At 43.8% G+C, this 115343-nt stretch carries 90 protein-coding genes, 2 tRNA genes and 2 other annotated features (2 of these 94 cut by a window edge); of the genes, 79 read left to right on the top strand and 13 right to left on the bottom strand.

The window, feature by feature from the left end:
- Nucleotides 1–517, bottom strand: partial view of an asparagine synthase (glutamine-hydrolyzing) gene (asnB, locus tag MKX41_RS18860; protein WP_340972602.1) — the 5' end (the start) only. The gene continues 1328 nt to the left of window position 1, outside the view; the window shows 517 of its 1845 coding nt (coding positions 1–517); it begins with the start codon at nt 515–517; its stop codon lies beyond the left edge, outside the window.
- Between the two features lie 145 nt (nt 518–662).
- Here asnB and MKX41_RS18855 point away from each other — a divergent pair, with 145 nt between their 5' ends.
- A complete protein-coding gene (locus MKX41_RS18855) occupies nt 663–1019 on the top strand; it encodes a hypothetical protein (protein ID WP_042130688.1) in 357 nt (118 codons plus the stop codon).
- A gap of 170 nt (nt 1020–1189) precedes the next feature.
- Nucleotides 1190–1263: transfer RNA gene (locus tag MKX41_RS18850), tRNA-Arg, on the top strand.
- A 756-nt stretch (nt 1264–2019) separates the two neighbouring features.
- Here MKX41_RS18850 and MKX41_RS18845 read toward each other — a convergent pair.
- Nucleotides 2020–2928, bottom strand: a complete 909-nt coding sequence (locus MKX41_RS18845; RefSeq protein ID WP_340972598.1) for a serine hydrolase domain-containing protein — start codon at nt 2926–2928, stop codon at nt 2020–2022.
- A 403-nt stretch (nt 2929–3331) separates the two neighbouring features.
- Between MKX41_RS18845 and MKX41_RS18840 the strand changes: the two genes are divergently transcribed.
- The 4 genes from MKX41_RS18840 to MKX41_RS18825 are packed head-to-tail and all read left to right on the top strand — an operon-like array spanning nt 3332 to nt 10761.
- On the top strand, nt 3332–4351 hold the full coding sequence (locus MKX41_RS18840) for a LacI family DNA-binding transcriptional regulator (RefSeq protein ID WP_076300475.1): 1020 nt from the start codon (nt 3332–3334) through the stop codon (nt 4349–4351).
- A 55-nt stretch (nt 4352–4406) separates the two neighbouring features.
- Nucleotides 4407–5156, top strand: coding sequence for an alpha/beta hydrolase (locus tag MKX41_RS18835; protein ID WP_340972594.1), 750 nt, complete (start codon nt 4407–4409; stop codon nt 5154–5156).
- A 44-nt stretch (nt 5157–5200) separates the two neighbouring features.
- Nucleotides 5201–7369, top strand: coding sequence for a glycoside hydrolase family 3 N-terminal domain-containing protein (locus MKX41_RS18830; protein WP_340972592.1), 2169 nt, complete (start codon nt 5201–5203; stop codon nt 7367–7369).
- A 47-nt stretch (nt 7370–7416) separates the two neighbouring features.
- Nucleotides 7417–10761, top strand: coding sequence for a GH36-type glycosyl hydrolase domain-containing protein (locus tag MKX41_RS18825; protein ID WP_340972591.1), 3345 nt, complete (start codon nt 7417–7419; stop codon nt 10759–10761).
- A gap of 54 nt (nt 10762–10815) precedes the next feature.
- On the opposite strand, the gene MKX41_RS18820 is transcribed toward MKX41_RS18825, so the two are convergent.
- Nucleotides 10816–12681 (bottom strand): arginine--tRNA ligase, encoded by a 1866-nt coding sequence (locus tag MKX41_RS18820; RefSeq protein WP_340972589.1) that lies wholly within the window; start codon nt 12679–12681, stop codon nt 10816–10818.
- Nucleotides 12682–12721: 40 nt separating this feature from the next.
- Nucleotides 12722–12938: a binding site (T-box leader), on the bottom strand.
- A 280-nt stretch (nt 12939–13218) separates the two neighbouring features.
- Between MKX41_RS18820 and MKX41_RS18815 the strand changes: the two genes are divergently transcribed.
- The 3 genes from MKX41_RS18815 (at nt 13219) to MKX41_RS18805 (ending at nt 18347) form a co-directional block, all read left to right on the top strand.
- Nucleotides 13219–13578, top strand: coding sequence for a hypothetical protein (locus MKX41_RS18815; protein WP_339266825.1), 360 nt, complete (start codon nt 13219–13221; stop codon nt 13576–13578).
- Nucleotides 13579–13628: 50 nt separating this feature from the next.
- A complete protein-coding gene (locus MKX41_RS18810) occupies nt 13629–16319 on the top strand; it encodes a beta strand repeat-containing protein (protein WP_445671344.1) in 2691 nt (896 codons plus the stop codon).
- 381 nt (nt 16320–16700) lie between these two features.
- On the top strand, nt 16701–18347 hold the full coding sequence (locus MKX41_RS18805) for an exosporium glycoprotein BclB-related protein (RefSeq protein WP_340972584.1): 1647 nt from the start codon (nt 16701–16703) through the stop codon (nt 18345–18347).
- Between the two features lie 98 nt (nt 18348–18445).
- Here MKX41_RS18805 and MKX41_RS18800 read toward each other — a convergent pair whose 3' ends face one another.
- From MKX41_RS18800 to MKX41_RS18780, 5 genes are all read right to left on the bottom strand, one after another.
- Nucleotides 18446–21790, bottom strand: coding sequence for a DEAD/DEAH box helicase (locus MKX41_RS18800; RefSeq protein WP_340972582.1), 3345 nt, complete (start codon nt 21788–21790; stop codon nt 18446–18448).
- Between the two features lie 82 nt (nt 21791–21872).
- The gene (locus MKX41_RS18795; protein ID WP_081951189.1) at nt 21873–22562 is read right to left on the bottom strand and encodes a TetR/AcrR family transcriptional regulator; all 690 of its coding nucleotides are present in this window, start codon (nt 22560–22562) and stop codon (nt 21873–21875) included.
- Between the two features lie 58 nt (nt 22563–22620).
- Entirely contained in the window at nt 22621–23676 is a 1056-nt protein-coding gene (locus MKX41_RS18790) for an ABC transporter permease (RefSeq protein WP_076286447.1), read from the bottom strand.
- A complete protein-coding gene (locus MKX41_RS18785) occupies nt 23673–24404 on the bottom strand; it encodes an ABC transporter ATP-binding protein (RefSeq protein WP_340972578.1) in 732 nt (243 codons plus the stop codon). Before MKX41_RS18785 ends, MKX41_RS18790 begins: the two co-directional genes overlap by 4 nt.
- A 265-nt stretch (nt 24405–24669) precedes the next feature.
- Nucleotides 24670–25554, bottom strand: a complete 885-nt coding sequence (locus MKX41_RS18780; protein WP_340972577.1) for an AraC family transcriptional regulator — start codon at nt 25552–25554, stop codon at nt 24670–24672.
- 125 nt (nt 25555–25679) lie between these two features.
- Here MKX41_RS18780 and MKX41_RS18775 point away from each other — a divergent pair, with 125 nt between their 5' ends.
- From MKX41_RS18775 to MKX41_RS18765, 3 genes are all read left to right on the top strand, one after another.
- Nucleotides 25680–27770: an alpha-glucuronidase family glycosyl hydrolase gene (locus MKX41_RS18775; RefSeq protein ID WP_340972575.1), complete on the top strand. Its 2091-nt coding sequence runs from the start codon at nt 25680–25682 to the stop codon at nt 27768–27770.
- Between the two features lie 96 nt (nt 27771–27866).
- On the top strand, nt 27867–31307 hold the full coding sequence (locus tag MKX41_RS18770; protein WP_340972573.1) for a glycoside hydrolase family 2 TIM barrel-domain containing protein: 3441 nt from the start codon (nt 27867–27869) through the stop codon (nt 31305–31307).
- 43 nt (nt 31308–31350) lie between these two features.
- Nucleotides 31351–32406: an NAD(P)-dependent alcohol dehydrogenase gene (locus MKX41_RS18765; protein WP_340972572.1), complete on the top strand. Its 1056-nt coding sequence runs from the start codon at nt 31351–31353 to the stop codon at nt 32404–32406.
- A 332-nt stretch (nt 32407–32738) separates the two neighbouring features.
- On the opposite strand, the gene MKX41_RS18760 is transcribed toward MKX41_RS18765, so the two are convergent.
- Nucleotides 32739–33392: a GntR family transcriptional regulator gene (locus MKX41_RS18760; RefSeq protein WP_340972570.1), complete on the bottom strand. Its 654-nt coding sequence runs from the start codon at nt 33390–33392 to the stop codon at nt 32739–32741.
- Nucleotides 33393–33614: 222 nt separating this feature from the next.
- Between MKX41_RS18760 and uxuA the strand changes: the two genes are divergently transcribed.
- The 6 genes from uxuA (at nt 33615) to pstA (ending at nt 40818) form a co-directional block, all read left to right on the top strand.
- Nucleotides 33615–34691, top strand: coding sequence for a mannonate dehydratase (gene uxuA / locus MKX41_RS18755; RefSeq protein ID WP_076300702.1), 1077 nt, complete (start codon nt 33615–33617; stop codon nt 34689–34691).
- Nucleotides 34692–36314: a mannitol dehydrogenase family protein gene (locus MKX41_RS18750; RefSeq protein WP_340972568.1), complete on the top strand. Its 1623-nt coding sequence runs from the start codon at nt 34692–34694 to the stop codon at nt 36312–36314.
- Nucleotides 36315–36558: 244 nt separating this feature from the next.
- A complete protein-coding gene (locus MKX41_RS18745) occupies nt 36559–37995 on the top strand; it encodes a stalk domain-containing protein (RefSeq protein ID WP_340972567.1) in 1437 nt (478 codons plus the stop codon).
- Between the two features lie 54 nt (nt 37996–38049).
- Nucleotides 38050–38910, top strand: coding sequence for a phosphate ABC transporter substrate-binding protein (locus tag MKX41_RS18740; protein WP_076286457.1), 861 nt, complete (start codon nt 38050–38052; stop codon nt 38908–38910).
- 82 nt (nt 38911–38992) lie between these two features.
- Nucleotides 38993–39940 carry a phosphate ABC transporter permease subunit PstC gene (gene pstC, locus MKX41_RS18735; RefSeq protein WP_340972564.1) on the top strand — a complete coding sequence of 316 codons (948 nt, stop codon included), beginning with the start codon at nt 38993–38995 and terminating at the stop codon, nt 39938–39940.
- The gene (gene pstA / locus MKX41_RS18730) at nt 39937–40818 is read left to right on the top strand and encodes a phosphate ABC transporter permease PstA (RefSeq protein WP_340972561.1); all 882 of its coding nucleotides are present in this window, start codon (nt 39937–39939) and stop codon (nt 40816–40818) included. The genes pstC and pstA overlap by 4 nt, the downstream gene beginning before the upstream one ends.
- A gap of 844 nt (nt 40819–41662) precedes the next feature.
- On the opposite strand, the gene MKX41_RS18725 is transcribed toward pstA, so the two are convergent.
- Nucleotides 41663–41736: transfer RNA gene (locus MKX41_RS18725), tRNA-Arg, on the bottom strand.
- Nucleotides 41737–42046: 310 nt separating this feature from the next.
- Between MKX41_RS18725 and MKX41_RS18720 the strand changes: the two genes are divergently transcribed.
- The 34 genes from MKX41_RS18720 (at nt 42047) to MKX41_RS18555 (ending at nt 79380) form a co-directional block, all read left to right on the top strand.
- Nucleotides 42047–42862 (top strand): hypothetical protein, encoded by an 816-nt coding sequence (locus MKX41_RS18720; protein ID WP_373455859.1) that lies wholly within the window; start codon nt 42047–42049, stop codon nt 42860–42862.
- 98 nt (nt 42863–42960) lie between these two features.
- The gene (gene tig, locus MKX41_RS18715) at nt 42961–44292 is read left to right on the top strand and encodes a trigger factor (protein ID WP_042191266.1); all 1332 of its coding nucleotides are present in this window, start codon (nt 42961–42963) and stop codon (nt 44290–44292) included.
- A gap of 284 nt (nt 44293–44576) precedes the next feature.
- Nucleotides 44577–45167: an ATP-dependent Clp endopeptidase proteolytic subunit ClpP gene (clpP, locus tag MKX41_RS18710; RefSeq protein ID WP_036685049.1), complete on the top strand. Its 591-nt coding sequence runs from the start codon at nt 44577–44579 to the stop codon at nt 45165–45167.
- A 12-nt stretch (nt 45168–45179) separates the two neighbouring features.
- Nucleotides 45180–46436, top strand: a complete 1257-nt coding sequence (gene clpX / locus MKX41_RS18705; protein ID WP_042130648.1) for an ATP-dependent protease ATP-binding subunit ClpX — start codon at nt 45180–45182, stop codon at nt 46434–46436.
- Between the two features lie 109 nt (nt 46437–46545).
- Nucleotides 46546–47673, top strand: a complete 1128-nt coding sequence (ispG, locus tag MKX41_RS18700; RefSeq protein WP_060621818.1) for a flavodoxin-dependent (E)-4-hydroxy-3-methylbut-2-enyl-diphosphate synthase — start codon at nt 46546–46548, stop codon at nt 47671–47673.
- A 132-nt stretch (nt 47674–47805) separates the two neighbouring features.
- Nucleotides 47806–48477 (top strand): type IV toxin-antitoxin system AbiEi family antitoxin domain-containing protein, encoded by a 672-nt coding sequence (locus MKX41_RS18695; RefSeq protein ID WP_340972554.1) that lies wholly within the window; start codon nt 47806–47808, stop codon nt 48475–48477.
- 811 nt (nt 48478–49288) lie between these two features.
- Nucleotides 49289–50998 (top strand): ATP-dependent protease LonB, encoded by a 1710-nt coding sequence (gene lonB / locus MKX41_RS18690; protein ID WP_340972552.1) that lies wholly within the window; start codon nt 49289–49291, stop codon nt 50996–50998.
- Between the two features lie 293 nt (nt 50999–51291).
- Nucleotides 51292–53655 (top strand): endopeptidase La, encoded by a 2364-nt coding sequence (gene lon / locus MKX41_RS18685; RefSeq protein WP_042191259.1) that lies wholly within the window; start codon nt 51292–51294, stop codon nt 53653–53655.
- Nucleotides 53656–53667: 12 nt separating this feature from the next.
- Nucleotides 53668–54324: a ribosome biogenesis GTP-binding protein YihA/YsxC gene (yihA, locus tag MKX41_RS18680; protein ID WP_042191256.1), complete on the top strand. Its 657-nt coding sequence runs from the start codon at nt 53668–53670 to the stop codon at nt 54322–54324.
- 104 nt (nt 54325–54428) lie between these two features.
- Complete coding sequence (locus MKX41_RS18675; protein WP_340972545.1) at nt 54429–55211, top strand: tyrosine-protein phosphatase; 783 nt, start codon at nt 54429–54431, stop codon at nt 55209–55211.
- A 136-nt stretch (nt 55212–55347) separates the two neighbouring features.
- Nucleotides 55348–57345, top strand: coding sequence for an S-layer homology domain-containing protein (locus MKX41_RS18670; RefSeq protein WP_340972543.1), 1998 nt, complete (start codon nt 55348–55350; stop codon nt 57343–57345).
- 125 nt (nt 57346–57470) lie between these two features.
- Entirely contained in the window at nt 57471–58250 is a 780-nt protein-coding gene (locus MKX41_RS18665) for a YveK family protein (RefSeq protein WP_340972540.1), read from the top strand.
- The gene (locus tag MKX41_RS18660) at nt 58231–58917 is read left to right on the top strand and encodes a CpsD/CapB family tyrosine-protein kinase (protein WP_042191248.1); all 687 of its coding nucleotides are present in this window, start codon (nt 58231–58233) and stop codon (nt 58915–58917) included. The genes MKX41_RS18665 and MKX41_RS18660 overlap by 20 nt, the downstream gene beginning before the upstream one ends.
- A 41-nt stretch (nt 58918–58958) precedes the next feature.
- Nucleotides 58959–60791: a polysaccharide biosynthesis protein gene (locus MKX41_RS18655; protein ID WP_340972536.1), complete on the top strand. Its 1833-nt coding sequence runs from the start codon at nt 58959–58961 to the stop codon at nt 60789–60791.
- A 25-nt stretch (nt 60792–60816) separates the two neighbouring features.
- Nucleotides 60817–61497, top strand: a complete 681-nt coding sequence (locus MKX41_RS18650) for a hypothetical protein (RefSeq protein ID WP_340972533.1) — start codon at nt 60817–60819, stop codon at nt 61495–61497.
- 2 nt (nt 61498–61499) lie between these two features.
- Nucleotides 61500–62519: a copper amine oxidase N-terminal domain-containing protein gene (locus MKX41_RS18645; protein ID WP_340972530.1), complete on the top strand. Its 1020-nt coding sequence runs from the start codon at nt 61500–61502 to the stop codon at nt 62517–62519.
- An 83-nt stretch (nt 62520–62602) separates the two neighbouring features.
- The gene (locus MKX41_RS18640; protein ID WP_340972527.1) at nt 62603–63283 is read left to right on the top strand and encodes a sugar transferase; all 681 of its coding nucleotides are present in this window, start codon (nt 62603–62605) and stop codon (nt 63281–63283) included.
- A gap of 29 nt (nt 63284–63312) precedes the next feature.
- Nucleotides 63313–63945 carry an acetyltransferase gene (locus tag MKX41_RS18635; protein ID WP_340972524.1) on the top strand — a complete coding sequence of 211 codons (633 nt, stop codon included), beginning with the start codon at nt 63313–63315 and terminating at the stop codon, nt 63943–63945.
- Between the two features lie 45 nt (nt 63946–63990).
- Nucleotides 63991–64992, top strand: a complete 1002-nt coding sequence (locus MKX41_RS18630; RefSeq protein WP_340972522.1) for a 3-oxoacyl-ACP synthase III family protein — start codon at nt 63991–63993, stop codon at nt 64990–64992.
- 12 nt (nt 64993–65004) lie between these two features.
- Nucleotides 65005–66093 carry a 3-oxoacyl-ACP synthase III family protein gene (locus tag MKX41_RS18625; RefSeq protein WP_340972520.1) on the top strand — a complete coding sequence of 363 codons (1089 nt, stop codon included), beginning with the start codon at nt 65005–65007 and terminating at the stop codon, nt 66091–66093.
- The gene (locus MKX41_RS18620) at nt 66086–66844 is read left to right on the top strand and encodes an SDR family NAD(P)-dependent oxidoreductase (protein ID WP_340972518.1); all 759 of its coding nucleotides are present in this window, start codon (nt 66086–66088) and stop codon (nt 66842–66844) included. Before MKX41_RS18625 ends, MKX41_RS18620 begins: the two co-directional genes overlap by 8 nt.
- A gap of 39 nt (nt 66845–66883) precedes the next feature.
- The gene (locus tag MKX41_RS18615) at nt 66884–67102 is read left to right on the top strand and encodes an acyl carrier protein (protein ID WP_340972515.1); all 219 of its coding nucleotides are present in this window, start codon (nt 66884–66886) and stop codon (nt 67100–67102) included.
- Nucleotides 67103–67198: 96 nt separating this feature from the next.
- Complete coding sequence (locus MKX41_RS18610) at nt 67199–67726, top strand: 4'-phosphopantetheinyl transferase family protein (protein ID WP_340972512.1); 528 nt, start codon at nt 67199–67201, stop codon at nt 67724–67726.
- A gap of 81 nt (nt 67727–67807) precedes the next feature.
- Complete coding sequence (locus MKX41_RS18605; protein WP_340972509.1) at nt 67808–68950, top strand: DegT/DnrJ/EryC1/StrS family aminotransferase; 1143 nt, start codon at nt 67808–67810, stop codon at nt 68948–68950.
- Entirely contained in the window at nt 68947–70053 is a 1107-nt protein-coding gene (locus MKX41_RS18600) for a glycosyltransferase family 4 protein (RefSeq protein ID WP_340972506.1), read from the top strand. Before MKX41_RS18605 ends, MKX41_RS18600 begins: the two co-directional genes overlap by 4 nt.
- A gap of 30 nt (nt 70054–70083) precedes the next feature.
- Nucleotides 70084–71406, top strand: a complete 1323-nt coding sequence (locus tag MKX41_RS18595; RefSeq protein WP_340972504.1) for a nucleotide sugar dehydrogenase — start codon at nt 70084–70086, stop codon at nt 71404–71406.
- A gap of 2 nt (nt 71407–71408) precedes the next feature.
- On the top strand, nt 71409–72383 hold the full coding sequence (locus MKX41_RS18590; RefSeq protein WP_340972501.1) for an SDR family oxidoreductase: 975 nt from the start codon (nt 71409–71411) through the stop codon (nt 72381–72383).
- Between the two features lie 36 nt (nt 72384–72419).
- A complete protein-coding gene (locus tag MKX41_RS18585; protein ID WP_340972499.1) occupies nt 72420–73499 on the top strand; it encodes a glycosyltransferase in 1080 nt (359 codons plus the stop codon).
- Nucleotides 73500–73768: 269 nt separating this feature from the next.
- Nucleotides 73769–74737 (top strand): glycosyltransferase family 2 protein, encoded by a 969-nt coding sequence (locus MKX41_RS18580; protein WP_340972497.1) that lies wholly within the window; start codon nt 73769–73771, stop codon nt 74735–74737.
- Nucleotides 74738–75238: 501 nt separating this feature from the next.
- Entirely contained in the window at nt 75239–76204 is a 966-nt protein-coding gene (locus tag MKX41_RS18575; protein ID WP_340972495.1) for a hypothetical protein, read from the top strand.
- Between the two features lie 43 nt (nt 76205–76247).
- Nucleotides 76248–77126 (top strand): glucose-1-phosphate thymidylyltransferase RfbA, encoded by an 879-nt coding sequence (gene rfbA / locus MKX41_RS18570; RefSeq protein ID WP_340972493.1) that lies wholly within the window; start codon nt 76248–76250, stop codon nt 77124–77126.
- Between the two features lie 20 nt (nt 77127–77146).
- Nucleotides 77147–77707 carry a dTDP-4-dehydrorhamnose 3,5-epimerase gene (rfbC, locus tag MKX41_RS18565; protein ID WP_340972491.1) on the top strand — a complete coding sequence of 187 codons (561 nt, stop codon included), beginning with the start codon at nt 77147–77149 and terminating at the stop codon, nt 77705–77707.
- Nucleotides 77708–77736: 29 nt separating this feature from the next.
- The gene (rfbB, locus tag MKX41_RS18560) at nt 77737–78732 is read left to right on the top strand and encodes a dTDP-glucose 4,6-dehydratase (RefSeq protein ID WP_340972488.1); all 996 of its coding nucleotides are present in this window, start codon (nt 77737–77739) and stop codon (nt 78730–78732) included.
- A 3-nt stretch (nt 78733–78735) separates the two neighbouring features.
- Complete coding sequence (locus MKX41_RS18555; protein WP_340972486.1) at nt 78736–79380, top strand: YdcF family protein; 645 nt, start codon at nt 78736–78738, stop codon at nt 79378–79380.
- Nucleotides 79381–81247: 1867 nt separating this feature from the next.
- Here MKX41_RS18555 and MKX41_RS18550 read toward each other — a convergent pair.
- On the bottom strand, nt 81248–81760 hold the full coding sequence (locus MKX41_RS18550; RefSeq protein ID WP_340972483.1) for a hypothetical protein: 513 nt from the start codon (nt 81758–81760) through the stop codon (nt 81248–81250).
- A gap of 1236 nt (nt 81761–82996) precedes the next feature.
- On the opposite strand from MKX41_RS18550, the gene hemA reads away from it, so the two are divergent.
- The 3 genes from hemA to MKX41_RS18535 are packed head-to-tail and all read left to right on the top strand — an operon-like array spanning nt 82997 to nt 85880.
- Entirely contained in the window at nt 82997–84394 is a 1398-nt protein-coding gene (hemA, locus tag MKX41_RS18545; RefSeq protein ID WP_076286482.1) for a glutamyl-tRNA reductase, read from the top strand.
- A gap of 5 nt (nt 84395–84399) precedes the next feature.
- On the top strand, nt 84400–85227 hold the full coding sequence (gene ccsA / locus MKX41_RS18540; protein ID WP_076300727.1) for a cytochrome c biogenesis protein CcsA: 828 nt from the start codon (nt 84400–84402) through the stop codon (nt 85225–85227).
- A 5-nt stretch (nt 85228–85232) separates the two neighbouring features.
- Nucleotides 85233–85880 (top strand): precorrin-2 dehydrogenase/sirohydrochlorin ferrochelatase family protein, encoded by a 648-nt coding sequence (locus tag MKX41_RS18535; protein ID WP_340972480.1) that lies wholly within the window; start codon nt 85233–85235, stop codon nt 85878–85880.
- Nucleotides 85881–85917: 37 nt separating this feature from the next.
- On the opposite strand, the gene MKX41_RS18530 is transcribed toward MKX41_RS18535, so the two are convergent.
- Nucleotides 85918–86208 (bottom strand): hypothetical protein, encoded by a 291-nt coding sequence (locus MKX41_RS18530; protein WP_340972477.1) that lies wholly within the window; start codon nt 86206–86208, stop codon nt 85918–85920.
- Nucleotides 86209–86432: 224 nt separating this feature from the next.
- Here MKX41_RS18530 and hemC point away from each other — a divergent pair, with 224 nt between their 5' ends.
- The 12 genes from hemC to MKX41_RS18470 all read left to right on the top strand — a co-directional run bounded on the left by hemC (nt 86433) and on the right by MKX41_RS18470 (nt 104656).
- Entirely contained in the window at nt 86433–87386 is a 954-nt protein-coding gene (gene hemC, locus MKX41_RS18525; protein ID WP_283908776.1) for a hydroxymethylbilane synthase, read from the top strand.
- A gap of 5 nt (nt 87387–87391) precedes the next feature.
- The gene (gene cobA / locus MKX41_RS18520) at nt 87392–88939 is read left to right on the top strand and encodes a uroporphyrinogen-III C-methyltransferase (RefSeq protein ID WP_340972472.1); all 1548 of its coding nucleotides are present in this window, start codon (nt 87392–87394) and stop codon (nt 88937–88939) included.
- 325 nt (nt 88940–89264) lie between these two features.
- Nucleotides 89265–90263: a porphobilinogen synthase gene (gene hemB, locus MKX41_RS18515; RefSeq protein ID WP_042191201.1), complete on the top strand. Its 999-nt coding sequence runs from the start codon at nt 89265–89267 to the stop codon at nt 90261–90263.
- 78 nt (nt 90264–90341) lie between these two features.
- Nucleotides 90342–91643, top strand: a complete 1302-nt coding sequence (gene hemL, locus MKX41_RS18510) for a glutamate-1-semialdehyde 2,1-aminomutase (protein WP_340972470.1) — start codon at nt 90342–90344, stop codon at nt 91641–91643.
- Nucleotides 91640–92575: an RluA family pseudouridine synthase gene (locus MKX41_RS18505; RefSeq protein ID WP_340972467.1), complete on the top strand. Its 936-nt coding sequence runs from the start codon at nt 91640–91642 to the stop codon at nt 92573–92575. The genes hemL and MKX41_RS18505 overlap by 4 nt, the downstream gene beginning before the upstream one ends.
- 362 nt (nt 92576–92937) lie before the next feature.
- On the top strand, nt 92938–94308 hold the full coding sequence (locus MKX41_RS18500) for a LysM peptidoglycan-binding domain-containing protein (RefSeq protein WP_340972465.1): 1371 nt from the start codon (nt 92938–92940) through the stop codon (nt 94306–94308).
- 342 nt (nt 94309–94650) lie between these two features.
- Nucleotides 94651–94933: a binding site (T-box leader), on the top strand.
- Nucleotides 94934–95088: 155 nt separating this feature from the next.
- Complete coding sequence (locus tag MKX41_RS18495; RefSeq protein ID WP_076286506.1) at nt 95089–97725, top strand: valine--tRNA ligase; 2637 nt, start codon at nt 95089–95091, stop codon at nt 97723–97725.
- 5 nt (nt 97726–97730) lie between these two features.
- On the top strand, nt 97731–99107 hold the full coding sequence (locus MKX41_RS18490; RefSeq protein ID WP_042191194.1) for a bifunctional folylpolyglutamate synthase/dihydrofolate synthase: 1377 nt from the start codon (nt 97731–97733) through the stop codon (nt 99105–99107).
- Between the two features lie 6 nt (nt 99108–99113).
- Nucleotides 99114–100493, top strand: a complete 1380-nt coding sequence (gene murC, locus MKX41_RS18485; protein WP_042191191.1) for a UDP-N-acetylmuramate--L-alanine ligase — start codon at nt 99114–99116, stop codon at nt 100491–100493.
- 281 nt (nt 100494–100774) lie between these two features.
- A complete protein-coding gene (locus MKX41_RS18480) occupies nt 100775–101941 on the top strand; it encodes a GGDEF domain-containing protein (RefSeq protein WP_076286490.1) in 1167 nt (388 codons plus the stop codon).
- Nucleotides 101942–101977: 36 nt separating this feature from the next.
- Nucleotides 101978–103135: a GGDEF domain-containing protein gene (locus tag MKX41_RS18475; RefSeq protein ID WP_340972457.1), complete on the top strand. Its 1158-nt coding sequence runs from the start codon at nt 101978–101980 to the stop codon at nt 103133–103135.
- A gap of 336 nt (nt 103136–103471) precedes the next feature.
- A complete protein-coding gene (locus MKX41_RS18470) occupies nt 103472–104656 on the top strand; it encodes a glycosyltransferase (RefSeq protein WP_340972454.1) in 1185 nt (394 codons plus the stop codon).
- 92 nt (nt 104657–104748) lie between these two features.
- On the opposite strand, the gene MKX41_RS18465 is transcribed toward MKX41_RS18470, so the two are convergent.
- Entirely contained in the window at nt 104749–105735 is a 987-nt protein-coding gene (locus tag MKX41_RS18465; protein ID WP_076286493.1) for a diaminopimelate dehydrogenase, read from the bottom strand.
- A 216-nt stretch (nt 105736–105951) separates the two neighbouring features.
- Between MKX41_RS18465 and MKX41_RS18460 the strand changes: the two genes are divergently transcribed.
- The 12 genes from MKX41_RS18460 to MKX41_RS18405 all read left to right on the top strand — a co-directional run.
- Nucleotides 105952–107187, top strand: a complete 1236-nt coding sequence (locus MKX41_RS18460) for an SPOR domain-containing protein (RefSeq protein ID WP_340972451.1) — start codon at nt 105952–105954, stop codon at nt 107185–107187.
- A 240-nt stretch (nt 107188–107427) separates the two neighbouring features.
- Nucleotides 107428–107673: a DUF4321 domain-containing protein gene (locus MKX41_RS18455; RefSeq protein ID WP_042191180.1), complete on the top strand. Its 246-nt coding sequence runs from the start codon at nt 107428–107430 to the stop codon at nt 107671–107673.
- Nucleotides 107674–107707: 34 nt separating this feature from the next.
- Entirely contained in the window at nt 107708–108304 is a 597-nt protein-coding gene (locus tag MKX41_RS18450; RefSeq protein WP_149645995.1) for a Maf family protein, read from the top strand.
- A 24-nt stretch (nt 108305–108328) separates the two neighbouring features.
- A complete protein-coding gene (gene radC / locus MKX41_RS18445; RefSeq protein WP_042191176.1) occupies nt 108329–109018 on the top strand; it encodes a RadC family protein in 690 nt (229 codons plus the stop codon).
- 39 nt (nt 109019–109057) lie between these two features.
- Nucleotides 109058–110092 carry a rod shape-determining protein gene (locus MKX41_RS18440; RefSeq protein ID WP_042191174.1) on the top strand — a complete coding sequence of 345 codons (1035 nt, stop codon included), beginning with the start codon at nt 109058–109060 and terminating at the stop codon, nt 110090–110092.
- 62 nt (nt 110093–110154) lie between these two features.
- Entirely contained in the window at nt 110155–111033 is an 879-nt protein-coding gene (gene mreC, locus MKX41_RS18435) for a rod shape-determining protein MreC (RefSeq protein ID WP_042191173.1), read from the top strand.
- A complete protein-coding gene (gene mreD, locus MKX41_RS18430) occupies nt 111033–111563 on the top strand; it encodes a rod shape-determining protein MreD (RefSeq protein ID WP_081383060.1) in 531 nt (176 codons plus the stop codon). The genes mreC and mreD overlap by 1 nt, the downstream gene beginning before the upstream one ends.
- 80 nt (nt 111564–111643) lie before the next feature.
- On the top strand, nt 111644–112303 hold the full coding sequence (gene minC, locus MKX41_RS18425) for a septum site-determining protein MinC (RefSeq protein WP_042191171.1): 660 nt from the start codon (nt 111644–111646) through the stop codon (nt 112301–112303).
- Between the two features lie 5 nt (nt 112304–112308).
- The gene (minD, locus tag MKX41_RS18420; RefSeq protein ID WP_042130573.1) at nt 112309–113103 is read left to right on the top strand and encodes a septum site-determining protein MinD; all 795 of its coding nucleotides are present in this window, start codon (nt 112309–112311) and stop codon (nt 113101–113103) included.
- 177 nt (nt 113104–113280) lie between these two features.
- Nucleotides 113281–114144 carry a M23 family metallopeptidase gene (locus tag MKX41_RS18415; RefSeq protein ID WP_340972440.1) on the top strand — a complete coding sequence of 288 codons (864 nt, stop codon included), beginning with the start codon at nt 113281–113283 and terminating at the stop codon, nt 114142–114144.
- Nucleotides 114137–114979 (top strand): M50 family metallopeptidase, encoded by an 843-nt coding sequence (locus MKX41_RS18410; protein WP_339798184.1) that lies wholly within the window; start codon nt 114137–114139, stop codon nt 114977–114979. Before MKX41_RS18415 ends, MKX41_RS18410 begins: the two co-directional genes overlap by 8 nt.
- Before the next feature lie 58 nt (nt 114980–115037).
- Nucleotides 115038–115343, top strand: the 5' portion of a protein-coding gene (locus MKX41_RS18405) for an Rne/Rng family ribonuclease (protein ID WP_042194404.1). It continues 936 nt past the right edge of the window; only the first 306 of its 1242 coding nucleotides appear in the window; the start codon lies at nt 115038–115040; its stop codon lies beyond the right edge, outside the window.

Below are 115343 nucleotides of genomic sequence, written 5' to 3'. Positions count from 1 at the left end.
CCTTGGGGTGCTGCAGTAGCGCCTTAGGCTCTGATCCGAAAACTAAGACGTCATCCACTTTACTATAGAACAGAGGCTTCACACCTAAGCGGTCACGTGCAAAAAAGACCTGATCCCGAAGTCCGTCCCACACTGCAAAGGCAAAGATCCCATTGAGCTTCTCTGCACAATCCGGTCCCCATTCGATATAGGCATGCAGCAGAACCTCGGTGTCACATTGGGTACGGAATTGATGACCCCGCTGCTTAAGTTCTTGTTTGAGCTCGGGTGCGTTATATAATTCGCCGTTGTACACAATCGCATATACCTGTTCGTCATGGCGGGTGATCATAGGCTGCGCGCCGTTCTCTGGATCGATAACGCTAAGTCTGCGGTGACCGAATGCGCAAGGACCTGAAATCCAAGTTCCAGCTGCATCGGGTCCGCGGTTTGCTAAAGTTTCAGTCATTTTGACCAGCAACTGCGAGTGCTGCGTGAGATCTCCGCGCCACTGGATAAATCCGGTTATTCCGCACATGATGGTTCATCCTCTCTTTTTGTGCGATTGTTGTCCTTACTTTTTTGCCAAGTAATACAGATATATGCCGAAGGAAGGCATAAAATGTATGTCCTTATCCGAACACTAGGGGAGAGAGGAATTTGCCAGGAGGGAAGGATGACAGGTGTATTATATTAAAGATGCCAAAATTCGTAGAATGATGGAGTATGACGGTGCGCCTTGTGCAGAAGTAGGTGTATTGCCGGGTGCTGTTAGTGATCCTGCGCTTTTGGTGTATATCGTAGAAGATCAGCGCGAAGAAGGCTATGAGATTGTCCGTATCCTCACTAACGACGCAGACACTTCTACCGATTGGTTTGATAACAATATGCATGATGCTTTTAAAGATGTGACTTCGAGCGCGTTTACAGGCAGTATGATTATGTCGCCAGAAGATGAACGTTCCAAGTTTCAGAGAGAATTAATGACTTACGGAGATTTAAAAAAGCAGCTGGAGCAGCATTTTCGGAATCTGGAGTAATATGAGTAGAAATGAGGGTATCCGTAAGCTATGAAAATAGCTAGGATACCCTCGTTATTATCAAATTAGGATTAAGATTACTTATTTTCCAAAATGTTTGATCTTGAAAATTCTGCTGAATAAGGTATAATAAATATCGTTGCGTCAATACATATCATTAATTCGTATATGTCCCGGTAGCTCAGCTGGATAGAGCATGCGCCTTCTAAGCGCACGGTCAGGGGTTCGAATCCCTTCCGGGACGTCAAGTAACAGCCTTCCTTCGGGAGGGCTGTTTTTGCGTGCAGGGAAAGAGAAGCCCGGGTGGTTCGTCGGAGCATAAGCATCGATAGGATCAGCTTCGCAGTCAGCCCGAAAGGGCTGCATCCCGCTCGGGGCAAGTAACAGCCTTCCTTCGGGAAGGCTGTTTTTGCATGCAGGGAAAGAGAAGCCCGGGTGGTTCGTCGGAGCATAAGCATCGATAGGATCAGCTTCGCAGTCAGCCCGAAAGGGCTGCATCCCGCTCGGGTCAAGTAACAGCCTTCCTTCGGGAGGGCTGTTTTTGCGTAGGGAAAGAGAAGCCCGGGTGGTTCGTCGGAGCATAAGCATCGATAGGATCAGCTTCGCAGTCAGCCTGAAAGGGCTGCATCCCGCTTGGGGCAAGTAACAGCCTTCCTTCGGGAGGGTTTTTTTGCGTGCAGAGCATCCTCGCCAAAGTAAGTAAACTGAAGCTCTGACAGATAATTAGGGAAAATCTCCCTATAATTCAGAGCTTTCTACTCAATAGACTAATAATTAGGGAAATCCTCCCTGTAATTTAACTAATTCGTTGGCGAATATAGATATTCCCCCGATTTTTAGGGAGGATTTCCCTCTTTTCATTCATTTCAAGCAATTATCGGCTAAATACAGGGAGCTTTTCCCTAATTATACGAAAAGAAGGTGCCGAGAAAGTAGCCTCTACTACTTTCTCGGCACCTTGAGCCTTCCCGTGAGAAGGCTGTCTTGCATATGCCCACCGCTAAAGAAGCGGCCAGATCTCCTCCCAGACAGTGTCTAGAATAGCCTGCATATTATCTTCCATACTGTTAATAGCGATTACCACTTGTGGATCCGGTGCAACAATGCAGAATTGACCATGAGCGCCATCGGCACGATAAGCATCGTGCGTACACAACCAGAATTGACAGCCGTACCCTTGGCCCCAATCACCAGCTCCGTTATTTTCGATCTGCTTTTGTGTAACAAAATCAACCCAAGCTGCGGGAATAAGCTGCTGTCCCTTCCACATTCCTTTTTGCAAAAGAAGCTGTCCAAATCGGCTTAGTTCTTCCGTATTGATCTGAAGTCCGGCACAACCGAGGGTGATCCCTTGAGGGGCCGTTTCCCAATCGACGTTTTCTATGCCTAGTGGGGTTAAGAGACGGGGAACGAGGTAATCTTTTACGGTTTGTCCGACACGGGCCTGAACCATTGCAGAGATCATAATGGTATCCCCGCTGCTGTAGGTAAACTGTTCCCCAGGAGGTCTGTCTAAAGGTAGCGATAGATAATGTTGTATCCAATTTACATCCTTCAAGGCCATTCTTTCTTCAACCCAAAACGGTGGGGAATCATGCCCTGTACTCATACGTAGTAAATCGAACAAGGTCAACTCCCCAGGTTGCATGGAAGGAAGGACTTCTTTATGAGTGAATGCATATTCTGGAAACACATCCTTAAGTGTTGTATTTAGTGATAGTTTTCCTTCTTCGATGGCTAGACCCACCGCCATGCATGTAAAAGACTTGCTGACCGAATGCTGCAAGCGCCGAATATCCTCTGCGAGATCCACTTTCCCCACTAACGTTCCATTTTTAAGCACAAGAACATTGAACACATTCAATCCACGTTCGCGGATCTGGGCTTCGAAGCGAGTCATGTTTAACATAAAATGTAGCCCTCTCTTTCTTAGATTCCAAGCTGGGATTAGGAAGTTTGGTAGTCGAAATCATTGAAAATGATGTGGAAACGTTTCCTCTGACTAGATATTAAATAGCTAAATTGATGCTATTCTATTCTTATTTTAAAGTCAATGCAAGCAGAAAGACTACTATTTAACATCGAAACAATTAAAATTTAAAACGAATTTGAGATGCGAATCATTTTTAGTCAAAAATCATAGGTTGACTTCTAAAAAATATCTGTCCATAATGAACGTATTAAGCGATTTAGATCCGAAAACAGTCAAAATGATGTCATGGGAAACGTTTCCCATCATTTTATGCGTTTCCACTAAGCTGATTATATCAGGTGCAGGGGGAGCTCATTATAGGGGTGAAACAGGGGGAATTATGAATATCAAGGATATTGCAAGGCTATCAGGCGTTGGTATCGCCACGGTCTCCAGGGTAATTAATAACTCCGGTGTCGTAAGTGATGCAACCAGAGCTAAAGTAATGGCTGTTGTAAGAGAACATAATTACATTCCAAATGGAAATGCAAGCAATCTGAAAAAAACGCGTTCTAATACGATAGCGCTTATGGTTAAGGGGATTGCAAATCCGTTTTTTGCAGACATGATCAAAGAAGTAGAGCGTCAAGTGAATCTGCGCGGCTGCCCGCTTCTGATCCAGCATGTTGAAGATGGAGTGGATGAGATCAATGCTGCTCTTCAGCTTGTGAAGGAAAAGAATTTATACGGGGTAATCTTTATGGGTGGTACATATGACCATTCTGAAGAAAAATTCAAACAATTGCCGATCCCATTCGTTTTGACTACCATCACGACTACGAAGGATGTTGATCCTGCCGTATTCTCCAGTGTGATCATTGATGATATGCAAGAGTCTTATAAAGCTGTGAGCTATCTAATTTCACTCGGACACCGGAGCATTTGTTTTTTGGCCAGATTTCCTTTGGTTCAGCATACTACCGGAAACCGTCGTCTTATGGGTTATATTAAGGCGCTTGAGGATCATGGGATTGAGTATGATGCTTCCTTGGTAGAGGATTGTGAATACAGTCCAAGTTCTGGTTTCACGGCTACGAAAAGACTGCTTAATAAGAAAAAAGATATCACCGCTGTATTTGCCGCATCAGATACCATCGCTATCGGAGCTGCCAAGGCTTTATTGTCTTTGGGTCTATCGATTCCAAATGATATTTCGATCATCGGATTTGACGGTATAGAGATGGCAGAATACTATCACCCATCGCTGGATACGATTAGCCAACCTGGGGTGGATATGGCGAAAGCCAGTGTTGAAATTCTGTTTGACCTGATTTCGGGACAATCGGAGAACAAACATGTGGTATTCGAGTCTGTTTTGGTAAAGCGGGGATCTTGCAAGAAGATTAATAAACAAGCATAAACGCCTTCGGCATAATTTCTTATATTTTAAAAAAGGTTCCGTAAGGAGATGACATATGGCACTTCTAACCGTTGAGACTGGTTCTCCTACCTTAAGAATGACAACGTCCATCAGTATCATCTCCCCCGTTGATTCGGGCAATACCACCGGAGGAACGCTCTATCTGTTACATGGTGCTGGCGACAATGCTAGCACATGGTACAGGCTGACCACCATTGAGCAGTATACTAACAAGTATGGCTGTACAGTCATAATGCCTCAGGTAGGAAGAAGCTATTATACAGATATGGAGTACGGACTGGATTACTTCCACTATGTTACGCAAGAGCTTCCTGAGCTTTGTGGCCGAATGATGAGACTGGATGATGATCCGCAAAAGACGTATGTTGCCGGACTATCAATGGGCGGATATGGGGCGCTAAAATGTGCACTTACCTATCCTGAGCGTTACAGCAAAGTAGTTTCCTTATCAGGCGTTACAGATATTCAGAAAAGATTGAAAGACCCGCAAATGTCTTCGGATATGGCGAGGGAGATGGCAGGCACTTTCGGAAAACGCTTACAAGTTAAGCCGGATCAAGATCTTTATGCTTTAGCGGCTAAATTGGTCGACGATAAACGTAAGCTGCCTTCAATTTTGACCTGCTGTGGCTCAGAAGATCCATTTGTGGAGATGAACCGGGAATTTGCTTCTCATATGCAAGCGAGTCCCTATACATTTCAATATGTTGAGACTCCGGGAACACATGAATGGAGATTCTGGGAGGAACATCTGAAGACAACTTTTGATTTCTTGTACAACTAAGAGCAATGAGCAATTGCAGAAAGAGATATTATGGAGGATTTGAGATGAAAGACCAGCAACTGACGTCCCTGTTGAACCAGATGACGCTTGAAGAGAAAATAGCACAATTGCAGCAGCTAGCTGCTAATTTCTATGAAGGAGCGGAAGAAGGAGGGCAAATCACTGGCCCTATGGCATCCATGGGGATTACGGATCACATGATTGAGAACAGTGGTTCAGTACTTGGACTTTCGGGCGCAGAGCAAGTCATTGCCGTCCAAGAAGCTCATTTACGTAAAAATAGATTGGGTATTCCACTGCTGATGATGGCGGATATCGTGCATGGCTTTAAGACGATTTTCCCGGTGCCACTGGCGATTGGTTGCTCTTGGGATATGGAGCGGGCGGAGCTAAGCGCTGAGATTGCTGCTAAAGAAGCGGCAGTATCTGGTGTACACGTTACTTTTGCACCTATGGCGGACCTTGTTCGGGACCCGCGTTGGGGAAGAGTGATGGAGTCTACCGGCGAAGATCCTTATTTGAATGGTAGGTTTGCCCGTGCATTTGTACGCGGGTTTCAGGGAAATGACTTGACGGGTGATGTAAGTCGTCTGGCGGCTTGCGTTAAGCACTTTGCAGCCTATGGTCTATCCGAAGGCGGACGGGATTATAATACGGTCGATTTATCAGAACGTCAGCTACGGGAATATTATCTGCCAGCCTATCGTGCAGCACTGGATGAGGGTGCAGAAATGGTTATGACTTCGTTCAACACGATTGACGGGATTCCAATAAGCGGAAACGTTAAGCTGCTTCGTCAGCTGCTGCGTGAGGAATGGGGCTTTGACGGCGTGCTGATCTCGGATTGGGGCGCGGTGAAGGAACTGATCCCACATGGTGTCGCCGAGGATGAGGCTGAAGCAGCACTTAAAGCTATCAAAGCTAGCGTGGATATCGAGATGATGACAGAGTGTTATGTGCACCAACTGCCAGCTCTTGTAGCAGATGGGCAAGTGGATGAAAGTATCATTGATGAAGCCGTACTTCGTATTTTGAAATTGAAGCAAAGACTGGGCTTGTTTGAGAATCCGTTACGTGGGGCAGATATAGAGAAAGAGCGCGAGGTAATTTTCTGTGATGCTCACCGGACAGCAGCGAGAGAATTAGCGGTTAAATCCTGCGTTCTACTGAAGAATGATCAGGTTCTGCCGCTTGCGACAGAGCAGCGGATTGCGCTAATCGGACCGTTTGCTAATAACGGAGATATTCTTGGACCATGGTCCTGGTTGGGTTCAACAGAAGAAGCTAGCCGTCTTGCTCCAGCTTTTGAAGCTCGTGCAGCTGCTGGTAAGGTTACCGTTGCAGAAGGCTCCGGGATTGAGAGCTTTACAGAAGAGCAATGGCTGGAGGCGAAAGCGGCAGCGCTGGAAGCCGATGTGATTGTGCTGGCGCTTGGAGAACATTCGGATATGAGCGGAGAAGCTGGAAGTCGTTCAGATATCCGCTTGCCGGAAGCGCAGCGTGAGCTTTTGCAACGTATGAAGACGCTGGGTAAGCCTGTTGTGGTGGTGTTGTTTAACGGACGCCCACTGGATCTTAGTGGTGTGATCGAGAATGCGGATGCTATTCTGGAAGCCTGGTTCCCAGGAAGCGAGGGCGGCGCGGCGATTACCAGTCTACTGTATGGTGACGAGAATCCGTCAGGAAGATTAACGATGTCTTTCCCTGTATCTGTTGGGCAAATTCCGGTCTATTACAATCATTTCAACACTGGACGTCCTCTACATGCACCGGGTGCGGACAAGCGTTATGTCTCACAATATTTGGACATTCCTAATGAGCCGTTCCTACCATTTGGCTTTGGTCTTAGTTATACGACATTTAGCTACAGTGAACCGATCCTTTCCGGTGAAATAATGACGAAGGATCAGCCTATTAAAGTAACTGTTACGGTGACTAATACAGGCAATGTACAAGGTGAAGAGGTAGTGCAGCTCTATATCCGAGACATTTCAGGAGAAGTTGTTAGACCAATGAAGGAACTGAAAGATTTTGCTAAGATCAGCCTCTCCCCGGGAGAAAGCCAGGAAGTGAGCTTTACGCTTACAGAAGAACAGCTTCGTTACTATCATAGCGACTTAAGCTTTAGCAGTGATCCGGGACAATTCAAATTGTTTGTGGGTCCAAATAGCCAAGAGGTTAAAGAACGCGATTTTCGCTTAACATTAGCTTAAGTAGAATATATACGACACAGGCTGTCGTAATAGAGGAGTGCAAGAATATGACTACTAATATGAATTCTAACATCCATTTAAACGCTGGAGACTTATCATTCACTTTTACAAACAGCGGGGACTTGTTCCAAGTTCTCCATGAACGGACAATGATCAATCAATTGCTGCCTAATATCGTGGATGGCTCCTTATCCAACCTATATTTACGCATTCATAGTAATGGAAGCATTCAAGCTGTTCCTTTGCTGGGCATTCATTCCTCAAGCACTGTACGTAAGGCTGGGAACCGCTTGGTTTGGGAAGGTACTGCGGAAAATATCGAGTATCAGGTTATTTTTACTCCGACGGCTCAAGGCGCTTGGTTCTGGGACGTGAAGCTTACAGGTCAAGAAGCAGATGTGGATCTCGTGTACGGACAAGACGTGGGTATTGCCGATATCGGTGCTGTTCGCAGTAATGAAGCCTACCTGTCACAGTATATTGACCACGCCGTATTCGAGGATCAGTCAAAGGGATATGTAGTATGTTCCAGACAGAATCAACCGCAAGGTGGCAAATTTCCATATCTACAACAGGGTGCAATCACTAAGGCAGCAAGCTTCTCAACAGATGGTTTCCAATTCTTTGGATTGTCTTATAAAGAGACCAATCAACCAGAAAGCCTGAGCCGTGAGCAATTAAGTAATGAAATCTATCAATATGAATTCGCTTATACTGCGCTGCAATCGGAGCGGGTGAAGCTGAGTGGGGAAGCCCAGTTTGTATTTTATGGATTGTTCAAGCAAGATCATCCAGAAGCGATTACCTCGTTAGAATTCACGAAGGATGTTGCTGCGGCTTGGGAAACGGTAAAAGAGTTGCCTTTAGTAGCTGAAGCACCGCTCGAGCGTTCTTTCTTGACGAAAGAGCTGGGAGCACCACTAGCTGCAAATTCTCTGACGAGTGAAGAGATCGAAGCCTTGTTCCCGGTTCGCTATCAAGAGGAAAAAGAGGGAGACCAGCTTCTGTCTTTCTTCACGGAAAATTATGAGCATGTTGTATTGAAAGAGAAGGAACTTAAGGTAGAGCGTCCTCATGGTCATATTCTAATGAGTGGGGATAATGCCCGACTTAACGATAAGGTAATCACTACGACTTCCTATATGTACGGAATATTTAACTCTCAAATCGTTATTGGCAATACCAATTTCAACAAGCTCATGACCAATGCCAGAAATGCACTTAACATTCCAAAGGCTTCGGGACAAAGAATCTATGTACAGTGGAATGGCGAATATCGCCTCTTGACCATGCCTTCACTGTTCGAAGTTGGTTTCAACTATGCCCGTTGGTATTACAGAACAGATGGCGAATGCTTCATTATTACGAACTACACTACGGCAGATTCTCCGGAGATATTCCTGAATGTCCGTACGGAAAGTGGAAAAGCTTATCGTTATTTAGTCACTAATCAAATCACTATGAACGTTAACGAATACGAGCTTCCATATCAATTCAAACAAGAAGAGGGAACCGTAACCTTCTCGGCTGATAGAAGTGCACTAAGTGCAGGAGAATATCCTGATCTGCAATATAAATTCCAGGTACAGGGAGCAGATTTCACTCTTCAAAATGAAGGTAGACTCGTCTCTCATGCTGAGAAGTCAGATGCGCCGCTAGCTATTCTGGAACTGTCGAAGAGCAGTGAATGGACATTGAACATTCAAGGTCTTCTGGATGGTAAGGAGATTCAATCGAGCAGCCGTACAGCTGAAGGGGAGATTTCCGCATACCGCGAGTTCTACAGCGGGGTTATGAATGGCTTCCGCTTGACGTTAGGTGATGGGTCCGAAGGTGAGTTGTTTAAGGTAAATGCTCTGGCTTGGTGGTATACACATAATATGCTCGTCCATTATTCAGTCCCTCACGGATTGGAACAATACGGCGGCGCTGCTTGGGGAACCCGTGACGTGTGTCAGGGACCAGTGGAATACTTCATGGCTACGCAAAAATACGATCAGGTTCGTGAAATATTGCTGACCCTGTATGCTCATCAATATGAAGATGATGGTAACTGGCCACAGTGGTTCATGTTTGATAAATATACGAAGATTCAGCAAGAGGAGAGCCATGGAGATATTATTGTATGGCCACTCAAAGTGCTTGGAGACTATTTGGCGGTAACGCAAGACTACAGTATTTTGCAAGCGACTGTGCCTTATACTCGTAAGCATAGCTTTGATTTTACAGAAGAAAAAGCAACGCTGCTGGATCATGCACGGAAGGAAGTTGCTTATATTAAGAATCACTTCCTGCATGACACGCATTTGTCTTCTTACGGTGATGGAGACTGGGATGATACACTCCAACCGGCTAATCCACAGCTGAAGCAGTACATGGTTAGCAGCTGGACAGTGGCGCTTACCTATCAGACATTGAATCAGTTCTCAGAAGTGCTTCATAAAGTTGATCCAGCAGGTTCGGAAGAGCTGAAAGCGATGGTGGAGGGAATCCGTGAGGATTTCAACACACATATGCTTCAATCTGAGGTAATTCCAGGCTTCTTGTATATGGAGGACCCAGAGCAAGTGAAGCTTATGGTGCATCCAAGTGATACGGAAACAGGGATCCAATACCGTCTGCTGCCAATGACGCGCAGTATGATCAGTGAGCTGCTTACACCAGAACAAGCCGAAGCCCACTATGAAGTAATCCAGGATAAACTGTTCTGTCCAGATGGCGTTCGTCTGATGAACCGTCCAGCTCAATATGTTGGCGGCGTAAGCACCCATTTCAAACGTGCGGAGCAAGCTTCTAACTTTGGTCGGGAAATTGGACTTCAATATGTACATGCACACATTCGTTATGTAGAAGCTATGGCTAAGCTAGGGAAAACCGATCAGGTCTGGAATGGCCTAGCGGCGATCAATCCGATCGGAATCCGCGACGTGGTGCCAAACGCTGAACTACGTCAGGCTAACTCTTATTTCAGTAGCTCGGATGGTAAATTTAACACCCGTTACGAGGCACAGGAGAATTTCGATAAACTGCGTAATGGTGACGTAGCGGTTAAAGGTGGCTGGAGAATCTATTCAAGCGGTCCTGGGATCTACATGAACCAGTTGATCTCGAATGCACTGGGGATCCGTACGGAAGGTGGAGATTTAATCGTCGATCCAATTCTGCCGGAGTCGCTGGACGGAATGCGCTTTAGCTTTGAATATGCAGGCACTAAGGTAGACTTTATTTATCACCTTACGGGCTCTGATAACAGTCGGATTACTGTTAACGGTACAGAAGTGCAAGCCGAAGGTACGCTTAATCGCTACCGTAGTGGTGGTATCCGTATCAAACGTGAGGACTTTGATCGTCTCTGCGTAGAAGCTGGAAATGTGATAGACATCTATAAGTAAGATAATAAAAGAAGGGCAATCTCCGCGATAAGCGTGGAGATTGCCCTTTTTGTACTACATTCGGCTCGGTGTCGGTAACCCAAGCACTTCAAGTACATCCCCTAAAGTATCCTTAAATCTCGAAGTAAGCCAGAGGCGGAACGCGATGGTAGCCTCCTCACCTTTTAAAATCGGACATATAGAATAGAAGTTATTGAAAAGTGTGGCTAAGGTATGCGCGTACGTGCAGAGTATATTCGGTGTTAACTCTATGCTGGCAGCATACAATGTCTCTTGCCAGACGCTAAGCTGTCTCAGCAAAGCGAGCTCTGCCTTTTCCATTTCGAGTGGAAATTGAAGCTTTGAGGCATCTGTGCTGAATGGGATTGTAGATTTGCTCAAAACACTGCTGGCACGGGCATAGGTGTACATCAGATAAACCCCGGTATTACCGGATATTTCGGTAGCCTGTTTGAAATCAAACACGATTTCCGTTCCCAGGTTAAACCGCAGCAGATAATAACGAATAGCAGCAGCTGCAATGATATGGCTGGAAAGACCCTCTTTATCGGAGCGCGAATGTTCTATGTTCTGTTCCATAAGCATTACTAAATCGCTCACCTTAACGCCGATTCCTTGGCGCCCGGACATGGCATAAGAAGATTTCCCTTCTGAAACATCTATCCCCAGCTCAGCAGCAGAGGCCGGACTAAGAGAAACAACGCCATAACTTACATGATGGAGCTTCTCAGCCTGCTCGTTATATCCTAGTGCTCCTAAAGCCTGCTTAACCATTTGTTGCGGATATTCCTGTCTATAATCGATCACGTTAATAACACGGTCGGCATGTCCATAAGGCTCATGGGTTCCAGTTAATCCTGTGGTCCATAAACCAGACGAGAATTCACTGTAGGTGAAATCTTTGGATAGTAGACCGAATTTCCAGAGATGATAAGCAATGTCTTTGGCTGTGTACGTCAAAATCCCATTCGAACGCACAAGCACCTTATCCATCTGATGATCCTCTGAATCCGCTCCACTGCTAACCTCTGTCCCTTGCTTTAGCACCCAGCAGCCCGCAAGTTTGCCTTCAGTCTCCTGTACAAAAACTGCCGTTTGCTTCAATAGCTCAGATGCGGCTGTCCAGAATCCCTCTTTTAAAATATTGCTCTCCCACACCAGCAGGTCATAGTGAATACCAAAACGCTTCATTTCCGCTACATGTTCTCTCACAATACGTTCAGCGACTAAGTTGCCCAGCCACGCCTCATTACCATCACCCTGTTCAAGGGCATGCAGCATATCCGTGCGCTTGTGAGTGATCTCTGGATTCCGTGCATATTCTTTGTTCACTTTGGCATATAGATCCCAGCAATAATCACCGAAACGTTGATGTTCCCCTTCTAAAGGTACATTTAATAAACCAACGACTGTATCTGCCAGCTGGTTGCCCAGATCATCCACATAGTTATGGACCTCTACGTTATGTCCGGTTCTTTTCATGATTCTGACCAGCGCATCGCCGATGCAGGCATTTCTCAGATGACCTACATGAGCAGCTTTATTTGGATTGATTGAAGTGTGCTCGATGATGACCTTTTCCCTTGTGCTGTTAGGCAGATCAAAGGAATGTTTAGCCCACACCTGCCAATTCATATACAAATTAATAAATCCAGGAGCAGCTACTTCGACTTTTTGTAAAAGACCCGTGTAACTCTCTTGTAATTTGATTTCTGCTTTTACTAACTCTGCTATGACGAGAGGGGATTTACGCAGGAGTTTGGCTAGCTGCATAGCAATATTGCAGGAATAATCACCATGCTCTAGATTAGCTGGCTGTTCGATCAGAATTGCAACATCTTTTGGGTAGGCAATTTCTAAGGTGTGGAATACTTTTTTTACACTTTGTTCAATGCTGTTTTTGATGATTTGACTTAACATTTTATACCCTCCTTTGAAAATACAAAAAAGCCCTCGTCTCAAAAGAGACGAGGGCTTTAGCGCTCGCGGTACCACTCTCGTTGCTAAACAGATGTTTAGCCACCTTACAGGATAACGGTCTTTAGCCGGGACTTCCTACTTAGGTTCAGAAGTCCATCTCACGGGTGCGCTTCATTAGGTGATCTGTACCGGCTTGCACTTACCCGGCTCGCTGAGGACTAGAACACGTTAACTACTCTCCCGCTCATCGATGCTTGAATAATTTTTATCAGTATAACGAATATTTCGAAAAAAGCAATAGGGTGTTAGTTAGAAAACTTAGAAAATGCTTGAGTTTAAGATTGTCCGATTAGTAGATTACAAATTCAAAGAATAGAAGGTTGTCTTTTTTTGAGTGGCAATTCCTTTGCATAAATGTCCACACATTAACTTTAAATACAGAATATTACTATATAGAGCTATTAATTATGAACCATGTTACTAGTTTTATAGTTTTTTTATTTTTCAAACTGCAGCAGAAGAGAGGAGTGAATAAAGATGGCTTTATTCTCAACCGGACCTATAGATAATAGTCCAATTCTAGGGGTCAGACAGACACAAATCGTAACAGTAAAAGTAGTTAATCGTGATTCTCTTAATCCATATAATCTTGTTATTCAGGGATTTTTGCTAAATGGGTCAAGATCGATGTATGTGAATGAAATGATTAATCTCGCACCTAACCAAGTTCTAACTAGGAACTATTTTGCAGATTTAGATGCATTTGAATTTGAGTTTACGACATTAGAAGTTGTTGAAGCAGAGGTAGGGATCTCGGTCTGGGGAAAACAGGCTTCAGGGGAATTAGTAGAACCTCATCGTATAGTAGCGTGGGAAAAACATGTAGGAATAATCTAAAGGAGTGTTGAGAATTGAGCTATTTATCTACTGGGCCGATAGATAATACCATGGTGGGAGGTATACGACCTACTCAACATGTTACGATCAAAATCGATAACCGAAGCGACGTTATTTCTTCTACGGTTCTCGTCCAAGGATATTATATGAATGGGACAAGAACTTTATATGTTAGTGAGCTTGTTAACGTTATGCCTGATCAAGTTGTAACAAAGGACTATTATGCGGATTTTGATGCGTTTGAATTTATTTTTACGACTTTAAGCCTGGTAGATGATCCTATTCAAATTTCAGTCTGGGGAAAAAATAGTGTAGGTCAAATTGTGACTGCTCACCGACTTGTCCATGCTGAATTACTTGGAGCAACGGTAGGGACAACTGGTGCTACAGGTGCGGATGGAGCAGATGGAGCGACAGGGGCAACAGGTGCGGATGGAGCAGATGGAGCGACAGGGGCAACAGGTGCGGATGGAGCAGATGGAGCGACAGGGGCAACGGGTGCGGATGGAGCAACTGGAGCCGACGGAGTGACTGGTGCGACAGGGGCAGCCGGAGCAGACGGGGCGACTGGAGCGACAGGAGCAACTGGAGCCGACGGAGTGACTGGTGCAACAGGCGCAGCCGGAGTGACTGGCGCAACAGGGGCAGCCGGAGGAGCGACAGGAGCAACGGGAGCAGATGGAGCGACTGGAGCAACAGGGGCAGACGGAGCGACTGGAGCAACGGGAGCCGATGGGGTGAATGGAGCGACGGGAGCCGATGGAGTGACTGGTGCAACCGGGGCAGATGGAGCGACTGGAGCAACGGGAACCGATGGAGCGACTGGAGCAACGGGAACCGATGGAGTGACCGGAGCAACAGGAGCCGACGGAGTGACAGGAGCAACGGGAGCAGATGGAGTGACAGGAGCAACGGGAGCCGATGGAGCCACTGGGGCAACGGGAGCGGCTGGTGTAACTGGAGCGACAGGAGCAACGGGAGTGACCGGAGCAACGGGAGCCGATGGAGTGACAGGAGCAACGGGAGCCGATGGAGTGACTGGAGCAACGGGAGCCGACGGAGTGACAGGAGCAACGGGAGCCGATGGAGCCACTGGGGCAACTGGAGCAGCTGGAGGAACTGGAGCAACAGGGGCAGACGGAGCGACTGGAGCAACAGGAGCCGATGGAGTGACTGGAGCAACAGGAGCGGCAGGTGTAACAGGAGCAACGGGAGCGGATGGAGCCACTGGAGCAACAGCGGCAGCTGGAGTGACTGGGGCAACCGGAGCAGTTGGAGCGACTGGTGCAACAGGAGCCGACGGGGTGACTGGAGCGACGGGAGCGGCAGGTGTAACTGGTGCAACAGGAACCGACGGGGTGACTGGAGCGACGGGAGCGGCAGGTGTAACTGGAGCAACAGGAGCGGCAGGTGTGACTGGAGCAACGGGAGCGGCTGGAGTGACCGGAGCAACGGGAGCCGACGGAGTGACTGGAGCAACAGGGGCAACGGGAGCCGATGGAGTGACTGGAGCAACAGGGGCAGCTGGAGTGACTGGGGCAACCGGAGCAGTTGGAGCGACTGGTGCAACAGGAGCCGACGGGGTGACTGGAGCGACGGGAGCGGCAGGTGTAACTGGTGCAACAGGAGCCGACGGGGTGACTGGAGCGACGGGAGCGGCAGGTGTAACTGGAGCAACAGGAGCGGCAGGTGTGACTGGAGCAACGGGAGCGGCTGGAGTGACCGGAGCAACAGGAGCCGATGGATTGACCGGAGCAACGGGAGCAGTTGGAGCGACTGGAGCAACGGGAGCCGACGGGGTGACTGGAGCAACAGGAGCGGCAGGTGTGACTGGAGCAACAGGGGTAGCTGGAGTGACTGGTGCAACAGGAGCCGACGGGGTGACTGGAGCAACTGGAGCAGCTGGAGTGACTGGAGCAACAGGGGCAGCTGGAGCGACTGGAGCAACAGGAGCGGTAGGTGTGACTGGAGCAACGGGAGCCGACGGAGTGACCGGAGCAACTGGAGCAGCTGGAGTGACTGGAGCAACAGGGGCAGCTGGAGCGACTGGAGCAACGGGAGCGGACGGAGTGACTGGAGCAACAGGGGCAGCTGGAGTGACAGGAGCAACAGGAGCGGCAGGTGTGACTGGAGCAACGGGAGCGGCAGGTGTAACTGGAGCAACAGGGGCAACTGGAGTAACTGGAGCAACCGGAGCGACTGGTGTAACGGGAGTAACAGGAATAACTGGTGTGACTGGAGCAACAGGGCCGAATATTCAAGCTGAGGGATTCTCAGCGTTCCTATCAGCTTTGTCAGTTTCTACTTCTTCCCAACTGACTGGATGGTCTGTGGCTTCTCCTTTCTATTCTGATCCTTCCTTTAACCCCGTTTCGGGAAATTACACAGTTCCGACAACGGGTAGATATTCTATTGAAGCGACCATTAACTATTCCACAACTGCCTCAATCTCAATTAGTCTTGGTAGTGGGGTTAATCCAGCTTTCGTAGTTCAGAGAACTTCTCCTACTTCAACAAATCTGGTAAGTGGATTATTCCCTGTGTTGGATGTGAATGTTGCGCTTATTCTAGATTTGAGAGCTATTTTGGGAAGTGGGACTGTAACGCTGGTTGGAGAATTTGCACTAACAGCAGGTGATGTTATTGGTTTGTTCTATGTTTCTAATGGCTTGACGGTTCCTTTGAATCTGGGCGGTGCCAATACTTCGGGTATAGTTTGGTCTGTTCATGAATTGTCGTAAATTTATCTCTGAGTTTGATTGTAAAAATAGAGGATGCTCAGTAGCCGTTAGGATGGCTTCCTGAGCTATCCTCTATTTTGTTAACGGGACAAGTTTTGGGCAGAACGGAATAATGCTCCTAAGATTTACAATCTATTGAATATTGATAGATTTATAGATTTTTCCAATAGCACTCAATATGTATAGTAGTAGCTTTTGATAGATGTCCACACATTAAAAAGAGAAAAGAATATTACTATTAAGAGCTGAAAATTTCCAACTGAAAAATATAATAGGCTCATTGTTAGCGAATTTAGAGTAGATCGGAGGAATGATTATAGTAACGCTACTATTTAGAATTTTTTGCAGGCAATCTATTTAAAAATAAAAGGAGTTGATAACTTGAGTTATTTATCTACTGGACCTATAGAAAACAATCTGGTAAGCGGTGAAAGACCCACTCAGCTTGTTACTATTAAACTTGTTAATCAGAGTGATGTCACTGCGTCGTTGATTCAAGTCGAAGGATATTATATGAATGGTACAAGAACACTATATGTTAGTGAACTTCATACTGTGGGACCTAATGAAGTACTAACAAATGATTATTATGCAAATTTTGATTCATTCGAATTTTCATTTACAACACCAGCTTTGATAGACGATCCAATTCAAGTCTCAGTTTGGGGAAAAAGCAGCACAGGTCAATTAGTGACTGCTCATCGGCTTGTCTACTCTGAATTGTATGGTGAAAATATAGGTTATTCAGGAGCCACTGGAGCCACTGGAGCCACCGGAGATACCGGAGCGACAGGAAGTACAGGTGCGACCGGAGCAGCAGGAAGCGCTGGAGTTACCGGAGCAACGGGAAGCGCAGGTGCAACAGGAGCAACGGGAAGTGCAGGTGCAACAGGAGCAACAGGAAGCGCAGGTGTAACAGGAGCGACAGGAAGCGCAGGTGTAACTGGAGCAACAGGAAGCGCAGGTGTAACAGGAGCGACAGGAAGCGCAGGTGTAACTGGAGCAACAGGAAGTGCAGGTGCAACAGGAGCGACAGGAAGCGCAGGTGCAACAGGAGCGACAGGAAGCGCAGGAGTTACCGGAGCAACGGGAAGCGCAGGTGCAACAGGAGCAACGGGAAGTGCAGGTGCAACAGGAGCAACGGGAAGTGCAGGTGCAACAGGAGCGACAGGAAGTGCAGGTGCAACAGGAGCGACAGGAAGCGCAGGAGTTACCGGAGCAGCGGGAAGCGCAGGTGTAACAGGAGCGACAGGAAGCGCAGGTGTAACTGGAGCAACAGGAAGCGCAGGTGTAACAGGAGCGACAGGAAGCGCAGGTGCAACAGGAGCGACAGGAAGCGCAGGTGTAACTGGAGCGACAGGAAGCGCAGGTGTTACTGGAGCGACAGGAAGCGCAGGTGTAACTGGAGCAACAGGAAGTGCAGGAGTGACCGGAGCAACAGGAAGTGCTGGCGCAACTGGAGCGACTGGAGTGACAGGAACAACCGGAGCAACGGGACCTACTGGTTCAGGTGCAATCATTCCTTATGCTTCTGGTCTTCCTGTAGCTATGACAACTGTATTAGGAGGCTTGCTGAATACTTCAAGTATCGTAGGATTCGGAAGTAGTGCGACGAATATTAGTGCTGCTGGCGGTACGATAGATCTCACCGGAGCGGCTGGAACCTTGCTGAACTTTGCATTCTCAGTTCCACGCACCGGAACAATTACCTCTTTGGCGGCCTATTTCAGCACAACAGCAGCGCTTAGTTTATTAGGTTCTACAGTAACAATCACTGCTCAATTATACAGTTCTTCTACCCCTAACAATACCTTTACTGCAGTCCCTGGTGCTGTAGTCACATTAAATCCTCCATTTACAGGTGTCCTTTCACTTGGCACAATTAGCAGTGGTATTACTACAGGCTTGAGCATTCCTGTAACCACTGGAGAGCGGTTGCTGTTGGTCTTCACTTCAACAGTATCGGCCGGAGTCGACGTTGCGACAACCATTGCTGGATACGCTAGTGCAGGAGTTACAATCGCATAATCTGATGATGATTATGACGTATTTACTACAGAAAAAGGGATATCCCAAAAGCCATTTGGCTGAAGGATATCCCTATTTTTCTCCAAACATCATTACACCTAGATCATCAGAATTTCTCGGATGTCTTGTTCTGTAAGGGTAGATAACCCTTCCTGACCTGGCTGGATCACTTCATCGATTAAGTTCCTTTTCTTCTGTTGTAGCTCATACATCTTGTCTTCCACAGTACCTTGGGTGACGAGCCGAATGACTTGAACTACTTTTTTCTGTCCGATTCGGTGAGCCCGATCTGCAGCTTGCTGTTCGACGGCAGGGTTCCACCATAGATCGTATAGAATGACAGTGTCTGCTCCTGTTAAGTTGAGTCCGGTTCCGCCAGCTTTTAAGGAGATAAGGAAAATATCCCGCTCCCCTTCATTAAATTGATTACATAAATCTACGCGCTGAGACACAGGCGTTTGACCGTCTAGGTAAAAATATGGAATACCTTGATAGCCGAGTTCACGTCCAATCAAACCGAGCATTTCTGTGAACTGGGAGAATACTAGCATTCGTTTACCTGAACTGCGGCATTCCTCTATGATTTCAAACAGCTGCTCGAATTTGGCGGAGCTTCCTTCATACCCGTCCACAAATAGAGCCGGGTGACAGCATAGCTGGCGCAGACGGGTGAGTCCAGCAAGGATTTTAATCCGATTATTATTACCGAAGCTATCCTGGGTCAGATGCTTTAGAGCCTCTTTTTTCAAACGGGCGAGATAAGCGACATATAACTTCTTCTGCTCAGGGAACAGCTCACAGGCTTGGAGTGATTCGATTTTCTCAGGCAATTCTTTTAACACATCACTCTTTAAGCGGCGCAGCAAAAAGGGACGTGCCCGTTTAGCGATAGTTTCCCTCGGCAAATCGTGAAAAGCCTTCTTACCTGGAAACAACCCGGGAAACACAGTGCCGAAGATGGACCATAGATCTTCTAGCGCATTCTCAACAGGAGTCCCAGTAAGTGCAAAACGATGCCGGGCTTGAAGAGCCATAACTGCTTGAGCGGTCTGCGTCGTATGGTTCTTTATGGTTTGCGCTTCATCGAGAATCAGGGTATGAAAAGATTTCTTAGCATACAACTGAACATCTCTGCGAAGCAGTGGGTAAGAGGTGATGATTACATCCGCCTTCGCTGCATTTTTTAAAATCCGACCGCGTTCTGTTAAGCTTCCATCTGCAATAACAGCCTTGATCTCAGGCGTGAACTTTTTAAGCTCATTATGCCAGTTGTAGGTCAGAGAGGCAGGAGCGACAATAAGAGCGGGCAGACCACTCTGACGAATATCCGGAAGCTCAGAGAGCAGAAAAGCGATACTTTGCAGCGTTTTGCCAAGACCCATATCATCCGCTAAAATTCCCCCGAAACGGTAATGGGCCAGCGTCTTCAGCCACTGAAATCCATACTGCTGATAATCCCGGAGCACAGGAGCCAGACTCTCTGGTATTGGGAAATCAAGGTTCTCAGGATTGTGCATATTCGCAAGTAATCTTTTAAAGGATCTGCTCAGTTTGACTGAGTCACCTTGAGAATCGGAAGAGGTTAAGTGTAACCCACGAACGACTGGTAAAGAAAATTGCGCACCTTTAATCTCACCTTCTCGAATGCCCATCTCGTTCATAAAGGTGATGATTTCTTGGAGCTCCTCGCTCTCCAGCGGTAGCAGTGCCCCTTCTGGCAAGCGGTAGTATTTACGTTTATCCTGAAGTGATTTTAAGACCATCACAATCTCAGATTCGGGAATACCACCCATGTCGAATTTAAAATCAAGCCAGTCGGTTTTCTCATTCCAACTAATACTCACTTTTGGTGGCGTGGTTCCCGTGAATAGTCTTTCTTTGACAGCGGTGGTCGCATAGACCGTTAATAGTGGTTCAAGCAACGGAATCGTGTGGTATAAAAAATCGTACTCACCGTCCTCATCCGTCATAATATACCCGCCTTCGGTTTTGGCGAAGGATTCATGCTCCATCAGCTCCAGAATTCGGGCCTCTCCTTCACCGTCGCGTATAAGAATCAAGTCCGTACCGCGAACATGGGCTTTTTCATCCAAAGGATTGATGATAATGTCACCATACTGAAACTCTAGCCCGGCGAGCAGTCGATCTCTCACGCGGTCCAGATAGAGCCTGGCTATAAGCTTATGTTGCACAATTCGATCAGCAATAGATTCGGCAATATGCACGTTTCCCAGTTTTTTTAGACCAGGGATAACCTTGTCCATAAAGGGCTCCATTTGTTCGGGGGCAATATCGATGCCATCTCGACGAGAGGATTCCAGCATTTTTTTCATCTCAGATAGGCGCATGCATTCCTGAGCAGTTAGCTTCAACAGCTTACCTTCAGACAGCACGAGTCCGTAATCTTCCAGAACTGAGATCTGCTCCAGTCCTTGAATATCCAGATGGTATCCTTCACCTTCGGCTTGCTCGAACGCAAAGCTAAGGGGTGGTGCTTCATTAGACATATGAATGCCTTCGTACAACACCTCTTCTTGTTGCAGATATACCGACTGAACCTCTGAAAGTGCGGGCTGAAGCGTCTCCCAGAAAAAAGGAGGGATAGCCAGCAGGCGATCTCCCCCCAGGTTGCCACCATATGGAGAGTAGTTAGTGACGTTATCGCGATACATTTTTTCATTTAAGACAATTTCAATTAGCTTCTGAAGAACGATGTTATCTTCCTTCCGAAAGCTGTGAATGGCAGGGTCATAGACGAAATGTTTCGAGAATTCGAAGGTTTCTCCACGATGTACACGTTCCAGAAAACCTCTAATTTTATGAACGACATATAGTCGTTTCGAGCCGATTTTCATTTCTATTCCCAGCATGGTAGTGCTATAGCTGTAAGTGAATGGCTTGCAGATGAACTCGACATTTAAAGGGATCCTATTATCTACAAAAGCCCCAGTACCGCTCGGACGCGGCTTATGGTTACTGAACATGCCTAGCAGGCTGCTCACAAGATGCTGGTCTCTGGACCTTCCTCCCATGTCTCGCGTAGAATCCGTAACATTACGTGGTGTTAAGACTCCAGTATCTTCAATAGTAGAAAGGCTAGAAGTTCCAGTATGAGCTGGCCGTTCTCCAGCAGTTTCAAGGGCATCAATGCTGATCAGTACGGCTGCGATATGTTTGCAGAAAGGCCCTCCATGCGTGTAAGCAGGACAAGTACATTCTGCCGTGACATCACCGTCGATATCGATGACAACCATGATTTCGTAGCCAATGCCCCCTTGAACGAGCGCTTCATAACGAGAGCGGGGAAGATCTGGGATGGATTCATTACGTTCTTCAACATCTATTATATCGACGCTTCCAGACTGGTAATAAGCCAATCCTTTTTCAAAAATAGACTTGCCGCACAGCAGCTTAATTACCCGTTCTGTCACACTAAAGCCCATAACATAATTCCTTCCTCGTAACTTGTTCTTCGAAAAGTCCGATTATTATATAGTCCTTATGATAACAGAACGGGCGTGCGCATCAAATAGGGGCTGCTACTCCACTAATCCCGTGCATAATAAAACGGATCGTCAGGTTAATCTCTTCCTCATCGTTCCAGTCCTTCTCTGGTTGTAGTAGCAGGCGATTAAGCAAATACCCACCAATGGATGAAATAGTGAAACGTAGAATAGCGGGTGTGGGTAATTCAATGACTTCACCTTTTGCCTTGAAGTGTTCAACAATTTCGATGACGCGCTCCAGCACCTTGCTTAGAATATTTTCTGCGAACTGTTCTCTGAGCAATGGTTGGAAAGGAATCTCCTGTATCAGAATCTTTAGCATTTTAAAATTTCTACGGGCGAACTCCAGACGATTGACGATAAATGACCGTAGGAATTCTTCGAAGCTGTCATAGGGAACATCGAGTACCCCGTTGAAATTCCGCAGTACAAAAGGAGCGAGCATACGACTCATGGTGGGGCCAATGATGGAGAGCAGTAAATCTTTTTTGGTTTTGTAATATCGGAAAATCGTCCCCTCTGCTACGCCTGCCTTTTGAGCAATTTCACTAGTCGCAGCAGCAGCGTAACCTTTTTCGGAGAACACCTCAATCGCCGCATGCAAAATGGAAATCTGCTTCGGTGTCAGTTTATCCTCTTCACTTATGGCCAGCAGCTCTTCAATCCACTGCTCTTCTATATTTCGTTCCGCAGAATCATGTTCTTTCATTACAATTATCCTCCAAACTTGGTTCATTCCGTTCAACCGATGAAAGTTCTTAGTGAGGCTACATTTTCCGGTGTTTGCGTAGTGCCAATACATTCAGCACCATGAATAATAGTGAAAACCCGATCAGCACATAGACATCCAGAGCGATGGAATTCCATCCTTTGCCACGGATCATGATGTTCATAAGCGCTTCTGATCCATAATAAATTGGGGTTGCGTAGCCGATGCGCTGTAGCCATAGCGGTAGGGTGTCGAGTGGGAACAGTCCGCTGAGGAAGACTTGTGGCACGATAATAAGCGGGATGAACTGAATCATCTGTAGCTCGTTGGCTGCAAAAGCAGATAATAGCGTGCCCAGCGTCAAAGCTGTCATCGACAGGAGTAAGGTGATCAGCATTACGTAACCAAAGCTTCCCGTCATCATAATGCCAAGAATCTGAATGGAAAACCACGAGATCAATAGCGCTTGGAATACGGTAAAAATGCCGAAACCACATACATACCCGAGTACAATCTCCCATCTTTTTAAAGGAGTGGAAAGTAAACGTTCAAGGGTGCCTGTAGTCCGCTCTCGCAGGAAAGAAACACCGGCAATCAGGAATACGAAAAAGAAAACAAATACGCCAATCATAATCGGGCCGAAGCGGTCAATCGTCTTCATATTCTCAGAACCGTATAAGTAGCTGATCTGGGGCTGTAATTGCAGCTGTTCCTCTGTACTTGGAAGGAGCTTCTGAGAAAGCTTTTGAAGCGTCATAATTACCGCCTTGTTGGCTGTAGGATTGCTACCCTCTAACAACACTTGAGGGATGACTCCTGAATTCCCAACGTTTCCGTCCAAAGTGATCAAAGCGTCAATCTTTCCTTCTACTAGAGCACTTTTCCCTAGCTCTTCGCTGGCATACTCTTTAATTGTGGTATTTTCTTCTTTTAACGCAGCTGAGATATTTAGTGGCACACCGGATACTCCGATTTTTGGCTCATAGGCGTCCCCGTTGAATACCAAGCTCATTAAACTTAGAACGATGAGCGGTGCAATGAACATTAAGGCCATCGTTCTTTTATCATGAATAAATTGTCGCAAAATCCGTAAGGTGATCGCTCGGATTCTCATGAACGGACACCTCCATAATATAGAAAGGCTTCTTCAATAGAAGCGGAGCCAGTGGCTTCAAGCAATCCGGCAGGTGTGTCGGCGGCAAGCAGCTTGCCATCACGGATCATTCCAAGGCGATCACATTTCTCAGCTTCATCCATGACATGCGTAGTTAGTACAATCGTGGTACCTTTCTCGTTCAGAGCTTTTAGTTCTTTCCAGATGGATAGTCGGAGTACAGGATCGATACCAACTGTTGGTTCATCAAGTAGAAGTAGCGGAGGCTCATGGAGCAGCGCAATCGCCAGGGATAGGCGGCGTTTCATTCCGCCAGAGTATTGATCTACTCTTTTGCGCAGATGCTCCTGAAGATCTACTAGTTCCATAACAGCTTTGATGCGTTTGCCGCGCTCCGCACCTTTTAGTCCATATAGCGCAGCGAAGAACTCCAGATTTTCTTTTGCGCTGAGTTCCGTATATAGGGCATCAGATTGAGCCATGTATCCAATTTGCTGCAGCATGGATAACTTAGGCATGGTGACACCAAGCACCTTTACTTCACCTGAGGTCACCTCATCGATACCTGTAAGCAGCTTTACTAGCGTTGTTTTTCCGGAGCCAGAGGGTCCTAGTATGCCGAAGGTTTCCGCACGCTCTACTTGAAGCGAAATATCCTCGAGCACCTGTCTGTCTCCAAAGGCTTTACCAACATGGCTCACTGAAATGACTGGAGCTTCCGAACCCATATTCATCTCCTCGATTCTGAATAGTCTGGGATACAAAGTGGTGTTACTGAGTGCTCTGCACAACAATAATGAGTGAGCGCTCACTCATTATTGTGCTCCGGAATCCAGTAAATGTAAAGTGCTTGATTTCCGCTACTTGAAATTAACTTACAATCAGGTGTAAATCGCAAAGTAGCGGCATTTTTGCACAAGATACGAATACCTGCTTACGAACCAACTTGATATGATGTTAATAAGGAATACGGTGGATGGGAGGTTCGACAACTCAATGATGCAAATGCCATTGCTTCCGAAATTGATTAGGCGTTGTGCCGAAATGGGTTTTGAACAATTTGCAAAAATGAGAGCAATTTGTGATCCCCACTTCCTCGGCGATGTGTGCAACTGTGTATTTGCTTGAAGTCAGAAGATGAACGGCTTCCTGCATTCTTTTGACCGTTAAATAATCGGAAATACTGCTGCCTGTACATTCCTTGAACAAGTGGGATAAATGATGGGGTGAAAGATGCAGATCCTTGCTCATTTGATCAAGCCGCAAAGATTCCTTGTAATGCAACTGCAGCCATTCCATAATACGTTCTGCCTGATGTGGTTTACGAAGCAATTGTTCCATGGAGGCCGGCTTCTGCTGTGTATCCCAAAGCGGCTTTAAAGTACGTAGGAACGTGATGAGAAACAATGAGACCTCTTCCATGAAATCATTTTTGTGCAAAGTTGGAAGCGCTTTATCCAGAGCCTTCAGAAGAGCTATCAGGGATTGTAGGTCCTGCTGTTCATACCATCGAGGTGAGGCGGAATTGCCGCTGTGAATATGATTGAAAAAGCTTTGTAGGATGGGCCACTTTTCAAAATAAGCTTTAAATATGCTGGGCTCGTAATGCACGATTGAACGCACGAACGGAACCGCCTCATTAATTTCAATTTGAATATGATGCAGTTGATACGGCTGGAAAATACAAATCATCCCTGGCTTTATTTCATAGCTATTTTGATCAATAATCAGCGTCCCTTTACCTTCATGAACAATAAGAATTTCAACACCCTGATGAGCATGGAATGTACCTTGATAGTCGTCTGTATTTGTACTTGTTCTTTTATATACAAAATAGAGATGGAACGGTTGTAAGTCCTGCTGCTCATGGTACGTCACATTCGTGTTCCTCCTATTAGTAGGGATGCGGATAACCTATCGTTTACAAAAGTATAAGAGAACCATTACACAGCTAGCAACATCTAGATTAAAAAGTCTTACTCACTAATGGAGGACACCGAATTATGGCAGAACAAAAGACAGAATTACATAACGCAGGGTATAAAGCTTGGCTCGAATATCCTTATATTCAATCGAGTGCAGTAAGAGAGTGCTATTCTCCTTGGTGCTATAACATTTTGACAGTCAATCAAGATCATCCAGTGATCAAAAGTGCTGTGCAAGAACTAACACGTGGCATACAAGGAATGCTGGATATAGAAGCCACCATTGCTGAATCTCAGGATAAAGATAAACAAGCTTGTATTGCAATCGGTACGTTTGATAGTAATCATCCGTTGATTACGCATACCTTTAGCGAGGCTACAAGGACAGCAATTGGATCAGAAGGATATGCCATTCGAACAAATACGGAGAAGGACTGTATTGCAATTGGTGCTTCCACACCCGTGGGTTTATTGTACGGTGTATTTGCATTCCTACGCTTACTTGGAACGGGTCAATCTATTAAGGCGTTGGATATGTTGGATCAGCCGGTAAATATGCTCCGCATGATGAATCAATGGGATAATATCGATGGAAGCATCGAACGTGGTTACGCAGGGAAGTCCATATTCTACTCATACAACGAAATCACTAAGGACTTTGCTCGATTGCAAGATTATGCGAGAATGCTCGCTTCGATAGGAATCAATGCGATTGCTATAAACAATGTCAATGTACATCGGTTTGAAACGATGTTTATTACGGAGCGCTATCTTCCTGACATCGCGAGGATTGCCGATACCTTCCGTACCTACGGGGTGAAGCTATTCCTAAGTATTAACTATGCTAGCCCGATCGAAATCGGTGGATTGAATACAGCTGATCCGTTAGATTCTGATGTACGCCAATGGTGGAAGGCAAAGGCGGTAGAAATTTATAAATTGATTCCAGATTTCGGCGGTTTCCTCGTAAAAGCTGATTCAGAGAATCGTCCAGGTCCATTCACTTATGATCGTGATCATGCAGAAGGTTCGAACATGCTGGCTGAAGCTTTATTGCCTTTCGGGGGAATCGTCATCTGGCGCTGCTTCGTTTACAATTGCAAACAGGATTGGCGTGATCGCTCCACCGATCGTGCACGAGCGGCATATGATCACTTTAAACCGCTAGATGGTCGATTCATGGATAATGTTATTTTGCAGGTGAAGAATGGACCGATGGATTTTCAAGTACGGGAAGGTGTGTCTCCGTTGTTCGGTGCCATGAAGCATACGAATATGATGATTGAATTTCAGGTTACACAGGAATACACAGGCCAACAGCGCCATGTCTGCTACCTCATTCCTCAATGGAAGGAAGTTCTTGATTTTAATACTTACGCAACGAATTCGGAGTCATCGGTGAAACAGGTCGTCGATGGATCCATGTACGGTTATAAATATAGCGGCTTCGCTGCTGTTTCAAATATTGGTAATGATCATAACTGGACTGGGCATTTGTTAGCGCAGGCCAATCTATATGGTTACGGGCGTCTCGCTTGGAATCCGGAATTAAGTGCAGCGCAAATCGCGAAGGAATGGACAATGCTCACGTTCAGTGCAGAGGATGCGCAGTTAATAGATACGATTCGTGAGATCTTGTTAATCTCCTGGAATATCTATGAATCTTATACTTCGCCGCTTGGCGTAGGCTGGATGGTCAATCCAGATCATCATTACGGTCCAAATGTGGATGGATATGAATATTCGAAATGGGGAACGTATCATTTTGCAGACTTACAAGGGATTGGCGTAGACCGGACAATAAAGACGGGTACGGGATATGTTGCTCAGTATCAAGGAGCGAATGTAGATTTGTATGAATCGGTAGCTACTTGTCCAGATGAGCTATTACTGTTCTTTCATCATGTACCGTATACGCATACTCTTATATCTGGTAAAACGGTCATCCAACATATTTATGATACGCATTTTGATGGCGTCGATCGCGCAGCAGGGCTGAAAGAGAAGTGGCAATCCCTTGAGGGGAAAATGGACGGCAGCAGGTTTGGGCAGGTGGCAGACCGTCTGCACGAACAGGTACTACATGCCCGCGAGTGGAGAGATATCATCAATACGTATTTCTATCGAAAAAGCGGTATCCCAGACCAGCATCAACGTACAATATACTAAATATTAGCATTAGGAGGAGTGTGTCCAGCAGGGCCACTCCTTCTGTTGCTCCATCCCTTTGTTTCATAATCCTATGAGAAGAAAGGAAGATACACCTTGAATCAGAAAAGATTATTTAATGAGGGCTGGGAATTCGCCAAGAGTACTTTAGAAGTGACGAATGCTGAGTCCTTGGATTTCCATCCCGTCGATCTCCCGCATGATTGGTTGATTTATAACACGTTAGACTTATATGAGAATAGTATTGGCTGGTATCGAAAGTGTTTTATAAATACGAAGAACGATGAGCAGCTATTGCTGTGTTTTGATGGTATTTATATGGACTCCACGATTTATGTGAATCATCAATGGGTTGGGGAGTGGAAATACGGTTATTCTTCCTTTGAATACGAGATTACAGATATGCTCATAGATGGGGAAAATGAAATTCTAGTGAAGGTTGTGCATCAGAGTCCGAATAGTAGATGGTATTCAGGAGCGGGTATCTATCGGAATGTATGGCTCAAGACAAGAGATTGCAATCATATCGTGACAGATGGAATTTACATTCATACAGTACAAAAAAATGACGTTTGGCGAGTGGAGATCGACACCGATGTGAGCATTACAGGAGATATTCGGCTTTCCCAAACCATTCTGTACATGGATCGAGAGATAAAGACCTGTGTTGAGAAAATCTCGGCTGGAGATCAAACACAAGCCACCTCACGTGTAAGTCAGGTGCTGACTGTAGAGAATGCTTTATTATGGAGCCCCGGTGAGCCGCATTTATATCAGCTAAAAACGGAATTGCAGCATAAGGCACCTGATCAGGGTTCTGATGAAGTGTGGACAACAATAGAAGAAGTAACACAGTTTATAGGCTTTCGATCGATTGTACTAGATCCGCAAGAGGGAATGCTTCTGAATGGGGTAAAGATTAAGCTTAACGGAGTTTGTGAGCATCATGATCTTGGAGCATTGGGTTCGGCGTTTCATACAGCAGCATTGCGAAGAAGACTTGAGATCTTAAAGGACATGGGCGTAAATGCAATACGCACCGCTCATAATATGCCTGCTGCAGAGCTTATGGATCTGGCGGACGAAATGGGGCTGCTTGTGGTTTCAGAAGCCTTTGATGTGTGGGAGCGATCGAAGACCACATATGATTACGCAAGATTTTTCAAGGACTGGGCGTTAAAAGATGTGAGAAGCTGGGTCATGCGAGATCGTAATCATCCAAGCTTGTTAATGTGGAGTATTGGCAATGAAATTTATGATACGCATGCTGACAAGCGAGGGCAAGAATTGACGAGCATGTTGATGGAAGTCGTGCTTCAATATGATCCGAAAGGCAACGGGAAAGTGACCATTGGATCGAACTATATGCCATGGGAGAATGCTCAGAAATGTGCGGACATCGTAAAGGTGGCAGGCTACAATTATGCGGAAAAATATTACCATCAGCATCACGCGGAACATCCTGACTGGATTATCTATGGTAGTGAAACCGCCTCTATTGTGCAGAGCAGGGGAATATATCATTTCCCATTCGAGCAATCCATCCTGGCTGATGACGATGAGCAGTGCTCTGCACTAGGTAATAGCTCTACAAGCTGGGGAGCGAAGTCAGCAGAAGCGTGTATTATCGCGGAGCGAGATGCAGCGTTCTCATTAGGGCAATTTATATGGACGGGTTTTGATTATATTGGTGAACCTACACCGTATCATACGAAGAATTCGTATTTTGGACAGATTGATACAGCGACCTTTAAAAAGGATTCATATTACATCTATCAATCGGCTTGGACAAATTACAAGGAGCATCCCATGGTGCATATTTTTCCCTATTGGGATTTCAATCCCGGTCAAATGATCGATGTTCGAGTCTGCTCGAATGCTCCCAAGATAGAATTGCAGTTCAATGGTGAGACTGTTGGGACCTATGAAATCGATCATGTGCATGGAACGCAGCTAGCGGGCTGGTGGAAGCTTCCTTATGAACCAGGCGAGCTCAAAGCATCCGCTTATGATGAGGCTGGCCAAATCATTGCAGTAGACATCAGGAAATCGTTCGGGGATGCGAGTCGAATCTGCTTAAAGGCTGATAAGGGTACACTCCTTGCGAACGGCACAGATTTAATCTTCATCGAAATTACGATGGAGGATGAGCACGGTAATGCTGTTGAGAATGCAAACAGTCGCGTTCAGGTTCAGGTGGGCGGAGCAGGCCGTTTGATCGGTTTAGATAATGGAGACAGCACGGACTATGATCCATACAAAGGAACGAGTAGACGCTTGTTCAGCGGCAAGCTTATGGCGATTGTTGCTGCGAGTTTAGAAGCAGGTACGATAACAGTTGAGGTTACCTCGAAAGGTGTAGTAGGTAGTAAGCTACAGCTTCAATCGCTCCCTGTGGGAGATCGTGGAATAGGCATTTCAGCTAACACTAGAAATCTAGAGTTGCCCTGTGTAATGGGAAATGTAGAAGAAATTCCTTTACGAAAGATAGAAATTATAAGTCATTCTGGACAACAGTTTAATGAAAATAGAAGAGAAATGAATGTACACGCCATCCTTTACCCTAAAGACACTTCCTATACTGAAGTGGAGTGGAGTATTGTAAATGATGCAGGGATTGAGTCCAATCTAGCGCGGCTCGAACAACTGGGACAAGAAGCCAAGATCACGGCGTTAGGAGATGGGAGTTTCCGCATTCGCTGTATGAGTAAGAACGGTACGGAAAAGACAAAGCTGATTTCACAGTTGGAATTTACAGCGAGCGGTCTGGGGACGGCTTACAAGGATCCGTATGGATTTATATCTGGCGGTCTATATGACGAGGTTAAAGGCGAAGTCGGGAACGGAAATGAACGAGGCGTAGCAACGAGTCGAGATGGTGAGACGCAGGTTGCTTATCGCGAGATTGACTTTGGAGCTTACGGCTCGGATTTGATAACGATTCCCCTATTCGCATTGTCTAGCGAAGCCTACGAGCTCCAGATTTGGGAAGGCATGCCGGACGAAGAGCATAGTGAGCTTTTGGCAGACGTTATTTATCAGAAGGAATCGCAATGGAATGTTTATCAGGAGGCAACCTATCTATTATCCAAGAGACTCACGGGTATCAGCTCTATTTGTTTCGTATTACAGAAGAAGGTGCACATTAAAGGCTTCTCATTTGTGAAAAAGAACCGAGCGTTCGAGCAGAATAGGGCTGTGGATTGTGATCGCATTTATGGTGATACGTTCACCATCGCGGAACAGGGTGTTGAAGGAATCGGGAATAACGTATCTCTCGTGTTCGAGCAGATGGATTTTACGACGGAAGGTACTTCAAAGCTTGTCATTTGTGGGAGAACTCCGATCGATAAGAATACCATTCATCTTCGCTTCGAAGAGGGTGAAGCATCTAACAATCAACTGATCGAATTTACACAGTCAGATGGATATGTAGAGCGAGTATTTGAGTTGGAGAAAGTGACAGGGGAGCAGAAGGTAACGTTTATCTTCTTGCCTGGAAGTCAGTTCGATTTCGGTTGGTTTCGGTTTGAATGATCGATTATCCTTTCAACTACTACGATAAATGAGGTGCGTGTACATGTTAACAGGCAAGATGAATGCTGCAATAATGGATGAGCAATTATCGATTTCTGTGAAGCAAATAGATATTCCTGTTCCTAAGGATAATGAAGCGCTAATTAAGGTGTATTGTATCGGAATTTGCGGGTCAGATGTTCATTACTATGAGCATGGAAGAATCGGTCGTTATGTAGTAAAGGAACCGATCATATTAGGCCATGAGCTGGCTGGTGAAGTCGTTGAGGTTGGTAAGCAGGTATCAAATATAGCTGTAGGTGACCGAGTAGCGGTTGAGCCAGGAGTGACCTGTGGACAATGCGACTATTGTAAATCAGGACGTTATAATTTGTGTCCAGATGTGGTCTTTCTTGCAACACCCCCAGTAAATGGGGCTTGGGCAGAATACATTGTCATGCCAAGCGATTATCTATTTAAACTTCCGGATTCTATGAGTTATGAGGAAGGCGCAATGCTGGAGCCATTGTCGGTTGGTTTTCATGCGATGATGCGTGGTAAGGTTCAACCGTTTGATAGAGTGCTAATAACAGGTCTTGGTCCGATCGGACTACTTGCAGGACAAGCAGCAAAGCTATTTGGCGTTTCTGAAATTTATGGTACGGATGTCGTACCTTTTCGGCGTCAACTTGCAATGGAGATGGGCTTCACTGCAGCATTAGATCCAGTAAAAGAGAATGTTGGACAGCGACTCAACGAGTTAACGAACGGATTTGGAGTTACACTCGTCGTAGAATCATCGGGTAACGCAAGGGCGATGGCGGATACAATTAAGTGGGTTCGCCGTGGCGGGAGAATTGTATTTGTCGGTTTACCAGCCGATAGTGCTATTCCGATGGACATGGGACGATTTATCGATGGTGAGATCGATGCTTATGGTGTTTTTCGTTACGCGAATACCTATCCGGCTGCGATCCAAGCGTTGCAGCATTCTTCATTAGATATTGAGAAAATAGTTACGCATCGCTTTGCGCTTACAGATACTCAAGAAGCTCTTGAAGTAGCACGTAAAGAGAAGGATACAAGTATTAAGGTAATGATTTATCCGAATATGCCTTAATGCGTGTTATATAAAAAGAGACCGTCCCAAAAGCCATGAAAATGGCTGCTTGAGGCGGTCTTTTTGTGTTTACGTAGGAGCAACTATTGCTTTTTATATGGACGCTCCGCGAACGGACCGTTGTTCCAATCGCTGTGGTCTCCAGATTTAATTTATTTTCCCTACGCGGTAAAAATCCGGAGACCAAGGCGAACGCTTTCGCTTTTCCACAATCAGTCCGTCCTCTCCGCTGTTTTAGAGGGGGAAGTTTCAACAAAAACAACGAGACCGAAGACACATAGATATGCCAAGTTGGACAAATCTTTCTACTGTAGGACAGCCTCTTCGCGTTATTACGCTTTAATATAATCTGCAAAATTCTCCAGTAAGTATAAGGAGTTCATATCTTCACGCAAATGATGCTGGACTAGCTCATCCACTTTGTCTGGTTCATGGTTTGTCATACAATCCAGGATCATGTGATGCTCGCTCAAAATTTTCTCCAGCTTTTCTGCCTTTAGCGTATGCAAGCGTCGATATCTTTCATAATGCACATGGGAAAACTTAATTTGCTCCCACAAAAATTCATGTCCTGCTAATGTGAATAACGTCTTATGATAGGCGTTATCCAAAGCAAAAAAGTGCTCAATGGAATGTTCTTGATGTATGGCATTTTTTTGTTCTTCTAGGTTCTTCTTAAGTTCTATAATTCCTTTAAGAGTAAGGCTATCGCATAGACCTTTGATAATATCCTTTTCTAAAACGCTTCTTAAATAGATCATTTGCTCGACAGATTCCAAATCAATGTATGAAACCAGATTCCCTTTCTTCGGATACACATCAATATAGGACTCGAGGGATAGCTGCTTTAGTACATCGCGCAAAGGTGTTCTGGATATCTGAAACCGTTCGGATAACACGGTCTCACTTAGAATGGATCCAGGCTTTAGTGTTAGGTTAAGAATTTCGTGCTTTAATAGGTTCAAAATATCATTTTTGGTGGACATGAGGTTGCGTCTCCATTGCCGTTGAATTTGTAATGCGGATATCTGAAACGGGATCCTGAAATAAGATAGTTATTTCATTATATAATTTTTTAATCTTGTATACAAGATCGGTGAATATTGATTTTATGTCATTGACAAAAGGTATTATTTAAATCTAATATTTGAGTATATTATCTTGTATACAAGATCTCGACATAAGAAATTATAGGAGGTTTTATCTAGATGAACATGACATGGAGATGGTATGGAGAAGGCAATGACAACATTACGCTTGATCATATCCGGCAAATTCCGGGGGTAATGGGTATTGTCTGGTCACTACATCATAAGGTAGCGGGCGAAGTGTGGGAAATGGATGACATTCAAAAGGTTGCGGATCAAATTACGAGCAAAGGGTTTAGTACTGCCGTAGTAGAGAGTGTGAACGTCCATGATGATATCAAGATTGGACTCCCGACGCGTGATAAATATATCGATATTTACATAGACACCATACGGAAGCTAGCCAAGGTCGGTACTAAAGTGATCTGTTACAATTTCATGCCGATCTTTGACTGGACTCGGACGGAGCTGTACAAGGAATTGCCAGATGGCTCGAATGCTCTTTTTTATGAAAATGCGGCCATTAATGAGAACCCGCGCGACATGGTGAATCGTATTCTCGAGGGGGCAGGTGAATTTACGATGCCTGGCTGGGAGCCGGAGCGTCTTGCGAAGCTCGATGAGCTATTCGCCGCTTATGCAGATGTAACGGAGGAGAAGCTGTTCGAGAACTTGGTCTATTTTTTGAAGCGCATTATTCCTGTCTGTGAAGAAGTCGACATCAAAATGGCTATTCATCCCGATGATCCTGCTTGGCCGATCTTTGGCTTGCCCCGCATTGTCCGCAGCCGTGATACGATCCGTCGTTTACTTGACGCAGTAGATAGTCCGTATAATGGATTAACCTTCTGCACTGGGTCGCTCGGTACGAATCCTAAGAACGATTTGCCGGCTATGATTCGGGAATTCTGTAATCGTATTCATTTTGCTCATATTCGAAATGTTAAGGTTTTTGAGAACGGAGATTTTATTGAGGTCTCTCATCGTGGACGGGATGGCAGTGTGGATGTGGCAGAGGTTGTTAAAGCGTATCATGAGAATGGATATACGGGATATGTGCGTCCAGATCATGGTCGTCATTTGTGGGGGGAAGAGAAGACTTGCCGCCCGGGGTACGGGCTGTACGATAGAGCAATGGGGATCATGTATTTACTTGGTGTGTGGGATAGTCTCGACAATACGATGGGGGTGAAGTGAATGTTGCTTCTGACAAGAGAGAGTATTCAATCATGTGCAGAGGCGTGGAAGGATGCTGACGTGGAGCTTCCTCAGTTTGATTATGAGCAGGTGGCAGAGAATACGCGCGTTAGGCCGGAATGGGTTCATTTTGGAGCGGGAAATATTTTTCGGGGATTTGTTGCGAATGCTCACCAGAAGCTGTTGGAGCTTGGAAAAGCAGATACAGGTATTATTGCCGCTACCTCCTCTGACTACGAGCTGATTGACAAAATTTATAAACCGCATGATCATTTAACACTTCTCGTACTAATGAATGCGAGTGGCGAGTTTACAAAAAAGGTCATTAGCAGCATTACCGAAGCTATTATGGCAAACAAGAATCGAGCGCAGGATTACTGCCGTTTGGTTGAAATTTTTGAAAACCCGAGCCTGCAGATGGCCAGCTTCACCATCACAGAGAAAGGTTATACCTTGACCGGTCCTGATGGAATGTACCTTGATATCGTGAAGAAGGATATGGAGCAAGGGCCAGAGAAGCCATCCCACAGCATGAGTGTGATCGCTTCTCTAGCGTACCGTCGATATCTTAAGGGGCAGTATCCGATGACTTTTGTTAGTATGGATAACTGTTCGCACAATGGGGATATGCTGAAAAATAGCGTGATTACAATCGCCAAGGCATGGGCTGCAAAAGGGGGTGTGGCGGAAGGTTTTGTTGCGTACCTCGAAGACGAGAGTCGAATAACATTCCCTTTGTCGATGATCGATAAAATCACACCACGTCCATCCGAGGTAGTACGTAATGCTTTACAGGAGCAAGGGATTGGCGGCATGGATGTACTTATTACCTCGAGGAACGCTCATACCGCACCTTTTGTTAACGCAGAAGTTAGTGAATATCTGGTCATTGAGGATAAGTTTACGAATGGGCGACCTTTATTAGAAGAAGCCGGCATTATATTCACAGATCGTGAGACCGTGAACAGGGTAGAAACGATGAAAGTTACCACCTGTCTAAACCCCTTGCATACTGCATTAGCGGTCACTGGCTGTCTACTAGGCTACACACAGATTTCGGATGAGATGCAGGATCAGACTCTTCGTACATTAGCCGAGCGGATTGGGTATAAGGAAGGATTGCCTGTAGTTGTAGATCCTATCATTCTACGTCCACAGCAGTTTTTGGATGAAGTGCTGCAAGAGCGACTCACGAATCCATTTATTCCGGACACCCCGCAGCGAATTGCGACAGATACGTCGCAGAAGGTAGGCATTCGTTATGGGGAAACGATTAAATCCTATGTACAACGCGAAGATCTTCATCCAGCTGAATTGACGGCGATTCCACTAGCAATTGCTGCTTGGTGCCGCTATTTGATCGGAGTGGATGATGAAGGAAATTCATTTGAGCTAAGTCCCGATCCGTTAATGGAGTCACTTCAAGCTCATCTGCAGGGAGTGACATTGGGAGATTCGACCTCTAATGTGCATAGGATTCTAGATAATGAGAAGATCTTTGGTGTACCGTTATATGAAATCGGTCTGGGTAGCAAGATTGAAAGCTACTTCTATGAGATGCTGAAAGGCCCAGGGGCTGTACGGAGAACGTTGGAAAAGCATTTAAATGAAGAGTTAGTGTAGATCACATTTACAAAAAGCCTCATGGAGTAAAAGCTACTGCACCCCGCAGAGCTATCCCCCATGAGGCTTTTTCGTGTCTAGTCCATTTGGTTTATCTGAATTTAGCAGTCTAGTACGCTAATATACCTACTTTTTCAAAAAAATAATTATAGTTAATATTTCCATAACATTCCTCTGCAACAGAGTTGACAATTGTAGACGAAAATGACATTAGCAGTTACCTATACGAAAAGGGTGAATCTAATTGAAAAACAGTAAATGGATTAGCGCAACGTTGGCTTCAGCACTTCTTGCAACAGTAGGCGTTGGGAGTGTATCTGCAGCTAGCATCGGCAGTAATGTAAAATCTGTGGCTACCAATCAAACCGCTGCAAAAACAGCAGTTAAAGAAGGTACAGCTACTTGGAATGTAAATGGTACGCCGATTGTGTTTAACACCATTAATAGCAGTGGTTACAAGCTGTACTCGCTGAATCAGGTAGCTGGTGAAATTGGAGCTAAGTTAGTACTTGGAGCTGGCGGGTTTGAACTTAATGACAGCAAAGGATTACATAATGTGAAGCTCAAAACAGGCTCAAAGAGCTATCAAGTAGATGGTAATTCCGAGACATTCACAGTTGCTCCAGTATTTTATAACGGTAAAACCTATGTAGAGCTTTCAAAGTTAGTTTATGCATTAGGTGGAGAACTGGATGCTGACGCTAGCACGATTCTAAGCTTTGCTCGTCCTGAAGGATTGTTTGATACTTTGCACTGGACAGCAGCTGGAAGTCTGATTGCGAACAAAAGTGATGCTGAATCTGCTCAACTTATCAAGTTCAGCACAGAGCCAGGTAACTACGAAGTATTTTCATCAAATGACAGTGCAGTAGATTTTGCAGTATCGCCGGATGGGCAGTGGGGAGCTTTCAATGATGAGACTGGTTTGTTGAATCTGATTAACCTGTCTAGCGGAGCTACTAAGACACTTGGTACTGACAATAGTGTAAAAACGGATCTGGTGTGGTCGAACGATGGTAAAAGTATTTACTTCGTCCAAGGTGACAAGCAAGAGAAACTCGCAAAAATCGCTGTAGACACTGGTGAAGTTAAATCCGTATTGGCAGACAAAGTAGAAAATAAATCCGAACTGCGCATTTCCGCTGACGAAAAGAGCGCCGTTTATATCGTTAACTTGACGGGTGTTGCTAAAAACGATGCGGACAGCACAGAAGATTCTCTTACTGTAGACTTCAGCTCTGCTGGAGAGCAGCTTTACAAGCTTGACCTGGCTACGAAAGATGCTAAACCAGCTGCACTGACAACTACACCGGATAACAAACTGTACCCTGAAATTTCTGCTGATGGTAGCGTCGTTTACCTGAGTGCAGATGCTGAAGGTAACGCAGCTAACACATTGAAGGTTGTAAAAGCAGACGGAAAAAGCAGCAACATTGCACTTGATGTTGAAGTAACTTGGTCTACTGGCGTTAAGAACGGCTTGGTTGTAGCAGGTTCAGCGGCAGATGGAAGCACAGTAGTCTATTCCGTTGATAACAATGGAGCTAAGACTGAGCTGTTCCGCTCCACTGAAGATGTATCTGAAGTAGCTGTTTCGAATGATGGAAGCAAGCTTGCTATCGTAAGTGACGGCGGTGTATGGGTGGTTCAAGGCGGTAAAGCATTGCAACTGACGAAATAATAATATCCCTAATCATATTTTAACGGCGTAGAGCCGAGAGGAGAAATAATAACAATGAAGATTTTCAAAAAGCTAACAGTAACGGCTCTAACAGCTGTAATTGCAGTAACCGCATCTTTCGCAGGGGTTGCAGCAGCAGCCGATTCACTTAAAGGTAAAATCACCGTTAACGGTTCGACCGCACTTCTTCCATTGACGCTTCAAGCGGCAAAAGAATTCCAAAAGCTGCACCCTAAAGTGAAAATCGCTGCATCGGGTAAAGGTTCTGTAACTGGACCTCAAGCTGTAAAAAAAGGCATCGCTGATATCGGCGCTTGCGACTGGGATGCTAGCATCGACGTACCAGGCTTCAAAGCTTTTGACGGTCAAGTAGCAAACAAAGTAGCAGTTATTCCTTTTGCTACAATCGTTAACAAAAATGTTGGTGTAGATAACCTTACAACTGAACAGCTTAAAGGTATTTTCGCAGGTAAAATCACGAACTGGAAAGAAGTAGGCGGTTCAGATGCTGACATCGTGGTTATCACTCGCTCTTTCGGTTCCGGTACACGCGTTAACTATCAAGCTAAAGCTTTGGATGGCGGAGATATCGTTAAAAAAGCTAAGAACTACAAAGAAACAGGTTCATCCGGTGACATGAAGACTGCCGTAGGAACAACTCCTAACTCTATCGGTTATATCGACCTTGTATATGTAAGTGGCGACGTAAAAGCTGTTAAACACAACGGTATAGCTGCTACTACAGACAACGTAATCAATGGATCTTATAAGATCTGGGCTTATGGTTACTACATGACTAAAGGCCAACCTACTGGCGCTACAAAAGAATTCATCGAATACGTACAAAGCAAGAAGTTCCAACAAGGTTCCCTGAAAAAGCTTAAATTTATTCCGATCGCAGCAATGAAGGGCTAATAACATCTAAAGATCATATTGAACGGTAACAGCGGCCAGCTCCGATCTTGATACGGGGGTGGCCGCTTACAGGAGGGAAAGTATGGGGGCACCAGTCCAAAGCTTGGCAACTAGGGGAAAAGAGAGCGTAACGCAGGTTAGCGCTAATCCCAAACGTCATGGTAGACATTTGTTTAGCAACAAATTGTTTAAGTTTTATTTTTTATTCAGCATTCTTGCGCTTTGCTTCGTGCTTGGACTTGTAATTCTATTTATCGGCAAAACGGCTATGCTTCTGTTCGGCCATCTCTCGCCTGCGGACTTTTTCTTTTCCTTTAACTGGACGCCGGAAGAGGATTCTTTTGGAGCGGCTGCCTTCATTGTAAATACACTTTCACTAACTGCATTAACGCTGCTGATCGCAGTTCCTATTTCGGTAGGGATGGCAGTACTTTGTGCAGAGATTGCTCCAAAATGGATGAAGACTTTTATCCGTCCAGTGCTAGATTTATTGGTAGGTATTCCTTCAATTGTTTACGGATATATAGGCTTAACGGTATTACTTCCTTTCTTGCGCAGAATTAGTGGGGAGAGCTTAGGCGATGGCTTGTTAGCTGCTGCGCTTGTGCTCGCATTAATGGTGCTGCCAACGATTTGCCGAATCAGTGATGATGCCATTGTCTCTGTGCCGCGCAAATATCGTGATGCTGCATATGCTCTTGGATCTACCCGTTTACAGGTCATTATGCGTGTAGTACTGCCTGCGGCTAGCCGGGGTATTATCTCTGCGGTTATTCTAGGTATGACTCGTGCTGTGGGTGAGACGATGGCTGTAGTTATGGTTATCGGGAATACACCACAATTGGCGAAGACGTTATTCACGCCAGCATCGGTGCTGACTAGTAACATCGTTATGCAAATCTCCAATGTAGAGTTTGACTCTACTTGGAACTATGCACTACATATGATGGCATTTCTCCTGCTAGTAATATCATTTGTATTAATTCTGATCATCCGCGTGCTGGGTAGAAAAAGGAGGGATGCAGCGTGAACGGATTCGCAAGTACAAAGCATACAGCGCGGGCTCAAAGAAACAATAAAATTGCAACCATAGGGTTTTATACGCTTGGGGCTTTAGTCATGCTGCTGATCTTCTGGCTGCTCTTCACGATTCTTAGTAAAGGTTTACCGGCACTTCGGCCCGATTTCTTGATTAAACAGCCTGAAGAGATTGACGCAGGTGGTGGGATTGGCCCGGTGCTGTTTAACTCCTTTTACATTTTGTTCATCTCGCTGTTTATTTCCGTTCCAATTGGTTTGGGTGCGGGAATCTATATGGCTGAATATGCACCAGACAATAAATTTACAGGCGCACTACGTATTTGCGTAGAATCTCTCTCATCGGTTCCATCGATTGTGTTCGGTATGCTCGGACTTGCAATTTTTGCGGAATATTTCGATATCGGTCTGACGATTCTTGGCGGAGGCGTCAGCTTGGCGCTGCTGAATCTACCTATGCTTGCGCGAGTGACAGAGGAAGCGGTACGTGCTGTCCCCGGGGAGATCCGCGAGGCTGGTTATGCGCTTGGGATGACTAAATTCCACGTGATCCGCACGGTAGTCCTGCCCGTTGCAATGTCTGCCATTGTTACTGGGATTTGTCTCGTTGCTGGACGCGCCTTCGGGGAGTCTGCGGTTATTATCCTTACCGCTGGTCTCAGTACCTCGGGCGAAATGTGGGATTTCAATCTGTTCTCGCCGGGTGAAACACTGGCCGTACATCTTTGGTATGTACAATCCGAGGCGATTGTAGAAGATGCACGTCAAATTGCTGATAAGTCGGCAGCCGTACTTGTATTTGTAGTTTTGTTTATCAATTTTGTATTTCGATTTCCGTTGTGGCTTAGCAATCGCCGCAAAGGACACTAATTCGTTCAAAAGGTACGTAAAAACTGTCACCCGGCAATGGATATCGGTGGGTGGCCGTTTTTTTGTTTTCTTAAGATGAATTATTTAATGTAGTATTCCCTCCGGATAAGGCCAAAGGAATAACCTCGCGAAACACTCGTGGCAGGGCTGAGACAATATCGCACATTTCACTTTCAGTCTAAATTGATAATATTCGCACAAACACATCCTGCACTATTTCTTCCGCGTGCTCCTGCTTCCCAGCATACGAATAGTAAAAACATTTTTTCGTAATGTGCCTCGATTTCCTCAAAGGATAAAGGATAATGTAATGAGTAATGAGTAATGAGTAATGAGTAATGAGTAATGAGTGATGAGTAATGGTGTTAGGGGTGGCTTTAGTTGCACTTTATGCAGCTATTTATCATGGTGTAGGGTTTATTTAGGATTAATTGTACTTTGTGCAACTAAAAATGGAGAAAATGACAATCTAGGAGTAAATCAGAGAATATAAGTGTACGGAATGCAGTTAAACCGAGTTGTTGAGGTCAAAGGGAACCTTTTAGTTGCACAAAATACAATTAAAGTGTTCGAGTTAGGTGGAACCTAAAATTGAACGTTGCCTAATGTTCTGACTGCTACGTGGGTGTATAACGTAGTAGGGGATTTGACGAAGCTTGAGCTCCATAGAAGCCTGTACTCGATTGAAGAGAGAGCTACATCGAAGCCTGAGCCTCATGGAACCCTAAGCCTAGGCTCTGCTCCTAGCTTTGGTCCTAGCTCTGTCCCTAGGGCTAGGCCCTCCCACTGGTTCGCATCCCCTGAACGCAAAAACAGCCTCCCCGAAGGAAGGCTGTTACTCTGACGTCCCGGAAGGGATTCGAACCCCTGACCGTGCGCTTAGAAGGCGCATGCTCTATCCAGCTGAGCTACCGGGACATGATTGCTGGCTGAAAAGCAAGCAGGAGTTATCATATCATGTACGCCGATGTTTTTCAAGCTGTTTTTTAAAAAGAGTACGGGGTATGCTATAATCTACAATTATTAAGTTTCGGAAGAAGCTTAAGGTCTTAATAACATTTATGACGTTTTAGAATTCAATTAACATAATTAGCTATAAGGAGGTGCCCTCATTAAAGATTCAGATTCCCCCGCCACAAAAGAGAATATCGTCCTGTTTCCCAAGACACTGGACTATTATCAAATCCAGCTTACGGTGATGCTGGAGAGTGAACGATACGGGGAAGCGATGGAGCTGCTGCGTTTTTTGTTGCAGTGTCAAGGACAGGAAGAACGAAATTACGAGGAATGGCGGTCTCTGCTGGAATGGCTCGAAACAGCTTTCCCTTACGCCTCTCAGAATGGAGATGCGGAAGGAGCCGTTCACCCCGAAGACGAAGATTTAAGGGAAGAAGATATGGCCCGTCTCTTGGCCAAATCAAAAATGACTGAGGATGCGGGGTATCCTCAAAAGCTGCTGCAGCGGATAATGAATGAGCCGTTGTCAGAGGCGACAATCCTAGCACTAGAGCAGCTTTCATATCTGGAAGGCGGCGGAGTCGATGAGGCGCTGACGGCATGGCTGCAGGGGGATAATGTTCACCCGCTGCTGCAATTTCGGACCCTGCAGACCCTTCGGCGGCGTGGGATGCAGGGAACAGTGAATCTGATTCGTGGTCACGAAACAGCAATTGTAGAGATTGAAAGTGTGCCGCTGCAGACAGAGGATTTTCCACCACAGGTGAGTCAGGTGCTCGAGCGGGTAGCCGAGCAGGCGGAGGTACATGAGCCTACGCTGTATTATTTTGCACAGGAGCTCTGGGGCCAGTTCGTCATGTCGATTTATGGATCGGAAGAGTATCGGAAAATACTGGATGGGGAAGACGCGCTACTAGATATTTGGGCGGGTGCGTTACACCAGTTTGTATCTGAGAGCTTAAACGGTACACGGCAAGAGGAGGAGACTCGTGGAATGTACGGCATTACAGACGGCATGCGCTTTCAATTTGAGGGGGCATATCGTGCGCTCAAGGGTTTTGTAAAGACTTCTCTACTTGATAAATAAAGTAATGTTGTATATAATATAATGGTTATTCTGTGCGTGGATTGTATCATTTTTTGAAGTAAACTTGTGAACCTATATTTTGGAGGGAAAAGTATAATATGAAAGCAACATGGGAAAAAATAGAGAAGAACCTTGGAGTTCTTGAAGTAGAAGTTGACGCAGAACGCGTTGCAGCAGCACTTGATAAAGCTTTTAACAAAGTCGTTAAGAAAGCTAACGTACCAGGCTTCCGTAAAGGTAAAGTGCCACGCCCGATCTTTGAATCCCGTTTTGGTGTAGAAAGCTTGTACCAAGATGCAATCGACATTCTTCTTCCTGAGGCTTACGGTGAAGCAGTTGAACAAACTGACATCTTCCCTGTAGACCGTCCTGAAGTTGATATTGAGCAATTTGCTAAAGGTCAATCCTTTATCTTCAAAGCGAAGATCACGGTTAAACCTGAAGTGAAGCTCGGCGATTACAAAGGTCTGGAAGTTCCAGTACAAAAAGCTGAAGTGACTGAAGAAGAGCTGAGCGCTGAGCTTGCTCGTCTGCAAGAGCGTCATGCTGAACTCGTAGTAGTTGAAGAAGAAGCAGCAGCTAACGGCGACATCGCTGTGATCGATTTTGACGGATATGTTGATGACGTACCGTTCGAAGGCGGAAAAGCTGAGCGTCATTCTCTTGAACTTGGTAGCAACTCCTTCATTCCTGGATTTGAAGAGCAAGTAGTGGGAATGTCCACTGGAGATTTCAAAGATGTTGAAGTTACTTTCCCTGAAGAATACCATGCAGAGAACCTTGCGGGTAAGAAAGCAGTATTCAAAGTAAAACTGCACGAAATCAAACGCAAACAACTTCCTGCGCTTGATGATGAGTTCGCTAAAGATGTAAGTGAATTCGAAACTTTGGAAGAGTACAAAGCAGATCTGAAAGCTCAGCTCGAATCCCGTAAACAGGATGAACTGAAAGGCCTTCGCGAGAACGCAGTTGTTGATAAAGCAGCAGCAAACGCTGAAGTTGAGATCCCTGAAGCAATGATCAACAGCGAAGTTGAGAACATGGTTCGTGACTTCGACACTCGTCTTCGTCAACAAGGTATGAACATGGATATGTTCCTTAGCTTTTCGGGTCAAACTCGTGAAGACTTGCAGAACCAAATGAAAGGCGATGCTGAAAAACGCGTTCGCAACAACCTGGTACTGGAAGTTATCGCTAAACAAGAGAACATTGAAGTTTCCGAAGAAGAAGTTAACGAAGAGTTGGCTACTATGGCTGAAGCTTACAAACGTACTCCAGAAGAAATTCGCAGCATCTTGGCAGCTAACGGTTCACTGGGCAGCTTGAGCGAAGAACTTTCTTTGCGCAAAACCATTGATTTCCTTGTTAGCAATAGTGTAGAAGTTGAAGCAGTAGAAGAAGCAGCTGCTGAAGACACTAAAGCTGAGTAAGATTTTTTAAACTACCTAGAACGGCCGAGCAATCGGCCTCCATACAGATATGATAAGGCACGTAAGTTTCGTTACGTGCCTTATTTTTATCCTCGGGCACAGATATATGTGATTACATAGGTATCCGTATGAGCGTATGGTATTAAGGAAATTGGCGTGATGACGTCACTATCACAAGCGGTGGACAGGTCTGCTGTAGTGAAAAAATGACATCGGGCCGTGAACGTGTTAAAATATTTTTGAAACGATAAGACTAATCTGTATAGAGAAAAGAGGTTGGTGGCATGAGTCTGGTACCAATGGTTGTGGAATCAACAAGTCGTGGGGAACGTTCATACGATATCTATTCCAGATTGCTCAAGGATCGCATTATTTTCTTAAGCAGTGCGATTGACGATGATGTCGCCAATCTGGTTATTGCTCAACTGCTGTTCCTTGCAGCAGATGATCCCGAGAAGGACATTCACTTGTACCTCAACTCACCCGGTGGTTCAGTAACAGCCGGCATGGGTATATACGATACGATGCAATATATCAAACCGGATGTTTCAACCATTTGTGTAGGGATGGCGGCAAGCATGGGATCGCTCCTTTTAACAGCTGGGGCTCCGGGCAAAAGATACGCGCTGACTAACAGCGAAGTTATGATTCATCAACCGCTCGGTGGTGTTCAAGGTCAAGCGTCCGACATTTGGATTCATACCGATTGGATCCTCAAGACGAAACAGAAGTTGAATCAAATTTATGTAGATCGCACAGGTCAGCCCCTTGAAAAAATCGAACGGGACACAGACCGCGATAACTTCATGAGCGCGGAAGAAGCCAAGGAATATGGGCTTATTGACCAGGTTCTTTCTTCACCGATGAAATCTTAAAGGGGTGGTTAGATGTTTAAATTTAATGATGAAAAAGGGCAATTGAAATGTTCTTTTTGCGGCAAATCACAAGAGCAGGTTCGTAAGCTTGTAGCAGGACCGGGCGTTTATATATGTGACGAATGTATCGAGCTTTGCACGGAAATCGTGGAAGAAGAGCTCGGTCATGAGGAAGAGCTTGATCTGAAGGATATTCCGAAACCAAAGGAAATCCGCGATATTTTGGATCAATATGTAATCGGTCAAGAGCAAGCGAAGAAATCGCTGTCTGTTGCAGTTTACAATCACTATAAGCGTGTGAACAGCCAAAGCAAAATCGAAGATGTTGAACTGACGAAGAGTAATATTCTTTTGCTCGGTCCAACAGGTTCGGGTAAAACTTTGCTCGCACAGACGATGGCGAAGATTATCAACGTTCCATTTGCGATTGCAGATGCTACTTCCCTAACGGAAGCTGGTTATGTCGGCGAGGATGTTGAGAACATTCTGCTTAAGCTGATTCAAGCGGCAGATTATGATGTGGAGAAAGCCGAACGCGGCATTATCTATATTGATGAGATTGATAAAGTGGCACGTAAATCCGAGAACCCGTCCATTACTCGTGACGTATCCGGTGAAGGTGTACAGCAGGCACTTCTGAAGATTCTCGAAGGAACGGTTGCTTCCGTACCTCCACAAGGTGGTCGTAAGCATCCTCATCAAGAGTTTATTCAAATTGATACGACGAACATCTTGTTCATCGTAGGCGGTGCCTTTGACGGTCTGGAGCAAATGATTAAACGCCGTATCGGTAAAAAAGTCATTGGCTTCAACGCAGCAGTTGAAGGACAAAAGGATCTCAAGCCTGGCGAATATTTGTCGATGGTATTGCCTGAAGACTTGCTCAAATTCGGATTAATCCCTGAATTTGTAGGCCGTCTACCGGTCATCTCGACTTTGGAGCCGCTTGATGAGAATACGCTGGTGCGTATCCTTTCCGAGCCTAAGAATGCACTCACGAAACAATACATCAAGCTGCTGGAAATGGATAACGTAGCGCTGAAGTTCGAACCATTGGCACTCGAAGCAATTGCCAAGGAAGCGATCAAACGCAATACGGGAGCCCGTGGACTGCGCGCGATTATTGAGAGCATCATGCTTGATGTGATGTATGAAGTTCCTTCACGCGATGATATTAAGGATTGTGTGATCACGGAGCAGGTCGTTCAAGAGAAGGCTTTGCCTGAATTGAACCTTAAGAAAGACAAAAAGAAAGAGGAAAGCGCGTAAGTCGCTTACCTTAACAATACATGTCACTGTCTCCACCTTTCTTCCGCTTATCCCGCTTCACTAGCGGTTGCGAAGGGGTGGAGCTTTGGCGTTATGGGGGAGAAAAATCATGTTCTTGAGACACCAAACCCGTCCTGTCAATGTTGGCGGGCTCATTATTGGGGGAAACAACGAGGTTGCGATTCAAAGCATGTGTACAACCAAAACAGCTGATGTGGAGGCTACTGTAGCCGAAATTTTACGGCTTGAGGAAGCAGGCTGCCAACTGGTACGCGTTACTGTCAACAATGAAGAGGCAGCCGCCGCGATTAAGGAGATCAAGAAGCAGATTCATATCCCACTCGTAGCGGATATTCATTTTAACTATAAGCTCGCGCTGATGGCTATTGAGAACGGCATCGATAAAGTACGGATTAATCCGGGTAACATCGGTCGTCGGGAGAAGGTAGAAGCGGTAGTTAAAGCGTGTAAAGAAAAAGGAATTCCGATTCGGATTGGTGTAAACGCCGGTTCTTTGGAGAATCATCTCTTGGAGAAATACGGATATCCGACTCCAGAAGCTATGGTAGAAAGTGCACTGTACCATATTGGTATTTTGGAAGAACTGGATTTCCACGACATTATCGTATCTTTAAAAGCATCCGATGTGCCAATGGCCATCGAAGCTTACCGTCAGGCTGCGGAAGTTATTCCTTATCCGCTGCACCTCGGGATTACAGAATCCGGCACCTTGTTTGCCGGTACAGTAAAAAGCTCCGCGGGTATCGGTGCACTGCTCTCTATGGGCATCGGCAGCACCCTGCGTATCTCGCTTAGCGCTGATCCAGTGGAAGAAGTTAAGGTGGCACGCGAGCTGCTGAAGACCTTTGGTCTGATCTCTAACGCGGCAACACTCATTTCTTGTCCGACTTGCGGACGACTTGATATAGATCTCTTCTCCATCGCTAATGAGGTGGAAGAATACATTTCGAAGCTTAAGGTGCCTATTAAAGTATCCGTGCTCGGCTGTGCCGTTAATGGTCCTGGTGAGGCGCGTGAAGCGGATATTGGTATTGCTGGTGCCCGTGGGGAAGGTTTGTTGTTCCGTTACGGTCAGATGATTCGTAAGGTGCCTGAAGCGGAACTCGTGAACGAGCTGAAGAAGGAAATCGATGCGATTGTTGTAGCGTATGAGGAAACTGGTGAAATTCCAGGGCGTGCTCACGCTAATCTTGCACCTCCGGTGCAATCAAAGTAATTTGGTCTTTTACGAATTAATGATTCAATTCATAATAAGTGGCGAAGAACGCCCTGTTACACCCCGGTATATCCGGTGGTGGGAACAGGGCGTTTTTTTTGCGTGGAATTAATGATTAAGGGGGGACATTGAATGCATTATGAACAAGCCCATGAAGCATTTATTGAGAAACATCTAGCAAGCAGGAATGGGGAACGGCGAGGAAGGCTAGAAAGAGGGCATCGTCATGCCGAAGAAATGTTTTTACAGAATGTATGGTGGCCGCTTCGTGGAGATTTCAATGATCTACATCCGGAGTATGAAGTGCTGGATTGGCGCGGACGATCTTATTTCGCGGATTATGCTTTTTTGCCGGGGCCTATCAAGCTCTTGTTTGAGATCAAAGGGTATGCAGCGCATGTGAGGGACATGGACAGGCTGAAGTATTGTAATGAGCTAAATCGTGAGACGTTTCTGTACGGAATGGGTTACCAAGTAATTTCATTTGCCTATGACGATGTGGAACAACGCCCAGAGCTATGCATTACACTGCTGCGTGTGGTGCTAAGCCGTTACTTAATTGTAGATGCACCGCATGGAAAATTACTATTTGCTGAGAAGGAAATCATGCGATTAGTGGTTCGCCGAGCAGGGACAGTTCGTCCCAAAGATGTAGCGGATTATTTTGCTATAGACCCCAAAACGGTACGTTTGATGTTGATGAAGTTGTGTGAAAAGGGCTGGTTGAAGCCTGTGAGGAGAGGGATCGGTGTTAAAAATGTTGAGTATAGGCTGGCTCGTGATGTCCTTTATTACTGGGATTGAGCTAATAAGTTTGAGGGTTGATTGGATGTTAATTTAGGCGAAATATACGTATGGGATGTTGGAGGTGCGAATGGAGGAAGGGATGTGAAGGCTCGTTAAGGTGCGAAGTAAGGGGAGATAAGGAGCTTGGTATGGAGCGCGGTAGGAGTGAGATAGGAGCTTGGCAATATGCTTGATTTGGAACGTGATATAGGGATGTGATAAGGAATGTGGTTAATTGCGTGATAAGTAACGTGGTATGGAGAGAGTAGGCAATAAGGTGCGTAGTGTGTAGCGAGGTCTGGATCAATAAGAAGTAATTAGGGAAAACCTCCCTGAAATAATCCTAAAATCGCTCCAAGTCGAGCTTTTTACGGAAAACCTCCCTAAAAAACAGGCGATTTCCCCTGTTTACAGCCTAATCAGCGAATAATCAAGGAGGTTTTCCCTAATTGTTAGCTTGGAGGTCATAAACACCGGATAATCAGGGAGGAATTCCCTTAATTTTCAGCTTTGAGAACTAACTTAAGTTTCTTCTATAGATGAGTCAACGCCCCGAGCGAAACAGTCGACGGAAATAGGTACCTACTGAACTTAGCTGCAAGGTCCACAGCTGTTCTTGCTTCTATCTTTCTGCTAGAGGGGGGAGAATCTGAGGTGCATCTAGCACTCCTTAGAACTTTCAACCCCCATTTATAAATTCCTGCTACTTGTCCTACACCAACAATTCAACAAATCCTCAATTGTGCGTTTACTAATTACCGAAACGGCTATACTACCTAATAGTAGCCAAAGGTGGAAAGGTAGACTGAACGAAACAGGAGGATGACCTATGGAATTAAGTATAGTTGTGATGATCGTGCAGCTCTTTTTCGCGCTGGTTATCGGCGTATACTTTTGGAATCTGCTGCGGGGTCAGAAGACAAACAAGACGGCGGTAGACCGAGAGTCGCGTAAGGAACTGGATAAACTACGGAAGATGCGTATGATTTCACTAACCAAACCATTGTCGGAGAAAACTAGGCCGGCTTCTATTGGAGATATTGTTGGGCAAAAAGATGGGCTCCGCGCCCTGAAGGCCGCACTATGTAGTGCAAATCCGCAGCATGTGATTATTTATGGTCCACCAGGAGTCGGCAAGACTGCAGCGGCGCGCGTGGTCATGGAAGAGGCGAAAAAAAATGTCCTTTCCCCTTTTAAAAGTGACGCCAAATTCACTGAAATTGATGCGACGACCGCTCGTTTTGATGAGCGTGGTATTGCCGACCCTTTGATCGGATCGGTGCATGATCCTATTTATCAAGGTGCTGGAGCCATGGGCGTAGCAGGTGTGCCACAACCCAAGCCAGGAGCGGTGACGAAGGCGCATGGCGGGATTCTTTTTCTGGATGAGATCGGTGAGCTTCACCCCATTCAGATGAATAAGCTGCTAAAGGTGCTGGAGGACCGGAAGGTTCTGCTAGAGAGCGCGTATTATAATTCGGAGGACAATAATACTCCAGCTTATATTCATGATATTTTTCAAAATGGTTTACCTGCTGATTTCCGGTTAGTAGGAGCTACTACGCGTTCCCCGGATGAGATTTCTCCCGCGCTGCGTTCACGCTGCATGGAGATTTATTTCCGTCCGCTATTGCCGGATGAGATTGCAGTCATCGCGCGTGACGCGATACAGAAGATCGGACTGAAGCCCAGCCCTGAAGCAGTCACTGTTGTGCAGCAATATGCAACAAATGGCCGGGAGGCGGTCAATATGATTCAGCTCGCTGCTGGACTAGCGCTAACGGAGCAGAGAGATACGCTAAATGCTGCTGATGTAGAATGGGTGGCAGGCAGTAGCCAACTTCCACTTCGAACAGAGCGCAAGATTCCTTCCGCGCCGCAGATTGGATTGGTTAACGGACTTGCAGTGTATGGACCAGGAATGGGCACCTTGCTCGAGATCGAAGTATCCGCAGCACCTGCGCAGAACGGTCAAGGTAGATTAAACGTAACCGGAGTAGTAGATGAGGAAGAGATTGGTGGAGGTTCTCGCACGATTCGGAGAAAGAGCATGGCTAAAGGCTCCGTTGAGAACGTATTGACCGTACTGCGTACCATGAATCTGGAACCAGACCGTTATGATCTGCATGTGAACTTTCCAGGTGGAACACCCATTGACGGACCCTCAGCAGGGGTTGCGATGGCAGTTGCTATCGTCTCCGCCATTCGTGGTCTTCCCGTGGATAATACCGTAGCGATCACTGGTGAGATAGGCATACATGGGCGTGTGAAGCCTGTTGGTGGTGTAATTGCGAAGGTGGAGGCTGCTTTTCAGGCAGGAGCTACTACGGTGCTTATTCCAAAAGAAAACTGGCAGTCCCTATTCGCTGACCTCACCCCACTACGCGTCATTCCAATGGAAACGGTGGAAGAAGTATTCCGTCATCTGTTTGGCGCCGATACAGCAGATGTAAGGCTACCAGCAGTAGCTGGAGAGTTATTCTCAGCAGCACCTTCACTCCTGAAGGCCGATGCCGCTGGCGAATCTGCAAAGGGCTGAGCTTAAATTATTACCTAAAATGTAAGCTAGGGTGTGTTATGGTTTCGATAAGTAAATCGTGACTTGCCACTGTAAAATAAAGGGAGCCGCAGGCGTGTCTGCTGCTTCCTTTTTTAAAGTATAGATTCACACTTTCCATAATCCTTACATTTCTTGGAGAAACGTTGCCGTTTTTTAAGGATAATAAGGTTGTTTATTCTTAAATTGCAAGTACTTTGTTGGTGTTTTGGGGCTGCTTTTGTTAGAATGAATGCATATGAGATTAATTGAGAGCCATGGGAGGTGCGAAAGCGATGATGACAAATAAAACAAAAGGTCGTCGTTTTCCTTTATTACCGCTAAGAGGTCTTCTTGTGTACCCAAGCATGGTTCTTCACTTGGATGTGGGCCGTGAGAAGTCAGTTCGGGCACTAGAAAAAGCTATGGTTGAAGATAATTTAATTCTTCTGTGTTCACAGTCGGAAGTGAATATTGAAGAGCCTGGTCAGGACGATATTTTTCGGGTCGGTACTGTCGCGAATGTGCGGCAAATGCTGAAGCTGCCAAACGGTACGATTCGTGTACTGGTTGAGGGTGTAGAACGAGCCGAAATTATTAATTATATCGATAATGATGAGTATTATGAGGTTATGGCGCGCGAGCTACCAGAAGAGGAAGATGGCGATCAAGAGTGTGACGCGCTGATGCGTACAGTACTTAATCAGTTCGAACACTATATAACGTTATCCAAAAAAGTGACACCAGAGACACTGGCTGCTGTATCCGATATTGAGGAGCCGGGTCGTCTTGCGGATGTCATTACGAGCCATCTATCGCTGAAGATCAAGGATAAGCAAGAAATTCTAGAGACGATTGATGTCAGTAAACGGCTAGAGAAGCTTCTTGATATTCTTAATAATGAGCGTGAAGTGCTGGAGCTTGAACGCAAGATCAATCAACGTGTGAAGAAGCAGATGGAGAAGACGCAGAAGGAATATTATTTGCGCGAGCAAATGAAAGCGATCCAGAAAGAACTCGGCGAGAAGGAAGGTCGGGTGGGAGAAGCGGAAGAACTGCGGAATCTCATGGAAGAGAAGAATTTGCCGGAACGCGTGAAAGAGAAGATGGAGAAGGAAATCGATCGTCTGGAAAAAATGCCAGTGAGCTCAGCGGAAGGTGGCGTAATTCGCAATTATGTGGATTGGCTGCTGGGTCTTCCTTGGAATGAACAGACGGAAGATGACCTTGACATCAAGAAGGCAGAACAGGTCCTTGATGAGGACCACTACGGTTTGGAAAAACCAAAGGAACGGGTATTGGAATATTTAGCCGTTCAGCAGTTGGTGAAGAAGCTAAAAGGTCCGATCCTATGTCTTGTTGGGCCTCCAGGTGTAGGAAAAACCTCACTCGCTCGTTCCATCGCCCGTTCACTTAATCGTAAGTTCGTTCGCATTTCGCTTGGCGGTGTGCGTGATGAAGCGGAGATCCGTGGTCATCGCCGGACTTATGTGGGTGCGATGCCAGGCCGAATCATTCAAGGGATGAAGACGGCAGGAACGATTAATCCGGTTATCCTGCTAGATGAGATTGATAAAATGGCTGCAGATTTCCGTGGTGACCCATCCTCAGCATTGCTTGAGGTATTGGACCCAGAACAGAATAATACGTTCAGTGACCATTTCGTAGAGTTGCCGTTTGATTTATCGAACGTTATGTTTGTTACAACAGCGAATGTAGTGCATAACATTCCGCGTCCGCTACTTGATCGGATGGAAATGCTGTTCATTCCGGGTTACACGGAACTGGAGAAATTGCAGATCGGTAGCCGTTATCTTTTGCCGAAGCAGAAGAAGAATCATGGTCTTGCAGAAGACCAGCTGATCATCGAAGACGACAGTTTATTGCGTATCGTGCGTGAATATACTCGTGAATCGGGTGTGCGTAATTTGGAGCAGCAGATTGCAGCGTTATGCCGCAAAGCCGCGAAACAGATTGTGTCCAAGGAAAAAGAAAGTGTAGTCATTCTGCCGGATGACATCAAGGATTACTTAGGTGCATCGAAATACCGTTACGGTATGGCGGAGCTTGAAGATCAGATTGGCACAGTAACTGGACTGGCCTGGACTGAGGTTGGTGGCGATACGCTGTTGATCGAAGTGACTGTCGTGCAGGGAACGGGCAAGCTGACACTTACTGGACAACTGGGCGATGTAATGAAGGAGTCGGCGCAGGCCGCTTTCAGTTATACACGTTCGAAGGCGGAGGAGCTGGGACTCCAGCCCGATTTTTATGAGAAGATCGATATTCATATCCACATTCCTGAAGGTGCGATTCCGAAGGATGGCCCATCTGCAGGGATTACGATTGCTACCGCATTGATCTCCGCACTTACGAAGCGCTATGTTTCGAAAGATGTGGCCATGACCGGTGAGATCACCCTGCGTGGACGTGTATTGCCGATCGGTGGACTGAAAGAGAAGTCTTTAGCTGCACACCGTGCTGGATATAAAAAGATCCTTCTTCCTAAAGACAATGAACGTGATCTGAAAGAAATTCCAGAGAGCGTACGTAATGATGTGGAGTTCATACCAGTATCTAACATGGATCAGGTCTTGCATCATGCGTTAGTTGAGCATCATAATGAAATTAGCAGTGAGCCACCGAGTAGTGTGCATTAGAAAGGAAGTCCTATGAAAGTTAATATTGCCGAATTTATAATCAGTGCCGTTGGCCCTGATCAATACCCTGATGATGCTTTGCCAGAGGTTGCTCTGGCAGGGCGCTCCAATGTAGGGAAGTCATCCCTCATTAACCGAATGATTAACCGCAAGAATCTGGCTCGGACAAGCTCCACTCCAGGTAAGACCCAGCATATGAACTATTACCGTATCAATGAAGACAGCATGTATTTTGTTGACTTTCCAGGTTACGGATATGCTAAAGTGTCGAAGACGCAACGTGCAACATGGGGCAAGATGGTAGAAAAATATCTATCTGAGCGCGATACGTTGAAGCTTGTTCTGCTCATCGTGGATCTGCGTCATCCGCCGACCAGCAATGATAAGATGATGTTCGACTGGTTGAAGCATTATGATCTTCCTATGTGTGTAGTAGCGACTAAGGCGGATAAGATTCCGAAGACTCGCTGGCAAAAGCATATCAAGATCATGAAGCAGGAGCTTGGCGTGCTGCCAGGGGATAACTTCATTCCATTCTCTTCAGAGATTGGCCTTGGTAAAGAAGAACTTTGGGGATTAATCGATGGGTATGTTCTCTCCTCTCCAGATTCTGAAGATGCTGAAATAGATGGAAATGAACCTCAGCAAGAGGAACCTACTGAAGCATAAGACAAGAACTCATTTACAATCAAGCAACCATTCCATTTGGGAATGGTTGTATTTTTTTGTGGGTAAAACTAAATTTTCTATGTGAAGGGACCGATAGATAACATATGAAAGATATCCATTGCCACATCTTACCCTTTATGGATGACGGAGCTACTGATTGGGAATCCGCTCTCGCCATGGCGCAAGACGCCTATAGGGACGGAATTACATCCGTCATTGCCACACCACATCACGCCAACGGTCAATATATGAATAACTCCGCTAGTATAAGAGAAGCAGTGGATCTGATGAATGAGAAACTTCGTCAGCATGGCAATCCACTGCTTGTTCTTCCAGGTCAGGAAATCAGAGTGTACGGAGATTTACTGGATGATCTGGAGCGGGGGCAACTGCTAAGTCTTGCAGACTCGCGGTATATTTTGCTAGAAATGCCTTCTTCACGAGTCCCACGCAACATGGAAGAAATCTGTCACGAGTTGATCATTCAAGGGTTCGTTCCGGTCATCGCCCATCCGGAGCGTAATGCTGAAGTAGCTGCCGATCCTTCTAAGTTAGAAAGATTGATAGAGCTGGGATCACTCGGTCAGGTAACCGCACAAAGTCTTGCAGGCGTCTTCGGGAATAAACTTCAGAAGCTATCTCTGGAGTTATGTCGTAGAAATGCAGTACATGTGTTGGCCTCTGATGCACATGACAGTGTTCATCGTCCTTTTGGATTAAATGCTGCTTATGTGGTTTTAGAGAAAGAATTAGGTCCTGGGATGCGCGACTATATGCGCGAGAACTCTCAGCAAATTGTGGCAAATGGAGAGGTTATTCGTGGTAATCACGTACAAAAAAGGGGGAATCGACACAAATTGTTTGGGATTTTTTCCCGAAAGGGCTGACTAATCTACCTAATAGTGGTAGAATGGGTTTTATTGGGTGAATCGTTGATATACGTAATAGTGTAGACATAAGGTGAAATAGTCTAGGACTATAGTAATACGAGAATTTAAATACATATAAAGAGGTGGATATTTAGTGACTTTGAAAAAGAAACTAGTAGTATCAACATTGGCAGCAAGTATGGTAGCAGCATCCGTAGCGGGTCTTCCGTTGGGTAATCTTGGAGCAGTGGGTACAGCATCTGCAGCTACAGTTAGCAGCAGTACAGCAGTTAAGGAGAAAGTTCTTAATGTTTACAAGCAACTCTCTGCAACAGATGTAGTTTACCTCTATAATTTGAAAAATGAGGTTGCTGCGCTGGACGAGGCAACTTTCGCAGAGATTTTTGCTCCAGTCTTGAACAAGCTTTCATTGGATGAAGTAGAAACAAAGACATCACTTAAATTGTTCCAAAGCGTTACTAGTGTAGTATATGATGTCTATGGGAACGATTTCTCCGGAATTCAAATTATCCGTAACGACGACAAAAATATTGCCCTGTTGAGCAAAATTGCAACTAAAGCGGGTGTGTCTGGTCTTACTGTAGATAGTGTTTCTGAATTCTTAATCAGTGTAGAAACAGAACTTCGTACACTGGTTAGCAGCAAGACAACTGCAGAGTTGTTGGAAATTCTCAAATCTGAATCTGGTTACGATACTTTGTTGGATGAGGCTATTGCGAAAGTATTGAGCCACACTACAGGAGCAGGAGCTCTTACAGTAAGCCAAGCGTTGCAAAATCTTGGAGTTACTGCTAGTGATGTGAATCAAACATTGAAGAACCTGAATAATACGATTAAATCTGCGAAGCCTGCGGCGAAATCACTTGCACTTGCTTACGTTAAAGCGTATGGATTGGGCGATAATGGCAACGGCAACGGTAATGGTAACGGTAACGGTAATGGTGGTAGCAATGGTGGAAATGGAAATGTTACAACTCCTGTAACTCCTGCTCCAACTCCAGGAATCTACGACGTATCCAAGCTAGTAAGTGTTGTTGACGGTAAAGCAACATTGAAATTGGTAGATGCCGATGTAATTAAAGAGTTGGATAAGCTAGTTGCAGCGAATTCTGGCAAAACAGGTCTTACTTTGACCCTGAATCTGGGAACAGTAAGCGCTACTACAGTTGAAGTTCCGCTTTCCCAGGCAATTATTGAAGCTGCAAAAGCTAAAGGTGTTGCAAATATCGCGGTTACGTTCAATGGTGTAACAGTAACGATTCCTGTAAGTCAGTTCAGCACAGCTATTGCATTGACAGTAACTACCGCTAAACCAGAAGTTGTAACTTCTGTTACCAAACTGAAATTGGCTTCGGATGTGTATGAATTTGCACTTAGTGTGAACGGTGTAGCAACAAGCACATTCAAACAACCAATTACCATTAAACTTCCGCTTAAGAATACTGATGGTCTTGATAAAGAATTGCTGTCCGTAGCGAAGCTTGTATACGGTAGCCTGCAATTCCAAGGTGGTGTGCTTGATGGAGAGTTCATCGTAGAACCACGTGATACTTTCTCATCCTATGCAGTGCTTGAGAATAAAGTAAACTTTACGGATATTGCTAGTGTACAAGCTTGGGCTGGCAAACAAATTCAAGTCGTAGCTGCAAAAGGCGCGATTGAAGGCGTGGGCGAAGGCAAATTCGCACCGAAGAGCAATGTAACTCGTGCAGAGTTCGCTAAAATGTTGATTCGTGCGCTTAATCTGGAGAACAACTCTGCCGTACAAAGCTTTAGTGATGTAAGTTCATCTGCTTGGTATGCACCATATGTAGCAGTTGCAGCAGAAAAAGGAATCATTACTGGACGCAGTGCGGCTAAGTTCGATCCTAATGCAACCATCACACGTGCAGAGATGGCAACAATGATCTCCCGTGCAGTGAAATCTATCAATCCAGCTGCAACAACGAATGTAACGGCAATCAGCCAATTCTCCGATGCTGCTAAGATCAGTGCATCTTTGAGAGATGGCGTAGCATTCGCAGCAGATCATAACTTGGTTATCGGAAATGCTGGTAAGTTCAACCCGAACAATACGGCTACTCGTGCTGAAGCAGCAGTAATTATCTACCGTACTATTAACTTCAAGTAAGTAAATTTAAAAGTATAGTATATAGCCTCCTCTCATGTAGGTGAGAGGGGGCAATTTTTTGCCAATAGGGAAGTGCTGTAATATAGTAACGAAATATTTCAGAAATAGCTTGGAGGTAATTACACTTGTCATCACAAGAATTGGATCTTCGCGATTATTTTCAGATCGTCAGGAAGAGACTATGGCTGATTGTTAGCATAGTTGTTTTGGTGTGCGGTGTTGCTGGTGTGTACAGTCTGTATATTAAGAATCCGGTGTATGAAGCATCTACTAAGATTATTGTTAACCAGACACCGACTCAATCGGCAGCAGCGCAGCTTGATTTGAACCAGATTAATACTAATATTCAATTGATTAATACGTATAAGGAAATTATTAAGACTCCGGCCATCCTTGATATTGTTACGAGAGATTATCCGCAGTTCAATATTACTGCAGAAGAACTATTGAAGAAGGTTAATGTGAGCTCCGTCAATAATACGCAGGTGATGACACTTGTCGTTCGAGATAATTCGTATCAGCGAGCCGCTGAAATCGTGAATGCCATTTCACTTGTATTCAAGGATGAGATTCCTAACCTATTTAACGTGGAGAACGTATCGATTCTGAATGAGGCCAAAGTGAATCCACTTAACGAGCCAAGACCCGTAGAACCGAATGTCTTAATGAATATGGCTATAGCTTTCATCGTTTCCTTGATGATTGGTTTAGGGATTGCTTTCTTGCTGGAATACATGGACGATACGCTGAAGACTGAAGCAGATATTGAGAAATATCTTGGTCTACCAACGATAGCGATGATTACAAGATTGGGTTCAGAAGAAAGCAAACAAGGCGCAACACAGGCACAGCCGCAAACATCCAGAAAGGCGGGCGAACTCGAACATGTCACAGCTGCCAAATAAACAAAGACATCTGATTACCGTTACGAACCCTCGCTCCCCTGTATCTGAAGCGTTTCGCGCGCTACGCACGAATATTGATTTTTCCTCTGTGGATGAGACTATTCAAGTAATCATGGTAACTTCGTCTGGACCGGAAGAAGGTAAATCAACAGTTTCTGCTAATTTAGCTGCGGCTTATGCACAGGCAGATAAGAAGGTATTGTTGATTGACGGTGATTTGAGGAAACCGACAGCACATAAGACTTTTTCGCTTAGTAACCGGTTTGGGCTATCTTCACTACTGTCGCAGCAGGCGGTTCTTGAGGATACTGTCCAAGATTCTGGTGTTTCCAATCTTTCCATTATGACCTCAGGACCGATTCCTCCAAACCCAGCAGAAATGATGGCTTCTAATCGGATGAGTACTCTTTTGCAGGACTTGCGCCAGCGTTATGATGTCATTCTTATTGATACTCCACCGTTATTGGCGGTTACAGATGCGCAGATCATGGCTTCCAAGAGTGATGGTGTCATTATGGTTGTCAGCTATGGCAAGGTAAAGCGGGATATTGCTGTAAAAGCTAAAGCTAACCTCGATCGTGTAGGTGCGAAAATGCTTGGCGTGGTTCTCAATAATGTAAAACGTAAAGCCAGCGAAGGTTACTATTACTACTACTATGGAAATTGATTTGTTCTTTAACAATAATGTTGTTTTTGGAGGCACTGAAAATGACAGCGAAATCTAGAGTGATTCTTTTATTCTTCATTGATCTTGCGATCATTTGGTTCAGTATTGTGACATCTTATTTGTTTCGGTACCCTAACCATGCTCTTCAGGAATACGTTGTACAGATGCTGCAATTTGGTGTGATTGCAACATTTGCATTCGGTGGAAGCCTGATATACTTCGGTCTTTACCGAAGAATGTGGCAATATGCCAGTATCGGTGAGATTATATCGGTTTCTAAAGCTATTGTAGTAGGGTCTTTATTTTCATTTGCACTGGCGTATCTAATTTTGCCGGATAGAGTACCTCTTGCCATAGAAGTTCGGTCGATGGAGACTATTCTTTTATTAGTAGGTGGAGTTCGATTTTTGTGGAGAGTACTTCATAATGATCGAATCAATTACAAAGACACTAAGACCCATACACTAATTGTAGGTGCAGGCGATTGTGGAATATTAATTGCTAGGGAAATGATGGGGCCTTCTTTTGCTCATACCAAGCTAGTAGGTTTCATTGATGATAGTATCAATAAATATCATTTGTCTATATTGGGTGTGCCAGTGTTGGGCAATCGTTACGCGATTCCCGCTATTGTGAAAGAACGGGAAATTCATGAGATTATTATCGCTATGCCTTCCGTTTCACGTACTGAAATCTCTGAAATTATTAATCTTGCGAAGAAGACAGGGGCCAAGCTAAAGATTATACCGGCGCTTAACGATCTGATCGCGGGGAAAATATCAGTGAAGAAATTGCGAGATGTTAGCGTTGAAGATTTACTAGGCCGTGAGCCGATTATAGCCGATTTGAACAGCATTCTAGGTTATGTACACCACAAGACTGTGTTAGTTACGGGGGCTGGTGGATCTATTGGTTCAGAGCTCTGTCGGCAGATTGCCCCATTTGGTCCCGACAAGTTAATGTTACTTGGACACGGAGAGAACAGCATTTATATGATTGAAATGGAGCTTCGTAAGAAGTTTCCTGATCTGAATATTGTTACCGTAATCGCGGATGTACAGGACCGCAGTCGGATAATGGACGTATTCAGCAGCCATAAGCCACATGTTGTCTTTCATGCGGCAGCACATAAACACGTTCCATTGATGGAACGAAATCCTTCCGAAGCCATTAAGAATAATGTTTTTGGAACAAGGAATGTTGCGGATTGTGCAGATAAATATGGTGCGGAGAGATTTGTGATGATCTCTTCGGATAAAGCGGTTAACCCAACGAGTGTGATGGGTGCAACTAAGCGTATTGCTGAAATGTATGTGCAAAGTCTGCATACCACAAGTAGAACGAAGTTCTCAGCCGTTCGTTTTGGGAACGTTCTTGGCAGTCGTGGAAGTGTAATCCCGGCCTTTAAAGAGCAGATTGCTGCTGGTGGACCAGTCACTGTTACTCATCCAGAAATGGTGCGTTATTTCATGACGATTCCGGAAGCTGTTCAGCTTGTCATCCAATCTGGTTCTTTTGCTAAAGGTGGAGAAGTGTTCATTCTGGATATGGGTGAACCGGTTAAGATTCTAACCTTAGCCGAAGATTTGATTACACTCTCTGGTTATGAGCCCTATAAGGATATTGATATTCAGTTCTCCGGTATTCGTGAGGGCGAGAAGTTGTATGAAGAGTTGTTGACGGATGAAGAAAATTTAGGCTCTACAGATCACGGAAGAATCTTTATCGGTAGACCTAATGTAATAAGTCTGAATCAGCTAGAACTGGAGTTCAAACGTTTGGAACGTGTTCTCGCTGAAGAACCTGAAGTTATTCGCGAAATAATCAATCAGATTGTACCGATGCAGCCCGTTGCCCAAGTTGCTATCAGCTAAATCATTCATAAAGGGGGATACATAAGTGTTCAACAAACGATGGAAAAAGATCCTTTTATGGACGCTGTCAATCATTGTAGTTCTGGGTGTAGGTGGTCTGTTCGCTGCTAATTATGCTGTGGATAAGCTGATGAATTCAATGGCAGATGGTTTTGATCTGGAGTCTGAGGATCAAGTTAGTGGTGGGCAAGATCAAGGAACTGCACCTGAAGAAACAGTAGCAGATGATAAGGTCGAACCTGTAGCTTCTGCAACACCTGCTCCATCAACAAATGATGATGGAAGCAAAAATACTGAGGAAACTGGAAAAGATACAACAGCTTCTACTACTAGTGAACCTACGAAAGCTCCATCAACAGATCAAAAAGATACCTCTTCAGATGGATATACGGCACAGGTTTCAACAGATAAAGCTAAAGAAATTCAAGAGAATGTAACGATGAAGGATAAAGCAGATGTAGCTGCTATTGTACTCAGTCAACTAAGTGTATCTGATATCAATCGACTAAAAGATTTGGCCAAAGGTGGCTTAACCATTGATGAGAAGCGGGAAGCACGCAGTATCATCCTCGGTAAAGTATCCGAAGAACAGTACAATGAGCTTTCACAGGTTGCTAAGAAGTACGGTGTGAGTCAAGGGAAGACACGTGATCAAATTCTTAAAGAAGAAGAGCAATTAAAAGCGAAAGAAAAGGGAAGTGAATAAGTATGTCTAAAGCAACGCTACCAGTCATAGCTCTATCGTTAATAGCTTCAATAGGGTTAGCACCCTTAACGGCATCCGCTCCTATTTCCGTATCAGCAGCAGCGGTACCAAATGCAACAACTAAGGCGGCAACAGCCACGGTTAAAGTACAAAGTATGAACGTGAATATGATTTTTGATGGAGCAAGTATTGGGACTCCTGCAGGTCAATATGTATTCATGTACAACAATACAACTTATGTTCCATTACGCTTTATGTCATATGCATTGCAAAAGAGTGTAGCTTGGGATGCTAAAAACGTTAAGGTTACTGTAGCAGAGCCTAGTAGCTCTGAGCTAGTAGTGATTAAAGAGTATCTAATGAATGCAACCAACGGGAATAGTGCTTCAGCAGTATCTAAGAATCTTGTACTCAACCAAGTTAAGGCAAGTTATGTATTTAACGGTGCAACCAAGGTATTACCTACGGGGCAATCCAGCTTTATCTTGAATGGCTCTTTATATGTCCCCCTACGTTTTTTATCGGAATCTGTAGGTCATAACATTAGTTGGGATCAGAAGACGAAGACCATTACTGCTGCTTCTAAGGCGTATCAAGAGCAAGGTGGCGCTAACAGTTCGACTGGTAACAATGGCAAGGATCCATCTCCAGTAGTGACACCTGCACCAACGGATTCAACTGGTACAACTGGTGCTGCGGGGAATGGAAAGGTATCTTATGAAACCATTACTAGTGAAACAGAAGCCAAACTTACTGCACTCAAAGATCAAAGCCAATCGACATTAATGAGTATTGCTTTAGAATATCTCGGGGCAAAAGATGAAGCGAGTAAAAAGAGTATTAAGGCTAAAGGTGTACAACAACTTTCAGCGTTTACTGCTAGCTTCAATAGTATAGTTGCAGACACTGAACAAAAACTGAACAGTAATGGATATAGCACAGCAATCATTAGTCAATATAGAAGTGAATTTGAATCGCAGCTTCAGTTGGGTAAAGATTTGGCTGAGGGGATGGCGAATTAATAATTCGCTATTTCTTAATATACTTTACAGCAGAGTTTTAGAGATAGAAAGATGGTTCTAGTGTATAAAGGGGTTTTACTAAGATGCAAACTGAGCTGAAAAAAAGTATAAATACAGACTTACAACAGTCTAATGAGAAGGGTATATATAGAAGATTTATTAAGAGGCCAATGGATTTTTTATTGTCCTTAATTGCAATAATTGTTCTGAGTCCTATTTTTGTAGCTGTTGCTATTTTGGTAAGGATAAAGCTTGGCGGTCCAGTGATTTTCAAACAAAAAAGACCTGGGCTTAATGAAGAAATTTTTACAATGTACAAATTTAGAACTATGACTGATGAAAAGGATTCGAATGGTCATCTTCTACCGGATAATGTAAGACTAACCAAATTTGGAATTTTTTTAAGATCTACGTCATTGGATGAATTGCCAGAGCTTTTTAATATTCTCAAAGGGGATATGTCAATAATAGGGCCCAGGCCCTTATTAGTTAGTTATTTACCTCTTTATAATGAACATCAAAAACGTCGTCATGAGGTTAGACCAGGGTTATCAGGGTTAGCTCAGGTTAACGGAAGGAATTCTATAAGTTGGGATGAAAAGTTTAATCTGGATATCGAGTATATAGACAAAATAAGTTTTATTGGAGATTGGTTATATATCTTTTTAACCTTTAAGAAGGTTGTTGTTAGAGAAGGTATTAGTTCAGAGACGACAGCAACGATGGATCCATTTATCGGAAGCAGGGAGTTTACTTCTGAATAGAATTTCGTTTATAAGGAGTATGCAGTTTAATGAAGGATTTAATTATAGTGGGTGCGGGTGGTTTTGGAAGAGAATTATTGCAATGGATTAAAGATATAAATAAGGTTAATAAAACATGGACAATAAAGGGATTCATTGATGATAATTCTAATGCTTTAGCCGATTTACAATGCGATTACGAAGTTATTGGCAGTATTAAGAAATGGGAACCTAATTATAACGAGGTTTATGCTTGTGCCATTGCAAACCCAGGAATAAAAGAAAATATTGTAGCTTTATTAAAATCAAAAGGAGCTTCATTTGAAAGTATAATTCATCCCAAAGCTATAATTGGAGATCATAATAGAATTGGGGAAGGGCTAATTGCTTATCCTAATTCCTGTATTACAGCTAATGTTGTGATTGGGGATTTTGTAACGCTACTTTCTTCAGGTATAGGCCATGATGCAAAAGTTGGTGATTATTCTACTATTTCTTCCTACTGTGATATAACGGGTGGAGTGAAAATTGGAAAGAGAGTGTTTTTGGGAAGTCACGTAACAATAGTACCAGGTAGAAAAATTGGCGATGATGCATTTCTTGGAGCCGGAAGTGTAGTCGTTACACATATAAAAGAAAAAACTAAAGTAATGGGGAATCCAGCGAAAAAGATATTATTTTAATAGTACGCTTTTATATATGTTGATATATCTGAAGGATGTGAATTAATGAATATAGGAATTAAAGCTATCGAATATGTCCTTCCTGAAAAAGAATTATCAAATGATGATCTGGCGGAGATATACGATGACTGGACAGCTGAGAAAATTCTCATTAAAACAGGCATAGCAAAACGTCACGTAGTTTTAGAAGAAGAATGTGCATCCGATTTAGCAGAAAAAGCAGCTAATAAAATATTTGAATCTGGAGTCATTACTCCAAAGGATGTTGATTTTATTATATTTGCAACTCAAAGTCCGGATTATCAATTACCAACAACAGCTTGTATATTACAGGATAAATTAGGTATTCCTAAAACAGCAGGAGCTTTTGATTTCAATTTGGGATGTTCTGCTTATATATATGGTTTGGCGATGGCTAAGAGCTTCATATATATGGGGATAGCTAAAAATGTATTGTTACTCACCGCGGAAACATATTCAAAATACATACATCCTTTAGATAAGAGTACACGAACTATATTTGGTGATGCAGGTGCTGCAACTGTAGTGTGTGAGAATGGACATCACATAGGTGAATTTGATTTGGGGACTGATGGAAGTGGGAAAAATGCATTAATTATTCCTTCTGGTGGATCTAGATTGCCACGTTCAGAAGTAACAGCAATAGAAAAAGAGGACAACGGATCAATACGTTCAATGGATAACTTGTATATGGATGGTGCAGAGGTATTTAATTTTACAATTGAGGCGGTCCCACAAAGTGTTGGGAATATTCTGGAAAAGCATAATTTGAATTTAAGTGATATTGATTTGTTTGTTTTTCATCAGGCAAATAAGTTCATGTTGGATTTCTTGAGGAAGAAGTTAAAGATAGATAAGGAAAAGTTCTACATTAATATAGAAGATATCGGGAACACCGTATCAGCAACCATTCCGATTGCATTGAAACGTGCTGAGGAAGAAGGAAGGTTGAATAAAGGTAATAAAGTATTGATCACTGGTTTTGGTGTAGGTCTTTCTTGGGGCAGTACAATAATTACCTGGTAAGGGAGGCAGACAATGATTAAATTTAATTTTGAAAACATAAAAATTGCTGGCATTGCTGTTGCAGTGCCCACAAAGGAAGTAGAGATCGACAGTTTTGCTGCGATATTCGGAGATGAATCAGTTCAGAAATTCAAGAAAATGACTGGCGTCAATAAACTGCATTATGCAGATGAAAATCAGACAGCTTCTGATTTGGGGTATGTAGCTGCCAGACAATTGATGTTGGAAAAGGCTATTGATCCTTTATCAATAGATGCATTGGTTTTTGTTTCTCAGTCACCAGACTATAGAATCCCTGCAACAGCAGGTGTACTTCATAAGCGTCTTGGTTTAACAAAAGATTGTCTTGCCTTTGATATTAACCTGGGATGTTCCGGATATGTTTACGGTTTGCAAACAATTTGTTCTTGTATGCAGACATCTAATATAAATAGAGCCCTACTTATTGTGGGAGATACTTTAAGTAAACTAGTTTCCCCTGAAGATCGTTCTTCTGTAATGTTGTTTGGTGATGCTGGTTCTGCAACACTACTGGAAAAAGAAGAAAATGCTCCTGAAATTAAAGCTTCAGTTAGAACAAGTGGGGAAGGATATGGAGCGATAATCATGCATGGCGGTGGCTATCGCAATCCTACTGCAACTAGTGAACGATATATGTGGGAAGATGGGAACGTTCGTTCTGATAATGATTTATTTATGGATGGAACTGAGGTCTTTAATTTTACTATTTCAGAAGTGCCAAATCTTCTTAAAGAGTTTTTGGAATCTGAAAATTCAATTCCAGAAGAGTATGACTGTTTGGTATTACATCAAGCAAATCTCTTTATTCTGAAGCAAATTGCGAAAAAAATAAATTTTCCAATGGATAAAGTACCTATCTCTATCGATGCCTATGGCAACACAAGTGTAACCTCGATACCCCTTACACTTGCCAAAATGTATGGCGGGGGATATACGAAGAATGAAATCAATTCTCTTATGTGTGGGTTTGGTGTTGGATTATCTTGGGGAGTAGTTTCGGCTAAGATAAATGTTTCTAATATTTTACCTATCATTTACACGGATGAATACTTTCCAGCGGGAGGATTCAAACGTGATTAATCCAATGGATCTAACTGGTAGACATATACTAATAACTGGTGCGTCACAAGGTATTGGTAGGATGGCTGCAATTCAAATTAGTAGGTTGGGAGCTAAAGTGTCTTTAGTCGCTCGTAATGAAGAGAAACTTCGAGAAACTTTAGATATGTTAGAAGGCGAAGGACATGCTTTATATTGTTTTGATCTGAAAAAGGTTGAGGAAATTGAAGAGTTAATTAAGCAAATAGTTACTCAATGTGGTGCTTTGAACGGAATGATCCACAGCGCGGGAATAGCAACTATGCGCCCACTTGCAATGACAACGAGTGACTTTTTACATGATATGATGCTTATTAACTTCTACGCATATGTGGAATTAGTGAGATGTATTTCAAAAAAAAAGAACTATATCGCAGGCGCGAGTTTTATTGGAATGTCTTCAATAGGTAGTCAGTCTGGTGATAAGTCGAAAGTCGCTTACTGTGCTACAAAAGCAGCTATGGATGCAGCGACTAAAAGTATGGCTGAGGAACTTGCACATAAAAATATAAGAGTAAATACAGTAGTTGCTGGATTCATAAAAACAGATATGTACAAAATGTTTGTCGAGAATGCAGGTGAAGACGCTGTTGGTTCTCACGTTTTAAGTAGACAGTATTTAGGGATGGGTGAGCCACTAGATATAGCAAACGCTATGGCATATTTATTAAGTGATGCATCAAAATTTATTACTGGCACAGGATTTATAGTTGATGGTGGCTATTTATCATAGGGTAATTAAAAAGAAAAATTAATAAACGGAGGTAACAAAATGACAAATCAAGAGAAAATCACTTTATTAGAAGAAATGATGGAGCTAGATTCAGGCACGCTTAATGAGGATATCGCTTTAACAGATATAGAAGAATGGGATTCGATGGCAGCTCTTTCCTTGATCGTTGTAATGGATGAGAACTTTAATAAAAAACTGTCTGGTGCTCAGATTAAGGGTTTTAAGTCAGTACAAGATATACTTGATTTTATGGAATAAAGGGAGTTTTTGTATAGGTGCATCGTTAGTTACCTACAAAATTAGCGGTGCACAAATTTAGACTTTATAGTCTTAACAAGTTTGGAGTTTTATTCAGTGATTAAATTGTATTTTGAAGAAACAGAAAATGCGAAAGCGCACTCGGAAATGATCTGCAGACGGATTTTAGGCAAATATTTAAACACAGATGGTGATAACCTCATAATACATAAAGCGGAATTTGGAAAACCATATCTAAGAGACTACCCAAAAGTTCATTACAATATATCTCACACAAATGGAGTATTAGTTTGCGCCATAGCCGATGAGCCAGTGGGAGTAGATATTGAAAACATTAAATCTTTCAATAGACTTATTGTGGAACGTTTTTTCACAAAATCGGAGCAAGATTTTATCTTAAATAATGAAGAAGACCAAGATGAGAGATTTGCATTGATATGGACTAAAAAGGAAGCTTATGTTAAATGGATAGGTAAAGGCTTATCTATACCATTCGAGTCATTTGATGTACTGAATAACAATGGAGTTCCTTATATATATAGTTTCTTGTATGAAAAAAACTGTATTTCAATATGCGTTAAGGAATCTAAATTAATTGATCGATGTGATCTCTTAACGTGTTAAAAATAGTAATTCTAATAAGAAACTTGATCACTAGGTTAGCTAAGATCAATAACTTTAAATATAAAAAAAGGTGACGATAAAATGTCTAATGAACGGATTTTCCTATCTCCGCCTCATATGAGTGGGAATGAAATGAAGTACATACAAGAAGCGTTCGATACTAACTGGATTGCTCCGTTAGGAACAAATGTAGATAAATTTGAAGAAGAATTATGTGAATACATTGGAATGGAGCATGGATTGGCATTATCTTCTGGTACAGCTGGAATTCACTTAGCTCTAAAATATTTTGATGTTGGTCCTGGAGATTATGTATTTTGTTCTGATTTGACTTTTGCAGGAAGTTGTAATCCAATTTTATATCAATACGCTAATCCAGTGTTTATTGACTCTGAACCGGAAACTTGGAATATGTCTCCGATTGCTTTAGAGAAAGCATTTGAGTGGGCTAAAAAAGAAAATAAAATGCCTAAGGCAGTTATTATAGTAGATTTATATGGACAAAGTGCCGATTATGATTCTCTACTTCCGATTTGTGAACATTATGGAGTTCCGGTTATAGAAGATGCAGCTGAAGCGCTTGGTGCTACTTATAAGGGTAAGAAATGTGGATCTTTTGGGCATATTGGCATTTTCTCCTTTAATGGTAACAAGATTATTACCACATCAGGTGGTGGCATGGTCGTTTCCAATGATGAAGAAGCAATAAAGAAAATGCGTTTTTGGGCTACACAGTCAAGGGAGCCTGCAAAACATTATGAGCATAAAGAAGTTGGTTATAACTATCGGATGTCTAATATTTGTGCTGGGATTGGGCGGGGACAACTGCAGATGTTAGATAGTTTTATAGAAAAGAGAAGACTCAACAATGAACTTTATAATACTCTATTAAATAAAGTTCCAATTATTTCCATGCCTATCTCAAGCAATGGTGAATTGAATTATTGGCTATCTGTATTTACTGTTACTAAGGATAATCTTGATATTCGTGAGGAAATTCTTTATCAATTAGAGACTGAGAATATAGAGGCTAGACCTGTATGGAAACCTATGCATATGCAACCTTTATTTAAGAAAAATTATTATTTTAGTCATAGTAATGATATATCAGAGAGTTTATTTCAGTCAGGAATTTGTTTGCCTTCTGGTACTGGAATGTCAAATCGAGACGTAGAAAGAGTAGTTAATACTATAAATGAAACATTTAAAGCGGTTATAAGATGAAAGTACTAATTATAGCAGGATATACGCCTTCACTTATTAACTTTAGAGGAGATCTAATAAAGGCTATTGTCAGAGAAGGGCATGAAGTAATTGCTGTAGGTCCAGAACTTGGTTTTGAAAAAGAAATAGAGGAACTAGGAGCTAGATTTGCACAACTACCGATTGTTAGAACGGGTACTAATCCATTAAATGATATTCTGCTTTTAAAGGAAATTTTTAAATTAATGAAAAAAGAGGACCCAGATTTAGTATTTAATTACACGATAAAACCAGTTATATTTGGCTCTATAGCAGCACGTTTATCGGGTGTCAAAAATATTTATTCAATGCTTACAGGATTGGGTTTTGTTTTCGTAGCTAAAGGAAGAAAAGCATTTATTCTTAAGGCAATAAGTAAATTTCTATACGGGATTGCATTGAAGAGTTGTAATAAAGTGTTATTTCAAAATCCGGATGATTTAAATGAATTTGTATCTAATAAGCTAGTTAGTAGGAGTAAAACAGTTCTTATAAATGGTTCTGGAGTCAACCTTGAATATTTTTGCCCAAAGCCACTACCTAAGGAAATTTCATTTCTAATGATCTGTAGAATTATCAAGGATAAAGGGGTTTTAGAGTACTTACAGGCGGCAAATATGGTGAAAAAAATGTATCCTAGAGCGAAATTTTCATTAGTGGGACCTTTTGATGTTAATCCTAATGCTTTGGCATTTGAGGACATAAAACCTTACATAGATTCTAAAGTTATTAACTATTTAGGAGAGACTAAGGATGTTCGGCCATCTCTAGAGAGTGCGTCTGTGTTTGTTCTACCTTCTTATAGAGAAGGTACTCCTAGAACGGTATTAGAGGCAATGGCAATGGGAAGAGCGATTATAACTACAAATGCTCCTGGGTGTCGTGAAACAGTAGTTGATGGTCTAAATGGCTTTTTGGTTCCCGTTAAAGATGTCGAAAGTCTTGCTAATTCAATGATTTATTTGATAGAGAATCAAAATGATCTGAAGAGCAAAGCAAAGGAAAGCCTTAATATATGTAGACAGAAGTACGATGTAAATAAAGTAAATGATAGTATAATAAAACATTTAGGACTGGAATCTTGATCGATTTATAAAATTGTTTGGAGGACTTATATGACTTCACTATACGAGGGTATTAGAAGCAAGGAAGAAAAAATATCGATTATTGGACTTGGTTACGTAGGTATGCCGCTCGCCATAGCTTTTGCTAAAGTAGCAGATGTTATAGGGTTTGATATTTCACGTAGTAAGGTAGAGGAGTACATACAAGGAATCGACGTAACCAAAGAGGTAGGAAATGAAGAAATAGCCAAAACATCAGCATTTTTCACATGGGAAGAAAGATACTTGAAAAATGCAAAGTTCCACATAGTGGCAGTACCTACACCTATAAATAAGGATAAAACTCCTGATCTAACACCACTTATCTCTGCTAGTAGAACGTTGGGGAGAAACCTTACCAAGGGCTCAATTGTCGTTTTTGAATCTACTGTATATCCAGGTGTGACGGAGGATATATGTGTACCAATATTAGAGGAAACTTCCAATTTAAAGTGTGGTGTTGATTTTAAAGTTGGCTATTCCCCAGAGAGAATTAATCCAGGAGATAAATTACATAGGCTTGAAACAATTGTAAAAGTAGTCGCAGGGATGGATGGGAATTCATTAGAAGAAATCTCAAATGTATACAGCATGGTTATAGAAGCAGGAGTGTACAAAGCGGAAAGTATCAAAGTTGCTGAAGCAGCAAAAGTAATCGAAAATTCACAAAGAGATATCAACATTGCCTTTATGAATGAGCTCTCAATAATATTTAATAAACTAGGGATTGATACGGAAGCTGTTTTAAAGGCAGCAGGAACCAAGTGGAATTTTTTGAATTTTAGTCCTGGATTAGTAGGGGGCCACTGTATTGGCGTGGATCCATACTATTTGACTTATAAAGCAGAAGAAGTGGGTTATCATTCACAGATCATATTATCTGGGAGAAGAATAAATGATGGAATGGGTAAGTATGTTGCCGAGAACGTTGTTAAAAACCTTATTACAGCAGATTTGTCCATACATGATGCAAAGGTTGCCATATTAGGTTTTACATTTAAGGAAGATTGTCCTGATACAAGAAACAGCAAGGTTATTGATATAGTCAATGAATTAAAAGAATACAAAATAAATCCGGTTATTTATGACCCAGTTGCAGATAGTTTAGAAGCAGAACGTGAATATGGGATAAAATTCACGGATATTAGAGATATAAATAATATGGATGCAATTATTATAGCGGTATCACATAAACAGTTTTTGGATATGAATTTAAATGATTTTGATAAACTATTTAAAAAGGTAGACAATAACAAAAAAATAATTATCGATGTAAAGGCAGTACTAGATCGAAGAGAAACAGAAAACTTAAATTACCGATATTGGAGATTATAAAAATGGGATATAAAAATTTGGAGTTTCCTATAGGTAGTAGATTTTTAGTTACTGGTGGAGCTGGATTTATAGGTTCTAATTTATGTGAAGCTATTTTAGATATGGGATACTCTGTAAGATGTCTAGACAATTTCTCTACAGGAAAGAGAGAGAATTTAGCTCCTTTCTTAGAAAACCCCTTATTTGAACTTTTAGAAGGGGATATTAGAGATTTGGATACTTGTATGCAAGCATGCAAGGGTATTGATTTTATTACACACCAAGCGTCATGGGGAAGTGTACCAAGGAGTATTGAAATGCCGCTTCTTTATGAGGAAATTAACATAAAGGGTACACTAAATATGATGGAAGCAGCAAGACAAAATAAAGCAAAGAAATTTGTTTATGCATCTAGTTCCTCAGTTTATGGTGATGAACCAAATCTTCCTAAGGTTGAGGATAGGGTAGGTAAGGTATTGTCTCCTTATGCACTCACTAAAAAAGTTGGTGAAGAATATGGAAGACTGTACACTCAGATATATGGTCTAGAAACAGTAGGGTTTAGATATTTTAATGTCTTTGGTAGAAGACAAGATCCACACGGTTATTATGCTGCTGTCATTCCTAAATTTGTAAAAGCACTATTGAATAATGAGATTTCTACTATAAATGGTGATGGAGGACAGTCAAGAGATTTTACTTATATCGAAAATGTAATAGAAGCAAACTTAAAAGGGATGCTTGCTCCTAAGGAGGCTGCTGGCGAGGTTTATAATATTGCTTTTGGTGGTAGAGTGTTCTTGGTAGATTTGTATAATAAGCTATCTGAATTGTTAGAAAAAGATATCCAACCTAAATTCGGGCCAGACCGGGCTGGTGATGTTAAGCACTCGAATGCTGATATATCTAAAGCGAAAGAACTTTTAGGATATAATCCGGAGTATGATTTTAATTCTGGTATTGAATTGGCAGTGAGTTGGTATAAGGAGAACTTATAAAAAATATGCAAATAATAAAGATCCTATGGGGGAAAAATGAAAACTTACATATTTGTAAGGAATATAAAGTACCGTCCGAGTACTTTTTATAGAATATTTCAATATTTAAATCATTCTGGATTAACTAGTTATGAACTGGTAGAATTTGAATCGAATTTATTCTATGAAAAAAAAACAAAAAAACGAATTGTGAATTTATTTTATATGCTGATATATTCTTTAATACCAGGATATATTCGTAGATTAAAAGCTCTTATGAAAATATCTATTAATAAAAGTGAATATAAAATAATAATTCAAAGGGAGTGTTTTCCTAGAATAATAACTCCACTAGGAAAATTGTTGTTAACTAAAATACTGAAAAATGCTTTTGAAGTATATTGGGACCTAGATGATAATATTTTTGATTCTAAAGAAATATCGAAATATGAAGAAATACTTTTAAATAATTATGCCAAAACCATTATTGTAGGTAATGATTTCCTTAAAAGTAGAATAATGAATGAAAAAAAAGTGGTTATTTTAAACACTACAGATATTATGATGGAAAATATAGATTTAAATATTGTAAATAAAGAAAGAAAAAAATCATTTTCACAAGAAATTATTTTAATTTGGGTGGGAACAAAAAGTAACATTGAGTTTTTGAAAAATATAATACCTCAGCTAGAAGTTTTGGCTAGACTGGTTGAGAATAAAAAAGTTAGGCTCAAAGTTATTAGTAATATCGAATTAAGAACTACAACTAAATACTTGATTGTTGAAAATATTAAATGGAACAGAGACTTGGCGTTTAAAGAAATGTTAAATTCACATATTGGTTTAATGCCTCTAACTGAGAATGAATTTACATTAGGCAAATGTGCTTTTAAAGCAGTTCAAGCAATAGGGTGTGGGTTACCTGTAGTTGTTTCAAATGTTGGTATGAATAAGGAAGTAATTAAAAAAGGTAATGGAGTTCTAATAAATGACAACTCCAGTTGGGATGAGGCAATAATTTCTATTGTTTCGAATTTTCAGGACTGGGAAGAAAAATCATTATTATCAAGGGAACTATGGTTGCAAGATTTTAACTCCAAAAATAATCGAAAATTTTTATTGGATTTATTAATTTAGGTTTTAGTACTCATATATATCGATTCAAGGGAAGGATAAATTGTGCTAAATTACCAAAACCAGAAAAAAAGTAAAATATCAAGATATGTCTGCAATGGTTGTAATAACAGTATTGACCGGATTATCCGCATTTTTGATTGCAAATGCTACTAATCTTTATTGACTCAAATTTGATTTTGTTTGGTTACCTTTACTGCCAATAGGTGTTATAAAACATTTCTCATTAATTCAGAATAGATTATATTGTAATGGAAATGGAGGGATGATATATGTTTAACAACAACATTGCGATATTGTTGTCCACATATAATGGAGAAAAATATTTAGCGGCCCAATTGGAATCTTTATTGAAACAATCTTATAAGAATTGGGTTTGTTTTATAAGAGATGATTATTCAATTGATAAAACAGTTGATTTAATAGAAAAGTATACTAAAAAATATCCATGTAGATTTCAGAGAGTAATTACTAGTGGAGAAAATTTAAGGCCATGTAAAAGTTTCTTAGAATTATTAGTACAAGTGGATTCATCTTTTGATTACATTATGTTTTGTGATCAAGATGATGTGTGGGATGAGAACAAGATTGATATTTCGCTTAAGGTGATGAAAGAATCTGAAAACAAGATTGGTATTGATACGCCAATTCTAGTTCATAGTGATTTAGAAGTTGTTAATGAGAATCTTGAATTGGTTAGTAAATCAATGAAACTAGATCAGAAAGTTAATTTTAAATTTAATGAAATTAACTATTTAGTCATTCAAAATATTGTCACAGGTTGTACAATGATGATAAATAAAGAGTTGAGAAATCTAGTAAAGAATATTCCTAATAATGCAGTAATGCATGATTGGTGGTTAGCTATACTAGCGAGTTGCTTTGGTGAAATTGTATTCATTGATAAACCATTAATTAAGTATAGACAGCACAATAATAACAGTATTGGTGCAAAAAAAATTAATGTTATTAATTCTATAATGAAACTAAAAAGAAATAATTTAAACAAAATCTACAATGATTATATAAATATGATGGAAAAGAGCTTTAAACAAGCAAAAGAGTTTTTTGAAATTTATAAGACTGAGTTAGATCAGGAGAGTTTAGATGTCTTAGACTGTTTTTTGTCTGTTAAGAATAAAAATAGATTTAAAAGAACGTATCATTTGAGGGAATTCAATATAAAAGGACAAAACCATTTAACTAATGTATTTTACAAAACTATAATTACCATTATGTAATTTAAAGTTAGCAGTGTGAATTTGCTATAGAATGTTGAGGGCAAAGAGTTGAATTATAAAGTTGTGAATTTCATGAAAAATTTTTCGTACACTCTAACATCAAATTTTGTTTCTTTAATCGTCTCGATTTTGGTAATATTAGTAATTCCAAAGCTTATTGGGATAAACGAGTATGGGTATTGGCAACTTTATATGTTTTATTCTTCATACGTTGGTTTCTTGCACTTTGGTTGGAACGATGGGATTTATCTAAGATACAGTGGTAAAGAATATAACGAACTAGATAAACGATTATTTTTCTCGCAGTTTTATATGCTACTCTTACTCCAATTAATAATTGGAATAGTAATAATTAGTATTTCAGCTTTGTATGTTTTTGATGTGAATCGAGTATTTATTATTAGAATGGTGACAGCTTGTTTATTATTAGTCAACCTCAGATTTATGTTACTTTATATCCTACAAGGCACAAATAGAATTAAAGAGTATGCACAGATTACAATGATGGATAGAATACTGTACTGCTTCCTCATTACTGTATTTTTAGTGTTTGGTGTAAGTAATTATAAATTAATGATATTAGCTGACTTGATAGGCAAATTATTCTCTTTGTTATATGCAATGTATTGTTGCAGGGATATTGTATTTCGTAGAATTTCGACTTTCTACTTTAGCTGGAGAGAAACCGCTACTAATTTAAACATTGGGATAAAATTAATGTTTGCGACTATAGCAAGCATGTTTATTATAGGGGTAATCCGTTTCGGAATAGAACGATCTTGGGATGTGTCAACTTTTGGAAAGGTATCTCTTACATTAAGTGTGTCTAATCTCTTGATGTTATTTATTAATGCTGTCGGGATAATAATGTTTCCGATTTTACGGAGAACTGATGAAAAGAAACTGTCACATATTTATGAGACTATGAGAACCATTTTAATGGTATGTTTGTTGGGTGTTCTAATAATATATTATCCATTTAAAGTAGCTCTAACAGCGTGGCTTCCACAGTATGCAGATAGTTTAAAGTTCATGGCTATTGTGTTCCCTATGTGCGTTTATGAAGGTAAAATGTCACTATTGATAAATACATATCTAAAGACATTAAGAAAAGAAAAATTAATGTTGAAAGTTAATATAATAACACTAGTACTTAGCGTTATAATTACCATTTTAACTACAATAGTATTTAAAAATTTGAGCTTAGCAATATTGTCTATCGTAATACTCTTAGCATTTAAATGTATATTGTCTGAAATTCTATTATCTAAAATATTAAAGATTTCAATCTGTAAGGATATACTAGTAGAATTATCTATGACCATTATATTTATATTGTCAGGATGGATGTTAAATTCATGGTTATCAGTCATAATATATGCCATGGCATATGCATTGTATCTAGTTGGGAAACGAAAAGATATTTCTGGCACAATTAAAAATGTGAAACACTTTATAAAGATATGATATGAAAACTTTTATCCAGCGAAACAAGAGGAGTGAGGACATTTTGAAAGGCATTATCCTTGCAGGCGGTAGCGGCACACGTCTATATCCATTAACAATGGCTACAAGTAAACAATTACTCCCCGTTTACGACAAACCAATGATTTACTATCCTCTATCCACATTAATGCTAGCAGGCATTAAAGACATTTTAATTATCTCAACACCGGAGGATACACCTAGATTTGAAAGTCTACTAGGTGACGGTTCTCAATTCGGTATCTCATTACAATACATAGTTCAACCAAGTCCTGACGGTTTAGCTCAGGCTTTTATTTTGGGTGAATCTTTTATCGGTGATGATTCGGTTGCCATGATCCTTGGAGATAATATCTATTATGGAAATGGAATGCGAAAGATGTTGCAGCGTGCTTCTTCTAAAGAGCAAGGAGCAACAGTATTCGGATATCATGTACAAGATCCAGAGCGATTTGGTGTTGTGGAATTTAATGAAGATGGAAAAGTATTGAGCGTGGAAGAAAAACCGGCTCAGCCGAAATCTAACTATGCGATTACTGGTTTATATTTTTATGATAATAGAGTCATTGAGATTGCTAAGAATGTTAAGGTCTCTTCACGTGGGGAATTGGAGATTACCTCCATTAATGAAGCTTATTTAAATCTTGGTCAGCTTGATGTGGAACTTCTAGGTCGGGGATTTACCTGGTTAGATACCGGAACTCATCAAAGTCTTGTCGACGCAACTAATTTTGTACGGACTATTGAAGATCATCAAGGAATCAAGATCGCCGCTCCTGAGGAAATTGCATATATTAATGGATGGATTACCAAAGAACATTTGTGGAATTGTGGGGAGAAGTTGAGTAAGACTGGGTATGGTCAATATTTGATGAAGGTAGCTAAAGGTAAAATACAATACTAATAACTGAAAGTGTGGCAGCGATGAAAATTATAGAAACCATATTGCAAGGCGTATTAGTCGTTGAGCCAGCTGTTTTTGGGGACCACCGAGGTTGGTTTATGGAGACATATAGTGGAGCTAAGTTCAAAGAGCACGGTATTGACATGGATTTTGTACAAGATAATCAATCTTACTCTGCGACTAAAGGAACATTACGTGGTTTGCATTATCAATTACATCCTAAAGCACAGACAAAGCTGGTTCGTTGTACACGTGGTGCTATTTTTGATGTAGCCGTAGATATCAGAAAAGGTAGTCCTACTTATAGTAAATGGTTTGGCATTGAACTGAGTGCTGAGAATAAGAAGCAACTGCTTATTCCAAAAGGGTTCGCTCATGGATTCATGACGCTAACAGCAGACGTAGAGGTTCAGTATAAGTGCGATGAGCTTTATGCCCCAGAATGTGATGGGGGTATTCTGTGGAATGATCCTTCTATTGGCATCGCATGGCCTATTCATGTTACACCGGTACTGTCTGCCAAGGATGAGAAGGCGCCTTTATTAAAAGAGGCTAATTTGAACTTTACTTATGATAACTAATGTTAAACAAATAGATCGGGGTGCATTCATTGAGTAAGCAAAAGATGCTGGTTACGGGTGGTGCCGGATTTATTGGAGGCAACTTTGTACAGTATATGATAGATAAATATCCACATTATGATATTGTGAATTTGGATTTGCTAACTTATGCGGGTGACCTAACGAAGCATAAGGATATTGAGTCCAAATCGAATTATCGGTTCGTTCAAGCTGACATTGCTGATCGTGGGGCAATAATGTCTCTTTTTGAGTTGGAGAAATTTGATTATGTTGTCCATTTCGCTGCAGAGAGCCATGTGGATCGCTCAATTACTGATCCTGCGGTATTCGTTCGTGCAAATGTTATGGGGACACAGGTACTACTGGATGCAGCAAAAAAATTCGGCATTACTAAATTCCTCCATGTCTCTACGGATGAAGTGTATGGCGAACTCGATTTCGATCCTACTGTATTTTTCACAGAGGAAACGCCTTTGCAGCCGAACAGTCCTTATAGTGCAAGTAAGACTGCGTCAGATTTGCTAGTGCGAGCTTATTATGAGACCTTTGGTTTACCAATGAACATAACGCGCTGCTCGAATAATTATGGGCCTTATCATTTCCCTGAAAAATTGATTCCACTAACGATCTCAAGAGTATTAAATGACGAGAAGGTCCCTGTCTATGGCGATGGAAAAAACATTCGTGATTGGCTCCATGTTTGGGATCACTGCGCGGCCATTGACCTTGTTGTACACCAAGGAGTAAGTGGTGAAGTTTACAACGTAGGTGGTCATAATGAGAGAACTAATCTTGAAGTAGTTAAGACGATTATCAGTACCTTAGGGAAATCTGATGGTTTGATTGAATTCGTAACAGATAGATTAGGACATGATAAACGCTACGCCATTGATCCAACAAAACTTGAGAATTTAGGTTGGAAGCCAACTTATACTTTTGAGACAGGAATTGCTCAGACGATCCAGTGGTATATTGATAATGCTGACTGGTGGCAACAAATCCTTAGTAACGAATCGCATAAGTGATCCATGAGTAACTTATCTATTAAGAAAAGAAAAGGTAAATTAATTAATAGGAAATTTGTCCTTTTCATATGCTTACTACTGTTGATTATTGGACTCTTTAGTGCAGGCAGCTTCTTAGTTCTATCTGAATCTCCCAAACAAGCCGATGTAATCATCGTACTTAGCGGAGGCCAAGGCCGTGTAGAACAGGCAGCTGAGTTATATAAAGCAGGCTATGCTCCTTATATAATTCTTTCCAATGCCAAAGAGTCAACGAGTAAATCGGGTGACATGGTCCAAACCGCTCTTAAACTAGGAATACCGAAGGATTTAATCTATACCGAGAAGGCAGCCGAAAGCACTTACCAGAATGCAGAGTTTACTCTCCCTATAATGCAGGAACACGATTTTAAATCTGCGATTGTTGTTTCATCGGATTTTCATATGCGGAGGGTTAACTTTCTTTTTGATCGTGTGTACAAAAAATCAAAGATTGAGCTTACGTATGTAGGATCTCCCTCAGTTTATAATGCAGAGCGCTGGTGGAGTGATCGTAAGAGTCGGGAAACAACGTTTAATGAGTATGTGAAAATAATCGGAAATACTTTCGGCTACAATGGGCCGGAGGCAAAAAGTACTCTTGATCAGATTAAAAATTGGTTTCGCTAGTTAATGCAGTATATTTATTTTATAGCCTATTCTAGGAAAAACGGACACCTTCAAAAGGGATCAATTCTATATAGGTATAAGTACCTTAACCCGACGATTGTATTCGTCGGGTATTTCTAAGTTTAGAGGGTTCCATCCTAACATTTATTTAAGTTGAGAATTCTATGAAGTGAAATAATAACTTACAACTACTCCATGCACTAATTCGTACAATATTATTTTCGTGCTTCAGCTTATTTAATGTCTATTAATAGGGCCTGAGATTTTATTTATGCATGATCCATAGGTATATTACCAAAAAAATAGCCACTAGTCAGTTACCCAGAATTACTATGATCCAACTATGATCTTATTCAACATTTTGTATATAATTTAACTATATAAACTGGTATAATCTTGTTATTCTGCCTAAAAGGAGCCTCGTAATGAAGCATAATTTAATACCATTTTTATTTATACTAGGTATTCTAATTCCCACATCTATCAACCGAGAAATGACGAATGCATTCGTTTTTGGTGGTTGCACTCTCCTTCTCTTATCTTTATTGTATATTTTGGACAAACAAAAGAATATCCCGATCAAATCTTTTTACATCCTTCTATTAATAAATAGTTTGCTTTTTATATTTACCTTAACTTCTTATTTGACTGAATATCGCTTCGGTAATTCTCTATATTTTTTAATGTTGACTTTGATCTTTCTTCTTGACTTTAATGGCTTGGAAGCCAATATTGATAAATACAGAAAGTCTTTACAGATTGTTAATCTCATTTTGATTACATTTTCAATATCAATTATTTTTAACTTCACTCCAGTCGTGAATTTTTTACATAACTGGTTTTCAGCTTTTTACATAGAACTATTGCCAAATATGTTTGCCCAAAGAAAGCCAGTCTCAACGTTCGGAACACACTCTATTGCTGGTTTTTATTACTTTATTTTGTTTATACTTAACTTTATTACTTACTATTTTCTGAAAAGAAAAATTCATCTTTTTATAAGTTTGTTTTATATGGTATTCTTGTACAACATACAATCAAGTACCTCATTGGTTTATTTTCTTGGTTGCTTTTTAGCAATAGCCTTTCTACTTTTCAAGAAAAGCAAGCATGTATTCTTTATGAGTACGGTAATATTATCAATAATTATAGCTGTTAAATTTAACGATATAACTATTTTTCAAAAGGTAAATGATAAGCTTTTTTCAACAAATAATGGGTTGTTAGTTAGGTATTCTGCAACTGGTACGCTAAATCAGAACATTAAATACATAACCCATAACCCTTTCAGTGGAATAGGGTTTGGATATTCTAGTACATACCAATATGTTGACTCAGGTATTGTTGAATACGCTCTCCGAGGATCAATTTTCACCTTGTTAGCCATATTTTTAGGATTCTATCAGTTCCTTAGAAGAAATTTGACAAAGAGCCTTTCAATTTTCATATTTGTTTTGTTCCTATCATTTGAAATTGGATTTTCAAATTTAATTTATTTCAGAAGTTTGTTTATCCTCCCTTTCATAGTTGCCTATTTGAATAAACTTATTAACAAAGACATCTCGGTGATTTGAGGTGTCTTTTATTAAATTTGTTATTTTATTCTAGTTGGTCTATGAAACTCCTCCAATTTCACTTGGTCTCCAATGATCCTTACTTGAAGCTTAACACCCGATTTTTAGCCTTTGAGCCCAAGACGGCCGTCTCAGTCCTACAGTAATGTTATTGGAATCAACGATCAGGAGCTCTTTCAGAATACCGCGTACTCGCCGCGTCTTTCGATTGCATAGCCCGATCAAGTGTTTCAGCAAACGCTTGAATAACTTAAAAGGAACGTCCTTGGCTTTTTTCGATAGGGTCGAGTGATCTACAGAACATAGTTAACAAGGGCCATCGGCTGTTCTCCGTCCAATACCCCTCCCACTGTTGGAAGGTGGCTTCGCCCAAAAAAACTACGTTTGTCCGTTTCACTAACCTTGTTAAGAGCTTCTCCCAAAGGGGTACTAAGGGCAAGGAAGGAGGAGGGTCGTATTCCTTCAACTAAAACAGGATTCCCTCGGAAAAGAGGATTTATTTTTATAGTGATAAATGGCAATGCCCGCACTGTGGAACGAAACTGAAGCGGCATCATACAGCTTGGCATAAATATGTGAATAGGCTTAACGGAATCTTTGATATCTGGAATATGGCCTATGCCTGTCCAAACCCCGAGTGCCCGTATCTTTGATCCTATTTTCGATCTGCCGAAGCAGACGTGATGGTGATGAAACACACCTCTTACGGTTTCGACATCCTTGCCCTCGTTGGCGAACTTCGATTCGTTTGGCCATATCCAGCCTGTGGCCTGAAGTGCTCTGTATTGCCAGTACCATTTTCTCAAAGATATTGCCAAACCCGTCATGGATCTGGACCGAAGACTGGGATTAAGAAGAACTTGCGCGGGATTCGCCAATTGGAAAAGTAGATTCAGCCTGAGGTTTCCGAAGATGCTGCCATTGCTAGAGACGATCTGGCTGCGGAGAGAGCTGTCTTGCTCGAAGATGGGAATCTACCTCTAGATCTCCCGAGTATTCGGTTTACGAACAAGCCTTGGCGATTCAGAATCAACCTCAACGAAGCGCTAAAAAAGGGGGTTCACCTACAGCCAGAAACTCCAGAAGTTGTTTGAAAAACTGGACGACTTCCCTCGTCATACGAGAAGGTGGAGCAATGTTTAAAGCTTTTAAAAGATGCTGCGCATATTTTCAGTGCGCCAGAGCCGCTAATCGCTGACTGTGTTCGCGGGCTATTATACAACATACCTGCAAAGGACCAATAATGACCATGAACGATTCTTCCACCGAACCCAAATACGTCACTGTCGAATGACCGGACTACGTAGCTGGAATCTCTACATCTGGCGTAGGTGAGAATTTGTTATTTGGGTAGATGACGTTTTAAACAAGAGAATATGCTGAAACGGTTGAGCTGTGTAGTCTATGAAAAACTATTTCCACGAACGAAAGGTTGGGAATTTCGACTTCTCGAAGGTACAAAGCGTCTTTCCTTCCGCTGAGATACTAACCTTTATTTAAATCCTCTAGAAAACTATGTATGCTTGTTAATTAGACAGACGTAGAAAAAAATCATACACCATAGACTTATTTTCGACATTATATAGTTCAATTCTTCGAGGATAGGAAATATTTTTTCTTTGGGAAAATTGCAGAATATTCGATAATGAAGTGGAATTTTTCATGAGGTTGCCTCGTTTCGGATGTTTGTAGGGGTACACTTTACCGAATGAGATAGGGTTATATGTAATATTCGAGAACTGCGAATCATGATCTGTTCCCATTATATGCAAATTAAAATTGATAATTTCCAACCTCACTTCCACCAACTAATAATTAATCACAAAATAACCCATCCTAACCGTAGCGAACCTGCGGTTTTTTATTTATAATAATTATTATCTGTATTTCATAAAGCGTTCAAAAAATCTGTAAAAAGTCGCATTTTCGTGTGATATACTTAACACAGTGTTTTGAGATGTTGTGAAAGTGAATATTATGTAAAATATTCTTTAATATAACTGTACACAGTAATGAATAGAGACTAGGATGGTGAACTATCGATGCACATCGTCGTCGTTGGCCTGAATTATCGTACGGCTCCCGTGGAGGTTAGGGAACAGTTTGCTTTTGCGGAGAGTGATCTTCCGGCAGCGCTTCATCAACTGATGAAGACGAAGGGTGTGCTGGAAGGGGTCGTAGTAGCCACCTGCAACCGTACGGAAATTTATGTGGTCATGGACCGCCTTCATATGGGAGGGTATTTCCTCCGCGGCTTTATGGAGCAGTGGTTTGGAGTGAAAAATGAGCAATTTGCACAGCATATGTATATATATGAAGACGAGCAGGCGATTGCGCATTTGTTCCGCGTGACCTGCGGCCTGGATTCCATGGTGATTGGCGAGACGCAGATCCTGGGACAGGTGCGAAGTTCTTTTCTCACGGCTCAGGCTGAGGGTGTAACTGGAACTTGGTTCAATCGGTTATTTAAACAAGCGGTGACACTCGGCAAAAGAGCACATAGTGAAACGTCAATCGGCGAAAGTGCAGTATCTGTCAGCTATGCGGCAGTGGAGCTGGGCAAGCGGATTTTTGGCATGTTCACTGGTAAAAGGGTGCTGATTCTCGGCGCCGGCAAAATGAGCGAGCTCACTGTAAAGCATCTATATAGTAGTGGTGCGGCTGAGGTGATTGTCGCTAACCGTACGCTGTCGCGTGCGATTGAACTGGCAGAGAAGTTCTCGGGTAAGCCAAGCACGATTGAAGATGCGCTAAAAACTCTTAATGAGGTAGATATCGTGATCAGCTCAACGGGAGCTGACGGCTATGTACTTTCGGCAGATCAGGTAGCGAATGCTATGAAGCGTCGCCCTTCGCGGCCGCTTTTTATGATTGATATAGCTGTACCCCGTGATATTGATCCTGCAGCGGCTAATGTGCCAGATGTTTTTTTGTATGATATTGACGATCTGGAGGGCATTGTGGAGAGTAACCTGGAAATGCGCCGGAGTGAAGCTGCGAAGATTGAAGTGATGATCGGTGAGGAAATGGATGAGTTCCAGCTGTGGCTTAAGACGCTTGGCGTGAGACCGGTAATCCGGGCGCTTCAGGATAAGTCGAATGCGATTCATGAGGAAACGATGGAGAGTCTGTTCAATAAGCTGCCTGAGCTGGACGAGCATCAGCGCAAGGTGATCCGTCGCTTGACCAAAAGCATTGTGAACCAGATGATGCATGATCCAATCAATGTAATTAAAGAGATGTCCGGTGGCAAGCAGGGGAATGAAGCTCTTGATTATTTCTCCAAAATCTTTGCGCTACAGGAACAGCTCGAATCTAATTCAGATGGCGGAGATTCCGCCCCGGTTAAGCAGTCTAGTTCCACAGAACGTACTGCCGGTAGCGGCGATTTTTCTGTGCCTAAGACGGTGCTTGCTCCGGCAGGCCTGTTGGGTAGGTGAGTGATATGCAACTGCTGAACGGAATATATGATGCCGCTCTGCTGCTATATGCCCTGAGCCTGCTGTTTGTTTTCTCGGATTGCCTTTATCGCAACCCGAGTGGGAAGCGGTTAGGCACGGGGCTTCTTGTTGTTGTGGGTCTTTTGCAAGCTGCAGGACTGGGGATTCGTTTCTCTCAGGAGAAGGGACTGCCCATTTTCACACCTTATGATTTCTTGTTCTGGTTTGCATTTAGTATTGTGCTGACTTCGCTTGCGGTGGCTTTCACACGTGGAGGCGAGTTTACGATTCTGCTGCTTAGTGTGGCTGGATTCTGTGTTTTTCTCCTAAATCGGGTGTGGCTGACGGCGGGGGGGCATACGCTTGAGACTTGGAGCTCGGTGTATGGCTGGTTGACAATGCATGTGATTTTGGCCAATTTGAGTTTTGCTGCACTGACACTTGGGACGGTATTTGCAATATTGTACTTATTCCTGCACACCAGACTCAAAAGCAAGCAATGGAGTGACCGAATTCGTCGTTTACCAAACTTAGAGACTACAGATAAATATTCTTACACCGCTATTCTGGTGGGGACTCCTTTGCTGGCAATCTCTCTGGTGGTGGCTAGCTTATCTATTGTTTCTGAGGGACGGACACTATTATTGAAGGATTTAAAAGTACTAACGACACTTATTGGCCTTGGAATTTACATATTTTATATTATCTTTAAGAAATCCGGGCGGAAAAGTGGAGTAAGTATGGCTCGCTGGGCGATTTTAGGATATGCTTTTATTATCTTGAATTTTTTGTTGAATTCTTTATCTGGTTTTCACGGTTGGAGCGGGGAGTGAAGAGCATGACTCGGTATTTGCCCATAATGCTGGATTGTGAAAAGCAACAGGTTGTGGTTATTGGCGGTGGTGCCGTGGCTGAACGGAAGGTGAGTGGGCTGCTGGAAGCTGGAGCGGTGGTTAAGATGATTAGTCCCTCTTTGACAGATACGCTTGCCTCTCTAGTGAAAAAGGGTCTCATGACCTGGCATGACCGCCCTTATGCTCCCGGAGATCTCCGTGGGGCCTTTCTCGTATATGCAGCCACTAACGATAGAGTGATTAATGAAGAGATTGCGCTGGAGTCTAGGCGACTTGGCATTCATGTGAACGTGGCTAGCCATGCGGAAGCGGGGAATTTTATCACGCCCGGAGTTGTACGGAGGGGTCGTTTGACGGTAGCTGTATCTACTTCGGGTGCTGGTCCGTTTGCGGCTGCGAAGATTAAAAGTGTGCTTGAAGAGGCGCTGGATGCGGCGTATGAGCCATTTTTGGATTTTGTACATACCATGCGAACCCGGATTAAGGAAAAAGAATCTTCTGCTGAAGTTCGTGGAAGGCTTTTGCGGAAGCTTGGGGCGCTAGATGTGTTGAATGAAATGAGAAACGGTAGCTTTATCGCGTGGAGCCCGGAGGATATGGATGCTTGGATTGCTGATCATCGGGCGAAGTAAAAGTGCGCGTGGACACTGTGAAGATTACAAAATTAGGTTAGATTAATGATATGAGTACGGCTAAAGTGGCTGAAATGGTCGAAAGAGCGGCAAAAGTACCGTTTAATTGGGCCGAAATGGCTGGAATGGTCGAAAGAACGGTATAAGTACCGATGAATTGGGCAGAAGTGGCTGGAATGGTCGAATGAGCGGTATAAGTACCGTTGAAATGGGCTGTAGTGGCTGAAATGGTCGAATAAGCGGTGTAAGTACCTTTGAATTGAGCTGAAGTGGCTGGAATAGTCGAAAGAGGGGTAAAAATACCCCTGAATTGAGTAATAGTCGTCAAAAGAGATAAATGAAGGGTAAAAATACCCCTGAATTGCTCTAAAACGCTCATATTAGACAAAAGAAGTGCAGAAATACCCCTAAATTGAGCTATAACCGACGAAGGAGCTAATTAAAGGGCATAACTGCCCTTTAATAGTGCGGAGTAGCTTTTGGTTAGTTTGGATTACTATATACGATCTACGGTGAAGAGTAAGAGGCAGACGTAATCAGGAGGAATGGACAATGCGTAAGATTATTGTGGGGAGTAGACAGAGTGCGCTTGCGTTGACGCAGACAGGGCACGTGATTGCGGATCTGGAGCGACTGAGCGAGGAGCATGGTTTTGGATTCACTTTTGAAGTGAAAAAGATTGTTACCAAAGGGGACCGTATCCTAGATGTCACCTTGTCCAAGGTAGGCGGCAAAGGGTTGTTCGTGAAGGAAATCGAGCAAGCGATGCTGGACGAAGAAATCGACATGGCGGTGCACAGCATGAAGGACATGCCCTCCGAGTTGCCGGAGGGGCTGATCAACGGTGCTGTGCCGAAGCGCGTCGATCCGCGCGATGCACTGATCTCTAACGGAGGCGTCTCGCTAGACGAGTTGCCTCAGGGCGCACGCGTAGGCACAAGCAGCCTACGCCGCTCCAGCCAGCTAGCTGCGCTGCGGCCTGATCTGGTCATTGAGCCCGTGCGCGGCAACATTGACTCGCGGCTGGGCAAGCTGGAGAGCGGCGAATACGACGCGATCCTGCTTGCAGCAGCGGGGCTGTCGCGCATGGGCTGGCAGGATCGCGTGAGCGCCTACCTGCCGCCGGAAGTTTGTCTGCCCGCTGTAGGGCAGGGCGCACTCGGCATCGAGTGCCGCGCAGATGACGCCGACCTGCGGAAGCTGCTGGCGTTATATAACGACGCCGATACAGCGTTGACGGTGGCGGCGGAGCGCACTTTCCTTGGCGCGCTGAATGGCGGCTGCCAAGTGCCAATTGGCGCTTATGCTGTGCTTGACGCAGCCGCGGAAGCCACTACTGCGGAGCACAAAATAATCTCCTTAACCGGGATGGTGGGAACACCTGACGGTTCAACGATTTTGAAAGAAACTTGCACTGGAGTGGATCCGGTACAGCTCGGCGAAGAAGTCGCTAAGAAGCTGATCGCAAGAGGAGCGGAGAAGATACTGTCAGACGTTAGGGGATGAGGGGATTGACGGGGAAGGTTTATTTGGTAGGTGCAGGTCCCGGGGACGCAAAGCTGATTACTGTAAAAGGCCTCGAGTGTATTCGAAAAAGCGACGTGCTGGTGTACGATCGGCTGGCAAGTCCTAGATTGCTGAAATGCATGAAGCCCGGCGGCGAGAAGATTTATGTTGGCAAGCTGCCGGATCGCCACACGATGAAGCAGGAAGAGATTAATCAATTGTTAGTTGATCTGGCTTTACAGGGGAAAACAGTGGTGCGGCTGAAGGGTGGGGACCCTACGATTTTTGGCCGCGTAGGTGAAGAAGCGGAGCTGCTGCGCAAAAATGGGATCTATTACGAAATCGTACCGGGTATCACGTCGGCGATCAGCGTACCTGCTTATGCGGGTATACCTGTCACGCACCGCGATCATGCTTCTTCCCTGTCGATTATCACCGGACATGAGAGTCCAGATAAACTGGATCATTCCATTCATTGGGATAAAGTAACGAATGCCACGGGGACGTTAGTGTTCCTGATGGGCGTAGCTAAAATAGGTTATATCAGCGCCCAGCTGATCAAGCATGGGCGTCCGCCAGAAACACCAGTGGCGCTGGTGCGCTGGGGTACCCGCGCAGATCAGGAGACTCTGACGGGAACCCTCGCCGATATTGAGGCGAAGGTGAAGGCGGCGGATTTTCAGCCGCCGGCCGTCATCGTCGTTGGCGACGTGGTGCTGCAGCGTGAGCAGCTCAAGTGGGCTGAGGCGATGCCATTATTCGGCAAACGCATCGTGGTGACACGGGCTCGGAGCCAAGCGAGCGAGTTGGTGGATATGATTGAGGAACTCGGCGGGGAACCCTACGAGTTCCCGGTGATCGAGACGATCATGCCGGAAGGCGCAGAGAAGAAGGAGAAGATTGCAGCGGCGTTTGGCGCGCTGGAATCGTACGGCTGGGTATTCTTCACTAGCCCGAACGGCGTGGAGTTTTTTTGGCGCCACTTGGCGGAGCAGGGGGCGGACATTCGGGGGCTTCACCGCGCAAGGATTGCAGCGGTGGGGCCGGGTACAGCAGCCGCGCTGGCGCAGCGCGGGGTGATCGCTGAGGAACTTCCGGCGAAGTTTCAGGCGGAAGGTCTGATTGAGAAGTTCGGTCCCCAGCTGCTGCCGGGGCAGAACGTGCTGTTGCCGCGCGGTGATCTGGGGCGCGACTGGCTGCCGGACAAGCTGAGAGAGCTTGGCCTTCAAGTCACAGACGTCGATACCTATGAGACGGTTGTGACGGGTGAGGATGACGACGAGCTGCTGAAGCTGCTGGAGGAGGGGCGCGTTCACGCGGTGACTTTTACTAGTTCTTCAACGGTGCGCAATTTCATCCACATTCTGAAAAGAATGGGGCTCGAAGATCCGCTCCCATTGCTAGCTAACGTGAAAATAGCCTGCATCGGGCCATTAACCGAGCAGACTGCCGTGGAAGCGGGGCTTACCCCGGGACTGCTACCTGAAGAAGCAACTATTAATAGTCTGGTGCAGGAACTCTGTCGATGGAATGCGGAGACTAGGCTCAAGTAGTTTCATAGAGATAGGTGAGCAATAGCCATATTAATATAAGTAACCTTAGACTGGTTGTAGTTTGTACAATAGAATCTCTTAAATTAAGAATCAATTTCAATTCTACTGTACTCTGTACACTCAAAAGCTGGGTATAAGCACAAAATGAGTCCTCTAGTAGTCAAACAGTTGTATAGAGTGCATTAGAATGTGATTTCGAAGCATTTGAAGTCTTTTCTATTGCACATTCTGCAATGAAATCAGATTGTTAACTAACTGGCAGTTAGACGGGCAAACTATAAATGTCCGTTGTGTCTATATATTTTATTTTCAGGAGGATGAACAAATGAGCTTTCCAATTACACGTCACCGTCGTCTACGCGGTTCAGCTGGAATTCGTGGTATGGTGCGGGAGACCGTACTGAATGTGCTGGATTTTGTACAGCCTATATTTGTGACTTATGGAACAGGTGTGAAGAATGAGATTAGCTCGATGCCGGGCGTGTACCATTTTTCACTGGATACTTTAAAAGCTGAAGTGGACGAGATTGCCGCACTAGGCATTCCGGCTGTGTTGTTATTCGGGATTCCTGAAACGAAGGATGCTATCGGTTCTTCCGGTTTCGCAGAGGATGGAATTGTGCAAGAGGCTACTCGCTTGATCAAGCAGTGGTACCCTGAGCTGTTGGTCGTTGCAGATACCTGCCTTTGTGAATTTACGGATCACGGACATTGCGGGATGGTGCATACGCATACGGTAAATGGTGTGGTACACGGTGATGTCATCAACGATGCATCGCTAGAACTGTTGACCCGTACGGCGGTATCTCAAGCTAAAGCTGGAGCAGATATTATCGCCCCTTCGAATATGATGGATGGATTCGTACACGCGATTCGTGCGGGACTAGATGAGAATGGCTTTGAACATGTGCCGATTATGTCGTATTCGGTCAAATATGCTTCGGCATTTTATGGCCCTTTCCGCGAAGCTGCGGATTCAGCACCACAGTTCGGAAATCGCAAAACCTATCAAATGGACCCTGCCAATCTGCGCGAAGCGCTTCGTGAAGCAGAATCCGATGTGCTGGAAGGCGCAGATATGTTAATGGTGAAGCCGGCTCTGGCTTACTTGGACGTGATTCGTACGATCCGCGACCAGTTCGATTTGCCTCTTGTGGCTTACAATGTGAGTGGCGAATATTCCATGGTAAAAGCAGCAGCGCTGCAAGGCTGGATTGACGAGCAAGCCGTTGTGCTGGAAATGCTGACTGGCATGAAACGGGCCGGAGCGGATATTATTATTACTTATTTTGCAAAAGATGCTGCGCGCTGGCTGCGTGGTTAATCTCAATCACAACGATATCGCTGCATAGGCAGCTGCCTTATACCTGTGTGACCAAGAACAGAATAGGAGTGAAGATAGATGAGTAATGAGCCAATAGCGCGTAAAGAGGAAGCGTCCCGCAAGGCTTTTGATGAAGCAAAACAATATATTCCCGGTGGGGTGAATAGCCCTGTACGGGCGTTCAAATCCGTAGGATTGACTCCAATTTATGTGGATCATGGGATCGGATCGCGTATTTATGATATCGACGGCAACAGCTTTATTGACTATGTATGCTCATGGGGACCGCTGATTATGGGTCATGCGCATCCTGAGGTTGTAAAGGCATTGCAGGAGACCGCGGTAAAAGGGACAAGCTTTGGCGCACCTACTTTGCTTGAAACTGAAATGGCAAAAACGGTTGTCGAACGTGTATCCTCAGTAGATATCGTACGTATGGTTAACTCCGGAACCGAAGCTACGATGAGTGCAATTCGTTTGGCACGTGGTTACACGGGACGCAGCAAAATTTTGAAATTCGAAGGCTCCTACCATGGTCACGCGGATAGTCTGCTTATTAAAGCGGGTTCCGGTGTAGCCACATTAGGTTTGCCGGATAGCCCGGGTGTTCCCGAAGGTGTGGCAGTAAATACGATTACAGTTCCATACAATGATTTGGAGTCCACTCAGGTTGCTTTTGAACGTTTTGGCAGTGAGATTGCCGCAGTGATTGTTGAGCCGATTGCCGGCAACATGGGTGTTGTACCACCACTTCCGGGATTCCTAGAAGGACTTCGCAAGTTAACTTCAGACAATGGATCTTTGCTTATTTTTGATGAGGTAATGACAGGCTTCCGTGTCAATCGTGGCTGTGCTCAAGGCTTATTCAACATTACTCCGGATATTACCTGCTTCGGCAAAGTCATCGGTGGAGGACTTCCAGTAGGCGCTTATGGCGGCAAAAGAGAGATTATGGAGCAAATCGCTCCTACGGGACCGATCTATCAGGCTGGCACACTTAGTGGTAATCCATTAGCGATGGCGGCAGGACTCACTACACTGAAGCTGCTGACACCGGAAGTATATGATCGTCTTGAGCAATTAGGGGCGCGTCTAGAGGCAGGCTTGAAAAAGAATGCAATCGAGACCGGTGTTCCACTGACAATTAACCGCGTGGGCTCGATGGTCTGTCCGTTCTTCACGGAAGGACCAGTAACTAACTTTGAAACGGCCAAGACTAGCAACACGGATCTATTCCGTCGTTATTTTGGTCATATGCTGAGCCAAGGTATTAGCGTGCCACCTTCACAGTTTGAAGGCATGTTCGTGTCGGCTGCGCATAGTGAGCAGGATATTGATGATACCATTGAGGGCCACTATAATGCCCTGAAGGCCCTTTGAGTATTGGAGCCGGAGAACGAACCGGTGGTGGAGCTTGGACTAGACGCGGGGAGTGGCTGGAAGTAACACCCGGCAAAATCATTACAGGAGCCGAGGATTCTGAAGCTGCAATTGATAAGTGGCTGCTGGAAACTGTAGGTATGCCTGAGAAGCTTCATCTGCGTCTGCGCCGCGAGGGGGGCATTCAGTGGAAGGGAGATCGACTGCGACTGGCACTTTTTCCGGATCGTGAAGCCGGCATTGAACCGGTATGGGAAGAGCTTGAAGTGTTGTATGAGGATGATTTTTGCTTGGTTGCCCACAAGCCGGCAGGCATGGCGGTTCATCCGGATGGCAGTGGCTTAGGTGTAACGCTGGATCACCTTGTAGCTGCGCATTATGTCGCTACCGGTGTTAGTGCAGCTGTAAGGCATATTCACCGACTGGACAAGGATACAACAGGTCCGGTGATGTATGCGAAGAATGAGTTCGCACAGCTTGTCCTAGACGAGAATATGCGTGAAAAAAGCATCTCGCGGCTCTACGCCGCGATCGTCGAAGGCACAGTGCCGCCTACGCTTAAAGTGATCGACGCGCCGATTGGGCGCGATCGTCATCATGCGGCGCGGAGAAGAGTCTCACCCGGCGGACAGTCCGCCGTGACTCGAATCCTCGGACGCGAAGCACTGCATGGCGGGAGCCTGGTGCATGTGCAGCTGGAGACCGGACGGACGCATCAGATTCGCGTCCATCTCAGCCATATGGGTCATCCCTTGTATGGGGATGCGCTATATGGCGGCCCGGTCTGGGCTTCCAGCGCTGCCGGCCGACATGCGCTCCATGGCGAGATGCTGTCTTTCCGCCACCCTTGGAGCGGTGAACAACTGGAAGTAAGCGATCCGTGGTCGGAGGATATGCTTCAGCTGCGGGAGCTGCTGTCTGAAGCGCCTTGACAGCTACGTTATAAACCTGAGAATCGTGGTATCAGCAAATGCTGGTATTACGGTTCTTTTTTTTATCTATTTTTTCGTAGGGTATATAATTTTCTGTTTTTTCAGAAAGAAGCATCTATCTATGTCCTAATAGCAAAAGCAGCATATAATACTTTGTTCATGCGGAGTAGTTCATCTATTGGCCGGCAGATAGGTTCGAATAGTCCCTGAATTTATGAAATTAATAGCATCCTGTCCGGTTAGTGCCACCAAAGTTGTCATGCCTTTCTGTTTGAAGCATATACATGTGGGGAGTAACATTTTGGGCTTATGCTCTGGGCCTGTCTCAGGGTTAGATTATGCCAAGAAGGAGGACATATCCCGTGTTTGATCAGTCCCACGGCTTGCGGTTTGATATTTATGAACGCATTCACCTATCGGAAGAGCTTCCGGGAATAGCTGAGCTGGAGGAGGTTGAACTACTTCCGGAAATCCAGGTGATTCAGCGGGAGGATCGTGCCGAGTTATATGGTCAGCTGTTGCTTACCGGACTCTACCGGAGTGAAGATGACCGAACACAACGTCTGGAGCATGCCATTCCCGTAGAAATCACTGTTCCGCTTACACGCGTCAGCTCGATTGAAGATATCGGGGTGGAGATCGAGAATTTTGATATTGATCTGCTCACGATGCGCACAGTGAATATAACAGGCGTATTATCACTGCGGGGAATCGGTGGTGCGGAGCCTCAACCACAACCGGCCTGGCAGCAGGAAGAGTACACAGTTGCCTATTCCCCTCTCAGTGATGACAGGGTAATCGAAGCATCTGCAGAGAACCAAGAACACGAAACTGATGCACTTTATGAAAATTCACAGTGGACCTTTGGTGAGGATGCATCGGAGGTTGCCGTAGAAGAACATGAGCATGCTGAAGCGAATGCAGGTGCATCAGAGCCCTCATTGGTCTCGAGTGGAGCTGGTCATTCGTCCCCTATAGTGAATTTCTCATCCGCTCATGAGAAGGACAAGGGCGCGAAAGCTCGGACGCATAGTCTGGATTCGCAAACAGAGGATTCCAAAGCAGGAATAGCGGATTACTGGTTTAAAGCTGAGTCACAGAATGAAGCTGAGGCCACCCAGCTGGATCAAGTTAGCCAGGCGAGTCAAGCGGATCAAGAGCAAGAAGCTGAATATACTTTTGCTTCAAGAGAAACCGCTGTTCCGGCAGCTAATGCTGATGCGGATCAAGATATTGCTGTATTCGCTTCGGAAAACGAGGCCAGTAATGAGCTTCATGCACAAGAAGAGAATGCTCAGCCGATCCACGAGAATACGAATGAAGTTCTTGTTTCTCAAGAGACTGTGCCACAGTCAGAGGAGAAGCAAGATCTTAAGATTGCGCTAGGAAGCAAGAAAGAAGCAGAGGCTCCAGTCAAAGAGCATCTCACCTTCTCTTCATTACTCAGTTCTAGTCGTTCTCGTAAAGAACAAGAGGCTCTCCTATCTGAAGGAAATGCATCGGCTGCAGCGATCATTCCAGAGGCCGGAAATAATACGGAGTGGAAGAGCAGATTCATTGCTGGAGCAGATGGCGCTAACCTATTCCGTAAGGTTCGCCTTTGCATCGTGCAGCGTGAAGAAACGCTGGATACAATCGCAGAGAAGTATCAGCTAAGTGCGCGGGAGCTGGGAATGTATAATCGATTGTCTGGGCAGAGTGTAGAAGAAGGGCAAGTATTGTACATTCCGTAATTGAATTACAATGCGTACTCATATGAATAGGTGAATCCCGATCTGATAGTAGATCGGGATTTTTGTCTAAATATAAGAATATATAAGTTTCACGTTATACATTATCCTTATATTTCTCGAATAAACGCTTACCGTCCGTAAAAGGACGTCGAAGGCGTTTATTCTTGTGTGACCGGAGAACGTTAGAATGTGGGGTATCTAACCAACGCAGAGTGATGAATCGAATGAAAATTCGACATATGCACGCTATAAGTCGAAATTCCGCTTAAAGTCCCGCTGTAGAAGCCTATTCAGGTTGACTAGGGATGACTCAAAATGTATTATGGAGTAAGCAATATCTAAGTAAAGACTGGGAACGGGAAGAGTAGGCGGTCAGCCCTTCAGAGAGCGGAATGCAAGTGCTGTGACATTCCGTAGGATACAGCCACCGAAGTCGCCCCGGAGTCGCCCTTCTGAGCTTGTCTTCATGGATATGAAAGATAAGTTAGGATGTGGCCGGTAGCAGCCGTTATCTGTACGAGTGTCGCGCTAAGCTTCTGAACCGCAAGGTAGAGAAGTGCAGGTTTATTTTTCATTGGCGCGAAACAAAGGTGGTACCGCGAAAGAATGGCCTTTCGTCCTTTGAGACGAGGGGTCTTTTTGTTTTTTAGAAACCAACTACAAGTAACCAAGTGGAGGTATCAGAGAATGGCTGACCAAAACAATCTAACAGCGGCAGAGTTGCCGAACTTGCAAGATACAGCGGCAGATGCTGCCGCTGCAAATGATTCTAAGAATGAAATGCCAACCACGTATGATCCGAAATCGGCAGAAACCAAGTGGTATTCCTATTGGACAGAGGGTGGATATTTCCGTGCAGGTGGGCGTCCAGATGCAAAAGCATACAGTATTGTAATCCCGCCGCCAAACGTAACGGGAATGCTGCACATTGGTCATGCGCTTGATTTTACGCTTCAGGATATCCTGATTCGTACAAAACGGATGCAAGGCTTCGACACGTTGTGGTTGCCAGGTACGGACCATGCCGGTATCGCAACGCAGACAAAGGTAGAGCAAAAGCTGCGTGAGCAGGGAATTTCTAGACATGATCTCGGCCGTGAGAAGTTCCTGGAGCAGGTGTGGGAGTGGAAAGATAAATATGCGAACACCATTCATGAGCAGTGGGCTAAGATGGGGCTTTCCCTTGACTATTCCCGCGAACGGTTTACCCTGGATGAAGGGTTGTCGAAAGCTGTACGCGAAGTATTCGTTAAGCTCTATAATAAAGGCTTGATCTACCGCGGCAAACGCATTATCAACTGGGACCCGGCGGCTCGTACAGCATTGTCGGATATCGAGGTTGAATATAAAGAAGTTAATGGTCACTTGTATCATTTGCGTTACCCACTCAAAGACGGTAGCGGATTTATTACAGTAGCGACCACGCGTCCGGAGACAATGCTGGGTGATACAGCGGTTGCTGTTCATCCGGAAGACGATCGTTATAAAGATCTGATCGGCAAAACATTGATCCTGCCGATTATCGGTCGTGAGATTCCGATTATCGCTGATGATTATGTAGACAAAGAGTTTGGTAGTGGTGCGGTTAAGATTACACCAGCTCATGACCCGAATGACTTCGAGATGGGTCAACGTCACAACTTACCGCAGATTAACGTAATGGATGAGAGCGGTACGATGAATGAAGAAGCAGGACCTTACCAAGGTCAAGACCGGAGTGTATGTCGTAAGGCTATCACTGCTGACCTGAAGGAGCAAGGTGTGCTGATCAATATCGAAGATCATGTGCATCAAGTAGGACACAGTGAACGCTCTGGAGCGGTTGTTGAGCCGTACTTGTCCACACAATGGTTTGTAAAGATGCAGCCACTGGCTGAAGCTGCCATCAATGCACAGAAGGATGGGAACGGGGTTAACTTTGTACCGGACCGTTTCGAGAGAACTTACCTGAACTGGATCGAGAACGTACGTGATTGGTGTATTTCCCGTCAGCTGTGGTGGGGACATCGTATTCCAGCATGGTATTCCGAGTCTACTGGTGAATTGGTTGTGGCAAATGACGAGGAAGAAGCGCGCCGGATCAGTGGTCTAACCGACTTGAAACAGGACGAAGATGTACTGGATACCTGGTTTAGCTCTAATCTGTGGCCTTTTGCCACACTAGGATGGCCAGATGAGAACAGTGCAGATTTCAAACGCTATTATCCGAACGATGTGCTCGTAACAGGCTACGATATTATTTATTTCTGGGTAGCGCGGATGATCTTCTCAGCTCTTGAATTTACCGGAGAAAAACCTTTCTCAGATGTATTGATGCATGGTTTGGTACGGGATTCCGAAGGTCAAAAAATGTCCAAATCACTCGGGAATGGCGTAGACCCCCTTGAAGTAATCGAGAAGTATGGCGCAGATGCAATGCGTTACATGATTTCTACCGGAAGTACAGCTGGACAGGATCTACGCTTCCGTTGGGAAAAGGTTGAGCAGGCGCGTAATTTCGCCAATAAGATCTGGAATGCATCACGCTTCGCGTTGATGAATTTGGAAGGCGTAAGCTTTGAAAATATTGACATTTCGGGTGAGCTAAGTACTGCTGATCGCTGGATTTTGCACCGTCTGAACGAAACTTCTCGTGAGATTACGCGTCTAATTGACTCGTACGAGTTCGGTGAGACCGGTCGCCAGCTGTACAACTTCATTTGGGACGATCTATGTGACTGGTATATTGAGTTCGCGAAGCTGTCACTTTACGGATCAGACGCCGCGGCCAAAGCGAAGACACAGTCTGTACTTGCCTATGTACTAGACCGCACAATGCGCTTGATTCATCCGTTTATGCCGTTTATTTCGGAAGAAATTTGGCAGCACCTTCCGCATGAAGGGGAGACGATTACGCTGGCTGCATGGCCGGAGTATGATGCTGCTCTGGAGAATCCGCAAGCCGTAGCGGAAATGAACCTGCTGATGGATGTAATCCGGGCCGTTCGTAATATCCGGGCTGAAGTGAATGTACCGATGAGCAAAAAGGTTGAATTGATCATCAAAGCGGGTAATGAAGAGACGCTGAGTATTATCACCCGTAACGACAACTACATTGGACGCTTCTGTAATACGTCTTCCTTCGAAGCTGGCCTGAATCCAGAAACGCCGGATAAGGTAATGTCCGCTGTAGTAACAGGAGCAGAACTGCTTCTGCCATTGTCGGGACTCATTGATATTGAACAAGAAATCGCTCGTCTGGAAAAAGAAGTGCAGACGCTGAACAGCGAAGTAGAACGCGTAGAGAAAAAGCTGAGCAATCAAGGCTTCGTGGCCAAAGCTCCTGCTAAAGTTATCGAAGAGGAACGGGCGAAGCAGGCAGATTATTCTGCTAAACGTGAGAAAGTACTTGCCCGCATCGCAGAGCTGAGAGGATAAGAGACATGGATGACCTAAATCGGGGCGGAAGTACCGCCCCTCTTGCGACATACACCGAAGCGGTTGATTGGATCAAGAGCCTAATCCCTTTTGGGATACGGCCAGGTTTAGATAGAATCGAGATGTTGATGGACAAGCTGGGAAATCCGCACCGTCGGCTGAAGTTTATTCATGTGGCGGGTACGAACGGCAAAGGTTCAACTTGTGCTTTTTTGACTAGTGCACTTATACAAAGCGGCTATTCAGTAGGCACCTTTACATCTCCGTATATTACAAAGTTCACGAACAGGTTCCAATATAATAATACGGACATCTCTGAAGAAACGCTTGTCGAGCTGGTTAACCAATTACGTCCACTAGTCCAAGAAATTTCGGAAACGGAGTTTGGCTCACCTACGATGTTCGAGGTAACTACAGCTGTGGCCATTCTATTTTTTGCGGGCGTCTCTTGTCCTGATGTTGTCGTATGGGAGACCGGGCTTGGGGGAAGGCTGGATGTAACGAACATCGTGACTCCGATTGTTTCTGTGATTACTAATGTTGGTCATGATCACATGGATATTTTGGGAGATACGCTAGAGAAGATTGCAATGGAGAAAGCCGGAATTATTAAGACGGGCGTACCTGTTGTTAGCTGCGTAACTCAGCCGGAAGTCGTAGCGGTTCTGAAAGAGAAAGCAGCGGCTTGCCGCTCTACTCTTTATCTTGCCGGAGAAGATTTTAGCTATGAGGCTAATGAAATCCGTGAGGATGTGCAGACTTTTCATTTTAAGGGTCCCTTTCGTTCGCTTGAACTTGGGATCGTAATGAAAGGCGAGCATCAGATTAGCAATGCGGCAGCTGCCATGATGGTACTTGAGGTTCTGCGTCAGTATATGGCCTTTATGCTTGAGGATGAAGATGTGCTTGAAGGTTTGCGCCACGCATTCTGGGCTGGAAGGCTGGAAGAGGTAAGCAAGTCTCCAAGGATTGTACTGGACGGAGCACATAATCCGGAAGGTGCGGAGAGTCTTGCAAAAAGTCTGCCTCAGCTCTATCAATACGGTAAATTAAATTTACTTATGGGAATGCTGTCAAATAAGCATCATGAATCCTACTTTAAGCATATACTGCCTATAGTGGATACGCTCATCCTGACCGAACCGGATTTCCAGAACAAAATGGACGCGGAGAATCTGCAAGTTATCGCAGAAAGTCTGCGGGAGAAATATGCCAAGGAAAACTTGGCGATCATAGTAGAACATAATTGGGGAAAAGCGCTGCAGCTACTGAAGTCGATTACAGCGGAGGATGACCTTGCCGTCGTATCTGGTACGCTGTATTTAATCTCTGACGTACGCGGTACACTTTTGCAGCAACCCGATACTGAAAAAGGCTGGTGACGACTGTTGGATACTACTGAACGTGTGCATTTTATAGGGATCGGCGGCTACGGAATGAGCGCGATTGCCCGGGTAATGCTAGAAATGGGATATACAGTTACGGGCTCCGATGTGGCTGCCCAAGAATTAACGGATAAATTGATTGCTAAAGGTGCCAAGATTTATATCGGGCATACAGCAGAACAAGTAAAAGGTGCGGATCTAGTCGTATACTCTACGGCTTTGTCTAGTGATAATGTGGAATGGGTGGAAGCTGAGCGTCTTAAGATTCCAATTCTGCATCGTTCGCAAATGTTAGCCCGTTTATTGAATGAACGTAAAGGGGTAGCCGTTGCTGGAGCACACGGGAAAACTACCACATCCTCCATGATTGCACTTGTGATGGAAGAGTGCGACGTTGATCCAACGTATATTATCGGTGGAGAGATTATGAATGTAGGTACGAATGCAAAGGCGGGACAAGGTGAGTTTGTAGTAGCGGAAGCGGATGAGAGTGATGGCTCTTTCCTGCACTATCACCCTTGGCTTGGGATCGTTACGAATGTTGAAGCGGATCACTTGGAAAATTACGACGGAGACTTTAACCGTCTTAAAGCTGCATACGTGCAGTTCATGAACCAAACGCGCGAAGATGGAACTGCTATAGTATGCGCTGATGACGAGAATGTGATCTCTCTTTTACCCGAAGTAACAGGTAAGGTGATTACTTATGGCATCAAGTCGAACACTGCAGATTATATTGCCACTGATATCGTTCTAGGCGATCGTCAGGTATCGTACACGATGAATCATAATGGAGAAGTGCTTGGACGGATTGAACTCTCTGTTCCCGGACAGTACAATCTTTATAATTCAATGGCAGCGGTAATCGCTTGTTTGAAATCAGGGATTTCTTTCGAGAAAATCGCTGAAGCGATTGTGAAATTCCATGGTGCGAAGCGCCGTTTTCAAGTGCTCGGAGAAGTCAATGACATTCTGGTCATTGATGATTATGCGCATCATCCTACAGAGATTCAGGCAACGATCAGTGCTGCCAAGGCAACAGGAAAACGGATTATTGCGGTATTCCAGCCTCAGCGCTATACACGTACTTTCTTCCTGTTAGATGCTTTCAGCCGTGCCTTTAGCGAAGCCGACGAAGTCATCATCACCGATATTTACTCTCCGGCTGGAGAGAAACAGATCGAAGGTGTTACTTCTGCGAAGCTGGTTGAGCTAATCGTTAAGAACAGTAATGCGGGCGCGAGACATCTGCCAACCAAAGAAGATGTTCTAGCTGATCTGACACCTCGTATTGCTCCAGGTGATCTGGTGATTACGATGGGCGCAGGCGATATCTGGAAGGTCGGATACGCACTGGCAGACGGGTTGAAGAAGAAGCATTAAGTTTACAAATTGAGGCTAATTCGAGGATATTTATATTCTCTATTCAATAGCACTTCCCCAAAATTTCGTTCAGATAATCCTTGTGTTTATCTGAAGGGAGTTTAGAGGGAAGTGTTTTTTTGGTATTGTTAACGTATTTACTGATATAGTTATAAAGTGCTATAGTGCTGTCAGAAGAGGATCGATTTTTCAACGTATATTTGGGATCCCCACAAAGTACCCGAGTACGCATCGAAGCAAAGCCGCACTTTGTGGGGATATTTTCGCATAGGTGGTGACGTATGAGCTCCCTGCTTGAAATTAGAACACTGATTTATTTGTTTATTTTCGGAAATTTATTTATATTACTGCTTATAACCAATTATCGAAGTACCGCTGTTAAAGATACAGCCTCCACCTTGTTCATCCGATCAAAGGAAGTGCAGCTACTCTTTTGGTGTTCGATTTTATTATGGGATTATCTCCCTCATGCGTTGTCCATTCCGCTTAGCAATGCTCTGATCCTTGGAGGGTGCTGTCTAGAAATTACAGCGTTACTGCTGATGATGGGAGTACTGGGGCCAAAAATAAAGCGATATTACATCATCCTTTCGGTATTGAGCATAATTAGTTTTAGTATCATCGCATTATTTTTTAATCATTCCAACTTGCGCATCGCTTGTACTTCACTTTGGTCTATACTATTTATAGTTTATCCAGCTTATCATCTAACTGTGAATAAAAAGGCTACCCCTCTTCAAAAAATATTAGGCGTATTATTTTATGTATTTGCAGCGATTATGCTGATGCGGGCGCTTGTTGCATTGATTTGGGAGCCCGAGATGAATGTGTTCTCAACAAATCTCACGCAATATTTGTATTATTTGGGGATGTATTTATTATTTATCGTAGGGGCTGCCGGTTATATTCTTCTCTCAAATGAGCATTCCTTCGTCAAACTAAAAAGAATAGCCAGTTATGATGATTTGACGGGGATCCTAAACCGTGGAGCATTTCTTCAGGAAGCGGAGATAAAGCTTGAAAAGGCATTTCGAGCGCAGGAGTACTTCTCATTTTTGCTATTGGATTTGGATTATTTTAAACAGGTCAACGATACTTATGGTCATGATACCGGTGACATTGTGCTGGAAGAGTTCGCATCGACGATTAAAGATAATCTCGGAAATGGCGATTTGTTTGGCAGACTAGGGGGCGAGGAATTCGCAGTCATACTCTGTGGGGTAGATGAGCAGAGCTGCGACCAGAAAGCTGAAGCGCTTCGTGAGGCGATAATGAATACTTCCACTAATAAGGTTCAACAGGGGTACACAGTTAGTATAGGTGTAATTACGATCATGCCAGATCAGGAGATTTCGATAAATAAGTTGTACAAGCTAAGCGACAAGGCATTATATCAGGCCAAACAAGAGGGAAGAAATAGAGTCATCAGATACCGATATGTATACTGAGAGTCAGGAATACTAGGGGAGGTGAACTTCACTTATATGCATCTGGATCTCCAGACACTGCTGGTGTGTCTCTTTTTGTGGCAATCGTTCACGGTGCTGCTTATCGTGGTGTATCGTTTGCGTTATCCGCAGGAACAGACTTCTTCATTGTTTATCACAGCAAAATATTTGCAACTAGCAGCCTTGATCCTCTTATTACTGAAGGATTTTATAGATACACCACTTAGTCTACCGATCATAGCACTTCTTGCTTTGGCTGGAGGCACGCTCGAAAGCTTGGCGCTTCTAATGCTTCTCAGAGTATTCGGGAGCAAAGTGGAGAGATATTATTCTATATTATTCGGAGTATCCATTCTAGTTGTGGTGCTTATGTATTTGTTGATGCCAAAGGATCCTCTCGTTATTCCAGTCGCTTGTCTGGCTGGAGTTCTGATTATAGCCTATCCTGCTTATATACTATGTCTGAAGGTCATGGAGACTTCGCTACAAATAATAATGGGACTGCTATATTGTCTTGTCATCTTGTCGTTGGCGGGGAGAGCCTTAGAACCGCTGTATTCCGTATTAGGAATCAATACACAAGTTGCACAATTTCTTTATTTGTTTTTTTATCTCGGGATTTATTTGTATATGTTTCTAGGAACCGCGGGAATTATGCTGCTTTATAGAGAAGATTCCTTTGCAGAAATGGAGCGGGTAGCAACTTATGATGAGTTGACCGGTATTTTGAATCGCAGGTCGTTCGTTTTGCGAGCTCGGCCTTTAATAGCTGCTTCAGCGATGAAGAAACTGCCCTATTCTTTTTTACTGCTGGATGTCGATCACTTTAAGAGCATAAATGATAATTACGGCCATAATACAGGTGACCAAGTACTAACTGATTTGGCGTCTAAAATAGAGCAACAGCTTGGTCATGGTGATCTGATCGGAAGATTTGGGGGAGAAGAGTTCGCAGTGCTCCTGCACAGAGCCGATGAGAAGAGTAGTGATGTTATTGCTGAAGGAATGCGCACAGCTGTTATAGGTTCAATGATTCATGGCGTACCGCTGCACTACACGATAAGTATTGGAGTCATTACGATAGAATCGGGTGAACGTTTTTCTCTAAATAATCTCTACAAACTTTGTGATAATGCATTGTATCAAGCTAAGAAAAAGGGTCGGAACTGCGTTGTTAGAAGCTATGAAATATAAAAGTGTCTTCCTTTCGTCATTAGATGAGGAAGACACTTTTTTGTTTGCATAGGGAATAGTTCAGAATACCTAACGAATATAAAATTTTGGAATAGAAAATTCATGTTCGTGTATTACTGGAAAAGTAGTTTTTTTGCTTGAATCTTCAAAAAAATAGCGATATATATAGGTTTATCGCAATGATTTTCGAATAAAGCATGAAAATATATAAAAATTTTAAAGGTTTCCCTATAAATCGACAAAAATTTTATGTGAAATGAGTTACTATTGAACTGCATCTAAAGTTGCAGTGATAAGTAGAGAGGATTTATATAAAAAATTCAAGGAGCCAGAGTCATGCGAGAAAGAATGCTGTTCCTTTCAGCACAGAATCAAAGCGCAGAGGATCTAGAAGGAGAAATGAGAACAGGGAGTATTCTCGAGATTTTGCTAGGGAAATTTGATATTGATTTGCTGACGTATGCCAGTACGCACAAGGATATGTCTACAAATGATGGAACTGCACTAACGGTTCATTACATTAACGGGTGCATTACCTCGTGGAGATCTATGCTGCGTCCCTTACATATATTACGGAATTTCACTAATCGGAGTCATGCGGAGAAAGACATGAAGAGTACCATCGTGGAGCTTTGTAGATCGAATAATTACAGACATGTATTTATATCGCATAGCTTGCTGGGAAATTGCATTGATATGGTTCGTAATCTGCTTCCTGAGGCCAGTGTTATTACAGATACGTATCGTTTTGAGAGCGGGCTTGCCGTTGGAAAAGAAATTGGGAAGCCGAGCAGCAGTAATCCTTATTATAAACTAAATGAGGCTTTGGTTCGGCGGAATAAGCGGAGACTAATGAATAAAACGGGTGTACTCTTGGCAACCTCGGAATGGGATGCCCTTTCATTCAAATCTCTATCCTTTGCGGATGCCCGTAAAGTTCATGTTGTTCCTCATTTCATAAAAATGAATGAATACGACGCTTTTACTGAGCCTGTTGCAAAAGAAAATTCAATGGTTCTGCACTGGAATATGAACACCAGACAGGGGATTAAGGCTGCCCAAAACTTCTTTAAGAAAAGCTACCCTTTGATTAAAGAACAAGTGCCTGATATCAAGTGTTACATCACCAGTCATGAGGTTCATACGGATGTATTGTCGCTTGTAAAGGATGATGTATCAGTTATTATCACCGGACCTTTGAAACCGTCTGCTGATTATATACGTCGTGCTAAAGCGGTTCTTGTGCCTATCCTTGAAGGTTGTGAAGTCTCCAGAAATATTCTGGAATCATGGGCACTCAAAACGCCGGTGGTTACAAGTTCTATAGTATGCGAGCGATTGAACTGTGAGCATAACCGTAATATTTTGCTTGCTAATACCTCAGTTGATGTTGTTGCTAGCGTAATAACGTTGTTAAAGAATCCTGAGATGGCAACGATTATTGCTGATCGGGCGCATCGCACATTGTTGAAGGATTACGAAGTGAATTATGTGAAGAATAAGATTCTTAGTCTTGTGTAAATGGTACGCCCGAGAAGGCTCTGCCTACAGTATTTAAAAAAACCGCGAGGACGTTTTAAGGTCCTACGCGGTTTTTTCATTTTTGTATGATTTTACAGCAGGTTGCGGCGTAATTCTTCTGGAGATTTCGGAGACAACATTCCAAGTGGAATATCGAATACTGTACGCGCTCCACTCTGTCCTTCTTGACTCATACGCTGAGCGGCTCTGGCATAGGCCACGAGAACACTAGCTGTAAATTCTGGATTGCTCTCCAGCTTCAGGCCGAATTCAACAATCTGCTTCGTACCTTCCCCTGTTACACCACTGCGAATAACAAACCCGCCGTGCGGAATTCCGCTATGCTGAGCTGCCAATTCTTCTTCAGTGATGAAAGTAACCGTAGTATCATAATCTGCAAAATAGTTCGGCATATTCACGATTTCTGCACGAATGCGTTCTTGATCTGCCCCTGCCTCAGCCACTACAAAACACTCTCTAAGGTGTTTTTGGCGAGTGGTAAGCTCTGGTGTTTCACCAGCGCGAATGGCCTCAATAACCTCTTGTACTGGAACGGTATATTGTACACCAGCTTTAACTCCATCTACTCTGCGGATCGCATCGGAGTGGCCTTGGCTAACGCCTTTGCCCCAGAAGGTGTATTCTTTACCTTGTGGAAGAATAGCTTCAGCGAGCAGACGATTCATTGAGAATAAGCCTGGATCCCAACCAGTAGAAATTACGCTGAGTGTTCCACCTTGTTTAGCTGCGGCGTCAACGGTCTCGTAGAACTCGGGGATTTTGGCATGAGTATCAAAGCTGTCCACGGTATTAAACATCCGGGCAATGGCTGGTGTTTGTTCTGGCAGATCGGTAGCCGATCCTCCGCATAGAATCATAACATCCACTTTACCCTTATATTGTTCGACGGCAGAGATGTGTTCGAACTTCACACCGGCTTCTCCGGCTTCCAGTTGTCCAGGTTCTCTGCGCGTAAAGATCGCAACTAGCTCGATATCTTCACTTTGGTTGATAGCCTTACGTACACCTTTTCCTAAATTTCCGTAGCCTACAATAGCTGCTTGAATTTTTTGTTTCAGAAGAAGCCCTCCTAATCAGTAGTGAACTAAAGCATCATTTCTAGCTTACCTAGTATAGTGTACACTTTTAGCTCTTTTTATATAGTATATAAAAGGTACATGTAATGTAAACTGAATCTGCATAATCTTTCATAATTCCTATGGCTTAAAAATAGCATATCTCTCTATTGTCTATCATATATTTACTTATAGATTAGATGAGGTGAGGTGTAACTGTTGAATAACGGAAGAATGACATTCCGATTTGACGTGAACAAGGACGAGCCTAAACCAAAGCCTAAAGTGGTGGAGCGCTGGTCAAATGGCGGATTGGGGACAGCTGAAGAGTACGCTGAGGGACTGCGTCAAGAGGTAGGTCCAGCACAGCAAACATGGCTTTATGAGCCTGATTTTCGTTCCACGCATGAGGCACCACCGGAAGATTCCTATGACTATTACTCGGGTACTGTAGATCCACGCCAGGAAGAATGGGACGAACAGGATAAGGATTTTAGATATACACAGCAATCGTATCTTCTGTCAGATATGGTTTCGGATAGCAGGGATAAATTAGAGAATGTATCCTCTGGCAGTTACGGAGGCTCTTATCATACTCGACGTCCTTCGTATTGGTGGAAATTGGCTCTTTCTGTTACGGGAGCCATCGGCACAGGGGTACTGCTTGGTTATGCTGCACTTTCTTTCTTTTACGGAGGGAATATGGACAGCAGCTCTGGAAATGGGACAGCAGACATGGCGGCTACTTCAGTGCAGTCCAGTGGAGCTAAAGATCCGGCAGGTGTAGGTACATCAGGATTACCAGTGACGGGTACTGAAAATGCAGGGAAGAACACCATCCCAGTTCAAGTAGCTGCGCAAAGCTATTATCTGCTGCAGTACGGAGTATTCAGTACACCTGCAGGCGCTGAAGAGGCTCGCCAGGAGTTGCTAACTGCAGGATTGGCTGCGGGTATGGATCCTGCAGACGGCAATCGTGTGTATGCTGGAATATCATCCGACCGTGAACAGGCCAAGCTACTTAGCAGCGGACTAAAGAATCAGGGTATTGAACTGTATGTGAGAGAGGTGGCACTTCCCGGGGCTGAACAGCTTGTCTATACCGGTAATGCAGAGGAAGTGAAGAACTATTTCTCCGTGAGTGGGCAGCTGCTCAGTGAACTAAGCAGTCAATCTGCTTCTTTACTTAGCGCTGGCCAAACTAGTACGACAGCAAATACCCCCGCTATGAGTGATCTCCATCTGCAATGGAGTGAAGCAGTAAAAGTGCTGGAACAAGGCGTATCTCCTGAAGCCAAAAGCATTTGCGCAGCGTTAGAGAAATCAATGAGCCAAGGGATATCAGCCTGGAGTGAATATAACAAGAACAAGGCTCAGGGTCTACTTTGGGAAGTGCAAGAATCGATGCTGAGCTTTTTGACTAGCCAGAAACAGCTGCTAACTGCAATGAATTAACTGATAGATTGTTGACATTAAAGACAGCAAGCCTCCAGATGTGGGGGCTTGCTGTTTTGGCGCGAAAGAGGAAATTATCCCTATATAACTTAAACTATAATTGATACGGAGGATGGTATCGCTCCGCAACTTTTAGTGCAAATGGTGGTAAACATTACCGTAAGGGATTTTACGTTTGTATTGATCACAATTTCACCGTATAATAATTAGGGTGTCAAAAAATGGCGAGGGAAGACTGAGATGAAGAAGAAAAATGTAGGAACACTGCTGTTATTTCTAATTCTAGGCTGGCTGGCTGGAGCCTGGATCGCCAAGCTACTGCAGCCGGTAAAGGCTCTTTCTTTTCTAACAACATCGACTGTGCTTAAGTGGTCTCCGCGAGCCGATTTGGACATTATAACCTATGACATCACTATTCATTTGAAATTGTGCATGCTAAGTCTCGTCGGTATTATTACAGCTGTATGGCTGTACCGAAGACTGTAACTCTCGTTACTGATCAAGAAGGGACGTTTACAACGTGGACAACTCACAACACATTATTTTAGCCTCAGGTTCACCGCGTCGACGAGAGCTTTTGTCTTTACTGGGCTTGCCTTTTGAGGTCATTACCAGCGAAGCTGACGAAAGCACACCACCGGACTTTACGCCGGAGCAAATCGTGCGGAGTTTGGCTCTGCGAAAAGCAGAGGCTGTAGTGGCTGCAGCAGGAGAGCGTAACGCAGTAATTATTGGTAGTGATACGATTGTTGTACTAGATAACACTGTGCTAGGCAAACCGGTGGACGAGCTGGACAGTAAATCGATGCTTACCAGACTTCAGGGCCGGAATCATAAGGTATACACGGGTGTAGCCTGTATTGGACTTCCGCATGGAAAGACTATAGTGGAGCACCGTGTTACTTCCGTAACGATGAGAGCAATGACGGAGGATGAAATTATTGCTTATATTGCTACGGGAGAGCCCGCTGATAAGGCTGGCTCTTATGCGATACAAGGGCTTGGCTCCACCTTGGTGGAACGAATTGAAGGCTGTTATTTCAATGTTGTCGGATTGCCGCTGTCGCTTCTTGGCGAAATGCTGTCCGAGTTCGGTATAACTGTATTGAACCGGTAGGAAGCTTGGGAAAGAGGGATAGGGATGGAGTCGCAATCAGTAATGCTGCGGGACCTCCCCCATGAAGAACGACCAAGAGAGCGCATGATGCATTATGGGGCGGAATCATTAAGTCAAGCGGAGTTGTTAGCCATTCTGCTGCGTACGGGAACACGCCGTGAATCGGCTATTCATATTGCACAGCAGATGCTGGGGAAAATCGGTGGCCTGCGTGGGCTAGTTGACCTTAGCATCGAAGAACTGACCGAAATCAAAGGTATCGGCCCTGCCAAGGCCGTGCAACTAAAAGCAGGCATCGAACTTGGAAGGCGCCTTGCGAACTCCAGGTTTAACATGCCAGTCATTATCCGTTGTCCTGAGGACGCTGCGGAGATACTGACTGAGCAATTGCGTTATCTGCAGAAGGAGCATTTTGTCTGCTTGTTTCTGAATACGAAGAATCATGTGATAGGACAAGAAACGTTGTCTATGGGCAGTCTTAATGCTTCGATTGTTCATCCTCGTGAGGTATTCCGAGCAGCTATAAAATGTAGTAGTGCCTCTATCATATGCGCACATAATCATCCTAGTGGTGATCCAACGCCTAGTCCTGAGGATATCTCCTTGACCTCAAGACTGCTTCAGGCAGGCGAGATTGTCGGGATTGACGTGTTAGATCATCTAATTATCGGTGATAGCAGCTTTGTAAGCTTGAAAGAAAAAGGACACATGTAATATAAATGTGAAGATTTACTTAGGAAAAGGAGAATTAGCATGTTGGGTAGTTTTACGAAAGATTTAGGAATTGACTTGGGGACAGCGAATACGCTTGTCTATGTACGCGGTAAGGGGATCGTTGTAAGAGAGCCTTCCGTTGTAGCCATTAACACTGACACTAAGACGATTGAAGCCGTGGGTGAATCCGCTAAAAAGATGATCGGTCGTACACCGGGAAACATTCGTGCGATCCGTCCGATGAAGGATGGCGTTATCGCTGATTTTGACACAACGGCTACGATGATAAAATATTTTATTCGTCAAGCACAGAAACAACGTTCTATGTTCCAACGTCACCCTAATGTAATGGTCTGCGTACCATCCGGCATTACTGCTGTAGAGCAACGTGCCGTAGAAGATGCTACTAGACAAGCTGGTGCTCGCGAAGCTTACATTATCGAGGAACCTTTTGCTGCAGCGATTGGTGCAGATCTACCGGTATGGGAGCCAACAGGAAGTATGGTTGTTGATATCGGCGGAGGTACTACTGAAGTTGCTGTAATTTCACTCGGCGGTATTGTTACTAGTCGTTCCGTACGTGTTGCGGGTGATGAAGCGGATGAGTCCATCATTCAGTACATCAAACGTCAGTACAATCTGATGATTGGTGAACGTACTTCGGAACAGCTTAAAATGGACGTAGGTTCTGCTTTGCCACTTGAGAAAGCTGAGACTATGGAAATTCGCGGACGCGATCTCGTTACAGGCCTGCCAAAGACGCTTACAATTACTTCTGATGAGATCTGTGAAGCATTGTCCGATACAGTGAGTTCTATTATTGAAGCTGTTAAAGTAACTTTGGAAAAATGTCCACCGGAGCTCGCAGCAGATATTATGGATCGCGGGATTGTCTTGACAGGTGGAGGCGCCTTGCTTCGTAACTTGGATAAACTGCTTGCGCGTGAAACTGGAATGCCAGTTATTGTCGCTGAGAACCCTTTGGATTGTGTAGCGATTGGAACAGGAAAGGCGCTTGATAATATCCATTTGTTCAAGAGTCGCAGCAGTTCCAGTCTTCGCTCTAAGAGATAAGCCTATGTATTGCCACTTGTGTACGTCAACCCCTGTTATGGGAGAAATACTGTTGTTAGAGGGTGTTGAAACTGTTTAAACTCTTAAGCAATAAACGTCTGTTTATTCTGTTGATTACACTGGTGCTGTTCATTGTGGTGATGGGCTTCAGCTTGGCATCAAGGAGTTCCTTGTCCTGGCCGGAGAACTTTCTTAGAGATACTACTGGTTTCGTGCAAAAAATGTTCTACAAGCCCGCTGGATATGTAGCGGGCTTGTTTGAAGATATCGGAAATCTGAAAGATCTTTCTAAGGAAAATGAGCAGCTGAAGATTCTAGCCGCCCAATATGCACGTGATAAAGCGCAATACAATTTCATTCAGGTAGAAAATGAGCAGTTAAAGGAACAGTTGAAGTTCACGAAAGCTCAGGAGGAATTGTATAAATATCAATATCATATTGCGCAGGTGGTTAGTCAGACAACAGAACCAAGCAATAGTACGATTGTAATCGATTTAGGTGCTAAAGATGGCGTTCGACCAAATATGTCTGTGATTTCGGTGGATGGTTTGGTGGGTGTTATTAGTCAAGTCAGCAATTTCACCTCTACGGTGAAGCTGATGACCATGATGGATACGAATGACCCTAATTCTCAGCCGCCAATTGCGGCAACCGCTATTAACAAAGAGGGCAAAACCTTTGGTATGATTGAAAGCTATGATCCGAAGACAAACAAGTTATTGATGAACAAGATCCCGCCAGGTGATCCTATTGCGCCGAAGGATGTTATCGTTTCTTCTGGTATTGGGGGATTGTATCCGCGAGGATTGACCATCGGTACCGTTGAAAGCGTTGAGGTTGGTGAATTTGGATTAACCTCCACAGCAGTGATTAAGCCTTCAGCAGAATTTCAAGACTGGAAGCAGCTGATTGTTGTTTTTACGGAGGAGCGTGCTGAATAGTGAATATGCGCAGATCTGTTCTTGTTCTGTTACTGTTCCTCTTGTTCATTCTGGAGGGAACCATTCTGCCTTGGCTGATTCCAGATGTATGGCAGATGCGAATTATTCCGAATCTAGTGTTCGTTGTGCTATTGTTCGTGGCTGTATATCATCATCGTCATACAGCGCTTATACTGGGCCTAACTTTCGGACTATTACATGATGTCGTTTTTTATGGCAGAATTCTAGGAGCACATTCTTTTGCGATGGGTCTGTCGGCTTATTTAATCGGCCTTCTGTTTCAGATTCCGCGTGCGCCACTGCCTCTTATGATGACTGTGATTCTGCTCGGAAGCTTGCTAGAGGATAGTGTGTTATTTGGTATTTATAGTGTATTCAATCTCAATCAGGAGCCTTATAGCTGGGCTATTTTGAATCATATGCTACCAACGATGCTCTTTCATTTTGCTATTGCTCTGATCCTCTACATACCGTTACGACGCCAGCTTGAGCTGATCAAGAAAGAGAAGAGTACGGAAGAAGCGGCATAAAGAAGCTTCTATTTTCTTTCTTAATAAAGCAGGAATTTAAGGGGCCCGGCACGAATGAATGAGGATAGGGGGCCAGGCATATGACAGTAAAATCCAAGCATGTAAGGATTAAGGGCATCAAGGATGGCCTGATATTCCTGCTAGACGACAAGTGTCCCTTCGAAGATCTTCTGAGCGAGCTTCGCTATAAGCTGGAGCACAGCCATCAAAATATTTTGACTGGACCGATTGTCCATGTAGATATTAAACTGGGCAATCGTCCCGTAACTGAGGAAGATAAGGAAGCTGTGCTGGAGATTCTGAAGGGACAGGGAAATCTACTGATTCGTTCCATAGAGGCGCTTCCAGTGCCCGGCAGTGAGGATAATGACGCGTTGTTTCTTATGAGCGGGATTCTTCGTTCCGGTCAGGTGCTGCACCATGATGGAAATCTTTTATATCTGGGGGATGTGAACCCAGGAGGAACTATTACCTGTTCAGGCGATATCTATATTCTAGGATCACTTAGAGGTATGGCGCATGCTGGAGTAGATGGAAATGAAGAGGCGATTATCGCTGCTTCATTAATGTCTCCGACACAACTGCGAATTGCTGATATTATCAGTCGTCCTCCCGATGAGTGGGAAACCCGAGAAAGCAGTATGGAGTTTGCATATTTAACGAACGGAGCTATGCAAATCGATAAAATTCATAATCTAGTCAAAGTACGTCAGGATTTAAATGTGTTTAAAGGGGTGTAGCCTCCATGGGAGAAGCGATAGTCGTAACCTCGGGCAAAGGCGGAGTTGGTAAAACAACCACAACAGCCAATATTGGAACCGCACTTGCACTGCAGGGTAAAAAAGTATGTCTCGTCGATACCGACATTGGACTGCGTAATCTGGATGTAGTAATGGGGCTTGAGAATCGTATTATTTATGATCTTGTGGATGTAGCGGAGGGTCGTTGTCGCCTAAATCAAGCACTCGTTAAAGACAAACGCTTTGATGAGTTGTATATGTTGCCCGCAGCTCAAACGAAGGATAAAACGTCCGTCACTCCTGAACAAGTAAAAGATATTATTCTCGAACTGAAGAAGGAATATGAATATATTTTGATTGATTGTCCAGCAGGGATTGAACATGGCTTCCGCAATGCGATTGCCGGTGCGGATAAAGCGATCGTGGTTACCACACCAGAGCATGCTGCTGTGCGGGATGCGGATCGTATTATCGGACTGCTTGAGCAGTCACATGTGGAATCGCCAAAGCTGGTGGTAAATCGTATTCGCCCAGGTCTTGTGAAGTCTGGGGATATGCTTGATATTGAGGATATTTTACAGGTGTTGAATATTGATCTTATCGGAATTGTTCCGGATGATGAACTGGTCATTAAGGCCGCAAATAGTGGAGAGCCTACAGTTATGAATCCCGATTCGTCAGCAGCTATTGCCTACCGCAATATTGCTCGTAGAATTTTAGGTGATGCTGTGCCGCTAATGCAGCTTGATCGGAAACCGGGAGCATTTAAGAAGTTCAAGAAATTTTTCGGTATGGCTTAATTCTGCACCAAGCAATCTTACTATAGAAGCATTAACGGTCCCACCACTAGAGAAATCTATGGGTGGGATTTATTTATTTAGTGGTATTTAAGTGCTCCACCTTGGGTGGGCTTGTTCTAAAGAGACTTCCGTGCTTCATAAAATGGAAGTAAAACAAGCCCGTCCGGAGGGATAAACATGGATCTCAAATCAGATATCAAGAATCGCCGCAAGGAGCGTATTCGTAGTTTGCTGGAGGAAATCCCGAATATAGAAACAGCAGAGGTGCCTCCGTTATTCGTTATGCCCGAAAAGAGTACGAGCTTCAAGGAGTGGGGTACGGGGTTTAAGAAAAATGAGGAGCAATCATCTATAGAGCCTGATCCGGAAGTAATGTGGAAAGAGAGACGGGGGGGCTGGGAGGAACCAGGAGGAGGAGGTTCTAAATTTTCTTCCGGTTTTATTCGACGGGTTATAGCCAGTGTGCTTGTGTTTGGAGCGGTGTGGGGAGCTTTTGCAGTTCACCAGCCATGGTCCTATAAAGTCCAAGCCTTTATTAGTGACGCCTTGAGTAATGACATGGATTTCACAGCAGTGCGGGTCTGGTATGAGGAGAATTTTAATGGTGCACCGGCGTTCATCCCGATATTTGGTGACAAAGACGAACCTGCTCAAAAGGCAGCAGCTCAACATGAGCTTAGTGCTCCGGTAGCTGGAAGTATTGTGGAGCCCTTTGCCTCCACGCTAAAAGGTGTAGAAATTATGCCTCAAATCGATTCAACCTCAAATGTGACGGTGAAGAGTATAGACATGGGACGTGTTCTTTCCATCTCTAAAGAATTGGACGGTGGCATTCGAATTGCGGTTCAACATTCTGGAGGAATTACAGCAGAATACGGACATTTAAATGGCACTAAGCTGGAGATTGATGACTGGATTCAGAGTGGAGATGAACTCGGTTGGATGCTGGAGAAAGAGGGCTCCTCAGCTCCAACGCTATTCTTTGCAGTGATGAAAGACAAGACTTATATTGATCCTACAGAAGTGGTATCGTTTGATTAGGATCTTAGGGATCGATCTGTCACTACATCCATTGTTCGTAATCATTATGTTGTTCTCTGTACTCACAGGACAATTTCTGGAGTTGCTAACTTTATTTACGATCGTCCTCATTCATGAAATAGGACATGTAGTGGCTGCCCTTTTAGTTGGTGTTACAGTCAAATCGGTTCAGCTTCTTCCGTTTGGCGGAGTTGCGGTTATTGAGGATCATGGGCGGCTCACCGCTAGTCGTGAGATTGGTATTGCACTTGCCGGTCCGCTGCAAAATGGAATCATGATTGTTATGGCTCTTGGGCTTCAGCAAGCAGGTTATGGTAATCAGGAATTTTTAATCTATTTTATAAATGCTAATGCCATTATTGCGCTCTTTAATCTTTTGCCTGTTCTGCCACTTGACGGAGGCAAAGTACTTCAGGCTACAGTTAGTTTATTTCTTCCTTATTACTATACTTTGCTATGGAGCGGACGAGTGAGTGTTGCTGCAAGCATTTTTGTGATTGTTTATGCGCTATTGCCTCTTGGAGCAGGTGGAGGCTTGAGGCTGAACATGGTTATGATCGGTGCTTTTTTATTGTATTCAAATCTCACGGATCATCGGAATTTACCGTACCGATTTGTTGCTTTTTTGATGAATAGGGAGGCGGTTTATGAGTATCATTTGCGGACAGGAAGTGTGGCTCGTCCAATTGTTGCCTTATCTGCGAAACCTTTAGATGCTATATTGCGTCTATTTAAACGTAATCAATATCATTTTATCTATGTATTAAACGGCGAAGGAAATGTTGTTGCTGTTGTGCCGGAACAGCGCTTAATATCTACCTACTTCGGAATGTAGTGTATTTATGCAGAGCGTGAGAAGGGATGAATGAATGAACGAAACCAGAGGTGAAGCCATGAAACAGATGATCGTTCACTGCACGCAGCACATTACCCGAATGGCTCTTCTGGAGAACGGAAGGCTTGTGGAGTACGCGGCTGAACGCGATCAGCAGCAAGGGCTGGTCGGAAGTTATTATAAAGGCCGTGTGATTAACGTACTTCCAGGTATGCAGGCTGCTTTTGTTGACATTGGACAGAAGAAGAATGCTTTTTTATATGTTGATGATGTATTGCACCCTCATTTGGATAGACAGCCGGATGTGAAGCCTTCTATCGAGACGCTTTTGCAGCCGGGTCAGGATATTGTTGTACAAGTAAGA

The sequence above is a fragment of the Paenibacillus sp. FSL R5-0475 genome, from assembly GCF_038004585.1.
In the GTDB taxonomy this organism is placed as follows: Bacteria; Bacillota; Bacilli; order Paenibacillales; family Paenibacillaceae; genus Paenibacillus_AQ.
This window is presented reverse-complemented; position numbering and strand designations above follow the sequence as displayed.

Bases quoted from the DNA above. Each gene is read 5' to 3' on its own strand.
- MKX41_RS18820 (WP_340972589.1), bottom strand. From the start codon at position 12,681: ATGTTAAGTCAAATCATCAAAAACAGCATTGAACAAAGTGTAAAAAAA.
- minD (WP_042130573.1), top strand. From the start codon at position 112,309: ATGGGAGAAGCGATAGTCGTAACCTCGGGCAAAGGCGGAGTTGGTAAA.
- MKX41_RS18625 (WP_340972520.1), top strand. From the start codon at position 65,005: ATGATTAAATTTAATTTTGAAAACATAAAAATTGCTGGCATTGCTGTT.
- MKX41_RS18600 (WP_340972506.1), top strand. From the start codon at position 68,947: ATGAAAGTACTAATTATAGCAGGATATACGCCTTCACTTATTAACTTT.
- MKX41_RS18490 (WP_042191194.1), top strand. From the start codon at position 97,731: ATGGATGACCTAAATCGGGGCGGAAGTACCGCCCCTCTTGCGACATAC.
- MKX41_RS18475 (WP_340972457.1), top strand. From the start codon at position 101,978: ATGCATCTGGATCTCCAGACACTGCTGGTGTGTCTCTTTTTGTGGCAA.
- MKX41_RS18825 (WP_340972591.1), top strand. From the start codon at position 7,417: ATGACTACTAATATGAATTCTAACATCCATTTAAACGCTGGAGACTTA.
- hemL (WP_340972470.1), top strand. From the start codon at position 90,342: ATGAGTAATGAGCCAATAGCGCGTAAAGAGGAAGCGTCCCGCAAGGCT.
- MKX41_RS18605 (WP_340972509.1), top strand. From the start codon at position 67,808: ATGTCTAATGAACGGATTTTCCTATCTCCGCCTCATATGAGTGGGAAT.
- MKX41_RS18660 (WP_042191248.1), top strand. From the start codon at position 58,231: ATGTCACAGCTGCCAAATAAACAAAGACATCTGATTACCGTTACGAAC.
- MKX41_RS18495 (WP_076286506.1), top strand. From the start codon at position 95,089: ATGCCAACCACGTATGATCCGAAATCGGCAGAAACCAAGTGGTATTCC.
- MKX41_RS18575 (WP_340972495.1), top strand. From the start codon at position 75,239: ATGATGGATAGAATACTGTACTGCTTCCTCATTACTGTATTTTTAGTG.
- MKX41_RS18415 (WP_340972440.1), top strand. From the start codon at position 113,281: ATGGATCTCAAATCAGATATCAAGAATCGCCGCAAGGAGCGTATTCGT.
- MKX41_RS18470 (WP_340972454.1), top strand. From the start codon at position 103,472: ATGCGAGAAAGAATGCTGTTCCTTTCAGCACAGAATCAAAGCGCAGAG.
- MKX41_RS18440 (WP_042191174.1), top strand. From the start codon at position 109,058: ATGTTGGGTAGTTTTACGAAAGATTTAGGAATTGACTTGGGGACAGCG.
- MKX41_RS18840 (WP_076300475.1), top strand. From the start codon at position 3,332: ATGAATATCAAGGATATTGCAAGGCTATCAGGCGTTGGTATCGCCACG.
- MKX41_RS18455 (WP_042191180.1), top strand. From the start codon at position 107,428: ATGAAGAAGAAAAATGTAGGAACACTGCTGTTATTTCTAATTCTAGGC.
- MKX41_RS18815 (WP_339266825.1), top strand. From the start codon at position 13,219: ATGGCTTTATTCTCAACCGGACCTATAGATAATAGTCCAATTCTAGGG.
- MKX41_RS18750 (WP_340972568.1), top strand. From the start codon at position 34,692: ATGTTGCTTCTGACAAGAGAGAGTATTCAATCATGTGCAGAGGCGTGG.
- yihA (WP_042191256.1), top strand. From the start codon at position 53,668: ATGAAAGTTAATATTGCCGAATTTATAATCAGTGCCGTTGGCCCTGAT.
- hemA (WP_076286482.1), top strand. From the start codon at position 82,997: ATGCACATCGTCGTCGTTGGCCTGAATTATCGTACGGCTCCCGTGGAG.
- MKX41_RS18635 (WP_340972524.1), top strand. From the start codon at position 63,313: ATGAAGGATTTAATTATAGTGGGTGCGGGTGGTTTTGGAAGAGAATTA.
- tig (WP_042191266.1), top strand. From the start codon at position 42,961: ATGAAAGCAACATGGGAAAAAATAGAGAAGAACCTTGGAGTTCTTGAA.
- ispG (WP_060621818.1), top strand. From the start codon at position 46,546: ATGTTCTTGAGACACCAAACCCGTCCTGTCAATGTTGGCGGGCTCATT.
- rfbC (WP_340972491.1), top strand. From the start codon at position 77,147: ATGAAAATTATAGAAACCATATTGCAAGGCGTATTAGTCGTTGAGCCA.
- minC (WP_042191171.1), top strand. From the start codon at position 111,644: ATGACAGTAAAATCCAAGCATGTAAGGATTAAGGGCATCAAGGATGGC.
- MKX41_RS18555 (WP_340972486.1), top strand. From the start codon at position 78,736: ATGAGTAACTTATCTATTAAGAAAAGAAAAGGTAAATTAATTAATAGG.
- MKX41_RS18480 (WP_076286490.1), top strand. From the start codon at position 100,775: ATGAGCTCCCTGCTTGAAATTAGAACACTGATTTATTTGTTTATTTTC.
- MKX41_RS18580 (WP_340972497.1), top strand. From the start codon at position 73,769: ATGTTTAACAACAACATTGCGATATTGTTGTCCACATATAATGGAGAA.
- MKX41_RS18785 (WP_340972578.1), bottom strand. From the start codon at position 24,404: ATGGGTTCGGAAGCTCCAGTCATTTCAGTGAGCCATGTTGGTAAAGCC.
- lonB (WP_340972552.1), top strand. From the start codon at position 49,289: ATGGAATTAAGTATAGTTGTGATGATCGTGCAGCTCTTTTTCGCGCTG.
- uxuA (WP_076300702.1), top strand. From the start codon at position 33,615: ATGAACATGACATGGAGATGGTATGGAGAAGGCAATGACAACATTACG.
- MKX41_RS18630 (WP_340972522.1), top strand. From the start codon at position 63,991: ATGAATATAGGAATTAAAGCTATCGAATATGTCCTTCCTGAAAAAGAA.
- ccsA (WP_076300727.1), top strand. From the start codon at position 84,400: ATGCAACTGCTGAACGGAATATATGATGCCGCTCTGCTGCTATATGCC.
- MKX41_RS18790 (WP_076286447.1), bottom strand. From the start codon at position 23,676: ATGAGAATCCGAGCGATCACCTTACGGATTTTGCGACAATTTATTCAT.
- MKX41_RS18740 (WP_076286457.1), top strand. From the start codon at position 38,050: ATGAAGATTTTCAAAAAGCTAACAGTAACGGCTCTAACAGCTGTAATT.
- MKX41_RS18535 (WP_340972480.1), top strand. From the start codon at position 85,233: ATGACTCGGTATTTGCCCATAATGCTGGATTGTGAAAAGCAACAGGTT.
- MKX41_RS18845 (WP_340972598.1), bottom strand. From the start codon at position 2,928: ATGTTAAACATGACTCGCTTCGAAGCCCAGATCCGCGAACGTGGATTG.
- MKX41_RS18640 (WP_340972527.1), top strand. From the start codon at position 62,603: ATGCAAACTGAGCTGAAAAAAAGTATAAATACAGACTTACAACAGTCT.
- MKX41_RS18645 (WP_340972530.1), top strand. From the start codon at position 61,500: ATGTCTAAAGCAACGCTACCAGTCATAGCTCTATCGTTAATAGCTTCA.
- MKX41_RS18795 (WP_081951189.1), bottom strand. From the start codon at position 22,562: ATGAAAGAACATGATTCTGCGGAACGAAATATAGAAGAGCAGTGGATT.
- clpX (WP_042130648.1), top strand. From the start codon at position 45,180: ATGTTTAAATTTAATGATGAAAAAGGGCAATTGAAATGTTCTTTTTGC.
- hemB (WP_042191201.1), top strand. From the start codon at position 89,265: ATGAGCTTTCCAATTACACGTCACCGTCGTCTACGCGGTTCAGCTGGA.
- MKX41_RS18800 (WP_340972582.1), bottom strand. From the start codon at position 21,790: ATGGGCTTTAGTGTGACAGAACGGGTAATTAAGCTGCTGTGCGGCAAG.
- MKX41_RS18765 (WP_340972572.1), top strand. From the start codon at position 31,351: ATGTTAACAGGCAAGATGAATGCTGCAATAATGGATGAGCAATTATCG.
- MKX41_RS18810 (WP_445671344.1), top strand. From the start codon at position 13,629: ATGGTGGGAGGTATACGACCTACTCAACATGTTACGATCAAAATCGAT.
- MKX41_RS18655 (WP_340972536.1), top strand. From the start codon at position 58,959: ATGACAGCGAAATCTAGAGTGATTCTTTTATTCTTCATTGATCTTGCG.
- MKX41_RS18615 (WP_340972515.1), top strand. From the start codon at position 66,884: ATGACAAATCAAGAGAAAATCACTTTATTAGAAGAAATGATGGAGCTA.
- MKX41_RS18585 (WP_340972499.1), top strand. From the start codon at position 72,420: ATGAAAACTTACATATTTGTAAGGAATATAAAGTACCGTCCGAGTACT.
- radC (WP_042191176.1), top strand. From the start codon at position 108,329: ATGGAGTCGCAATCAGTAATGCTGCGGGACCTCCCCCATGAAGAACGA.
- clpP (WP_036685049.1), top strand. From the start codon at position 44,577: ATGAGTCTGGTACCAATGGTTGTGGAATCAACAAGTCGTGGGGAACGT.
- MKX41_RS18675 (WP_340972545.1), top strand. From the start codon at position 54,429: ATGAAAGATATCCATTGCCACATCTTACCCTTTATGGATGACGGAGCT.
- pstC (WP_340972564.1), top strand. From the start codon at position 38,993: ATGGGGGCACCAGTCCAAAGCTTGGCAACTAGGGGAAAAGAGAGCGTA.
- lon (WP_042191259.1), top strand. From the start codon at position 51,292: ATGATGACAAATAAAACAAAAGGTCGTCGTTTTCCTTTATTACCGCTA.
- MKX41_RS18760 (WP_340972570.1), bottom strand. From the start codon at position 33,392: ATGTCCACCAAAAATGATATTTTGAACCTATTAAAGCACGAAATTCTT.
- MKX41_RS18835 (WP_340972594.1), top strand. From the start codon at position 4,407: ATGGCACTTCTAACCGTTGAGACTGGTTCTCCTACCTTAAGAATGACA.
- MKX41_RS18830 (WP_340972592.1), top strand. From the start codon at position 5,201: ATGAAAGACCAGCAACTGACGTCCCTGTTGAACCAGATGACGCTTGAA.
- MKX41_RS18695 (WP_340972554.1), top strand. From the start codon at position 47,806: ATGCATTATGAACAAGCCCATGAAGCATTTATTGAGAAACATCTAGCA.
- MKX41_RS18590 (WP_340972501.1), top strand. From the start codon at position 71,409: ATGGGATATAAAAATTTGGAGTTTCCTATAGGTAGTAGATTTTTAGTT.
- MKX41_RS18595 (WP_340972504.1), top strand. From the start codon at position 70,084: ATGACTTCACTATACGAGGGTATTAGAAGCAAGGAAGAAAAAATATCG.
- hemC (WP_283908776.1), top strand. From the start codon at position 86,433: ATGCGTAAGATTATTGTGGGGAGTAGACAGAGTGCGCTTGCGTTGACG.
- MKX41_RS18720 (WP_373455859.1), top strand. From the start codon at position 42,047: ATGGAGCTGCTGCGTTTTTTGTTGCAGTGTCAAGGACAGGAAGAACGA.
- MKX41_RS18775 (WP_340972575.1), top strand. From the start codon at position 25,680: ATGGCAGAACAAAAGACAGAATTACATAACGCAGGGTATAAAGCTTGG.